The sequence below is a fragment of the Microcoleus sp. bin48.metabat.b7b8b9.023 genome (genome assembly GCF_013299185.1).
Taxonomy (GTDB): domain Bacteria; phylum Cyanobacteriota; class Cyanobacteriia; order Cyanobacteriales; family Microcoleaceae; genus Microcoleus.
Window position 1 is genome coordinate 1 of the sequence record NZ_JAAFKG010000034.1, and the last position, 83376, is coordinate 83376.

At 45.4% G+C, this 83376-nt stretch carries 56 protein-coding genes and 2 pseudogenes; 35 read left to right on the plus strand and 23 right to left on the minus strand.

Annotation, left to right across the window (positions count from 1 at the left end; translation table 11 throughout):
* Window positions 1-127 precede the first annotated feature (127 nt).
* The 5 genes and pseudogenes from QZW82_RS19290 to QZW82_RS19310 all read left to right on the plus strand — a co-directional run.
* Window positions 128-577, plus strand: a pseudogene (locus tag QZW82_RS19290) (HNH endonuclease); the annotation flags it as partial.
* A 99-nt stretch (window positions 578-676) separates the two neighbouring features.
* On the plus strand, window positions 677-1033 hold the full coding sequence (locus QZW82_RS19295; RefSeq protein WP_293151278.1) for a hypothetical protein: 357 nt from the start codon (window positions 677-679) through the stop codon (window positions 1031-1033).
* Between the two features lie 298 nt (window positions 1034-1331).
* Complete coding sequence (gene ligA / locus QZW82_RS19300; protein ID WP_293151281.1) at window positions 1332-3581, plus strand: NAD-dependent DNA ligase LigA; 2250 nt, start codon at window positions 1332-1334, stop codon at window positions 3579-3581.
* 423 nt (window positions 3582-4004) lie between these two features.
* The gene (locus tag QZW82_RS19305) at window positions 4005-4427 is read left to right on the plus strand and encodes a hypothetical protein (RefSeq protein ID WP_293151285.1); all 423 of its coding nucleotides are present in this window, start codon (window positions 4005-4007) and stop codon (window positions 4425-4427) included.
* A 186-nt stretch (window positions 4428-4613) separates the two neighbouring features.
* Entirely contained in the window at window positions 4614-4808 is a 195-nt protein-coding gene (locus QZW82_RS19310) for a hypothetical protein (RefSeq protein ID WP_293151288.1), read from the plus strand.
* Here the strand turns inward: QZW82_RS19310 and QZW82_RS19315 are convergent.
* Both QZW82_RS19315 and QZW82_RS19320 read right to left on the minus strand, forming a co-directional pair.
* Window positions 4789-13395: a CHAT domain-containing protein gene (locus QZW82_RS19315; RefSeq protein ID WP_293151291.1), complete on the minus strand. Its 8607-nt coding sequence runs from the start codon at window positions 13393-13395 to the stop codon at window positions 4789-4791. The two genes, QZW82_RS19310 and QZW82_RS19315, sit on opposite strands and share 20 nt — an antisense overlap.
* A gap of 570 nt (window positions 13396-13965) precedes the next feature.
* Entirely contained in the window at window positions 13966-23379 is a 9414-nt protein-coding gene (locus QZW82_RS19320) for a CHAT domain-containing protein (protein ID WP_293151294.1), read from the minus strand.
* 388 nt (window positions 23380-23767) lie between these two features.
* On the opposite strand from QZW82_RS19320, the gene QZW82_RS19325 reads away from it, so the two are divergent.
* Window positions 23768-23923, plus strand: coding sequence for a hypothetical protein (locus tag QZW82_RS19325; protein WP_293151297.1), 156 nt, complete (start codon window positions 23768-23770; stop codon window positions 23921-23923).
* A 664-nt stretch (window positions 23924-24587) separates the two neighbouring features.
* Here the strand turns inward: QZW82_RS19325 and QZW82_RS19330 are convergent.
* Window positions 24588-24824, minus strand: coding sequence for a hypothetical protein (locus tag QZW82_RS19330; protein WP_293151300.1), 237 nt, complete (start codon window positions 24822-24824; stop codon window positions 24588-24590).
* Between QZW82_RS19330 and QZW82_RS19335 the strand changes: the two genes are divergently transcribed.
* From QZW82_RS19335 to atpC, 3 genes are all read left to right on the plus strand, one after another.
* Complete coding sequence (locus QZW82_RS19335; RefSeq protein WP_293151303.1) at window positions 24823-25527, plus strand: PEP-CTERM sorting domain-containing protein; 705 nt, start codon at window positions 24823-24825, stop codon at window positions 25525-25527. The two genes, QZW82_RS19330 and QZW82_RS19335, sit on opposite strands and share 2 nt — an antisense overlap.
* A 126-nt stretch (window positions 25528-25653) precedes the next feature.
* Complete coding sequence (gene atpD, locus QZW82_RS19340; protein WP_293151306.1) at window positions 25654-27111, plus strand: F0F1 ATP synthase subunit beta; 1458 nt, start codon at window positions 25654-25656, stop codon at window positions 27109-27111.
* A gap of 173 nt (window positions 27112-27284) precedes the next feature.
* The gene (atpC, locus tag QZW82_RS19345; RefSeq protein WP_293151311.1) at window positions 27285-27692 is read left to right on the plus strand and encodes an ATP synthase F1 subunit epsilon; all 408 of its coding nucleotides are present in this window, start codon (window positions 27285-27287) and stop codon (window positions 27690-27692) included.
* Between the two features lie 217 nt (window positions 27693-27909).
* On the opposite strand, the gene QZW82_RS19350 is transcribed toward atpC, so the two are convergent.
* Window positions 27910-28209, minus strand: coding sequence for a hypothetical protein (locus tag QZW82_RS19350; RefSeq protein WP_293151314.1), 300 nt, complete (start codon window positions 28207-28209; stop codon window positions 27910-27912).
* A gap of 136 nt (window positions 28210-28345) precedes the next feature.
* Here QZW82_RS19350 and QZW82_RS19355 point away from each other — a divergent pair, with 136 nt between their 5' ends.
* The 6 genes from QZW82_RS19355 to QZW82_RS19375 all read left to right on the plus strand — a co-directional run bounded on the left by QZW82_RS19355 (window position 28346) and on the right by QZW82_RS19375 (window position 37915).
* A complete protein-coding gene (locus QZW82_RS19355) occupies window positions 28346-29173 on the plus strand; it encodes a transposase (protein ID WP_293151317.1) in 828 nt (275 codons plus the stop codon).
* On the plus strand, window positions 29103-29360 hold the full coding sequence (locus tag QZW82_RS19360) for an IS200/IS605 family accessory protein TnpB-related protein (protein WP_366665052.1): 258 nt from the start codon (window positions 29103-29105) through the stop codon (window positions 29358-29360). The genes QZW82_RS19355 and QZW82_RS19360 overlap by 71 nt, the downstream gene beginning before the upstream one ends.
* Window positions 29245-29514, plus strand: a complete 270-nt coding sequence (locus QZW82_RS32285; RefSeq protein WP_293354404.1) for a hypothetical protein — start codon at window positions 29245-29247, stop codon at window positions 29512-29514. Before QZW82_RS19360 ends, QZW82_RS32285 begins: the two co-directional genes overlap by 116 nt.
* A gap of 194 nt (window positions 29515-29708) precedes the next feature.
* A complete protein-coding gene (locus QZW82_RS19365; RefSeq protein ID WP_293151320.1) occupies window positions 29709-30764 on the plus strand; it encodes a sulfonate ABC transporter substrate-binding protein in 1056 nt (351 codons plus the stop codon).
* 118 nt (window positions 30765-30882) lie between these two features.
* Window positions 30883-34158, plus strand: a complete 3276-nt coding sequence (locus tag QZW82_RS19370) for a response regulator (RefSeq protein ID WP_293151323.1) — start codon at window positions 30883-30885, stop codon at window positions 34156-34158.
* Window positions 34159-34516: 358 nt separating this feature from the next.
* Window positions 34517-37915: an ATP-binding protein gene (locus QZW82_RS19375; protein WP_293151326.1), complete on the plus strand. Its 3399-nt coding sequence runs from the start codon at window positions 34517-34519 to the stop codon at window positions 37913-37915.
* Window positions 37916-38361: 446 nt separating this feature from the next.
* On the opposite strand, the gene QZW82_RS19380 is transcribed toward QZW82_RS19375, so the two are convergent.
* The 4 genes from QZW82_RS19380 to QZW82_RS19395 all read right to left on the minus strand — a co-directional run bounded on the left by QZW82_RS19380 (window position 38362) and on the right by QZW82_RS19395 (window position 40175).
* Entirely contained in the window at window positions 38362-38634 is a 273-nt protein-coding gene (locus QZW82_RS19380) for a peptidoglycan-binding domain-containing protein (RefSeq protein WP_293151329.1), read from the minus strand.
* Between the two features lie 70 nt (window positions 38635-38704).
* A complete protein-coding gene (locus tag QZW82_RS19385; protein WP_293151332.1) occupies window positions 38705-38986 on the minus strand; it encodes a peptidoglycan-binding domain-containing protein in 282 nt (93 codons plus the stop codon).
* 71 nt (window positions 38987-39057) lie between these two features.
* The gene (locus QZW82_RS19390) at window positions 39058-39339 is read right to left on the minus strand and encodes a peptidoglycan-binding domain-containing protein (protein ID WP_293151335.1); all 282 of its coding nucleotides are present in this window, start codon (window positions 39337-39339) and stop codon (window positions 39058-39060) included.
* A gap of 629 nt (window positions 39340-39968) precedes the next feature.
* Window positions 39969-40175, minus strand: coding sequence for a hypothetical protein (locus QZW82_RS19395; RefSeq protein WP_293151338.1), 207 nt, complete (start codon window positions 40173-40175; stop codon window positions 39969-39971).
* Between the two features lie 814 nt (window positions 40176-40989).
* On the opposite strand from QZW82_RS19395, the gene QZW82_RS19400 reads away from it, so the two are divergent.
* Window positions 40990-44451, plus strand: a complete 3462-nt coding sequence (locus QZW82_RS19400; protein WP_293151342.1) for a response regulator — start codon at window positions 40990-40992, stop codon at window positions 44449-44451.
* Here the strand turns inward: QZW82_RS19400 and QZW82_RS19405 are convergent.
* From QZW82_RS19405 to QZW82_RS19415, 3 genes are all read right to left on the minus strand, one after another.
* Window positions 44384-45838: a hypothetical protein gene (locus QZW82_RS19405; RefSeq protein ID WP_293151433.1), complete on the minus strand. Its 1455-nt coding sequence runs from the start codon at window positions 45836-45838 to the stop codon at window positions 44384-44386. The two genes, QZW82_RS19400 and QZW82_RS19405, sit on opposite strands and share 68 nt — an antisense overlap.
* Before the next feature lie 125 nt (window positions 45839-45963).
* Window positions 45964-46584, minus strand: a complete 621-nt coding sequence (locus QZW82_RS19410; RefSeq protein WP_293151344.1) for a DUF3177 family protein — start codon at window positions 46582-46584, stop codon at window positions 45964-45966.
* Window positions 46585-46892: 308 nt separating this feature from the next.
* Window positions 46893-47129 carry a Calvin cycle protein CP12 gene (locus QZW82_RS19415; RefSeq protein WP_293151347.1) on the minus strand — a complete coding sequence of 79 codons (237 nt, stop codon included), beginning with the start codon at window positions 47127-47129 and terminating at the stop codon, window positions 46893-46895.
* 27 nt (window positions 47130-47156) lie between these two features.
* On the opposite strand from QZW82_RS19415, the gene QZW82_RS19420 reads away from it, so the two are divergent.
* Window positions 47157-47300: a hypothetical protein gene (locus QZW82_RS19420; RefSeq protein ID WP_293151350.1), complete on the plus strand. Its 144-nt coding sequence runs from the start codon at window positions 47157-47159 to the stop codon at window positions 47298-47300.
* Window positions 47301-47591: 291 nt separating this feature from the next.
* Window positions 47592-48842, plus strand: coding sequence for an FIST N-terminal domain-containing protein (locus tag QZW82_RS19425; protein WP_293151352.1), 1251 nt, complete (start codon window positions 47592-47594; stop codon window positions 48840-48842).
* 780 nt (window positions 48843-49622) lie between these two features.
* Here QZW82_RS19425 and QZW82_RS19430 read toward each other — a convergent pair.
* Window positions 49623-51638 (minus strand): iron uptake porin, encoded by a 2016-nt coding sequence (locus QZW82_RS19430; RefSeq protein WP_293151355.1) that lies wholly within the window; start codon window positions 51636-51638, stop codon window positions 49623-49625.
* Between the two features lie 1210 nt (window positions 51639-52848).
* Between QZW82_RS19430 and QZW82_RS19435 the strand changes: the two genes are divergently transcribed.
* Both QZW82_RS19435 and QZW82_RS19440 read left to right on the plus strand, forming a co-directional pair.
* The gene (locus tag QZW82_RS19435; protein WP_293151358.1) at window positions 52849-54471 is read left to right on the plus strand and encodes a glycosyltransferase family 39 protein; all 1623 of its coding nucleotides are present in this window, start codon (window positions 52849-52851) and stop codon (window positions 54469-54471) included.
* Window positions 54472-54476: 5 nt separating this feature from the next.
* Window positions 54477-55424, plus strand: coding sequence for a hypothetical protein (locus QZW82_RS19440; protein ID WP_293151361.1), 948 nt, complete (start codon window positions 54477-54479; stop codon window positions 55422-55424).
* 587 nt (window positions 55425-56011) lie between these two features.
* On the opposite strand, the gene QZW82_RS19445 is transcribed toward QZW82_RS19440, so the two are convergent.
* Both QZW82_RS19445 and QZW82_RS19450 read right to left on the minus strand, forming a co-directional pair.
* Window positions 56012-58093, minus strand: a complete 2082-nt coding sequence (locus QZW82_RS19445) for a hypothetical protein (RefSeq protein WP_293151364.1) — start codon at window positions 58091-58093, stop codon at window positions 56012-56014.
* Window positions 58094-58261: 168 nt separating this feature from the next.
* Window positions 58262-58438, minus strand: a complete 177-nt coding sequence (locus tag QZW82_RS19450; RefSeq protein WP_293151367.1) for a hypothetical protein — start codon at window positions 58436-58438, stop codon at window positions 58262-58264.
* A 192-nt stretch (window positions 58439-58630) separates the two neighbouring features.
* Between QZW82_RS19450 and QZW82_RS19455 the strand changes: the two genes are divergently transcribed.
* Entirely contained in the window at window positions 58631-58864 is a 234-nt protein-coding gene (locus QZW82_RS19455) for a hypothetical protein (RefSeq protein WP_293151370.1), read from the plus strand.
* Between the two features lie 189 nt (window positions 58865-59053).
* A complete protein-coding gene (locus QZW82_RS19460) occupies window positions 59054-59374 on the plus strand; it encodes a hypothetical protein (RefSeq protein WP_293151373.1) in 321 nt (106 codons plus the stop codon).
* On the opposite strand, the gene QZW82_RS19465 is transcribed toward QZW82_RS19460, so the two are convergent.
* The gene (locus tag QZW82_RS19465; RefSeq protein ID WP_293151376.1) at window positions 59335-60756 is read right to left on the minus strand and encodes a CHAT domain-containing protein; all 1422 of its coding nucleotides are present in this window, start codon (window positions 60754-60756) and stop codon (window positions 59335-59337) included. The two genes, QZW82_RS19460 and QZW82_RS19465, sit on opposite strands and share 40 nt — an antisense overlap.
* A 56-nt stretch (window positions 60757-60812) precedes the next feature.
* Window positions 60813-61037, minus strand: coding sequence for a hypothetical protein (locus tag QZW82_RS19470; RefSeq protein ID WP_293151379.1), 225 nt, complete (start codon window positions 61035-61037; stop codon window positions 60813-60815).
* A gap of 228 nt (window positions 61038-61265) precedes the next feature.
* Between QZW82_RS19470 and QZW82_RS19475 the strand changes: the two genes are divergently transcribed.
* The 4 genes from QZW82_RS19475 to QZW82_RS19490 all read left to right on the plus strand — a co-directional run bounded on the left by QZW82_RS19475 (window position 61266) and on the right by QZW82_RS19490 (window position 65813).
* The gene (locus QZW82_RS19475) at window positions 61266-61910 is read left to right on the plus strand and encodes a hypothetical protein (protein WP_293151382.1); all 645 of its coding nucleotides are present in this window, start codon (window positions 61266-61268) and stop codon (window positions 61908-61910) included.
* A gap of 31 nt (window positions 61911-61941) precedes the next feature.
* Window positions 61942-62871: a DUF1822 family protein gene (locus tag QZW82_RS19480; protein ID WP_293151385.1), complete on the plus strand. Its 930-nt coding sequence runs from the start codon at window positions 61942-61944 to the stop codon at window positions 62869-62871.
* 29 nt (window positions 62872-62900) lie between these two features.
* Window positions 62901-65363: a CHASE2 domain-containing protein gene (locus tag QZW82_RS19485; RefSeq protein ID WP_293151388.1), complete on the plus strand. Its 2463-nt coding sequence runs from the start codon at window positions 62901-62903 to the stop codon at window positions 65361-65363.
* Window positions 65364-65483: 120 nt separating this feature from the next.
* On the plus strand, window positions 65484-65813 hold the full coding sequence (locus QZW82_RS19490; protein WP_293151391.1) for a hypothetical protein: 330 nt from the start codon (window positions 65484-65486) through the stop codon (window positions 65811-65813).
* A 540-nt stretch (window positions 65814-66353) separates the two neighbouring features.
* Here the strand turns inward: QZW82_RS19490 and QZW82_RS19495 are convergent.
* Both QZW82_RS19495 and QZW82_RS19500 read right to left on the minus strand, forming a co-directional pair.
* Window positions 66354-66503: a hypothetical protein gene (locus tag QZW82_RS19495; protein ID WP_293151393.1), complete on the minus strand. Its 150-nt coding sequence runs from the start codon at window positions 66501-66503 to the stop codon at window positions 66354-66356.
* Between the two features lie 320 nt (window positions 66504-66823).
* Complete coding sequence (locus tag QZW82_RS19500; RefSeq protein WP_293151395.1) at window positions 66824-66955, minus strand: hypothetical protein; 132 nt, start codon at window positions 66953-66955, stop codon at window positions 66824-66826.
* A gap of 948 nt (window positions 66956-67903) precedes the next feature.
* Here QZW82_RS19500 and QZW82_RS19505 point away from each other — a divergent pair.
* Window positions 67904-68374 carry a MarR family winged helix-turn-helix transcriptional regulator gene (locus QZW82_RS19505; protein WP_293151397.1) on the plus strand — a complete coding sequence of 157 codons (471 nt, stop codon included), beginning with the start codon at window positions 67904-67906 and terminating at the stop codon, window positions 68372-68374.
* Window positions 68375-69169: 795 nt separating this feature from the next.
* Here the strand turns inward: QZW82_RS19505 and QZW82_RS19510 are convergent.
* Window positions 69170-70852, minus strand: coding sequence for a N,N-dimethylformamidase beta subunit family domain-containing protein (locus tag QZW82_RS19510; protein ID WP_293151399.1), 1683 nt, complete (start codon window positions 70850-70852; stop codon window positions 69170-69172).
* A gap of 353 nt (window positions 70853-71205) precedes the next feature.
* On the opposite strand from QZW82_RS19510, the gene QZW82_RS19515 reads away from it, so the two are divergent.
* From QZW82_RS19515 to QZW82_RS19535, 5 genes are all read left to right on the plus strand, one after another.
* On the plus strand, window positions 71206-73158 hold the full coding sequence (locus QZW82_RS19515) for an FAD-dependent oxidoreductase (protein ID WP_293151401.1): 1953 nt from the start codon (window positions 71206-71208) through the stop codon (window positions 73156-73158).
* A 797-nt stretch (window positions 73159-73955) separates the two neighbouring features.
* Window positions 73956-75116 carry a low temperature requirement protein A gene (locus QZW82_RS19520; protein WP_293151404.1) on the plus strand — a complete coding sequence of 387 codons (1161 nt, stop codon included), beginning with the start codon at window positions 73956-73958 and terminating at the stop codon, window positions 75114-75116.
* Between the two features lie 91 nt (window positions 75117-75207).
* Window positions 75208-75894, plus strand: a complete 687-nt coding sequence (locus QZW82_RS19525) for a bifunctional 2-polyprenyl-6-hydroxyphenol methylase/3-demethylubiquinol 3-O-methyltransferase UbiG (RefSeq protein ID WP_293151407.1) — start codon at window positions 75208-75210, stop codon at window positions 75892-75894.
* On the plus strand, window positions 75894-76964 hold the full coding sequence (locus QZW82_RS19530) for an aromatic ring-hydroxylating dioxygenase subunit alpha (protein ID WP_293151410.1): 1071 nt from the start codon (window positions 75894-75896) through the stop codon (window positions 76962-76964). The genes QZW82_RS19525 and QZW82_RS19530 overlap by 1 nt, the downstream gene beginning before the upstream one ends.
* 159 nt (window positions 76965-77123) lie before the next feature.
* Window positions 77124-78812 (plus strand): DUF262 domain-containing HNH endonuclease family protein, encoded by a 1689-nt coding sequence (locus tag QZW82_RS19535; RefSeq protein ID WP_293151413.1) that lies wholly within the window; start codon window positions 77124-77126, stop codon window positions 78810-78812.
* A 101-nt stretch (window positions 78813-78913) separates the two neighbouring features.
* Here the strand turns inward: QZW82_RS19535 and QZW82_RS19540 are convergent, their stop codons facing one another.
* Complete coding sequence (locus QZW82_RS19540; protein WP_293151416.1) at window positions 78914-79384, minus strand: hypothetical protein; 471 nt, start codon at window positions 79382-79384, stop codon at window positions 78914-78916.
* A 150-nt stretch (window positions 79385-79534) separates the two neighbouring features.
* Here QZW82_RS19540 and QZW82_RS19545 point away from each other — a divergent pair, with 150 nt between their 5' ends.
* Together QZW82_RS19545 and QZW82_RS19550 are read left to right on the plus strand one after the other, a co-directional pair.
* On the plus strand, window positions 79535-79882 hold the full coding sequence (locus QZW82_RS19545; RefSeq protein ID WP_293151419.1) for a type II toxin-antitoxin system RelE/ParE family toxin: 348 nt from the start codon (window positions 79535-79537) through the stop codon (window positions 79880-79882).
* Entirely contained in the window at window positions 79851-80237 is a 387-nt protein-coding gene (locus QZW82_RS19550) for a transcriptional regulator (protein WP_293151422.1), read from the plus strand. Before QZW82_RS19545 ends, QZW82_RS19550 begins: the two co-directional genes overlap by 32 nt.
* A 112-nt stretch (window positions 80238-80349) precedes the next feature.
* On the opposite strand, the gene coaBC is transcribed toward QZW82_RS19550, so the two are convergent.
* From coaBC to QZW82_RS19565, 3 genes are all read right to left on the minus strand, one after another.
* Window positions 80350-81552, minus strand: a complete 1203-nt coding sequence (coaBC, locus tag QZW82_RS19555; protein WP_363318787.1) for a bifunctional phosphopantothenoylcysteine decarboxylase/phosphopantothenate--cysteine ligase CoaBC — start codon at window positions 81550-81552, stop codon at window positions 80350-80352.
* A 542-nt stretch (window positions 81553-82094) separates the two neighbouring features.
* Window positions 82095-82307, minus strand: coding sequence for a DUF2555 domain-containing protein (locus tag QZW82_RS19560; RefSeq protein ID WP_096830400.1), 213 nt, complete (start codon window positions 82305-82307; stop codon window positions 82095-82097).
* 45 nt (window positions 82308-82352) lie between these two features.
* Window positions 82353-82979 carry an alpha/beta hydrolase gene (locus QZW82_RS19565; protein ID WP_293151427.1) on the minus strand — a complete coding sequence of 209 codons (627 nt, stop codon included), beginning with the start codon at window positions 82977-82979 and terminating at the stop codon, window positions 82353-82355.
* Between the two features lie 309 nt (window positions 82980-83288).
* On the opposite strand from QZW82_RS19565, the pseudogene QZW82_RS19570 reads away from it, so the two are divergent.
* Window positions 83289-83376: pseudogene (locus tag QZW82_RS19570) on the plus strand (IS1 family transposase); the annotation flags it as partial.

Sequence of the window (83376 nt, forward strand, 5' to 3'; positions counted from 1 at the left end):
CGCAAGACTCTTTGTTATTCTAAATGTGAGGAAATGCTCAAGCATTCTATTAAATTATTAATACATTACTTGAAGTTTGACGATATTCCCATTCCTGGAGCATTCATACCTTGATTCAGCAACGCCGGCGTTGTTCTCTGGACTGAAAGAAACGGGGCTGACTGTTTTAACTGGTTCGGGTGGATTGACTAAGTTCAATAGAGTACGGTTTAATTTACCTAAAACTCATTGGCTTGATGCTGCTTGTGTCGGTCAAGTTGAATCGCTCGAAGTATTAACAAATAAACCACTGCTAATCAAAGCAACTGGATACGGAACTCGTCAAATGTGTCGCACAGACAGGTTTGGCTTTCCATCTCGATACGTTCCTCAAAACAAGTTTGTTAAAGGCTTTCAAACTGGTGACATTGTAAAATCAGTCGTTACCAGTGGCAAGAAAATAGGTGAATATGTTGGTCGGGTTGCGGTTAGAACGACGGGTTCGTTCAATATCTCAGCATCAGAATTGGTGCAAGGGATTAGCCATAAATACTGCAAAATAGTTCACAGAAAAGATGGCTACAGTTACGCATTTTAAGACTGACGGGGACTGAAGTCCCCCTTATAGCTTCCCTAAGAAGGGCTAAAGCCGCGCTCGTTTCCCCTATCCCGTATTAATTTTTATGAGTCAGCAGAATTGCGGGCTGTCAAACCGGGGAGATTTCAGATTCTGGAAGTAGACAATGAGATTTCGATTAAAGCTTTTGTTCTGGAAAATGGTTTGGCTTTTAAAACCGGGCGCGGGTTTTATGAATTTACCAAAACAGAAACTATCCAAGGTAAGAAAGAAATTGTGCTGATGGAGCGTTCGACAGGGGATTTGTTTGAAGGAGAAGCGGCGCGAGAAATGTTGGGTTTGCCAATGGGTGAGACAGTTCGCATCAAGCCGAGCAATCTAGAAAAGTATGCGGTTTTTGTGCAAAGTACCTCGGCTAATCGCAAGCTGATGGGGGGGACTCGTTTCCTTTATGAAGTTGAAGATTGGGATCGTTAATCGATTTTAAATGTCCTAACTACAACCGCAGAGTAGGGCAGATCATGCTAAGATTTTTATGGTTTGTGTTTGTAGCTTTCCTCAAAAAGATGAGGTATGACTGATAGTTTAATATAACTACTAAATTAGGGGGGCTAAAGCCCAACTACGTACCTGACTTTTGGAGAATTGCTTAAATTAGGGGGGCTAAAGCCCAACTACGTACCTGACTTTTGGAGAATTGCTTAAATTAGGGGGGCTAAAGCCCAACTACGTGCCGGATCTTTTGCGGTTAGACAATATACGCTTTTAAATTAATATGCAACCAGAAATTCAGCAGCGAGTTAAACAATTGAGGCAGCAGCTACAGGAAGCTAGCTATGCTTATTATGTTCTTGATGCGCCGATTATGGCTGATGAGGTGTACGATCGCCTTTACCGACAGTTGCAAGAGTTAGAATCAGATTATCCTGAATTGATTGTTGCGGAAAGTCCGACTCAGCGCGTGGGAGAAAAGCCGGCTTCTCAATTTTTTAGCGTGAAGCACAATATTCCTCTCTACAGTTTGGAAAATGCTTTTAATTTTGAGGAATTGACCAAATGGCAGGAACGCTGGCAGCGAATTGCACCCCCCCTAACCCCCCCTTATCAAGGGGGGGGACAAGAGGGAAATGCACCTCCCCTAAACCCCCCTTATCAACAGGGAAATGCACCCCCCCTAACCCCCCCTTATCAAGGGGGGGGACAAGATGGAATTGCACCTCCTCTTAGCAACGACTCTAACCAGGAAATTACTCCCCCCCTTGCTAAGGGGGGGCTGGGGGGGGTTTCCTACGAGGAAATTACTCCCCCCCTTAGCAAGGGGGGGCTGGGGGGGGTTTCCTATGTTTGCGAGTTAAAAATTGACGGTTCTGCTTTAGCATTAACCTATGAAAATGGGATTTTGATTCGCGGTGCAACGCGGGGTGATGGGATTGCGGGAGAGGATATCACTCAAAATGTTAAGACGATTCGATCGATTCCTCTCAAACTTAATTTAGATAATCCGCCGCCGGTGGTGGAAGTGCGGGGTGAGGCTTTTTTGTCTTTGGCTGTGTTTGAGGAAATTAATCGGGAACGAGAAAAATCGGGGGAACAATTGTTTGCTAATCCTCGCAATGCTGCGGCGGGTACGCTGCGACAGTTGGATTCTAAGATTGTAGATAAGCGACGGTTGGATTTCTTTGCTTATACTCTACATTTAGATGAGGGTAATGAGGAAAAGACGCAAGGGGAATCTTTGGAATTGTTGCGAAGGATGGGGTTTAAGGTGAATCCCAATCGGAAAATTTGCTCTTCGTTGGATGAGGTGCGGGAGTATTACGAATATTGGGATACTGAACGGCGAAATTTACCTTACATGACTGATGGGGTTGTTGTTAAGATTAATTCGATCGCACTGCAACGACAGTTGGGTTTTACTCAGAGGTTTCCGCGTTGGGCGATCGCCCTTAAGTATCCGGCCGCCGAAGTCCCTACAATTGTAGAAGCAATAACTGTACAAGTCGGGAGAACGGGAGCTCTGACTCCCGTAGCGGAACTCAAACCGGTGCAGTTGGCTGGAACGACGGTTTCGCGGGCTTCTCTCCACAATAGCGATCGACTTTCCGATCTCAATCTCCACATCGGCGATACTGTAATTGTCAGAAAAGCTGGGGAAATTATACCAGAAGTTGTCCGAGTTTTAGCAGAACTTCGTCCCGAAAATGCTCAACTTTTTCAAATGCCTAGCTGCTGTCCCGAATGCACGCAGCCTGTGGTTCGCGAAAAAGGGGAGGCCGTGACTCGCTGCATCAACACGTCTTGTCCGGCGATTTTGAGGGGTTCCCTGATTCATTTTTGCAGCCGGGATGCTCTGGATATTAACGGTGTTGGGGAAAAGTTGGTGCAGCAGATGGTGGATAGCAATCTGGTGCAGTCGGCGGCGGATTTGTTTGATTTGACTGCTGAGAGATTGATGGGTTTGGAACGGATGGGTAAAAAGTTAGCAGAAAAGTTGGTAAGTGCGATCGCGCGATCGAAAAATCAACCTTATGCGCGGGTACTTTACGGCTTGGGCATCCGCCACGTCGGCAGTGTCAACGCTCAATTGCTGACTGAAAGGTTTGCCAATGTGGAAGAGTTAGCAGCGGCATCGGCGGCATCGATTGAGGGAGTTTACGGCATCGGCCCGGAAATTGCACAAGCCGTTAATCAATGGTTTCGAGTTCCGGCAAATCAAAGTTTAATTGCACGGTTGCAAACTGCGGGATTGCAATTGCATTCAGAAGTAAAAAGTCAAAACTTAGCAGACCAAAATTTACAACTTGCAGGTAAAACTTTTGTACTTACGGGAACTTTGCCGACTCTCAAACGAGATGAAGCTAAAGATTTGATTGTCAAAGCAGGAGGAAAAGTCACAGGTTCTGTAAGTGCTAAAACCGATTATGTGGTTGTGGGTGAAGATGCGGGTTCCAAATTAGAAAAAGCCCAATCTTTGGGAATCGAACTACTTTCCGAAGCTGAGTTATTGGAACTTTTGGCAACTTGAAAATTTGTGATTTTTAGTAAGGTGTATCCCATTAGCAAGGTTCGTAGTGAGGACTTCAGTCCTCTGAATTTATGAGGACTGAAGTCCTCAGCAAGGTTCGTAGTGAGGACTTCAGTCCTCTGATTTTATGAGGACTGAAGTCCTCACTACGAACCTGTTTAGTGTTTGATCTTCGGGCTTCAGTCCTCTGATTTTGAGAAGGACTGAAGTCCTCACTACGAACCTGCCGATCGCAAATTGTGCAATACCTCAAAAGGCATAGAAATTGCGCTCGCCATTCGTCAATATACATACTTCCCCAGCCTGGGCGCCCGAATCGGTTGTCGGCACAGGCTAGTTTTGCTAAAATTTGATAGAGTTGGCATTTGCGATCGCGCGTAACTGCCAACCGAACAAAGTTCCAGCAATCAGAGGAGATACGTAATGTCGGAAATCCCAGAACAAACACAAACAAATTTATCGGCTCCAGAAACAACTTCCGAAAGCTCTATTTCTTGGACGGAAAATGTAAAAAGTAGCGTGGGAAACATCCTGAGCAGTTGGAAGTTGAAAGCAGGATTGGGAGTGGCTGTACTGTTGGGAGTTTTAGTGTTGTCGTTTTTCTGGCAGCACATGATTGCAGTTGTAGGTATGAATAGTTGGGCGAGTCGATCGGGCGCTAGAGCGATCGAATGTATGGTAAGAGATACTAATGATGACCAGTATGTAAGTTGCAGCGCTCTCCTCGACCAGCAAATTGTCCCTCTTGAATGCAGTTCTAGTTTGTTAAATATCGGTTGTCGTGTCAATTATGGAACTGCGGCACCTAATTTGAAACAGCTTGGGCCTAGAGCTGCTTTGAGATAATTTTTGATGAGCTTTGCCGAAAAATATGATGCTGATGCCAAGCATAAATGGTGCGTCAGAATTAGATTGGGGGTGATTTAAAATTTACCTTTCCTGACGCACCCTACTCTGTCAACTCTCAACTGGCATACCGTTTCTGTATCGGAATGATTTAACCGCAGAGGGCACAGAGGACACAGAGAGGGAATGCAGAGATTAATAATTCCTATGCAACCGGATTTGATATCAACTGTCAACTGTCAACTGTCAACTGTCAACTGTCAACTGTCAACTGTCAACTGTCAACTGTCAACTGTCAACTGTCAACTGTCAACTGTCAACTGTCAACTGTCAACTGTCAACTGTCAACTGTCAACTCTTCTTACCACGGATTTCCGATGAGGGTGAAACTGCTCCAGTAGTAAGGATGAGAAAAATCGTTGGTTTGTAGTTTGATGTTATTTGGTAAATTTAATTTGCCCGCTGTTGTTACTAATTGCCGATTTTCAATCCGAACTTGACGAGCAATCATCGCCTGTTGAGTAAGTTGCAGAGTTTCTGCCTTGGTTTTGCCTCCTCGAAGCTGCTGGTAAAATTCGCTCATCAGTCCCAAAGTGCCTCCGTCATCAACATACCACAAACTCCCTAGGGCAGATTTGGCGCCGGATTTGACCGCTAAACCTCCAAAACCTAACTCTGCTTCGCGATCGCCCAAAGCAGTTCTACAAGCACTCAACACTAACAAGTCTACCTGCGGATTGCGCCAATTTAAACTCTCCATGTCACTGAGCTGCAATTTGTAATTCCAGAGTTGAATGTAAGAATTGCTCGCTTGTCCCGAGATGAAGTTAGCATGGGTTGCTAGGTGAACAATCCGAAATCCTTTGTTGGCGTGTTGCGATTGGAGATTGTTAATAGTGAAACTCGAATTGAGGAAAGATGGCCCTTGCCACTGGGTAGAAATTGTTTCTAATTCTAGAGGCACGCTGGGCAAGGGATTTTTGTCAACAAATTCTGACCGTCCCATTGCTAGCACTGTGGCGTCTCTAACGGTTTTAAATTCGCGATTAGTCAAGCTAAAACTCGGAATTAGGCTGAAACTGTATTTTTGAATCAAGAAGCCTTTACCGTCGTGCAAAGCGGCAAAGGGTAAACTCCGCAATCCGGGATCGACTGATAGCAACAAAGTCTCAATTCCTAAGTTTTGCAAGTCTTTTTCTAGAGGTGCGATCGCCCATTGATACAGTTTTTGGGCCGAGGGAAGATAACTGATAGTGCCGACTTTTCCGAGATTGGTGACTTGTTCGCGGAACTCCTTAACAATTGGTTCGAGAGCTTCACGGTTGGCTTCGGGAACGCTGTAGTGAATCGGCTGCCCTACAGGAGGAACTAAAATTAATTCCAGTCGATCGACTCGCGAGATTATATAGATAATACCAGACCGCTTGCGAGTTTCCTGTTCGATATTTCTCAATGTTTGTTGGAATTGCGCCATCATCACTTTTTGGTTGGGAAGGTTGGCTTTGACGCCTAGGTATTCTCCAAACTCTTGATTCCTAATTTGTTCGATTCCCCAGACTGCTTTTTCGATGTCGTTACCTTCAAAAAGTCGATCGGGAGGCGGAAAGTATCCCAGCACTAAATTAGCACTACGGTTGACTTCTGGCGGTGTTTCGCGGCGGGGAGCTACTGGCGATTGGTTGGGCGGTAGCTGACTGGTGATGCTTGAATCGAGCGTTAAAATTTGACCCGCAGCAGGGCCCGGAGTGTCTAACGGTGGCATTTTGCGACGATTTGGATCTTCTGGATCGTCGGGGGTTGAGGCGATAGGTGCGGGCGTGGGAGTTGCACTTGGAGTCGGAGTTGCACTTGGAGTTGGGGTTGCACTTGGAGTCGGAGTTGGGGTTGCGCTCGGAGTGGGAGTTGCACTTGGAGTGGGAGTTGCGCTCGGAGTTGGGGTTGCGCTCGGAGTGGGAGTTGCACTTGGAGTGGGAGTTGCGCTCGGAGTTGGGGTTGCGCTCGGAGTCGGAGTTGCACTTGGAGTTGGGGTTACGCTCGGAGTTGGGGTTACGCTCGGAGTGGGAGTTGCGCTTGGAGTCGGAGTTGCACTTGGAGTGGGAGTTGCACTTGGAGTGGGAGTTTCGCTTGCGCTTGGAGTGGGAGTTGCACTTGGAGTGGGAGTTTCGCTTGCGCTTGGAGTGGGAGTTGCGCTTGGAGTTTCGCTTGCGCTTGGAGTGGGAGTTACGCTTGGAGTGGGAGTTGCGCTTGGAGTGGGAGTTGCACTTGGAGTCGGGGTTACGCTCGGAGTTGGGGTTACGCTCGGAGTGGGAGTTGCGCTTGGAGTCGGAGTTGCACTCGGAGTGGGAGTTGCGCTCGGAGTGGGAGTTTCGCTCGGAGTCGGAGTTGGAGTTGGAGTTGGAGTTGGATCGATCCCATCATCAGTAGGAAATGCAATATTAGGCAAACCACTAGCTGTACGAGGAAACGACTGCGATGTAATGCTAGATTGCCCAGTTGTAATTGCAGCCGCCGTACCATTTATAGTTGCATTTCCCACGACAAACGGTTGAATCACTCCCCCTCCATCTCCTCCAGTGTGGGCAATTGAAATATTTCCTCCACCGGTGCCACCAGCAGTGGAAATACTAGCAAATCCTGTCGGCGAAAAAGTTGTTGGGAAAGAACCTGTAGCCCGGAAAAAATTTCCGGCGACGGCTTTAACATTGCCACCGGTGCCGTTAGTACCGCCTTGGGCATTGATAAAACTGACTTGAATATCGCCGATCGGATCTAAGAGCACATTTCCAGCATTTCCGGCTGTACCGCTGGAGTTAATTTGTCCTGCTGTAATTGAAGTTGTCGCATCAACAGTGATATTCCCGCCCGTACTTCCCGATGTATTCAAATTACCTGCTGTGAAAACGTTACCGCTTTTGAATAGAATTTCTCCGCCATTAGTAGTAATGTTTTTAACGGTGATATCGCCGCTGGAAGTAATATCGACTTTGCCTGCGGTTACATCTCCCAATAAGTTGACTGTTTTCGTGTTTTGTGCTGTCACTTGTGCTGCATTAATTGTCGAATTGGCTGTAACATCGCCAGCATTTTTAATCAGAAGATTTCCTAATTTGCTGGTTGCACCCACCGATCCATTGAAAGTGATGCTGCCGCTACCGGAGTCGAGAGTTAGATTCCGGGCGGCATCTATACTGTCGATCGCACCGGACAACGCAATCTTCCCCCCAGCCGTGCTCAATATCGCATCTTTCGTCAGCCCCAGAGCACCACTAATATTGATATTGCCGTTATTCGTGGCAACATTGCCACCCAATTTAGTATTTAAGGCAGTCACATTCAAACCCGTCAGTGGCGTGGTTTTGCCGATATCTCCTTGCAGCAGCACGTTGCCACCCTTAGCATTGATGTTCAAGCGCCGAGATCCATCGATCGCACCTGCGACACTAACATTACCTGCGTCACTAGCGAGACTGACATCACTGCCGAGTTGGACTTTGCCGTTAAGAGCAATACTGCTGTTGTCTTTGCCGGTAATATTGGCGTTAAGTGCGATCGTACCGGTTCCCGTTTGAATCGTGACTGGAGCGTTAAAAGTGCGATCGCTAGGAACAGTAATATTGCCGGTGCCATCGGAGCCGATCGCGATCGAGCTAAATCCCTTTTGAATCAAACCAAGTTCCGATGCCGTTAAATCTAAAGCCGGAGTAGTGTTGTCGGTGCCACCAACCACAATATTTTGTCCTGCCTTTGTCGGTTGCAAAGTTAGCGCACCCGTACCAGAAACTTGCCCAGCAAAATTAATTTCACCTGCTTTTAAATTCAGCGAGTTACTTCCTGCTGCTAGAGTCGAACCGAAAGCAATAGTTGCATCTCCCGGTGTCAAACTTACAGGAGCTTTTAGTGTCACCGGCCCGTTAAAACTGATATCATCATTAGTTGTAGCGATATTGCCACTAACCGCAACAGTTCCCGCCCCTTTTTGACTGAATGCACCGTCTAAATTCAGGTTTTTCTCGATATTGAGATTAACCTTATTAGTAATTGTCAGCGTGCCGTCATTGTTCGTTGTGACAGTTCCTTTGAGATTAACGTTGTCAGCCGCAATACCGAGATTGCCAGCTACATCAACACTCTTGTTAAATATAATATCGCTGCCTGCGAGAGTCGGATTTTTGGCGATTGTCACTGCATCGTTATAGGTTTGAGTGCCGGTTGTCGTGACTGAGCCATTGAGTGTAGTTGCGCCACCAGCAGTCAAACTTGCTGCATTGACGGTTTTATTAATCGTGAGAGCATCGTTATAGGTTTGAGTGCCGGTTGTCTTGACATCGCCATTGAGTGTGGTTGTGCCACTAGCAGTCAAACTTGCTGCATTGACGGTTTTATTAAATGCAGTTGTTCCTGTAGAGTTAACTGTTAATTGACCGATCGCCTTTGAACTCCCAACTGCACCATTGAATGCAATATCGCCGGCACTCGCATTGACAGTCAAATCGCTGCCTATGTTATTGGAGTCCACAGTATTATTGAAAGTAATGCCTTTACCTGAGAGAGTCGGATTGGTGGCAATCGTGACTGCATCGTTATAGGTTTGAGCGCCGGTTGTCGTGACATTGCCATTGAGTGTAGTTGTGCCGCCCGCATCTGTCGTCAAAGTCGCGGCATTAACTTTATTAAATGTAGTTTTTCCTGTAGAGTTAACTGTTAAATTTGCGATCGCACTAGAATCCCCAAATGCCTTAGCGAAAGTAACATCACCAGAACCTCCATTGACAGTCAAATCGCTGCCGCTGTTACTGGGGTTAACAGTATTGTTGAAAGTAATGCCGTTGCCTGTCAGAATCGGATTTGTGTTGGTAATTGTCACTGCATCGTTATAGATTTGAGTGCCGGTTGTCTTGACATCGCCACCTAAAAATATCTTGCTGTTGGCAGTTAAATTTGTCAGCGGAGTTACAGCACCAACTGCTTCCTTGAATGTAATATTGCCCGTGCCAGCCGTTAAACTCAGATTTTTAGTTCCCGTCAGTGCACCGTTGACTGTGCTGTTAAACAGAATATTCCCTGCACCTGCACCTGTGTTGGCAGAAGCATTATCTTGGACGAGTACAGGACTTTGGAAAGTGATATCTTGACCGATGGTAGCAACGCTTGCATTGAGTGTTGTCTTGCCATTAAAAACGATCGAGGCATTATCTTTGCCGGTGAGTGGTTGATTGATCGCGATCGCACCGCCGGGAGATTGAACATTGACCGGATCTAGGAAACTGTGAGCGTTGTCAAAGGTAATTGTACCAGTGCCGTCTGTTCTGCCGATCGCGATCGACTTAAATCCATTTTGCAGAGCATCTTGAAACTGCTTTCCCACATAAATAGTATTCGGATCGACAGGATTAGCTAATCCATCTATGAATCGAATATTACCGTTTGCATCGAACGGTTGCAGAGAAAAAGTACCCGTACCTTTAACAACCCCTTGAAAGTTAACTTCTCTCCCAATCAAAGCAATATTTCCCGTACCAGCATTTATATTATTTACGTCAACGTTATTAAAAGCTTTGAGAGTGATATCTGCGCCCGTACCCGCAGAACTCGTATCAAGCGAACCCAATGCCGTTGTAATATTACCCTTATTGCTCGTAAGCGCGATCGCCCCTCCGGGATTCTTCGTAGTAATATTGGCCGTAGCAATATCGCCAGTTGTCGTGATACTTATAGCGCCAGTGCTGGTAATCTTGGCTTCTGGATTTACCCCAAGTGCAGCCAAGGGAGTAGTGCCACCAACAGGCTCATTAAAATTGATAGTACCAGTTCCAGCAGTAATATTTAATTTATTGTTGCCGTCAACAGTGCCGCCAAAGGTAATATCCCCACCGCTGAGGTTTTTAGTTTTGAGAGTGACATCATTACCGAGGGAAACTTTGCCGCCAAACGAGATACTCTGGTCTTGAGTAGTAATGTTTTTATTTAGTTGTGTTGCTCCGTCCAGCTTCAATGTAGCGCCACCTGTGGTCGTAATTGGGCCGTTGACGGCGATCGCGCCTCCGCTTGGAGATTGAATTGTGACAGGCAATTTAAAAGTAATATCAGCGGGAATGGCGATCGTCCCCGTCCCGTCAGCCCGTCCAATAACCATTTTGGAAAAGCCGATTAATGCGTCAAGTTCAGTCTGCCGGATCTGCAAAACCTTAGGATCGTCGGCATCGGCGCCACCAACAGTAATACTTAAAGTCGGCGTCAGAGGTTGCAACCAAATTTTACCAGTACCGTTGATTTTAGTCGGGGGTGACAGTTGAATTCGATCGCCAGTCAAAGTAACATTTCCGTTCGTTTTTACCGTAGGACTATCGATAGAAATACCGTAGTTCTCAGTTCCTACCCCCGCACCTGTCCCAGTCATGGTGATATTTCCGCCGGTGCCTGTGGATTCCACCTGCCCTTGCATCAGAATGCCGGTGTTGTTATCGTTGTTATCCCCGCTTCCCTTACCTGTTCCAGTAAACGTGATATCCCCACTATTCGATAGAACTTTAGCAGGAAAAAAAACGAATATCCCTAGATTCTTTTTATTCCCCTGCCCGTCACCATTTAGAGTCACTTTCCCGGTGCCTGTGGATTCCACCGTCCCTTGAATCACAATGCCCGTGTTGTTATCCCCGCTTCCCTTACCTGTTCCATTCAGGGTGATATCTCCATTATTCGATCGAACTTGAGACGGAAAAAAATCAATAAATATCCCTTGATTATTATTCCCATTCCCATTACCGCCAACACCGTTTAGAGTCACTTTCCCGGTGCCTGTGGATTCCACCTGCCCTAACCGTGTAATATCAATGCCGATGTTGTTATCCCCGCTTCCCTTACCTGTTCCAGTCAGGGTGATATCTCCATTCACCGATAAGACTTTGCTGCTATCAATAGATATCCCTCCAGTGCTACCTATCCCATTACCACCCGTACCCGTCATACTGACTTTTCCTGTCCCTGTTGATTCCACCTTGATATTCAATAACTTGATGCCATTATTACCAGATCCGCTGCCAGTACCAGTGAAAGTAATATCACCATTTGCCGAAGTTATCTTAGAGCTGCCACTCAAAGATATCCCCTCACTATTGAGACTATTACCGCTAGTCCCGTTGAGGGTAATTTTTCCTGTTGCAGTTGTTGTTAACGTCCCAGTAAGTATCTGAATACCACTGTTTTTGGCTGTGGTTCCTGCACTACCATTGAGGTCAATATTTCCAGCACCGGCATTAATGTTGCCATTACTATTAATATCGATTCCAGAGCCCTTAGTAACATTGCCGCGACCAATACCTATAAAATTGCCATCATTTGTATTAATCGTTGCATTGCTAATGGTGAGACTGCCACCATTGATATTGTCGGCATCAGCATTCAGAGTAACGTTACCTGCTTTAGTTGTAATATTAGCGTTGACATTAATGTTGTTATTAGCCAAAGCAGTCAATCCAACTCCCGAAGTAGTTATATTGACCGGAGCATCAAAAGTAATATCATTGGTAGCTTGCAAAATCACATTAGTTGCAGCACTATTAATCAGAGCAGCATCAATCGTATTTCCCCCAATGTCAGGATCGGCAAATTGATCCACCTGAGTTAGTGCAGTAAAAGTTCCCGCGACATTTTGAATCGTAATATTTGTGGGATCGAGCAACAATACTCCTGGATTGCCGTTAGCAGCCAGAGTATTAACATTGCCTCGAAAGTCTAAAAATTGCTTTCCCGACACTTCCACAAACCCGCCATTCCCCGACAACAAACCACCTCGGGCAGTAATATTCCCATTAAAGCGAGTAGTTTCATCAGCCCAAACAATCACTCGCCCGCCATTACCGTTGCTAATCCCATCCGCATTAATTGTCGAATCTGCGCTGACAAACGTCCGCACAGCATTCGGCACATTTCCCAAACCCTGAAAATCTCCGCCAATCAGTACATTCCCGCCGCCGTTAATACCCGAAGCATCGATTTTTCCGCCAATAACTCCGGCCCGATCGCCCAATATGCTAACATTACCGCCAGTATTGCCCGAGACGTTGATATTACCGCTGGCGATCGCAGTTCCCGCAGTTACAGGTACAGCCACATTCCCCGTCAAAACGACTTCACCATTGGAATTAACCGCTAAATTCGTTGCTTGTTCCTGACTTTTTCCAGTCAGCAACTGCGGCAAAGATAACACCGGCTGCGTCCAATTATTCGGCAAGGAACTTTGGCTAGCTGTCGGCTGAATTTCCAGACTCAGCAAATTTCCGGTTTGAGCGATCCGTACCAAATTTTGACCGGGTACGGCCATCACGGTAATATTGCCAGACGGCGCCGTTAGCTGACCTGTATTGACAACTGTACCCCCCGTCAAACTTAAACTTTGACCGGGCGCCACCGTCAAATTTCCTGCATTTACAATGCTTCCTGCTTGCGGACTGGTAAATGCGAAACTGTTCGGATTCCCGATTAAAGCTGCCCAGTTGTTATTGGCGATCGCGCTAAACCACTGATTGTTGTCAAAACCGATACCTGTCGCCGCCGTGGCGTTAAAAGAACCCGGTACGTTGAGACTGGCATTTTGTCCGAAAATTATCCCCGACGGATTCATCAAAAACAGGTTGGAATTGCCACCTGTCACTTGAATTAAGCCGTTGATTACAGAAGGATTTCCCCCGTTAATTCGTCCTAAGATATTTTGAATGTTGGGATTGGTTAAAAAGTTTGCCGTTTGACCTTCACTGAGACCAAACTGAGTAAAACTGTGAAATAGGTTGGCTCTATCTCCGCTAAATGACCCCCCGGAAATGTCGTAGCGATCGCCATTCGGTGTCACGACTGTATTCGTACCGTCTGGTGCGGGTGTAATGGGTTGCGCGGAAGCTGAGCCTGCTGCTGCTGCCACCAGCCAGCCAACTATCAAGAACCATCCGAGTAAAGGTAGTTTGTTGGCTGCCATTGTGGTTAAAGATGTGTTCTAAAAGTGGGATATCTTTATCTATCCCTATTCTTACTCGTCAAAATTCCTCACGTCAATAGCAGCGCCCTATTTTTGCTTGGATAATGAGGAAGATATGCTAAAAAAACATGGATCGAGGCACGTTGTTGCACTTGGGCGCTCTTTACCACATTATATCAAATCCGCTCTTCATCAGAATGATTTATCTCTCTATTCTCTCCCTCTGTGTCCTCTGTGTCCTCTGCGGTTAAATCATTCCGGTATAGCCGAATTTGATATAGCCTTTCTCAGAAATATGAGGTATGACTGACAGCTTATATAACCACTAAATCAAGAGGGCTTAAGCCCAACAACGTACCTCACTTTTTTGAGAACCGATATAAATTATGCACCAAAGATCCAACGTACAAAAAATCTGTATTTATCAAAAAGTATCAAATGTGAATTCATACTTTTGTTCTGCGACTTCCTATCAAATAGGCAAAGAGCGCTGAAGCGCAACTACGTGCCTAAACAATTACCTCCATAAGAGTGTCAGTTAGGTAAGTTCAGAATTTGGCATATGGTAGCTTACCAAGGACTGCCGATGAGGGTAAAACTGCTCCAGAAGTAAGGATGAGAAAAATCTTGGTTTCTTTGTTTGATATTAGCTGGTAAATTCAACTTCCCTCCTGTTGTCACTAACTGTTGGTTTTTAATTCCAACTTGACGAGCAATCATCGCTTGTTGAGCAAGTTGCAGAGTTTCTGCCTTGGTTGTGCCTCCTCGAAGCTGGTAGTAAAATTCGCTCATCAGTCCCAAAGTGCCTCCATCGTCAACATACCACAAACTCCCTAGGGCAGATGCAGCGCCGGATTTGACCGCTAAACCTCCAAAACCTAACTCTGATTCGCGATCGCCCAAAGCAGTTGTACAAGCACTCAATACTAACAAGTCTACCTGCGGGTTGCGCCAATTTAAACTTCCCATATCATTGAGTCGCAATTTAGAATTCCAGAGTTGAATGTAGGAATTACTCGCTTTTCCTGGTTGGAATTCCGCATGGGTTGCTAGGTGAACGATCCGAAATTCTCCCTTGGCGTGTTCCGAGTTGAGTGTATCTAAGGTGAAAGCTGAATTGAGGAAAAATCGCTCCTGCAACTGACCAGAAATCATCTGCAATTCTAGGGGCACGCTGGGTAATGGCTTTTTGTCCACAAATTCCGATCGTCCCATTGCTAGCACTCTGGTGCTATTAACCGATTTGTAATTAGTGTTAGTGGCACTAAAACTCGGAATTAGGCTGAAATTGTATTTTTGAACCAAGAAGCCTTTACCGTCGTGCAAAGCGGCAAATGGTACACTCCGCAATCCCGGATCTACTGACAGCAATAAAGTCTTAATTCCTAACCTTTCTAAGTCTTTTTCTAGGGGTGCGATCGCCCATTTATACAGTTGCTGGGCGGAGGGTAGATAACTGGTAGTATTGCGTTTGGCGGGAGTGGTGATTTCATCCCGCAACTCTTTGACAACCGGGAAAAGAGCTGCTCTGTTGGCTTCCGGAACGCTGTAGTGAATCGATCGCCCTACGGGAGGAATTAAAATTAGTTCCAGTCGATCGACTCGCGAGACTATGTAGATAATACCAGACCGCTTGCCGGTTTGCTGTTCGATATTTCTTAATGTTTCTTGGAATGTCGAAACCAAGAGTTTTTCGTCTGGGATGTTGCTTTTTATCCCCAGGTATGATTCAAATTCTTGATTCCTCAGTCCTTCGACTCCCCAGACTATTTTCTGGATGTCGTTAGTTTCAAAAAGTCGATCGGGAGACGAGACATATCCCAGCGCTAAACGAGAATTAGAGTTGGCTGCTGGCGCTGATTCGTTGCTGCTTTGTGTTGGCTGTGATTCGCCCGAGGGCAAGTTACTGATGATACTAGAATCAAGTCTTAAAATGCGATCGTTAACAACACCGGAACTGTTTAGGCGTGGAATACTCCGGGGCTGCAAGTCTTCTGTTTCGGGGGTTGAGGGTGTAGCTGCCGGTGTGGGTGTAGCTGCGGGTGCGGACGATGCTGATGCTGCTGTTCCTACTGTGCTGCCGCGTGCGATCGACAATGGGTTAGAATCGATCGCAGGTACTGCTGCTTCTGTTGTTGTCGTCGAAACTGTCGATCGATTTGTCGGCGGAACTACTTGGGTTGTTGTCGAAACTGTCGAGCGATTTGTCGGCGCAATTCCTTCGGTTGTCGGCGAAACTGTCGAGCGATTTGTCGGCGGAACTACTTCGGTTGTTGTCGAAACTGTCGATCGATTTGTCGGCGCAATTCCTTCGGTTGTCGTCGAAACTGTCGATCGATTTGTCGGCGCAATTCCTTCGGTTGTCGGCGAAACTGTCGAGCGATTTGTCGGCGCAATTCCTTCGGTTGTCGTCGAAACTGTCGAGCGATTTGTCGGCGCAATTCCTTCGGTTGTCGTCGAAACTGTCGAGCGATTTGTCGGCGGAATGATGTCAGTTATGGGCAACGAAATTGTTGACCGATTTGTCGGCGGAATAAGACCCTCGATCTGCCCATTTGTCGGCGGAATATTTTCCGAGATTAGCCCATTTGTCGGCGGAATGATACCAGTGTTCGGCCCATTTGTCGGCGGAATGATACCAGTGTTCGGCCCATTTGTCGGCGGAATGATACCAGTGTTCGGCCCATTTGTCGGCGGAATGATACCAGTGTTCGGCCCATTTGTCGGTGGAATGATACCAGTGTTCGGCCCATTTGTCGGTGGAATGATACCAGTGTTCGGCCCATTTGTCGGTGGAATGATACCAGTGTTCGGCCCATTTGTCGGCGGAATGATGCCCGTGTTTGGCTCATTTGTCGGCGGAATGATACCCGGGTTCGGCTCATTTGTCGGCGGAATGATACCCGGGTTCGGCTCATTTGTCGGCGGGATTGGCTGCCGATTTGTTGGCGCTGGATCTTTGCCGTCGTCAGTCAACAACACAATATTACCCACAATACTAGAACGCGGAAACGACTGCGATGTAATTCTAGATTGTCCAGTTGTAATTGCACCCGCCGTACCGTTAATAGTAGTATCTCCCACGACAAACGGTTGAATCGGCGGCCCTTGATCTCCACCAGCGTGCACAATTGTAATTTTGCCACCACCGGCGCCACCGGCAGTAGAAATACTAGCAAATCCTGTCGGCGAAAGTGAGGTGGAAAAACCACCTGTAGCGCGGAAAAAATTCCCCGTCGAAATAAAGACATCGCCACCAGTGCCACCTGTACCGCCTTGGGCATTAATTGACTCTACTTGCAGATCGCCGATCGGATCTAAGAACACATTACCACCATTTCCGGGTGTACCGAAGGAGGTAATTTTTCCCGCCGTAATTGAATTTAAAGCTTTAACGGTAATGTTCCCGCCAGTATTTCCCGCTGTATTCAAATCTCTAGCATTCACTTTTCCGGTAGGGCTCAACAGCTCGATTGTCCCTCCATTTGCCCCGTTTGAAGCAGTGACATTTCCCAACAAATTGATATTTCCGGTGCTATTTACTTGCAAGCTTTGGGCGTTAATCTTCGAGTTTGCTGTCACATCCGCAGCATTGGCTGTCAGATTTCCTAGGGCTGTGGTTGCGCCCACCGATCCATTGAAAGTGATGCTGCCGCTACCTGCTGCGAGATTTAGATTCCGGGCGCCATCTATACTGTCGATCGCACCTCCAAAGCCAATATTCCCCCCAGCCGTCTTCAATACAGCATCTTTCGTCAACCCGAGAGTACCGTTAATATTGATATTGCCGTTATTCGTGGTAACGTTGCCACCCAATTTAGTATTTAAGGCAGTAACATTCAAACCTGTCAGTGGTGTTGTGTTTCCGATATTTCCTTGCAGCAGCACATTGCCTTTAGTAGCATTGATGTTCAAGCGCCGAGATCCATCGATCGCACCTGCAACACTAACATTACCGGCGGCACTGCTGAGAGCGATATCATTGCCGAGTTTGACATTATTGCCGTTAAGAGCAATACTGCTGTTGTCTTTGCCGGTAATATTGGCGTTAAGGGCGATCGTACCACTGCCCGCTTGAATCGTGACTGGAGCATTAAAAGTGAGATCGTTAGGAATAGTAATATTGCCAGTGCCATCGAATCGCCCGATCGCGATCGAGCTAAATCCCTTTTGAATCAAATTAATTTCCGATGCCGTCAAATCTAAAGCGGGAGTAGTGTTGTCGGTGCCACCAACCACAATATTTTGTCCTGCCTTTGTCGGTTGCAACGCTAGCGATGCCGTACCAGAAACCTTATCGGAAAAATTTATTTCACTTGCTGTTAAATTCAGCGAGTTACTTCCTGCTGCTAAAGTCGAACCGAAAGCAATAGTTGCATCTCCCGGTGTCAAACTTACAGGAGCTTTTAGTGTCACCGGGCCTTGAAAACTGATGTTATCATTAGTTGTGGTGACATTGTCGCTAAGCGCAACACTTCCCGGCCCTTTTTGACTGAATGCACCGTCTAAATTCAGGTTTTTCTCAATATTGAGATTAACCTTATTGGTAATTGTGAGCGTGCCGTCATTGTTGGTTGTGACAATTCCTTTGAGATTAACATTGTCAGCAGCAATACCGAGATTGCCAGCTACCTCAACAGTCTTGTTGAAAGTAACGTCGCTGCCTGCGAGAATCTGATTGTTGGCAATTGTCACTGCATCTGCATAAGTTTGAGCGCCAGTTGTCGTGACGCTGCCACCTAAAGATGTTTTGCTGTTGGCAGTTAAACTTGTCAGAGGAGTTGTTTTGCCGATCGCACTTGTGAAGGTAACATTACCGCTAGCCGCCTTCACCGTCAAATCGCCACCACCGTCAACAGTATTGTTAAAAGTTAATTCGCTGCCAGACAGAATCGGATTGTTGGCAATCGTAACTGCATCGTTATAGGTTTGAGTGCCGGTTGTAGTGACATTTCCCTTCACTTGAGTTATACCACCCGCATCTGTAGTCAAACTCGCCGCCTTGACTGTTTGATTAAATGCAGTTATTCCTTGAGAGTTAGCTTTCAGATTGCCGATCGCACTTGCAGCCCCAACTGCACCGCTGAATGTAATATTGCCACTACCCGAATTCACAGTCAAATCGCTACTACCGTCAACACTATTATTGAAAGTCACAGCGCTACCTGACAGAATCGGATTGTTGGCAACTGTGACAGCATCTCCATAGGTTTGAGCGCCAGTTGTAATGACATTCCCCTTGAGTATAGTTGCACCAACCGCATTGGTAGTGATGCTAGCAGAACTGACAGTATTAAATGTGGTTATACCTGTAGAGTTAGCAGTCAGATTGCCGATCGCACTTAGAGTCCCAACTGCACCGCTAAATGTAATATTACCGCTACCCCCATTCACAGTCAAATTGCTGCTACCGTTCACAGTATCCTTGAAAGTAACGCCGGTGCCTGCGAGAATTGGATTGTTGGCAATTGTGACAGCATCTCCATAGGTTTGAGCGCCGGTGGTAGTCACATTGCCATTTAATTCAGTTTTGCCGCCAGCATTGGTAGTGAAACTGGTAGCAGTGACAGCATTAAATGTAGCCGTACCACCACTGTTGACAATAATATTTCCTAAGGGTGCGGTATTACCTATAGCACCTTTCACCGCAATATTTACCGTACCTGTTTCTAAAGTGAGATTGCCACTGCCATCAATATTATCATTCAACAGAATCTTGCCACTTGCTGAATTTCCATTGCTGATTAAGACGCTATCTCCGACTGAGACATTACCCTTAATTGTGATATCTTGAGCTGCGGTGGTAATATTTCCATTCAGGTTATTAGTAGTAGCGTTGAGAGTAACTGAAGCATCATCAGTTCCCGAAATTGCTTGACCTTTATTTACAACAATTGTGCCTTGAGTATTAAAAGTCACAGGATCTTTGAAAACAGCAGGCAAATTGTCTACCGTGATATTGCCTGTTGTAGAATTAGTTCCGATCGCAATTCCACTAAATCCATTAGCCAAGGACGATAAAAATTGTTTTCCTAAATCGATCGCCTTCGGATCGTCAGCAAGTGCATCCTGGAAGCGAATTCCGACATTGGGCGAAGACGGCGCAATTGACAAAGTACCCTTACCCTGTACGGAATCTGGGCCTCCCGAAAAGCTCATGTCATTACCGCTAATGCTAATATTTCCCGTACCGGGCAATCCCCTAGCATCAATGATATTGATCCGAACTAGATTGGGTGTGGCGATCGCGATATCGCCACCCGCACCGTTCGTAGAACTAGAGTTCCAAACTACTCCGGGATCTGCTAAAATGTTGCCTGTTTTGCCCGTGAGGGTGATTTTTCCACCATAGCCAGCGGTAGAACTAGAGTTAAGATTACCAGGACTAATATTGTTGGCACTCAGTGCAATCGGGCCGCCAATTCCGGTAGTAGAACTGGTATCGATCGCCCCTGTGGAACTCCTCGTAATATTACCATTGTTGCTCGTAAGCGCGATCGCCCGTCCGGGATTCGTAATATTGCCTGTAGTAATATCGCCAGTAGTGGTAATCGCGATCGGGTTTGATTTAGAATTGGTAACATTCAGAGAATTAACTATTGTCAGGGAACCCAAAGGCACAGTCCCCCCAATTGCTTCGCTGAGATTGATAATACCTGTTCCCGAAGTCAAAGTTAGCTTCCCATCACCGTCAACAGTTCCCCCAAAATTAATATCGCCTGCCTTCGTTAACCCAGTATCGAGAGTGACATTAGAACCCTGAACGAGAGACACTTTACCACCAAACGTAATATTCTGTTCGTTGGTGACAACATTTGCATTTAAGTTAGTAGTGGGAGCATCAAAACTAATTGAAGCATTATTTATCCCTTTAATGTTGCCATTGACTGCAATTGTGCCGCTAGTTTGGGGAGAGCGAAATGTGACCGGAAAATCAAAACTAACAGCACTGGGGTCAGCAATTGCGATCGTCCCACTGCCGTCCGCCCGCCCGACAATCATTTGGGAAAATCCCTTGAAAGCTGCGAGTTCAGTAGTGCTGAGATTCAAATCAGTAGAATTACCAGCAGTGCCAACAGTAATACCTAAACTTGGAGTCAGGGGTTGCAACAGAATCGTACCTTTCCCACTGACTTGAGACGTGGGTGAAACCGTAATTGCATCACTGGTCAAAGTAACATCATTACCGGTTCCCGCCGTCAGGTTAATGTTGCTATTATTCAGGTTAATTTCATTAGTACCGCTTGGCCCATTACCAGTCAGAGCAACATTTCCCACCGTCGATTTGAGCGAGCTCTTATTCAGAAAAATTGCCGCCGAACCGATTGCTGCCTTACCATTCAGATCGATACTTGCCTTCGTCGATTCTACTGCTGAATTACCCTCAACAATAATGCCATAATTTGTTTTATTGATACCAGTCCCCGCACCTGTGCCAGTCATGGCGATATTTCCACTCGCCGATCGCACGTTAGAATTAGCAACAGATATCCCGCTGTTATTGTCTGTGCCCGCACCAGCCGTACCGTTGAAAGAAATACTTCCGCTTCCAGTTGATTCAACTAACGATCCATTTAGAAGTGGTACCTCTGACGACGGCAGGTTTTCCATGCGAATACCCTGGTTACCGCTTCCAGTGCCACCACCTGTCCCTGCGAAACTGATGTTTCCATTGTTTGATAGCACTTTGCTGGCGTTAATCAATATCCCGAGATTGTTGTTTGTGCCCGCACCGCCGGTACCGCTGAAAGAAATACTGCCGCTTCCAGTTGATTGCACTAAGGCCGCGTTGTCGATCGCAATACCGTAATTACTGCTGCCACTGCTGCCACCTTTTCCAATAAGACTGATATCTCCATTGAGCGATTTAACGCTGCTATTTGTCTCAATAGATATCCCTCTATTGCTGCCATTAATCCCATTGCCACCCGTACCCGTCAGGCCGACTTTTCCCGTTCCCGTTGATTCCACCACGGCATTACCCAACATCTGAATTCCGTATCCAGATCCGCTGCCGTTACCAGTCAGTGTAATCTCACCATTGAATGAACTTATCGTAGGCCCGCGCAAAACTATCCCGGAACTATTGAGGCTACCACCGCTAGTGCCGCTAAGGGTAATCTTTCCCGTTCCAGTAGTTGCTAAAGTAGCTGTTGTAGCAGGTGTAACGGTTCCGCCAGATACTTGAATGCCGACGTTGCCTGACGAATTTACTGCACTACTACCAGTGAGATCAATATTTCCACCACCAGCATTAATTGTACCACCATTAATATTAATCCCATTTCCATTGACAGTATTCCCGCGGCCAATACCGGTAAAATTGCCACCATTTGTATTAATCGTCGCATTGGTAATGGTGAGACTACCACCGGTGAAATTATCGGCATCTGCATTGACGGTGATATTGCCTCCCTGAGTTGTGATATTGTTGTTAACAAATATGCTATTACTGGCATTCAGAGTCAGGGAATTTTTATTGGCCCAAGCAATCGGAGCGCTAACTGTAATATCCCCTGCACTCGCACCAAGAGATGTAGTAGAAATAGTGACATTACCTAAACCCAATTGCGTTTGCAGCGTCCCGTTATTAATTGTAGCCGTAGGCGCAGCGATACCGGGAGCAAACACTCCTCCCCCGAATGCACCGCCTGCATCCGCACCTGTGCTAATAGTAATATTAGTAGGATCTAACAATAAGGTTCCGGCACTGCCCACAGTCGATCGCAAATCCACCAACCCAGCGAAATCCAGCGATTGTTTTCCCGATACCTCCACAAACCCGCCATTCCCAGAAAACAAGCCACCTCGCGCAGTAATATTCCCATTAAAACGAGTAGTTTCATCAGCCCAAACAATCACTCGCCCGCCATTACCGTTGCTAATCGCATCCACATTAATTGTCGAATCTGCACTCACAAACGTCCGCACAGCATTCGGCACAGTCCCCAAACCCTGAAAATCTCCGCCAATCAGTACATTCCCGCCGCCGTTAATACCCGAAGCATCGATGTTAGCCGCGATCGCGCCTACGCGATCGCCTAAAATGTTAACATTACCGCCAGTATTGCCAGAGACGTTGATACTGCCGCTGGCGATCGCAGTTCCCGCAGTTACAGGCACAGCCACATTCCCCGCCAGCACAACATCCCCATTCGCATTTACCGTCAAATTCGTTGCTTGTTCCTGCCCTTTACCCGTCAGTAACTCCGGCAAAGATAACACCGGCTGCGTCCAATTATTCGGCAGCGAACCCCCAGTTGCTGTTGGTTGAACATCCAAACTCAATAAATTTCCCGCTTGAGAAATCCGCACCAAATTTTGACCGGGTACAGCCGCAATCAGAATGTTACCTCCGGGCGCCGTTAACTGACCTGTATTGACAACTGTACCCCCCGTCAAACTTAAACTTTGACCGGGCGCCACGGTCAAATTTCCTGCATTTACAATGCTTCCTGCTTGCGGACTGGTAAATGCGAGACTGTTCGGATTCCCGATTAAAGTTGCCCAGTTGTTATTGGCGATCGCACTAAACCACTGATTGTTCCCAAAACCGATACCTGTCGCCGCCGTGGCGTTAAAAGAACCCGGTACGTTGAGACTGGCATTTTGTCCGAAAATTATCCCCGACGGATTCATCAAAAACAGGTTGGAATTGCCACCTGTCACTTGAATTAAGCCGTTGATTACAGAAGGATTTCCTCCGTTAATTCTTCCTAAGATATTTTGAATGTTGGGATTGCTTAAAAAGTTTGCCGTTTGACCGGAACTGAGACCAAACTGAGTAAAACTGTGAAACAGGTTAGCCTTGTCACCGCCCAATGACCCCCCGGAAATGTCGTAGCGATTGCCGTTGGGTGTCACGACTGTGTTCGTGCCGTCTGGTGCGGGGGTGATGGGTTGCGCGGAAGCCGAGCCGGCCGCTGCATTGAGGCAGCCAACTATGAATAACCATGCGAGCAAATGTAGTTTGTTGGCTGCCATTGTGGTTAAAGATTTGTGCTAAAAGTGCGATCGTATTTATCTTTCCCTATTCTGACTCATGAAGGTTCCTCCTGTCAATAGGATTGATACTATTTCCCCTCAGAAAAATATAGTAAATCCGCAGGAAATCTATCTATTTAATCACCATAAATAATTGTTTTAAAGCTGGAACCCTTTTAAGGATAAATTAAAAGCAGACTATTCATTACTCCAATCCTCTTCTTTGCTTTGTCAAGTGCTGTCAACTATCAAATATTAACTATCAAATATTAACTAAGCTGTGGAGGATTTAAACCCCTAACTATCCAGCTCCGGGTGCGTCAGCTACAACACTGACTATACATGGAAAATACCTTGAAACTGACGCACCCTACAATACGCATTTTAAATGCTCCACAGCTTGTCAACTGTCAACTGTCAACTGTCAACTGTCAACTGTCAACTGTCAAGTGCCAAACAACTCCCTCCCATCGCTACTCCCGGCCGCCGCCACATCCCAGCTCGCTTTAGCCAAGCAACTCACCCAACAGCCAAAATTTTCTGAGAAACTTTATAATTTTGGGACGAGCTTTACCAAAATTTCACAAAAATTGACAAAAAAAATATATAAATTTTGATGAAAGCTAATATTTGCAAGTCTTCCAGTCAATTTGAGACACTTAGCGATACCAATAGATGTAGTAGCTTGTAAATCTATACTGAGTAAAAATCTGGCTGTGACAGGTCACCAACCCCAGCTATCAAGGCATGGGGCTTGAAATCGGACTACGCACCTTCACAAATTCAGGACTAAACCAGTGTCTAGCCTACGTCTTTAAGACAAACTGAACTGTCACTCCTTGTGGTATCCCCCAAAACGTTAAGAATGCCACCGCAGCGTTTTTAACCACTTTGGCAGTCAGTGGCTAGCGGGAAATATACACCTAGAAATAGGGCTTACCGTAACTTTTCGGTAGCAAACACTATGCGTACAGGGTCGCAAAATTTGAAACGGTAATTGTCCCGTTGAAAGTGCAACACTTTCATCACACCGAACTCTTGCGACTCGCCCGGCGGTAGTAACAACAAATGTAAAGCCGTCCTAAAAGGACGGGGTTTCAAACCCATTTTTCTGATGAAAATATTCTGCCACTAGAGTATCAGTGAAAACTCTTAGAACAAGCACTCATTGACTCAAAAACACACCTAAGTGATATCAGTCTCTAGAGTCACTGGTGTAGAGCCTGTTTGGTCGGTTTGACGATCGCCCTTAATATCCGAGGGTCGCGATCGTCTATTCCCGTCATGGCAAGATACAAGCTAGGATTTAGCACCTTACTAACTAACAATACTGGAGGAATCAGGGTTATGGCTACCTTAACGCTAGTCAAAAAAACATCTTTTACAGTCGCCAGCTTGGCAACCACAATCTTGCTCAGCATCTGTACGCCCGCCCGAGCTTTCATGTTTGGCACCAGCGGCATCCAGTTCGATCGAGATACCAATATCAACTTTACATTCGACCAATCTCACGGCGCTTACCAGTCTAGCTTGTGGGTAGCCCAAGCTCAGACAGGAGTCAATGGCTACAGCAACATCACCCGACTGTTTTACGAGTTCAAACCCTCAGATAACGGAAGCGCCGATGAATGGAAAGGAACTTTCGGCAACTCAGTCAGCTCGAACAACGGCTCCCCAACTCAAACCTTCACCTTTTTGCAGGATCAAGTTTATGCCCTGCTGCTGTGGAGCGACAGCGGTAGTGGCAAACAATTCGAGCAGTACGCCTCCAGCAGCACCTTCATGAACAGCCCCGAATGGTTTGCCGCCAACACCCAGTTTCGCAGAGATGACTGTGTGGCGGCCGGATGCCAGCAAGCCGTCTTTGGCGACTTTGAACTCAACCCCCGCTCCCCCGACTCATTTACAAGTATCAACGGCGGTAAAGGCCCAGAACAATATTCATCCCTCACAATGGCCCAACTGGTTCAGGGTACAAAAATTTCCTTCGACGATGCCGGAGATGGAAACGATCGCGACTTCCAAGACTTCACCGTCTCCGCCGAGCTAGCACCCGAGCCTGTGACAGTGTTCGGCACCATGCTGGGGATCGGGGCTTTGGCGGCGGCTCGCGGAAAAAAAAAGCGACAGCAGCAACAAAAAAAATGACTCTTAAGCATCCCCATACAAATCTAAATAGTGAGTCTGTTCAGTGGTACTCTGAGAAATAGCATTTCTAAATGTTAAGACTTTTTCCACAACGGGAAAAATAGAATCCTAACAAAGGCACTATTCATGGTATCCACTGCAACAAAAACGAACGTAGGCTACATCACCCAAATCATCGGGCCTGTTGTAGACGTAAAATTCCCAGGTGGCAAACTGCCCCAAATCTATAACGCTCTCACAATTTCCGGCAAAAACGAAGCAGGTCAAGACGTTGCCGTTACCTGCGAAGTTCAGCAACTGCTCGGAGACAGCCAAGTGCGTGCAGTTTCCATGAGTACCACCGACGGCTTGGTGCGTGGCATGGAAGTAGTAGATACAGGAGAATCCATCCAAGTTCCGGTCGGAATCCCAACTCTCGGCCGTATTTTTAACGTCATCGGCGAACCCGTAGACAACCTCGGCCCGGTCAATACTTCCGAGAGTATGCCCATTCACCGCAACCCGCCGGCTTTCACCGAACTGGAAACCAAACCTTCGGTGTTTGAAACTGGGATCAAGGTCATCGACCTCCTGGCTCCCTACCGTCGCGGTGGCAAAATCGGTTTGTTCGGCGGCGCAGGCGTCGGCAAAACCGTAATTATGATGGAACTCGTGAACAACATCGCTAAAGCTCACGGCGGCGTGTCCGTGTTTGGCGGTGTGGGCGAGCGCACCCGTGAAGGTAATGACCTTTACAAGGAAATGATCGAATCTGGGGTTATTAACGAAGAAGACCGCAGCAAGTCGAAAATTGCCCTGGTATACGGTCAAATGAACGAGCCACCTGGTGCTCGGATGCGCGTGGGCCTGTCGGCTCTGGCGATGGCGGAATACTTCCGCGATGTCAGCAAGCAAGACGTGCTTCTGTTCATTGACAACATCTTCCGGTTCGTACAAGCTGGTTCTGAAGTATCCGCTCTCTTGGGTCGGATGCCTTCGGCTGTGGGATATCAGCCGACTCTCGGTACAGACATGGGCGACTTGCAAGAACGGATTACTTCGACTACTGAAGGTTCGATTACTTCGGTACAAGCTGTGTACGTACCTGCGGATGACTTGACTGACCCCGCTCCAGCTACAACTTTTGCTCACTTAGACGCTACAACTGTGTTATCTCGCGGTTTGGCTGCGAAGGGCATTTATCCGGCTGTTGACCCGCTGGATTCTACTTCTACAATGTTGCAAGTTAGCGTTGTTGGCGAAGAGCACTATGGTGTTGCTCGTCAGGTGCAGTCTACTCTGCAACGCTACAAGGAATTGCAAGATATTATTGCGATTTTGGGCTTGGACGAGCTGTCTGAAGATGACCGCTTGACTGTTTCTCGCGCTCGCAAAATTGAACGCTTCTTGTCTCAACCGTTCTTTGTAGCAGAAGTGTTCACCGGTTCCCCCGGTAAGTACGTCAAGTTGGCAGATACCATTAAGGGCTTCCAAATGATTTTGGCTGGCGAACTTGATGAGTTACCTGAACAAGCTTTCTATTTGGTTGGCGATATCAATGAGGCGATCGCCAAAGCTGAAAAAATGAAGGCTGACGCTAAGTAATTTTAGTCAGTTGACAGTTGACAGTTGACAGTTGACAGTTGTCATTAGTCAGCAGTCATTAGTTAATAGCTAATGACTGCTGACTAATGACGAATAACTAACAACTAATAACTAACAACTAATGACTAACAACTAATGACTAATGACTGCTGACTAATGACTAAGGACAATTTATGACATTAACTGTGCGCGTAGTGGCCCCAGACAAAACTGTTTGGGATTCTAATGCTGAAGAAGTAATTCTGCCAAGCACGACAGGCCAATTGGGTATCTTGACCGGTCACGCTCCGATGTTGACTGCTTTGGATACCGGAGTGATGCGCGTCCGTCCTGGTAAGGAATGGGTGTCTATTGCTCTGATGGGCGGCTTTGCAGAAATCCAAGAAAACCAAGTAACTATCCTTGTCAACGGCGCTGAAAAAGGCGAAACGATTGATAAAGAAGCTGCTCGTACTGCTTACACCGAAGCAGAAGCTCGTTTGGAAAGCTCTGCTAGTGGCACTTTGCAAGAGCAAATTCAAGCTAAGCAAGCAATCAAACGTGCGAGAGCTCGTTTTCAAGCGGCCGGCGGCACGATTTAGTCCTCAGGGTAGGGACACGGTGCTTTTGTATCTCTGGTTGGTATCCAAGTCTAGATCCCCCCTAACCCCCCTTCTTAAGGGGGGGGACAAGAGTATTCAAAGTCCCCCTTCTTAAGGGGGATTTAGGGGGATCTAGACTCAGGGATCAACGAGATTTCTTAAGGGTTTTAGACGATTGTTGAGACCAATCAACATTGTTGTGTTCCTAGTGTGAGTGCTAAACCCCGGCCTCGGACAATAGAAATTGCATTGTTTCCCAAGATAGCCCTTGCTCGATATAGCGGGGGTTATTTGGATTGTAGGGACTATAGAGCCGATCGACACTGACAATCTTTGCTGTCTCCGGCAAAACTGGCACTTCTGGATCGCTCGCGGTCGATCGCACCAGGGAGCTAGAAAACCCTTTAAAAATAGCAATTTCGTCGAATTCGCCGTCAATTTCGGCCTTCACGATTAACACTTCGTGCGATCGGGCGATCGTGTATTGTTCCAAGCGGCGAGCAATAGAGTCAGCCATAGCAAATATCACCGATAATGCGCGAAGGGAAGCCCCCATCTTTCCAGTATGGGAAGGAACGTCGCGCCAATTAATTAAACGTCCGACAGGACATCCGCTTTGACAGTATAATGCACTTAGGTGAGTTTTGATTGGTATGAAACAATTTCTGACGCTAGTTGTCAAGCTTCAAGTAGATATTAATCAGCAGCAAATGTTGATTGATACAGCTAGTGCTTTTGCGTCAGCTTGTAACTGGATAAATCAAAATGTCAATCCAGGTTTGACTAACAGAAACTCAGTTCAAGCCGTCTGTTACAAAGAAGTAAAAGAACAGTTTCAATTAACAGCTAATCATGTAGTTAGAGCTTGTGCCAGAATAGCTGCCAATCGTTTAACCGCCAAACACAAAGGTAAAAAGGTTAAATCTATTCAACCAACGAGCTTTGATTGTGATGCGAGAACTTTTCGTTTCATTGAGTCTAACTGGACGGTTAGTATTAGCACTATTGGTAAGAGGTTAACTGCACCCATTAGAGCGAGTAGCTACCATCGCGACAAACTGCACGGCCAACAACCTACCTCTGCTCAAATCTGTTTACATCGTGATGGGGATTGGTACGTTCATCTTCAGCTCAAATCCCAAACGCCAACCCCTCTTGCATCGGCAAGTGTAATTGGGGTTGATTTGGGTAGACGAGATATAGCTGTTACAAGCACGGGGAAATCCTGGTCAGGAAAGGAGATTCAAAAAACTAGAGACAAATATAGTCGTGTTAGAACTTCTCTTCAAAAGAAAGCATCTCAAGGCACAAGATCAACTAGACGTAGAGCTAGACAGATTTTGAAACGGTTATCGGGACTTGATGTGAAGATACCAAGCATGGCTCACCCACAACATCTCGAAAGCGATTATTCAAGAGGCAAAACAAACTCAATCCTTTGTTTCTATCGAAGATTTAACAGGGATTCGCGAACGAACTAACTCGAAACCTAGAAACAAAACTGAAAGAAGGCGGTCTAATTCTTGGGCTTTTTATCAGTTAAAAACATTTCTTGAATATAAAGGAATTAAGGAAGGAGTATCGGTGGTTACCGTCAACCCAGCCTATACAAGCCAAAGCTGCCATTGTTGGCAAGCATATCGGTGTCAGAACCCAGAAGCAATTTAAGTGCAGCAATCAAGCCTGTGGCCCGATTGGAGGCGCCGATGTTAATGGCTCAAAGATGATTGCTTTAGTGGGGCTGAGTGTAAACCAGCCCAGAGGTTCTCAGTTGTTGGCTTGCACGATAACTGAATGGCTACCAAAAGCCCTCGCCTTCTAGGCGTGGGGTAGTTTACTTTCCTGAAATCTGCTATAATATAGCTTAATTTTGCCGCTCATTTCAGAGACGGCCAGCCAAAATTTTCTATTTAATTAGACCGTTTTTAACACCTGGAAATCAGCGGACATAACATAAGTCCTGTCAAAAAGATCTCGAAGATATTACTCCTGCAAAACCTACTTCGACGATATTTTATGAGCCACAAAAATCCGAGGTTTCAATTATCGTTTTTGATTCAAAATATTAAACAGCATTTGGCTTGGAAATATTCGCTGCTATTTATACTATTTTTTTGCTTGAGTTTAACTGTAGCAAGTTGCAACTCCGATCTGATAAATAGCTTTACAGAAAAAAAAACGAACTCATTCTCAAACTTAACAAAAATAGTAAGAATCGGCCATCAGCCTTTCGGAGCGCTGTTTTATCTCAAAGCTAAAGGATCTTTGGAAACCCGTTTAGCAAAAATGGGATGGTCTGTAGAATGGACGGAATTTGTCACAGGGCCACCAATTTTAAAAGCAATAGGACAAGGAAAAATCGATCTGGGTTATGCAGGAGTTACGCCGCCAATTTTTGCCCAATCAGAGGGCATACCTTTCGTTTATATTGCTAATGATTCAGCTTTACCGGGCAGCATTGGCATCATAGTTCCTGAAAATTCTCCTATTAGGACTCTCGCAGATCTTAAAGGCAAGAAAATAGCAGCCACTCGGAAAACATCAGCTCACTATTTGTTAATTCGGGCGTTAACTCAAGGCGGATTGAAGTTAAAAGATGTCGAATTAGTCGATTTGTCTCCGCCAAAAGCTCAGGAAGCATTTCTGAGAGGCGAAGTTGATGCTTGGGCGGTTTGGCAGCCGTTTTTAGCTAAGTTACAGGAAACTATGCCTGCTCATTTCCTGACTGATAGCGAGCAACTGATCAATGACAGAAACTTTTATTTGGCAAGTCGCTCTTTTGCTAGCAACTTTCCCGATATTGTTAAAACAGTCATGGGAGAAACGCGACAGATGGCTAATTGGATAACTAAAAATCCCGAGCGAGCAGTAGAATTTATCACCGCTCGAACCGGAATGAAAAAAACCACAGCTAGAAGTTTAACTAAAAGCCGTACCTACGATTTGTTACCAATTCAAGACAGGGCAGTTGAAGAACAACAACGCATTGCTGAAATTTTCTTTAGGTTGGGACTCCTGCCGGATCGAATTTGGATTGAAGATCGGATCTGGAAACAAAAATTAGATTTATAAAACCACAAGTTAGCCAAAGGTAACGATAAATTAAAGGTGGCGATTGTAGCGACGCTACGAAAAATGAAATTAGGTGTATTCTAGAGAGAGAGTTAAAACTGTTAAGTAGCAGAATCAAATGTCCTCAATTGCCAATCAACTGCGTTATGGTTTTGTCTCGATTGTTGTGGCAAGCGTATTGATGGCAGGGAGTACGTTAGCTTACCTCAGCTTTCGGGGACAAATAGAACAGACAAAACAGTTTCAGTACGAGCGATCGCAAGCTGCGGCTGCCCAAATTAGCGCTTATCTGGATAACTTGCAGCGCCAACTCAATTATTTGTCAGAATTGCGTGGCTTAACAGAATTCAATGCTGAAACTCAGCGCAGCATTCTTGAAGGATTAATCAATAGCAATAGCGCCTACGAAGTGGTGGGAATTTTAAACAATAACGGTCAAGTCGTACAAGTAATGTCGCCTTACGAATCATACTCTACATCTAGCTTGAGTTTAGCAGGTATTTCGGGAGATTCGCCTCTATTTTGGGAGACGTTTCGACAGGCTCAAAATTATGTGAGTTCAGTAGATGTCGATATGAAGACAACGGTTAATGTTGTTAATTTGTCCGTGCCTATTCGCGACAGTAAAAATAAAATTGCTGGAGTATTATTTGCGAGAGTAAGTCTAAACTTTTTAATTCAAATTGCAGCCCGATCGCAAGTTGGAAAAACTGGATACAGCTATGTTATCGACAACCGCTCGGTGCTGATTTCGGAAACAGGAAACAAGGTTAATCCGTATTTACTCGGAGATTTGAAAGGGCGATCGTTTGTGGGAGAGTTATCGAAATTAGCTTTAGCTTCGGGGATGCAATCTCCGCTGGTTTATCGAGGCTGGCGCGGGGAGGAAGTCATGGGCACGGGTGCGATCGTCCGCAGGGTACAGTGGATGGTGGTTGTAGAGCTACCTACAGCCGAAGCTTACGCTCCCGTGCGATCGCTCATCTACGTCATGGGTGCAGTTACCACCGTCAGCGCCCTCGCCGCCGTGGGCTTGGGAGTCGCTTTTGCGCGATCGCTCACAAATCCTTTAAAATCTCTAACATCCGCAGCTACTGAAATGACTAGCGGCATATTGGAAACTCGGGTAAATATTGTCGCATCTAACGAACTAGGAAAATTAGCTAATGCCTTCAACAGCATGGCCGGTCAATTGGAAGTATCTTTCACAAAATTAGAGCATCAAAATGCTCAATTGCAGCGACTTGACAAACTCAAAGACGAATTTTTAGCCAATACTTCTCACGAACTCCGCACCCCACTGAACGGCATTATCGGTTTAACAGAATCTTTGATCGATGGTGCTACAGGACAATTACCAGCACTGACTATTTCCAATCTAGAAATTATTGCATCTAGTGGCAGAAGACTGTCAAATCTCATCAACGACATTCTCGATTTCTCCAAGCTGAGACACAAAAATATTGAACTACAAATCAAGCCCGTCGGCATTCGAGAAATTGTCGATATCGTAGTAACTCTTTCTCAACCTCTAATTGGCACAAAAAACTTGCAGTTGATTAATTCAGTCACTCCCGACATTCCCCTGGTGGATGCCGACGAAAATCGGGTGCAACAAATTCTTTACAACTTGATCGGCAATGCGATTAAATTTACCGACAATGGTACTGTAGAAATTTCGGCGAATGCGATCGGCTTGGAATCGCCGCAGTTGGCAAAAAAAGAAAGTTCAGTAACGAGCCAGCTTCTATCTTTAATTGTGAGGTCAAAACTGCAAATTACCGTATCCGATACGGGAATTGGCATTGCTGAAGATAAGTTAGAACGAATTTTTGAATCCTTTGAACAAGCAGACGGCTCCACTGCTAGAGAACACGGAGGAACTGGTTTAGGTTTGGCAGTTACAAAGCAGTTAGTCGAGCTGCACGGTGGCGAAATTCAAGTATCTTCAGAACTCGGTGTTGGTTCCCAGTTTACCTTTAGTTTGCCAATTTCTAAAAATCAATATCTCGATGACAAGCAGTTGCCAGCAACTGCTCGACATTCTTTAGTTTCGAGAACAGAAGAGCGCAAGTTGATAATTAATGAAGCTGCTCCACCAAGTTTTAACAATAACAGTTCTAGTGCTACTAAGCTCCCCTTAGATAATAAAAAAGTAAAAATTTTGATTGTAGATGACGAACCTGTAAATATTCAGGTATTAACTAACAATCTACTTCTTGAAAATTATACAATCGCCGAAGCTAGCAGCGGTAGAGAAGCTTTAGCTCTTCTCGACAGAGGCTACAAACCCGATCTAATATTGCTAGATATCATGATGCCACGGATGACTGGTTACGAAGTTTGCGATAAAGTCAGGGAGAAATTCACGGCTAGCGAATTGCCAATCGTCATGCTAACCGCCAAAAATCAAGTATCTGACTTAGTCCAAGGTTTCAATGCAGGAGCCAATGATTTTTTAACTAAACCTTTTCTCAAAAATGAATTGCTAGCTAGAATCAAAACTCACATCCGTCTCACAAAAATCAATGCAGCTTATGGTAGATTTGTGCCTCACGACTTTCTGCGATTTTTGGGACACGAAAGTATTGTTGATGTTCAACTAGGCGATCAAATCCAGAAAGAAATGACAGTTTTATTTTCTGATATTCGCTCCTTTACAACTATCTCCGAAGCTATGACTCCCCAAGAAAATTTTAATTTTCTCAACAGCTACCTAAGTCGAGTCAGTCCGGTAATTCGCGATCACAAAGGTTTCATTGATAAATATATTGGCGATGCGATTATGGCACTATTTCCTGAGTCGGCAGATGATGCTGTTCGCGCGGCAGTGGAAATGCAAAAACAAGTTATTCTTTTCAACGATCGCCGACAAACAAGGGATTACGCACCAATTACGATCGGTATTGGTTTGCACGCGGGCACTTTAATGCTGGGTACGATTGGCGAAGAAGAACGGATGGAGAGTACCGTGATTGCTGATGCGGTGAATCTCGCGTCTCGTTTGGAAGGATTGACTAAGGTTTACGGCTCTGGAATTCTCGTTACTGAATCAATTTTAGAGCGTTTGGGCGATCGATCGCAATATCTGTGCCGATTTGTCGATCGAGTCACAGTAAAAGGGAAAACATCTGCCGTGTCGGTGTTTGAAATTTATGATGCAGAAACAGAACAAAGCATTCAGCTAAAACAGGAAACTGCTGCTGCATTTCAACAAGGTATACAGCTTTATGTCGAGCAAAATTTTCCTAAAGCGCAAAAAATCTTTAAGAATATTTGCGAAACAAATCCTCAAGATAAGTTGGCAGCAATCTACTACCAGCGCTCTCTGAAACATCAAATGTATGGAGTTCCAGAAGGATGGTCGGGGATAGAATGTTTGGATGAAAAGTAGTAAAAGTAGCATCAATCTGAAGTCAGAAATTTTCAGGTCTTTATCGATTTTTCTGGAGCTAGTCTCAGTCATAATATATTCATACCGAAGCCTGAAGACCCAAAATGGGGAATTTCCCCGAAAATCCGCTGTAGAGTTCGCTAGGTTTGACTTCATAATCGAATATAATGCGTAAAGCTATGCGAAAAAAAACCTGGTTTCTATAAAAAATCTCAGGTTTGACAGCGATTCAGGAAACAACCTAGAATCAGGCTGTTATTGTGTAACTTTTGTTCAACTACAACAAGGTTTACAATACTTAACAGCGGTGTAGCTTCCCTCCGACTATAAACCGTGTCTTTTAATCTAAATTAATGTTATGTCAACTTTTTCTCTTAATCGCTTAGCTGCCAAACTTTCAGGAAAAATGCCGCTGCAAACTGTACTCATAGTTCCGTTTGTCTTGCAAGTATTTGCAGCAGTGGGAATTGTGGGATATTTATCATTTAAGAACTCTCAAAAAGCCGTGAACGATCTTGCAGATCAGTTAATGGGGGAAGTGAGCAATCGCATCGAGCAAAATTTGATAACTTATTTGCAAACTCCGCACCAAATCAATCAAAGCAAGCTGGATGCACTGAAGCTGGGTTTTGTGAACATCAAAGACTTGCCAGCTTGGGAAAAGTATCTGTGGCGGCAAGTGCAATTATATCCTTATATCAATTTTACCTCCTTCGCCAATCGCAATGGAGAATACCGCACTGGCGAAAAGATGTCGAATGGGACTTTATTGATTAACGCCTCCGGCCCGTCTACCAAATTTAATTTTTATTCCTACAATACTAATGATAGTGGCGATCGCACAAAAATAGCAGCCACCATCAAAAACTTCGACATCCGACAGAACCCTTTATACAAAGATGCCTCTGTAGCAGGCAAAACCACTTGGAGTTCAGTTGATGTCTCCTTGCTAGAACCCACACTGCTTGTCAGCGCGCTGCAACCAGTTTACAACAACCAGAAACAGCTAGACGGAGTATTAATTACGGCTTTGCGTCTGGACAGTATCGGTGAATTTTTAAACAGCCTCAAAATAGGCAAATCCGGTCAAACTTTTATTATCGAAAGAAAGGGAACGCTGCTGGCAACTTCCACCCCAGAAAAACCTTTCCGCAACAAAAACGGTAAAAAACAACAGTTTCAAGTCAAAGAAAGCAGCGATATCGTAACCCAGAGTACAGCTAAATACTTAGAAAGTCACTTTCAAGACTTGCAGCAAATTACCAAATCGAAACTAATCCATTTTGAAATCAACGGCAAGCAGCAATTTTTAAAAGTTATGCCATTCCAAGATGGCAAAGGTTTAGATTGGCTCATTGTCGTCGTCGTTCCAGAAGCCGATTTTATGGAACAAATAAATGCCGGCAATAGAACTACAATCTTGCTATGTCTGGCAGCTTTGGCTATAGCTACTGCGATCGGAATTTGCACTTCTCGCTGGATTACCAAACCAATTCTAAAATTAAAAGATGCAGCAATAGATTTGTCTCAAGGACAATTTGACAGAACTGTCAAGCTCGATCGTTCCGACGAGTTGGGCGTGCTTGCTACTGCTTTTAACAGCATGGCAGCACAACTGCAAACATCTTTTAGTGCCTTAGAAGCTAAAAATACCCAATTGCAGCAACTGGACAAACTGAAAGACGAATTCTTAGCCAATACTTCCCACGAACTCCGCACTCCCCTCAACGGCATTATTGGGATTGCAGAATCTTTGATAGACGGTGCTACCGGGAAACTGCCAGAAACGACCAATTTCAACTTAGCTTTGATTGCATCGTCAGGAAAAAGATTGGCTTCTTTAATAAACGATATCCTCGACTTTTCTCAGCTCAAACACAAAAGTCTTGAACTGCAAACTAAGTCAGTCAACCTCCGAGAAATCGTCTTTGTGATTCTCAAATTATGTCAGCCATTGGTAGGCACAAAAAAATTGCAATTGATTAACTCAGTTGCTCCGGAATTGCCACCAATAGCAGCCGACGAGAATCGTTTGGAGCAAATACTTTATAACTTAATCGGCAACGCGATTAAATTCACTGAAAGCGGCACAGTTGAGATTTCAGCAGCATTGATAGCGAGCCATGAAGAATCATCACCTAATCCCCAATTGGCGATTACTGTATCCGACACAGGCATTGGCATCCCCGAAAATAAATTAGAGCAAATTTTTGAATCCTTTGAACAAGCTGACGGTTCCACTGCTAGAGAATATGGTGGGACGGGTTTAGGGTTGGCTGTTGCCAAGAAATTAGTGGAATTACACGGCGGTAAAATCTCGGTATCTTCAAGTGTAGGCGTAGGTTCCCAATTCATATTTACTTTACCCGTCTCAGAGAGTCAGCCGGAAATTAGCAGCAAACAGCCTGGTTTAACCGAGGGCGAGGAGATTTTAATCGCTCCTGAATTAGACCCCGAATTATCTCTAGTAAATTCTACTATCTTAACCAAAATGGACTTGATAGAAGAAGGTGAAAAAGTAAAAGTTTTAGTGGTCGATGATGAACCAATTAACATTCAGGTCATTATCAATAATCTCGCTCTGGAAAACTATGCGATCACTCAAGCGATCAACGGTAGAGAAGCTTTAAATCTGATTGAATCAGGATTTAAGCCCGACTTGATTTTACTCGACGTAATGATGCCGCAGATGACTGGTTATGAAGTCTGTCGAGCAGTTCGCCAACAATACTCACCTTTGGAAATGCCGATTCTGATGCTGACGGCCAAAAATCAAACGAGTGACTTGGTAGAAGCTTTTAACTCAGAAGCGAATGATTATATAACTAAACCTTTTATCAAAAAGGAATTGTTAGCCCGAATCAAGACGCAAATTAGTCTCGCAAAACTGAATGCAGCTTACGGCAAGTTTGTGCCGCACGATTTTTTAAAGTTGCTTGAAAGACCGAGTATTATTGAAGTCAAATTAGGCGACAATCAGGAAAAGAATATGACTGTACTTTTTGCTGATATTCGCTCTTTTACGGTACTTTCAGAACAGATGACACCAGCCGAAAACTTTGCATTTATCAATAGTTACTTGGGAAGGGTTAGCCCTGCAATCAGGGAAAACAACGGGTTTATTGATAAATATATTGGCGATGCAGTGATGGCTTTGTTTCCGACATCTCCATCAGATGGTGTGCGAGCAGCCATTGATATGCAAAAAGAATTGAGTATCTACAACGAGCAGCGAGAACAAAACGGCTTGTTGCCGATCGCGATCGGCATTGGTTTGCACGCGGGAAATTTGATGTTGGGTACAATTGGCGAGCGAGAACGGATGGAAAGTACCGTGATTTCTGATGCGGTGAATCTCGCGTCTCGTTTGGAAGGATTGACTAAGGTTTACGGCTCGGGGATTCTCGTTAGCGGTGAAATTATCGATCGCCTGGACGATTCAGAAACATACAACTACAGATTTGTCGATCGAGTAACGGTGAAAGGAAAGACAACTGCTGTGTCGGTGTTTGAAATTTATGATGCAGAAACAGAACAAAGCATTCTCCTCAAACAGCAAACTGCGGAGATTTTTCAAGAAGCTCTCAATTTTTACTACCAGAAAAAATTTGTTGCTGCTCAAAAAGTATTTGAGAATATTTTAGAAATCAATCCTGAGGATCTGGTAGCCACGCTATATTTCAAGCGTTCTCGCAAGTATCGAATGTATGGAGTACCCGAGGGGTGGTCTGGGGTGGAAGACGGGGCGGAAAAGTAGGTGGCTTTTCTAAGGAAGAGTTCAACAGTTGACAGTTGACAGTTGACAGTTGACCATGGGAGAGCGACCTCTACCTAGAAGTCAGAGGATTGAAGTAATGAATAGTCTGATTTTAATTTCTCCCTCAAAGGGAGAGGCTTTCAACCAATTATTTGTGGTAAAAAGAGGATTCGGGAAGAAGACTTTAGTTATGGAGGAGAGAAGGAAGCGATCGCATTGGGAGCATCTCTGTTTTGTAAAAAGCATTTTTTTATTGTAGTGCGAGCGTCCGCGCTCGCGTATTGTACAATACGCGAGCGCGGATAGCACTGTAAATGCAAAACTGATATGCTCCCATCGCATTGGTGTCAGCATTTAAAAACGTTCTCAGCGTCGGGTGCGGTTGCTATAAAAGATAGGGCGCGCACGGCACGCCCTACTCTGTTTAAAATATGGTAGTACAAACTTTAAAATACAGTTGTACAAACGCCCAATTTATTCCAAGTTTTCGGGCCGACAATGCCATCAGCAGCGATTTTTTGTTGCTGTTGAAAACTGATGACTGCTTGTTGGGTTTTCGCGCCGAACGATCCATCAGTATTTAGGGAAGCTCCACTGACATTTAAAAGTCGTTGGAGGTAGCGGACATCCTCATTTTGGGTGACAGCATCGTTGCGTTGGAGTAGGGGAAAATAACGGCAGGAAGGTAATTCAAGGCGAGTTGCGTTTGTGGTTTGCATGGTTGGATTCTCCATTTATTGTTTGCAAATTGCGATCGACAAAAAAGTGCGGGCAAATGTTGGCAGTGATTTAACAAGGAGGTTCGCTAACGCAAGCGCCTAATTTCGTCCAAGTTTGCTGGCCAACAATGCCATCTACAGTAATCTTATTTTTCTTTTGAAAGTTGATGACTGCTTGTTCGGTTTTGGCACCGAAGAATCCATCAGTTGCTACGGGATATCCTTTTTTAACTAAGGATTGTTGGAGATAGCGCACGTCTTTATTGGCGGCAGGGCTGCTATCATTTCGTCGCAGTGTGGGCAAGGAAGAGCACATCGGTAATTGAGCCTGAATTTCGTTTGTGGTTTGCATGGTTTTATTGGGATTAGTGGTTTGCAAGTTGTTTGGAAAGTAGAGAAGCAAAAGAAAATGTTGGCAGTGATTTAACAAGCAGGTTCGTTAACGCAAGCGCCTAATTTCGTCCAAGTTTGCTGGCCAACAATGCCATCTACAGTAATCTTATTTTTCTTTTGAAAGTTGATGACTGCTTGTTCAGTTTTCGCGCCGAAGAATCCATCAGTTGCTACGGGATATCCTTTTTTCACTAAGGATTGTTGGAGATAGCGCACGTCTTTATTGGCGGCAGGGCTGCTATCATCTCGTTGCAGTGTGGGCAAGGAATAGCAAAGAGGTAATTGAGCTTGAGCTTGGTTTGTGGTTTGCATGGTTTTATTGGGGATTAGTGGTTTGCAAGTTGTTTGAACCTGCTATTCCCTAGTTGTAGCTGTGGTGGAAAGTGCTTTAACAGTCACTTTTTTTAGTGACGCTTGTTTGAGGTAGCTCAGATGAGTGACAGAAGACAGGAGGTTCGTTCAGTTGGCAGTTGACAGTTGACAGTTGACAGTTGTAGGGGCGGTGCCCCCGTGCCCGCCCTCTTAGTTCACAGTTGACAGTTGATCTGGGATAGCGACCTCTACCTAGAAATCCGAGGATTGGAGTAATGAATAGTCTTTTTTTAACTTCTACGCCAAAGAGAGAGGCTTTCAACCCATTCTTTAGCGTATTGAGATAGTGCTTGGTTATTTCATATAAAATATTTTATATTGCAGAATATAATATCGGGATTTTTGGGTTCAAATTAGCTTAAGTATCGCTGCTAGCAACTATTTTTTTAATGATATATTCAAACACGAAAATCCCCAACTATTAATAGTTGGGGATTTTCTAGATATGGCGCGCTTGGGCCAAGGTACGTAGTTGCGCTTCAGCGCTCTTTATTGATATTGTTAAAGAGCGCTGAAGCGCAACTACGTACCTAGTCAGTAAAGTTGAATAGACTTGCTGCACAAACAACCTATTTTTTTTCTGCTTCTTTTTCTGAAGGTGAAGGAGCTAGCAGACCGGAGATGGCGCCGATCGCATTACTGCCAATCACAACAAAAAGCGGAGGGATTTCCTTGCCCATGACAGAGAGTGTCATGCCAAAAGTAAGTGAAATCATAATCGAGCCTGCTAAACTGCCAACAATTAGGCGGTAACAAAAGTTATCAGATTTATACATGATTAATTCAATTGCGAACGATAGTTGACTGCCAAAATTAATATTTATATTGCAAAATAAATCTAATTTGGCGATTTGATGCGATAAAGTTTAGATGCGCTGCTATCAATATTCGAGTGCTCCCACGCTCATCTGCCGTTGTCACAAACTTCTAATAGTGGTGCGGGAAATAAGCCCGCTGAATGCTCTATCAGTAATTGCCCAACAAGCTCCGCTGGCATTCAACCGTCGCTGAAGTTAGCGGACATTTTAATTGTTGATAACGGCATGGTTGCAGGTAGTAAGTAACAATAACGGCGGGAAGGTCATTTAATGTGAATTGCGTTTGTGCTTTGCATGGTTTTTTGATTTGACCTTGGTTGTTTGCGAGTTGTTGAACTTGCTATTCCCCAGTTGTAGCTGTGGGGAAAAGCGGTTTAACAGTCGCTTTTTCTAGTGACGCTTGTTTGAGGTAGCTTAGATGAGTGACACAAGAAAGGAAGTTGGCTAATATATTTTAATGGATGTAACAGATGGATGTTGAGAGTTGAGGGTTGAGGGTTGACTTAATTAGACATTCTATGAGGCCGCACTTAATTATGTAAAGTAGCAGGGAATAATTGTGTAGCGGAGATTTATATCATGAGGTACAATGCGTTAAATCGAGGAATTTGCGTATGTTTGACTCGGTGCTTTTTATTACATCACGCAGCCGGTATTGCTAATTTGGGCCGAATTCGCGATCGCCAATTAGCTCAAACTAAATTACTAATTACGCTCAAATGCAACAATCTGCGGATTTGGGCTGGATCTCAGAGAAGTTAGACTATTTATTATGTTAGTGAAAATAATTAGCAGATCGATCGCAAAAATATCTGGTACTGTGCCCCTCGGTTTAGCGCTGACATTACCATTCGTCGTGCAAACTTTCGCTGTAGTCGGTACAGTTGGATATTTGTCGTTCAAAAATGGACAACAAGCAGTTCAAAAACTCGCAGACAACTTGCAGGGCGAAATCAGTGGGCGCATTCAAGAACACCTCGCCCATTACTTAGAAAAACCTTACAATATCGTCCAACTCAACGCAGGTGCAGCTCAACTTGGGAAACTGAAACCTGAAGATTTTAGAGAAACTGAACGCTCGTTTTGGCAGCAGGTAAAAATATTTTCATCGGTGCGTCAAATCTATTTAGGGACGAAAGAAGGTCAGTTTATTGGAGTTAGTCGAGAAGAATTTGGTCAATTAGTTGCCAGAATTACAGAAAACTTTCCTCGACGTTCTTTTTATGAGCTGGATGCTTTTGGCGATCGAACGAAGCTGTTGCGTTTTGACCCAAATTATGATTTGCGAAATCGCCCTTGGTATATTGGTGCAACCGCAGCCGAATCACCGATATGGACTGCGATTTATACATTTTTTCAAGGCGATTTGGGCATCACGGTGGCTCAGCCATTTTATGATACTCAGGGGGACTTTCGCGGCATCATGGCCGTCGATATTCTTTTGGGTCAAATTAGCGATTTTCTCAGAAAAATCAAAATTAGTCGATCGGGTCAGGTATTTATTATGGAGCGATCGGGCGCTTTAGTAGGCAGTTCGACGGAGGAAAAACCGTACATTACTGACGCCAGTGGCAAATTGCAACGCTTGCCAGCAATTGATAGCACAAATACCTTAACTGCATCGGCAGCAAAACACATAATTAGTAGTTTCAACTTGAGCTTAGTTGAACCACCACAAAAGCTACAATTTAAACTTAACAATCAATCTAATTTTATACATATTATGTCCTATAAAGACCAGGTAGGACTGGATTGGTTGGTGGTGGTAGTAATTCCAGAAAACGATTTCATGGATGAAATCAACAGCAACACCCGCAGCACTATTTTACTTTGTATCGGTGCCCTATTTCTATCAATAATTATTGGAACTTTGACAGCGCGATCGCTCACAAAGCCAATTCTGCGATTAAACGCAGCAGCCAAAAACCTTGCCGAAGGCGAATGGGAACACACACTAGATCTGGATCTCGATCGCACCGACGAAATAGGCCAGCTAGCCAAATCCTTTAGCAGCATGGCATCTCAACTGCAAATATCCTTCGCTACCCTAGCAACTCAGAATCAAGAATTGCAGCAACTCGACAAACTCAAAGACGAATTCTTAGCCAACACTTCCCACGAATTCCGAACTCCCCTTAACGGAATGATCGGCATTGCCGAATCAATGATTGACGGCGCCACCGGAATGTTATCCGAAATTCAACAACAAAACCTCTCAATGATTGCCGCTAGCGGCAGGCGGCTCAACGAACTTGTTGACAATATTCTCGACTTTGCCCAACTCAAAAATCAGAAACTAGAATTGCAGCTTCAGAGTGTAGGATTGAGGTCGATTGTCGAAGTGATTCTTACCGTTTGCCAACATTTAACGGCTGGCAAAGATTTGCAATTAATTAATGCCATCGATTCAGATTTGCCATTAGTTTTAGCAGACGAAAACCGGCTGCAACAAATCCTCTACAATTTAATTGGAAATGCGATTAAATTTACGGAATCCGGCACGATAAAAATATCAGCAGCAATTGTAGATACCGACGGCGAAACATCTCTGGGAGTGTCCCCGTCAAATCTCCCAGAATCAAACCCAGATTTTCAAATAGCTGTCACGGTTTCCGACACAGGAATCGGAATTTCTGTCGCGAATCTCGATCGCATTTTTGAACCATTTGAACAAGGCGACGGTTCCACAGTTAGGCAATACGGGGGCACAGGCTTAGGTTTGACACTCTCCAAACAATTTGTCGAACTCCACGGCGGCAAAATATACGCAGAATCCCAAATCGACATCGGTTCGCGTTTCACATTTACCCTACCTCTTTCTCCCGAAACCATTCATCCTAGCGAATCCGGAATAAATCAGCAGCTAGCAGCGCCAATTCAGGATTCTGAATCCGCAAATAACAGAAATAAAACTTATTTATCCTGCGATTGGAATTTGCCTAAACCCGCTCCGAATCCATTAGAGCAAACCACTGCGCTATTAGAAGTCGAAAAATTTAAACTTTTGATAGTTGACGACGATCCAATTAACCTGCAAGTTTTAAACAATCACCTTTCTCTACAAAATTACAGTGTGATTCAGGCGCTCAATGGCGAACAAGCCTTATCACTCTTGGAAAGCGGGACGCATTTTGACTTAATCATTCTCGATATCATGATGCCCAGAATGTCTGGTTATGAAGTCTGCGCCAAACTGCGAGAGAAATACCCATCTCACGAGTTGCCCGTAGTGATGCTAACTGCCAAAAATCAAGTATCAGACTTAATATCAGGATTTCAATTCGGAGCGAATGACTATCTAACTAAACCCTTCTCGAAAGACGAACTGTTAACCAGAATTAAGTCTCACATCAATTTATCGCAAACTAATAGCGCCTACGGGCGATTTTTCCCCGATGCTTTCTTAGACTTTCTCAAAAAAGAAAGCATTGTGGATATCCAATTAGGGAATCATGTCAGCAAACAAATGGCAGTCATGTTTAGCGATATTCGCTCGTTTACTGCCCTTTCCGAAACGATGACTCCGCAGCAAAACTTTGACTTTGTTAATGATTACCTGCGAGAAGTAAGTCCAAAAATTAGAGAACATCACGGCTTTATTGTCAAGTATTTAGGAGATGGGATGATGGCTGTTTTTCCCAACGGTGCTGACGATGCTGTCAAAGGTGGAATCGCTAAACTGCAACAAGTGTACGAATATAATGCCGATCGCGCACACAGCGGAGATCCACCGATTCAAGTCGGCGTAGGAGTGCATTTTGGTCACATGATGGTGGGTATAGTTGGGGAAGCGGAGAGAATGCAGGGAGATGCTTTTTCGGATAATGTCAATTTAGCCTCTCGTCTGGAAAGTCTCACTAAGTTATATGGAGTATCTTTGATAATTTCTGAGAAAGTTTTGGATAATTTGACGGATCGCGAACAGTATCAAATCCGTTTTTTAGATAGAGTAATTGTTAAGGGCAAACAGCAGCCAATTTCTATCTATGAAGTCCTCGATGCAGAAACAGAGTTGCTTAGGGAAATGAAGTTACAAACTCAGGCTGATTTTGAACGGGGTTTAGAACATTATCGCTCTCACGAATTTAAGGCTGCTAAAATCTGTTTTTATCAAGTTTTAGCCGTTAATCCTGACGATAAAACGGCGGCACTGTATTTGGAGCGAGTCAATCATTTGATTGAGAGAGGCGTACCGGAAAATTGGTCTGGGGTTTGGACTTTAACTCAGAAGTGATATCGTAGTATCGGTAGATAGTAGATTTGCGGGTTTCAAACAACTTAAGAATTGAGTCAACGACAATTTCTGTAACGATGGGGTTAAAGTCGGTAATAAAGTCATCGGCTTCCAGATTTGCCCTAAAAAATTGCTTAGCCCGATCGCACTGATAGCGCATTTCGTCAAATCCGACAATTTTGACCATAAACGTTGCTAGGGGGGAGTTTTCCAAATCGGTATTAGAAGTGCTTTTCGCCCGCCCATTTTCTAATAAATTGAATACTTCTGTTTCTAAAAGAGTTTGAGGTTGGCGAGGTTTCTCTATTTCAGGAAAAAAGCTTTCCAGACGGATGCCTTTATCGGCTCTATCTGGCAATTCTCCCATCATCATGGCCAGAGAAACATCGAGTCCCAAACCGGAAGAAAGAGCTTCCAGGAGGGCGATAGCAACCAGTTTGCACCCCAGATAAAGCTCGGCAATTTCGAGATTGTACCTAGCAGTAGTTTCCCAGCGTTGATATGTGCGATCGTCTGGGAATCCCTCAAACTGCCGAAAAATCACCTCGGGCTGGAGATAAGTCAGAAAACCCTCCATCTTCAGCAAAGCAACTCGGTAGTCGCGAACGGTATAAAAACCGTAGCTGGTGATATTGTGATTAGTTTCCGGTAATAAATTCCAGGTATTTGCCAAAAAATGGGCTGAACTTTCGTGAGCAAAACTAATTACATCCCGGTTGGCAATTCGCACAGCTTTTTTCACTGTTTCCCGTATTTGCTCATCAGTTAAACTGAGGTGCAACAGGCTAGTTATTGCTTGCAAGCGGTCATAAAGGCGCCCAGTTGCGGTTACTCCCCACTCGGCGGAGCGAAACGGAATTGTTTCTTCTATGCAGGCGACAATTTGAAGCAATTGCTCGGGCTTGAGAAATGGTTCGAGAGATTTTGCTGCAACTAAAGCGCTGAGAAATTCGTTTTGTCCGGCGAAGGGATTGAGCACTTCTCCGGGTACAAAACCGAATACGAGCATTACCATTTCTAAGGTAGCATCAGCAGGGAGTTCAGATTGCTCCCGAATCCGTAGCTGTTTGTTAACCTCTTTGGTAACAGGAGTGATGTAGTAGCTGACGTTAAAGTTAATGCTGCGATCGACTTGTACGTAGACGATATCGTGAAATAAAGCTGCCAAAACCTCGATCGCATCTTCATTTCCCCCCACCTCAAAAATATGTTCGGGAGTATGGAAAAACCGCCAGGGCCCTGTCATTGGCTGAACTATAAGTTCGGCAATCCGAGCTAGTTCGGTTGGTTCGACTTCTGCGTTGAGGCGAGCGATCGCCCAAATCAGCTTTTCTAAGCATTGTAAGTATGCTTCTTTGCTATCAATCACAGTCTTTTCCACTAACATTACACCCACTTCTACCATCCTCTTATTGTTTTTATTTTTCCGTAAATTTGCCCCGTTTTTTATTTCTGAGTTTTTTTGAATAGATTAACAGGAATTTAGGAAGCAAATACTTCCTTGAAATCAACTTAATTCCCTGTAGCGGATCTGCCTTGTTTTCCCAATCTAATTAGGACAAAGTATGATAAGTAAACTACATAAATTGCTAAACCAGTCAATCCCAGAAATCCCAAAAATTGAGGGCTTGCCTTAGCATGAAACATCTGTTTGTACAGCCAAGGCGGGTCAAACCAAATGCTGCAAAAAGGTTCGTCAATTACTTGTATTTGAGATTTAAAGGCACAGGTTAAGAAGGGAATTTGAGCTAGAGCGCCCAAACCGCTGTAAACAGTAATCGCCCACCGCCAAGCTGTAAAAGCCAGCTTTAAAGACGACTGCGGTCGATCGGCAATTTCGTCGTTTAAATCTTCCCAAAACCACAGACAAGCAGGAATCAATGCCCTCCCCATCACCGACGACACAAAGCTTACAGGCAGTGCAGCCATCATCAGGTAAAGTGTAATTGCCAACAAACTCGCCACCCGCCAATAAATCATCAACAAACGGGCGATCGCGTCAGCTTTGGCAAAAACAGCCCAAATCAGCACTACCAGCGGGATCGAAATGGTTAATAACACAGATAACCGGTAATCCATCCACACAAGTGGTTGAAACCAAGGTCTGGTGGCTGCCAATAAAAGACTAAACATCTTTGGGAAAATATACTTACTTATTTGTGACAGATTTTACTACAAAAACGCTCAAAAATCAGAGATAAGATAAGACGGCGGTTGAAACCGCGTCTATAAAAACGAAGTCCGAGCTCAGAGGGACTGAAGAAGAAGATCGCGTAATTTTAAGCGTCGGTTATTCAACCCGCGGAGGCGGGTTTTGTCTGTGTAGACGCGGTTTCAACCGCCCGGTCTTCTTGCCAAGGTAATTGATAAACTGATGAAAAAATCCCGCGCCAAAAGTTAATTTTGGCGCGGGATCGAAGGGAGAGAGCTAAATTGCTCGTTTATTCGTCGTAGATGCGGCACTCAGCAGCGTCAGGATTGTCGTCGCAATACTTTTCAAAAGAATTCTTAGGTTTGACTTGCTTTTGGTGGGAAGCTTCAGCTTGCAGTTCTTCAACTGCGTCCCAGGCTGCTGCACATTCCCCGGAAGTAGCGCCCTTCAAGTCACAGACGGTACGAGCGCTTTCTAGTTCTTCTTCAATTTTTTCTTCGATGTTGCCTGCGGGTGTTGTTGTCATAAGTTCTTGGTATGAAAGGTTTTCTTTTTGGATGTTAGCTTGTGTTTGACTTGCCGTTTCTGTCTGGCGATCTCAACTAATACTAGCTTGAGATGTGCTGCTGTGGCAGCCCAGATAGAAATCATCCATCACTGCGATCGCAGCAGCCGTCTTTACTTCCTGCTTTACTGAGATCCCGTCGGCGGGTTCTAGTCCACAGGCCTGAATGCAGGTTGAGCCGACCTGACTTTTGATGAAAACATTACACGAAGTTGGTGTGTCAAACTGTATTGAGCTTTATCTTTTAAGATTTTGCTGAACGTGGCTTTTAACACAAAACAGATTGAGTCTCGACTCATGTTAACTTATGTTAACACGATCGCGGACTGGGAGGGGAATCGATCGCCCCAGAAAACCGTCCCGCCAGTGGCCTGTTCCGGTTAGCCTAAATATAGAAATAGTTTTTATAGAGAAGTTTGCCTTATGTACGAAAACCAAATGCAATGGGTCAGTGCTTTATCAACCCGTCCGTCTTTAGAATCAGCCCTGAAAGAAGTTGTAGAACAAGCCGATCGCGAATTACAAGACCCGGCAGATTTAGCGCTGATCTTTATCTCATCTGCCTTTGCTAGCGAGTATTCTCGGCTGATGCCTTTACTGCGAGAACTGCTGCCCGTGCCCGCGATTTTGGGCTGCGGTGGGGGAGGAGTCATCGGCACGAACCGGGGCGGGCTCACCGAAGAAGTTGAGGGTTCTCCGGCAGTCAGCCTGAGTTTGGCCCGTTTACCTGGAGTAAACGTCAGAACATTTCACGTCGGTGCAGAAGAATTGCCGGACTTGGACAGTCCCCCGGATACTTGGGTGAATGTCTTGGGTGTGCCGGCCCAGGAAGAACCGCAGTTTATCATCTTGGCAGACCCATTTTCCTCACAAATTAACGATTTGCTCCAAGGACTCGATTATGCCTATCCGGGCGCGCCGAAGGTAGGAGGACTGGCCGGCGGGGACGGTGCGGGCAGAGGTGCGGCGCTGTTTTGCGACTATCAGTTGTACCGAGAAGGGACGGTGGGAGTGGCTTTGAGCGGGAATATAGTTCTGGAAACGATCGTCGCGCAAGGCTGTAGACCGATCGGGCATCCCTATCGGGTGACGGAAGGAGAGCGCAATATTTTGCTGAAACTCGAAGAACAAACCGACGATATGGGCAGCAGGGGCATCGAGCGATCGCCCTTAGACGCCCTGCGAGAGTTAGTTCAAACTTTGAGCGAAGCAGATCGAGAATTAGCGCAGCACTCGTTATTTGTCGGCTTAGTCAGCGATGAATTCAAGATGACATTAGAGCCTGGGGATTTTTTAATCCGCAATTTGTTGGGTGTAGATCCGAAAGTGGGGGCAATTGCGATCGGCGATCGAGTCCGTCCCGGACAGCGCATCCAATTTCACCTGCGGGACGCCCGCACCTCCGCAGAAGACCTAGAAATGCTGCTCTCTAGGCATCAGCGGGCAGCCGAGGACAGAGGTAAATCCAGCGCCGGCGCCTTGATGTTCTCCTGTCTGGGGCGCGGGGAAGGGCTTTACGGTCAATCGAACTTTGACTCGCGACTGTTCGGCCGATACCTCAAAAACATCCCCTTGAGCGGCTTTTTCTGCAACGGCGAAATCGGCCCCGTCGGCGGCAGCACATTTCTGCACGGTTACACATCCGTATTTGGGATTTGCCGCCAAAATTCCTAATCTTGCTGGCTCAAGGGCGATCGAATAGGTTCGTAGAGGCAGACGGCGGTTGAAACCGCGTCTAGACAAACGAAGTCCGCCTCCGCGGACTAAAGAAAATCAAGAATTCCAACCCGCAGGGAGTGGATTTTGTGTCCATAAATGCGATCTTAACCGCTGACTCTTCAACCTGCGGAGGCAGGTTTTGTTTTTATAGACGCGGTTTCAACCGCCGGGGTCTTCTGGGAGTGGATTTTGTGTCCATAAATGCGATCTTAACCGCTGACTCTTCAACCTGCGGAGGCAGGTTTTGTTTTTATAGACGCGGTTTCAACCGCCGGGGTCTTCTGGGAGTGGATTTTGTGTCCATAAATGCGATCTTAACCGCTGACTCTTCAACCTGCGGAGGCAGGTTTTGTTTTTATAGACGCGGTTTCAACCGCCGGGGTCTTCTGGGAGTGGATTTTGTGTCCATAAATGCGATCTTAACCGCTGACTCTTCAACCTGCGGAGGCAGGTTTTGTTTTTATAGACGCGGTTTCAACCGCCGGGGTCTTCTGACTCTTCAACCTGCGGAGGCAGGTTTTGTTTGTATAGAAGCGGTTTCAACCGCCCGGGTCTTCTGATCTGCATAAATGTGATGTTAACTGTTCACTCTTCAACCTGCGGAGGCAGGTTTTGTTTGTATAGAAGCGGTTTCAACCGCCCGGGTCTTCTGATCTCAAGCGTATTGACCCATAACCAAAAACTAAAAGCGGCAGTCACCTGCCGCTTTTAGCTCTAACTAGATATCGGGAAACCTTAGAAACTAAAGGTTGTCCGCAGGACTCCTACCCAGATATCATCATTCTGTTTGTTGTGTTCTGGATTCAGAATCACGTAAACGCCCGGTGTCACCGAAATAAAGTCATTAACTTGGAAGCGATAGAAACCCTCTAAGTGATAAGAGGTGTCGCGGTCTCTTCTGACATCGCTCTGAGTAACTTTTGGCGGTACGCCGGCAATAAAACCGAGGAGGTTTCCAGGCTTGCCAAAATCTGGCAGGGCCAAGAAAAGAGCACCATTTTGAATAGTAGCGTCTCGATCTGCGCCACGTTCTTGGTGAGCCTTGGTGTAACCGTACCAACCACCCAACTGGAAGCGCGGGCTGGGTTTGAGGTTAAGTTGTACGCCAAAGTTATCTGATGCAGTCGATATTTGACCGAAGGGACGGTTAGCCAAGGAACTCCCGGTACTGCCCATGATCGCAACATCGCCACCCCGATTGTATTTCCGGGTGTAAGTTGCACCAATGTCAATAAATTTGCTTAGGGAGAAGTTGAGCTGACCCAAAGCGCTGAAAGAACCGTCGAAAACGCCCCGACCATTAGCTGGGTTGGGAGCGTCGCCGTCGGAGGCGAGATAGGCTACTGTAGCTCTGACGGCGCCGAAGTTGTATTTCAGAGCAGCACCTGCTCCTTCGGGGCCGCGGAACACTGCTGGGTTGTAACGTCCAAAGGCGGAGAGAGCGCCGGTGCCACTACTTTCCAAGGGAGCATTCAGCTCAGCAACGTCATCGAGCCTCAGTCCTTTCGGGCCGAACCAGACTGTAGCGTTGCCTGCGGGGAAGCGATACCACAATTGATCCAGGGAGAATTGGCTGCCGTCTTCGCCGGTGATGGCGAGGCGAGCCATGTTCGTATTAGTGGCAGTGGCTGCACCGTAGTTGGGGATGTTTCTAGCTTGCAAGCGGGTTCTGAGCAAGTCTTTGCCGGTGAAGCTGGTGTTGAAGTTCAACCGCACCCGGTAGCCGAGGGTGGTTGTAGTTTTGTCGTCGTGCTTGCCGACACCATCTCCGAAGCTGTCGCTGGCGAGAAAAATGGCTTCTCCTGCCAGTTTGGTTGTGGTGGAGAACTGGTTGGCTTCGAGTTCTGCGGTGCGAGCTTCCAGGCCGTCTACTCGTCCGCGCAGGGTAGCGAGTTCGGCTGCAAATTCTTCTTGCAGGCGTTGCAGGATGGCTAAGTCGTCTTTGGTGACGAAGGTCGATGTTGCCGAGCTAATTTGCTTGGTTACTTGGTCTAAGCAAGCGTTGACGCCGGCTGCAAATTCGTAGCGAGTCAGGGCGCGGTTGCCGCGGTAGGTTCCGTCGGGATAGCCGACGATACAACCGTAGCGTTCGACTAGGGATTGCAGGGCTTGGAATGCCCAATCTGTCGGCCGCACGTCGGATAGTTGAGAGACCGATGTCACTTGGGACATGGCTCCAGATGGTTCGGCGGGCAGGGCTTGGGGTGCTGCTGGGACGATCGGGCCGCCCATGCCTGCGGGTGCTGTCTGAGCAATTTCTACCTTGGCGGCTGGGGTGCTAGCAATTGCTGGCACTTCAGTTTTGGCGGTTGCTGTCGGGGTGCTTTCCACTGCCAAGTCTGAGGCTTGGGGCAATGGTTGGGCTGTGGTGACAGCAGGTAGGGGAGCGATCGCTGCCGCTGTGGTGGCGGGGGCGATGGGCGCTGCTGCATTGATGTCGATCGCTGCTGTTTGCAGTTCTGTGGCGCTGGTTTCTGGTGCGATTGCTGCCAGTTTTTCGGCGTCTGCGGAGTTGGCTTCAGCAGTTTCGGCCGCCGGAGCGATGCTGTTTAAAGCCAGCTTTTCCGGGGCAGCAGGGGTTGCTGCAACTGGTTCTACAATTTTTGACTCAGATGGCTGTGCTGTTGCTACCTGGTTGGCTTCAGCAGTTGCGGTCGCGGTTTCGGCTGCGATCGCAGCGGTACTGACGACTGATGATAGCCCCAGAATTGCCGGGGATACTAGAAGTAAATTCCAAAAAGTTCTGTTCATTTTCCTCACACCTTCACACTCTATTCAACTCGATCGGCAATTCCCAACTGATACTTTTTGTGGTTCCTTGCCTGTTGACAATAACTGACAGAATAGAACCTATCCATAACTGTTGATGCACAGTAGGCGTGTCTAGTTCCTGCTTGAACGTAGAAGGCTGGCCCTTTTTACGGCCCAGACCTCAATTTAGGTCAAGCCCACTTTACACTACGGTTGATTATACCATCACTTGCTAATTTCATCTCTCGATCGCCAGACTTGCTTGAGTTGCTTTCTCCGACAGGGCGATCGACAACTGGTGGTAGGGGTTAGACCACAATTAGCCTCAAACTGACAAATACTGATAGTCCTTGCTTATGTCTGAGTTAACAGACAGTTATCGGTAGGATTAGGGCTGCTTGTCGCATTCCTTATACAGCTTTCGATCCTATTATGTCAAGCTTTTTAACCTAACTTTAAACCTCGCGGCCCGGACGGGGTTATTTTTCCGCCAGCAGTGGGGAACGAAAGGTTAAACGCTGCTAGATGCACCCGTGGGAGCAAAATACCAGTCTTGACCAATTTGGGTGTTCTGATGCGCCCAAGGGCCGAGACTTGCCAGGGCGATCGGCATTTTTGAGATAGCCCGTTCGGCGGGTTTAATTTGCCACTATTAATTTGCCACTACTTTAACACAATTTTTTGTAGTTTGACAGTGGCAGCCGACTGAATATCTGTGACCTAAAATTAAAGTTTTGTTCCCTCGCTGCGAAGGAGTTTTACGGACAGTTATTTTTTTGGCACAGCCGATGTCTTTCAAATCACCTTTTGTATGTGATTTATGCTACTGAACAAGGAGCTATTGATCCTTCAGCATTCCTGGACGCATCAACCCGGTCAAATGGACGAAAATACTTGCTTCGAGCTATTCGCGCGCAGTAAAAAAAACGGTGTATCAGAGTAAAAATTGTCTCCTCGACTTTCCCCATTGACTGCTAACAGAATAAATAAGGCTCACAAATTATTAGAGGGAGATCTTATACCATTTATCTAAAATTGTGCAACACTCTTTGACCCCCCCCTAACCCCATGAATCAGGGGGGGGACAAGAATACTGTTGCATTCTTTTTTTAAATTGGTATTACAACCTGTAGGTTTGGCAATCCACTCAACCTCGCTCTGGTATGCTACATTGAGGCGCAGCATCTATCTTTTTTGACACCTTCCATCTATGACTTTGATTAAAAGCAAACTGGGCTTCTTAGTAGTTATCTTATTGATATTAGGATTGTTTTTTCGATTCACCAACATCGACACAAAGTTTTATTGGTATGATGAAGTATTTACTTCCCTGCGGGTTTCGGGATACACGCAAACAGAAGTGCTGCATGAAATAAGCAGCGTTCAGTTAGTCGGCGCACAAGATTTGATGAAATATCAGCGCTCCAATCCCGCAAAAAATTTTGGCGATACAATTAAAGGTATTGCCATTGAAGAACCTCAACTGCCACCTCTATATTTTCTGGCAGTCAAGTATTGGGGAAAACTATTCGGTGATTCTCCTTTATCGACCAGAAGTTTCTCAGTTTGGGTGAGTTTGTTAGCCTTTCCCGCTCTGTACTGGCTGTGCCGAGAATTGTTTCCTGCACCGGAAGTAGCCTGGATAGCCGTGGGATTGCTAGCAGTTTCTCCCTTGCACGTGCTTTACGCTCAAGAAGCTCGTCCCTACAGTTTGTGGCCGGCGCTGGTTTTGGTTTCTTGTGCGTCTCTGTTGCGAGCAATGCGGCTTCAAACTAGACTGAGTTGGAGCATTTACGCAGTAGCAACTATTCTGGGATTTTACACTCACTTGTTTAGCCTGTTAGTTGCCTTAGGACACGGAATTTATGTATGCGTCATCGAAGGTTGTAGGTTGACTGATAAGGTAGTTAATTACCTGATAGCAAGTGCTTTGTCTTTGTTAGCTTTTCTGCCTTGGATAGCAATTTTAGTAGTGAACGAAAAAGCGGCAACGGAGGCAACACGTTGGGCGAATGGAGACAGTAGCCTGCTATCTTTAGTTAATAATTGGAGCGGAAATATCGGTCGTATTTTTTGGGATTTTGGGCTAAATTCTCAGGCTGCATCAATATCTTTGATTGCCTTGATGGCAGCGACTTTGATTATATTGGCAATCGTAGGGTATGCGGTTTATTTTCTGTGTTGTGAGACAAAGAAACAGGTTTGGCTGTTTTTGCTGGTGTTGATGGCGGTGACAGCAGTGGCAGTGATGCTTCCAGATGTTATATTGGGAGGAATCCGATCGACTAAACCTCGCTACCTATTTCCGACTTATTTGGCGATGCAAATATCTGTGGCTTACCTGTTAGCGACTAAAATTAGCGCGCTGGGCGTGCCAAGCTGGAAACGGCAGATGTGGAAAGTTCTGACAGTTGTACTGCTAACGGGATCTGTGTTGTCGAATGCTGTTAGTTCTCAAGCCGAGACTTGGTGGACGAAGGAATTGGGCCGGGAAAATCCCGTAATTGCTCGGAGGATCGATCGTGCTCCAAAGCCGCTGGTTGTCAGTGATATCTCGGAAGTCACTCTGGGAAATATACTGTCAGTGAGTCATTTGTTAGAGCCGAAAGTGATGTGGCAATTGGTGTTGCTTGACCCCGAAGGACGCCGTCAAGCTCAGTTGCTAGACGCACCCGCGATACCCAAAATTCCCAGCGGTTTTAGCGATGTTTTTGTTTACGGGCGAACGCAGAATTTTAGTGCTAAGCTGGCAAAAATGCACAACTCGAAAATAGATGTGCCGAAAAAACAAACAATCCAAATGCTGTGGGTTGGCAAGTTAGAAAAAGAGTGAGAGTTATGGAAGATTTTGGTATTATTATTGCCTGCTGCGACCAGGATTATCTGTTTGCTAAGGGTTGCTGTGCTAGCATTCGATATTTCCTGGGAGATGTACCGATTTGTTTGTTGATTGACGGTACGTTTTCTGTGAGTGCTTTGGAAAAGTCTTACGGGGTGCGAGTTATCGATCGCACAAACGTTTCCCAAGAGGTTCTCAGAAAGAGGAGTTTTGGCTGGGGCAAAACTAAAATGATTGCTTTCTGGGAAAGCCCTTGGTCGAATTTTATGGTGTTGGATGCCGATACAATCGTCTGGGGCGATGTTCTGAAATTGGCTAATTTTAAAGAATTTGATTTTACGATAGATAAGCCTTGTTACGATTACTCGGATGCTGATGTTTCGGAATTTTTCTTTGATATTCCGGGCGTTGAAAAGCATTTCCCGAACTTTCGGTGGGCCGAATCGCGATCGAACTATTTCTGCACGGGTACTTTTTTTGCTAAACGCGGTATTTTTAGCTTGGAAGAATACATAGAAATTTTAGATTTTACGGAGGTCAATCCGGGGATATTTAAGTACGGAGAAATGGGTTTTTTGAACTTTATGATTTTCCGAGCGGCCCAAGAAAATCGGCTGCGGGTGCAGAATGTGGATATGCAGTTATTGGTGCCGGATTTTGACCAGGATTTGCTGAGAAAGCAGTTTCCGGTGGCAGAAAACGGGCCTGCGGGCGATCGCGAGTCGGCGACTGTGATTCACTGGTGCGGGCCGAAGCCGACTTTATCGACATCTAAAGTTTACTCGGAACCGATGAATTTTTGCCGCCGCAAGTGTCAGGAGGATGCTTGGAACCGCACGGGTTTGGCTGCGGAGATGTCGCTGCAAGTTGAGGATTTGCAGCGATCGATCTATGTGTATAAGAATAAGTTTAAGAAGAAGTTTCGGCAGTTAGTGCGATCGACCTGAAAAGATACCACAATTAAGTTTGTAGTAAGGACTTTAGTCCTTATAATTATCGTCGGCAATTAAGTTTGTAGTAAGGACTTTAGTCCTTATAATTATCGTCGGTAGATTACCGATAGTCCAATTAGTTCGTAGTGAGGATTTCAGTCATAAGAAAAGAAGGACTAAAGTCCTCACTACGAACCTATTTTATTGGAAAGAAGGACTAAAGTCCTCACTACGAACCTATTTTATTATGCTTGTTGATGTGTCATAAGAAAAGAAGGACTAAAGTCCTCACTACGAACCTATTTTATTGGAAAGAAGGACTAAAGTCCTCACTACGAACCTATTTTATTATGCTTGTTGATGTGTCATAAGAAAAGAAGGACTAAAGTCCTCACTACGAACCTATTTTATTGGAAAGAAGGACTAAAGTCCTCACTACGAACCTATTTTATTATGCTTGTTGATGTGTCATAAGAAAAGAAGGACTAAAGTCCTCACTACGAACCTATTTTATTGGAAAGAAGGACTAAAGTCCTCACTACGAACCAAGTTTATTATGCTTGTTGATGTGAATATTATTCATCGAGCGAGCGATCGACAATTTAACCTTCCAGGGGCAAAGTGGGCGCGGCTGGCGGTAAAACTTGGCGGTGCACGCTGACTTTGTGACTTTCCCGCTGAGTTTGCATTTCGACGGCGATCGCCTCAAATTCAATTTCCATGCAGCCGTAGGGAATCTCTAACTCGATACTTGCTCGCATATTTCCTAACCCGGTAGCTGTAAATTCGGTAATCCAGCGCGGCCCGTCCAGAATTAGGTAGGTTTGCCGATCGAATACCCAAACTTTTACATAAATCCGCGGCATTAATTCCGGTAGTTGCACTTTCACTGTTACAGCCTGGCCTGCAAGGATTTGGGCGCGCGGCAATTCCAGGATGGGCATCGGTACTGACTCGTCTTCTGACAAAACGTAGGGAGTTGGTGGAGTTGCTTCTGCTTCTATTTTGGTGGTTTTTTGGGCAACTGGTTTCGGCTGCGGGGGCTCGTCAAACACCACAAATTCTTTCGCTTCCGGGCCAGTAGGTTGCGGTTGGGAAATGGTTTCCCTGATGGCTGGTTGCACTTTAGTTGGGCTGCTTTCTTCCACGACGGTAATTGCGTCGCTGGTATTGGGGGCTGCTTTTGGAGTTGGCGAGAGGCTGGTTGCTTTCAGCCATTCGGGGGATTCGCCGGTGCTGGCTAGGGAACTCAGTCGCGACCAAAATCTATTTTGGACGTTTAAGGTTTGAAATGCCTTTTGTGAGGGGGGTGGCGTAGGTTCTGGGGCTGGTGTTTCTGGTTCGGGGGTGTTTTGGGGTTTTTGGTCGATCGCCCGAACTTCGACTTTTTCTGGGGTAGTTGCGATGTCTGAGGGTTTGCTTGGTTGGTCGATCGCCCCGGCGGATGTTCTAGACGTATTGGTGATTTCTGAGAGCAATTGCGATCGGCTGCTGTCGGGCAGTTTGTTACCGAATGCTGGCAATTCTAGGCCGCCGGCACTGGGAGTCTGGCGGGAATTTAGTTGAGGGGGTAGGGATTCATTGCTTAAAGATTCATTGATGGCGACTTCTGAGGGAGATGGCAGATCTAACGCTTTTTGTGCTACCCGGAGAAAGGATGGATGTACTTCTTTTCGAGGTGGTCTGACTGCTGTTGGAGAGGGATCGGCTTGATGTTTTTCTTCGATGAAATCGTCTTTAATTACTTCTAGCAGGTGTTCTAAACGGGCTGTAATTGTGAATAGTTTGGTCGCTAAAGTTACACCGCCGCTGCTGAGAATTGCTTCTCCTAAAATTAGGCGACTTTTGCAGTCGGCTGGGATGTAGGTGACGCAGGCAAAGATACAGGGGGGAGCTTGTTCTGGCATCGGCTGCTCGATTTGGGCGAGTATTTGTGAGGTTTGGGGATCTCGCAGGTAAATTTGCAGTTGTGCTGAACCGATGAGTTTTTGGAGTTCTAGAAGTTGGGATTCTGGGATGGGAGGTGGTGTTCTTTTGGTTTTTTGAGGTGGTTGGGGAATGTCGATTTTGCCGGAAATGATTAAGGGGCGGCCGAGTTGGGTGATGAAGGTTTCTCGATCGAGAACGAGTTCAAGTTCGAGTTTGGCTGGGGGTTGCGGCGGCTGAGCGGTTTGGGGAAGTGGAAATTGGTAGATTTTGGTCGGCTGTGGTGGAGGTGGAGGTGGGGCTGGGATTTGGGTTGGTGTTCGATCGACTGCTGCTGCTGTTTGTGAGGCTGAGGGGGAAGCGGCGGCTTCGGAGGAGTCGATCGCGGGTAGGGGTTCGGAAGTTTCCGATTCTGCGGGCAATACTTCTAATTGCACGCCGTACTGCCAAGATTTTGCTGGTTCTGATTTGGGATCTGGCAAGCAGGAGAGTTCCCACATTCCCGGTTTGAGACGGGTGTAGGGAATGATCACGACTAATCCTTCGGGGTTTGTGCGGGCGGATCTGCTTTGGACTTTCCGCTGGGGGGCAGTTTCGTCAAAGGATGTATGGACGATCCGAATTTCGATGTCGGTGTTGGGGTGCTGAATGCGCGCCACGACGCGATATTTGCCTTCTAGAATTTCCACGTCGGGGGTTTCTAGGGGCAACCAGGCGCGATCGCCCTCTTTCTGTAGTAAAAATTCTAATTTTTTCATGTTTTGTTTCCCCTTGAAGGTTCCCGCTCGATTTGTCACAGGTTGGTGGTGGTTGGTTGAGCGACAGCTAAAGATATGTAATTACTTTATGTTTTATAGCGTATCATCTGTTTCGATTCAGAGGCTCGATCGGCAGAATCCCTCACCGGAAAGGGCCTTGCCGTTTCCTTAGAAATATCGTTGCGTACAATTATCGCTCTTGGAGAGCGATCGACTTACCAACCCAATCCAAAATCTAAAATCTAAAATCCATTGACGGCGGCCCCACAAGCCGCTACGCTGTGAAATTAAGGTTGCTTTGCTCGAAGAGGAAGCAGCCAGAGTGGCCCGAAAATCTAGTTGCACTCCCTCCGCTTCGCTTCGCCCAAAGCTGTTACCAGCAGCTAAGGACAGCTAACCGCCAAACTGATACGAGCAGTCTGGAGGCTAATCGAGAATAACATTCTCTGTAGCCGCCCTGCTTTGCGTTACCGTGCGGGGCGGCTGGGTTTTTGGGTTTTCCTGACCAGAAAAACCAAAAACTAGGAGACCATAATTATGTCACAGGAATTTTTGCCTGACGATAACTCGTCCGAGCGTCCAAATGACGACTCTGAATCGGAACAGGAAGTCTTGCAGATAACCGTTGTCGGTTCCCACAAAGCCGTGTTAGAAACCATCCACACCTTATACAGGCTGGGCTTTGCAGCAGTCGGCGATTGGAGTCCTCCGCAGCGGGGGCCAAAACCGGGACAAGTTATTAGCGTGCTGATTCGTCGATCCAAAGTCTAGAAATGGGCGGGCCTTCGAGGTGATAAGGATCGCGAATTAAATAATTTACAGAAGTTTGTGGGGTGGGCGGGACGCTCGGCGGCTCTTTCTGGACGGGCGGGACGCCCATCCCACAAGCATAAAAATTGTAAGTTATTTAATTCTCATTCCTAAGCTGTTGATCCGTAGAGTCCCGCGCCGGACTTAGGCTTGGTCTTTGGTCGTGTCAACAATCGCGTTAAACCCGCAGTCCGGCAGGGGTTTAAACCCCTGCCTCAAAGCAAAAGTCCTCTGAAGAGGACTGAAGAACTCATCAGTCCTCTTCAGAGGACTTTCGCTATTAGACAGGGACTTGAGTCCCTGGCGGTCTTTCGGGTGAAGCGCGATCCGGGACGATCGCGATCCGTAGAGTCCCGCGCCGGACACGGCAATACAGTTTCCCTAGAGATTTCCAATTGTAAAACAGACATCTTGCCTGTTTCTACCCACAATTACCAAGGACTGCCGATCGCACTAAAAGCGGCCCAATAATAAGGATGCGATAAATTTTTGCTCTCAAGTTTGGGGATAGACGGCGGCAACGGAGTTTCCCCCCTAGAACTTCGCAGTTGCCCATTTTCTATCGTAACTTTACCTTTAATCGCAGCAATTTGTGCTTGCCTGAGAGCTTCAGCTTTAATGATTGGAGGATTTTGAGGCTTGCTGATTTTTAACTGCTGGTAAAACTCTGTCATCAGCGCCAGAGTCCCCGCATCTGACACGTACCACAAACTGGCGAGGGCAGATTTTGCTCCCGATTGCAACGCTAAGCCGCCAAATCCGAGTTCTGCTTCTTTGTCTCCGGAAGCAGTTCTACAGGCGCTCAATACTAACAGTTCCAGTGGCGGATTGTTCCATTTCAAATCTCTCATTTGAGATAATCTGAGTTGGTTATCCCAAAATTGAATGTAGGAGTTATCTGGGCTTCCGGGGCGGAATTCCGCGTGAGTCGCCAGGTGGATGATGCCGTATCTTTGTTGCAGTCGCTGCGATTGCAAGTTAACGATGGTAAAATCTTCGTTGATAAAGGATTGACCTGGCCACTGTCTGGCGATCGCACTTAATTCTAACGGAACAGCCGGTAGCGGTTCTTTGTTTGCGGTTTCTGAGAAATTTTCTGCTCCCATTGCTAAGACGTGAGAGTTTCTGAGATCCGTATAATTGATGTCTGTCAGCTTGAATGCCGGAATTCGCGACATACTGTATTTTTCGACCAAAAATTGCTGGCCGTCGTGCATTGCTGCTAGGGGTACGGTTCGCAAACCTTCGCCGACGCAGAACAGCAGGGTGTCAATTTTTGCTATTTTTAAGTCGGTTTCTAGCGGTGCAATTATCCATTGATAAAGTTGTTGAGCTGATTCTAGATAGCTGGTAGTATTAATTTGTGCTACTTTGGTGATTTCGCTGGTCAATTCTTGGACTACTGGCACCAGTTTGTCTCTTTTGGCTGAGGGGATGCTCCGGTTAATTGGCGGGCGATCGGGCAATATTAAGATTAGTTCTAGTTGGTCTGTGCGCGGGATGGCGTAAATTAAAGCTGGTTTTTTCTTGGTTTGAACTGCTAGGCGGGAAAGAGTTTTTGATATTGATTCGGCGGTTTTTTCGCGGGCGGTAAAGTTTTGTTCAAAGTATGTTTGATAGTCTTCTTCCCAGTCTTTTTCGATTCTGGTGACGGCTTCGGTGAGGTTTCCGCGATCGAGAATATTTCTCATTTCTGAGCCTTGAAGCCCACCGGGGTCTGGCTTTTGGGCAATTGTAGCGAGGTTCGCGGTGCTCCAGCAGAAAAGTATGGCTGTCAAACAGTAAAAAATAGCTCTTTTGATTTTTTTCTGAGTTGCGTGTTTTTGACGGTGCTGCTGGGATTGGTAGTGCATGATTTTGGGGCGTTTATACCATTTTCGATTTGCGATTAAAGAATTGGGAATGATGGTTAAAATCGAATTTTTTGAAACAATAATAACGGCTTATTTGACTGCTGCACCACTCTGGATAGTAAAAACCGTTGGTTTGGAGTACGATCGCCCTGCTCGGTTGTCGATCGCGCTTCCTGTAAATAATTAACTCTGTTGGCGATCGCGATTATAGCATTCCACACAAACGTCAAACATTTGCGATCGCCCCAACAGCCCGCAACGCCTGATTCCTGGCGCACCAACGACCGCCCCTGGGCCCGGAAATTCGCGAATTATGTAAAGTTTTGTAAATTATGCAGAAGTTTTGCATAAAAATCGCAGATCCCGACAGATAGGCAAATAGAAGGCATTGCAGGGGATATGGCGGCTCCGACAGCGGGCGCACCAGTCGCTCTCGGAGCATTCGCTCAACCCCGGCGGCCTGCATAGCTGGTTGGAGACTATTTTTCTGAGTAACCTTGGAATAAGAGATGCCTACTAAGGATGACATTGACAATCGGCTCAAACAGCTAGCCATAGCTGCCAAAAATCACCAGCCTAAAACTTTAGGGCGACAGAAAGCTGTGACCAGATTAGTGATGGAAATTGAAAAATATAAAATCATTAACTGTCCGCAGAATAAGAATTTTTCCTACGCAATTTATCAGGAAATTTTGCTGGAAGCCAAACAGGAACTGATGTTTCGCATTTCCCGGGAAATTCACAACTACCGACCTGAAAAAGAGGTCAGCCAGTGGGTAAACTTCTTGATAGTTAAATGTTTTCAAGAAACCACCCCTAAAGTTATAGGTAGGAAAGATTTACCAACTGTATACTACGGAGATATGGAACCCGTTTTCAATCAAATGGAAAAGCAGCAGGCAGAACATGAATCTTGTCCAATCGCAGCAGGTCTAATCGAGATGATTGAAGAAGATCCGGGCGATATTTTTCAAAACGAAGTGATGAAAAAGCACGCCCACGTCAACTTTAAATTGTTGCTGGTCAAGAGAGTGATAGAAGATGCAAGTTTGCAGCAAATCTCCGAAGAGTTAGGAGTAAGTATTTCAAGTTTGAGCAGTTTTTACCAGAGGTCTTTGGAGAAATTCACGCCCAGATTCCGAGAATACTTGTAGGACATTCAAAACCCAAAAACAGAGATGGATCATGAATAACACAGAAGTTGATTTAGTTTTGACAATACCGATCGCCCCAGCAGCCTACCGCAGCGCTCAAACCCTTGCACAGCAGCAAAGTGACCGGGGGAAAGCCAAACAGGTTTATCTCAATGCTTTGGCGGTGCACGCAGTCGATTTGTACTTTCAGTGCATGGAAATAGACACTGATTTGGACGCCAGCAATATTTGGAATCCTGCGATCCAGAAATTCATGGATATTGCGGATTTGGATGTCAAAGGTATTGGCAAGCTGGAATGCCGTTGGGTAAGCCCTGGTGAAGAATGTGTATCGATTCCGGCAGAAGTGCGATCGGACAGAATCGGTTATGTTGCTGTAGAGATCGGCCAATCTGTCGAAGAGGTGAAGTTGCTGGGATTTGTCAAAAATGGCGATCGAGAAAAAGTTCTTCTTAGCGAGTTGGAGTCGATCGACAACCTGCTAGAATACTTAGACGAGATCAAGCCTGTAAATCTCAGTCAGTGGTTGCACAATATTGTCGGTAGCGGTTGGCATACAGCCCAAACGCTGTTCGATTCAAAACCAGAATTGCAGTTTGCTTTCCGAAGTCCTCAAGTTGTCGAAAAAAGCGCTTCAGCAGATGTACGCGTACCAGTCAAGCGAGGCAAATTACTCAACTTAGAGTGGGGGAAAGAGCAAGTAGCTTTATTTGTGGAATTGATGACAACCGACGAACCAGATATCGATATTTCGGTAGAGGTTTATCCCACAAACGGTCAAACTAACTTGCCCAACGATTTGCAGTTGATGGTGCTGGATGATGAAGGTGAACCTCTGATGCAAGCTAGAGCAAATAAAACGGAAAATTTGCTCTTTGAGTTAAGCGGAGAACCGGGAGAGCATTTTAGCGTCAAGTTGGCTTTGGGCGATTTCAGCGTGACTGAAAATTTTTTGATCTAATTGTCACTTATCAACAGGGGGTGTGAATTATGGATAAGTTAATTGTTTTGAAATTAGACGGAGATTGCGAAGAAGGTTTTCGCTGCACCATAAAAATTGGGAAAAACAATCAATTTCCCTCTACGGACTTTACGGAAAGTAAAAGATTGCCAGCCAACCCGCAAATAGCCGCTTTTGAAGAAGAACATTGGCTGGAAAAATATCGAGCTATGGGAACAAATTCCCGGCACCACCAGGAAAATTTAGTGCATTTAATTTACCCTTTTTTGCACAAAGATGCCAAAAAAAATACCGCTGTGAAATCGACGGTGGCTAAAGGATTGTCTTTTCGTCGGATAAAACCGAAAAAGATTAACGCAAGAAGTCCTGTGAATGATTGCAAAGAGTCTGGGAAAAAACTTGCGTTGATGCTGAATGATTGGCTGAAGTCTCCTGAGTTTGCTAGGGTAGATAGAATAATTGGGGACAATTTAAATCCAGATGAAGAGGCAAGGGTGCTGATTTGCACAAATGACAAACACTTGCACAAACTGCCTTGGAATCAGTGGGATTTGTTTGAAAGATTTCCGAAAGCCGAACCTTCCCTGAGTAAATTAAACTATGTAACACTGGAAAATCCCGGACAACCTATCCGCAAGTCTAAGGTAAGGATTTTAGCAATTCTGGGAAACAGCGCTGGGATTGATATCACGCAAGATAGGAAAATTTTGGAGAATTTGTCTTCCAATGCTGATGTGAGGTTTCTAGTGGAACCGAAACAGGAAGAAATCAGCGACGAACTTTGGGAGCAATCTTGGGATATTATATTTTTTGCAGGACATGGGGAAACTGAGGAGGATATTGGAAAAATATATATCAATCAAACAGATTTTTTAACAATTAATGAGTTATGGTGCGGCTTGAGGAAAGCGGTAAAAAATGGTTTGCAACTGGCTATTTTTAACTGTTGCGATGGGTTGGGTTTGGCTAGAAATTTAGATGATTTTCAGATGATTCCGCAAATGATTTTAATGCGGGAGTTTGTGCCGGATATTGTGGCTCAAGAATTTTTAAAATGTTTTCTTAAAGAGTTTGTGAATGGCAAGTCTTTGTATGCAGCAGCGGGGGAAGCGCGGCGGCGGTTGGAGACTTGGGAAAAGGAATTTCCTTGTGCTAGTTGGTTGCCTGTAATTTGGCAGCATCCGGCAGCGAAGCCTGCGGTTTGGAACGATTTTTTGCTGGCGCCGGATTTGCCTGCTGTGGCCCCGGATTTGACTTTGCTTCCCACGTCTGGGAAAAGACGACCGGTTGAGGGTTTTTCGCGCTTGAAGTCGGTGATTTTGGCGAGTGCGGGCTGTACCCTGGCTGTGATGGGAACCCGCTCTATGGGGGTTATCGAGGCGCTGGAACTGTCAATGCTCGATCGACTAATGAGCCAGCGCCAACCTGAATTAATCGACAATCGGTTGTTGGTTGTGGAAGTGACAGACAATGATGCCGAGAATTACGGCTATCCTCAAAATGATGCTACTTTAGCAAAGGCGATCGACAATTTGCAGCAGTTTCAACCTGTAGCAATTGGTTTGAATATGCACCGCAATTCGCCAAGGGAGCCAGGACGAAAAAACTTAATTTCTCTGTTTGATAGCAATCCTAATATTATTACTGTATGCAGCTATGGTTCCACCGATAAAAATTACGATCCGCCGCCAGAATTGTCGAAGGCTAAATTAACCAATCAACTGGGTTTTAGCGATTTAACTCCGGATGAATTGCGCCATGAAAAAGGTAGCAGTATTCGCCGTCAATCTCTTTCCTATGAACCAAATCTTTCTACTTTTACTAATAATTGTAAAATTTCTAATAGCTTCAACTTTCTGTTAGCTTTGCGTTTTTTGGAAAATCAAGGAATAAAATCACAGATAAGTGACAATCACGAGTGGCGAATCGCTGATATTACATTTAAAAGATTGGCTATTCGTACAGGAGGTTATCAAGATTTAAAGGCGCTAGTGAGTCAAATATTGCTCAACTACCGCGCCAACCCGAAACCAGCTTTTAAAGTGACACTTCAAGAAGTATTAGAAGGGAAAATAAACTCTGATTTAGTTAAGGGTAAAATTGTCTTAATCGGCCACACTTCGCAAGTTTCGAGGGAGGAATCTGATACTCCTTACGGTAAAATGCCGGGAGTTTGGATTCATGCTCACATGGTTAGTCAAATCCTCAGCGCTGCGATTGATAAAAGGCCGCTATTGTGGGTTTTGCCGCAATTGCAAGGGATACAGTGGGGAGATGCTGTTTTTGTGTGGTTGGTGGCTGTGATGGGCGGGTTGTTGGCTTGGCGGGATCGATCGCTCTTGGTGTTGGCGATCGCTAGCGGTGGTATGATTTTTGTGCTGTACCAAGGTTCTTTGGTAATTTTAACTTTCGGTGGCTGGATGCCTTTGGTTCCGGCGGTTTTGGCTTTAGTTGCGACGGGTGGTATCTTGTTTGTGTACGATCGATCTTAATTAGCCTCGGCGGTTGAAATCTCGGATTTGACGATCGCACAAACGAAGCCTCGGCGGTTGAAACCGCTTCTATACAAGCAAATTCCGAACTCAGAGAAACTGGGAGAGAAGAGGGCTTTTATGTGTAAAATGCCATTGCAGTTAGTTTTGGGTTTAATTTTGGCGATCGATTCTGCGTCAGCGCTGGCAAATCCGGCACATCCAGCTACTGTAGTAGAGAATAATTTGGTCAAAAATCATCGAATTGCGATCGCACAAAACGCCAAACCCCAGAGAAAGCCGGATATAAAAACACCAATCACACCACCAGACAAAAACACGAAACCAGGGGCCGGATCGAAAGTATCAAAAACACCTAACACACCTCCCGATTCTCATACCAAACCTGGTGGACTCGACCCTTCTAAATCATGCAAAAGAACCAATAAGGTAATTGCTCAACCCCTTTAACAAGAAGACAAGATAGACATTAGATAAAGGAATGGAAAAACTCCCCCGACTTAAAACAACTATCGAGCGAGGAAAAAGAAGCCTTGATAGTAGAGCTATGGGAGAAAATCCAAAAACTCAGCGCAATATTAGACACCTACGAACCAAAACCCGAGCCAGAGCCATCTCCCAAAAAAACTAGCAAAAATTCCAGCACTCCACCGTCCAAAGGATTCAAGCCCAACATTTGTACCGACACTCTAGTTGAGCAATTACAACGGCAGCTTATTTTGAGAAATAGCGGGAATTGATTCCCCTGCAATCGCAAATCCCGCCTTGATTTCAACACCCTCGATCGAATCCTGTGGCATATTCTTAAAGATTCCAACCCAAAAATAAATGTAACAATCAATACATTTGAACCTGAAGCAGCGGAAATTCGGGCTTGAGATCGAACTCTCACCCTGCGCGCTTCCCCTGTCTTGATCTCAGGCACCCTGGCCAAGTTTTATGCAAAAGTTGCCGAAACTTTACAAAAGTTGACAGTAAATGGGGGATTCCCTACCGGATAGCTACGATTTGAGAAGGCTTCACGCAGAGATCGCAGGAATATCGGCGTGCAGGGGCGATCGAGGTACTGGGCCAGGACTTACCAGAAAGAATTGGTTGAAAGCCCGCCCGCCCGGGAGAAATTAAAATCAGACTATTCATTAGTCCAATCCTCGGACTTAAGGGTAGAGGTCACCCTCAAGCAGTCAACAGTCAACTGAACCACAGCTTCTGCTTTACGGCGCAATCCCCGGCGTGGATTGGTGTCAACAAGCACGTCAAACGTAGTGCCAGACTGCTGTTTTCGGCATCGAACTGCAAGTTTTGGGGGTGGCTAAACTGCCATTCAACATTGGTGAATTGTTCAAAGCATCAGTCAGATCCGATACATACCCTAAAATGCTCAACCCCTATGCGGCGATTTCAGTGTGGGTAAATTTTTCAATAATTGCTTTTTATGTCCTATGTCTTTAGGTTGTAAATTAAGTTGCATCAAATTTAACTAGCGCTATCACTGGGAGCAAAGTATGGCAAGCCTCGTGGTAGAGTTCGGCTAAGTCGATATTTTGGGTGGCGACAAGTTGGCGGCGGTATATTTCAGTTTTGGATCCCAAAGTAAATAATTTACACTCTTGAAAGTTGGATGGACGGGACGCCCATCCTTTCTGGACGGGCGGGACGCCCATCCCACAAGAACTATCAATAAGTTATTTAATTCTCATTCCTTTGCTGTTGACTTGATTTGCGATCGCACCAACAATTTTCGATCTGATAGGTACTTGTACGGATTACGAAAATAGTGTTAAGGCTACTAATCAAACCAACTTTCTCACTTTTTATACTCATCTTTGTTAATTGTGGCAATGGCCTGTCGCCCGCTAGCCATCGGCGGTTAAAAATTCCAAAATTTATGGTACTTTTTCCAATCGAGCAACTAACTGTGATATATATAACTCAGCTTATCTAATTTATATGTAATAATACTTAATTAGATAAATAATCTTACACTATGCGGTCGATCGCCAATGTTAGCTATCGACAACCCAAACAGAATCGATGCCAAATTAAAAACAACATTTCCAGCTCCCTCAATGAAAATAGCAGCGCGCGGCAGTTAATTGCAGTAAATTCAAGTCAGGGATTGATAAATAGATTGAATTTCCAAATTTACACACGATTTTCATATAAATTGACAAATTTAGCCAAACAAATTAATTCTAAACCGTTAGAATAGCTAACAGTTAGTATTACTGCAATTGCGGTGCAGAGCGAATACCTGTACTGTCTATAAAGCAAATTAGCGATCGAGCGTCCATAATTAAATGCCCGAGTCGCCTATACTTACTTGCACCCCCCTGGGAAAAGTGAACTAAAAACCTAAATAAGTCACTGAAGCACCCTCCGAGCAAGTGCAGGAGCTTCACAGAAAGCCTCTGTTGACGCAAAGGTTTTTTTACTCAAACATGAAATTTGATTTGTATGCTGCACCAACCGAGCATCCCTTTTGCTCACGCCACCTTGCCGAGTACAGCAATGGTGGAGATTTTTCAGGGGGAAGAAAGATGAATTTGGAAAAATCCTCTACAGGAATAACCCCCGATAGCTGCGCTGCGGCAGTAGTGGAAATCATTCCGCTGATTGTGGGGTCGCTTCGAGCCCAAATGCGAAATCAAGGAGAACCCTTTTTATCGATATCTCAGTTTCGCAGTCTTATGTTTCTTTACCGCTATCCAGGTTCTTCTTTATCCAAGTTAGCAGATTATTTGGGGGTAACTCGACCGACTGCTTCTGCAATTTGCGAGCGCTTGGTTCAGGAAAAATTTGTAGACCGCAAAGAACATCCTCAGGAACGGCGAGCGGTGGTGCTGAAACTGACAGAAACTGGTCGTGGGAGGCTCGAAGAAATTCAAGCGCTCACCTGTAGCAATATTTCGCCAATGTTCGAGGATTTGTCTCAGGAGCAGATGGAGAGCGTTTTAGCAGGATTGACGTTACTCAGAGAGGTGTTTGACGGCAAATCTAACAATCAGTAAAACCTCCTCTACATCTATTTATTGTTTAACCTGTTACATATAGGTTGTAGGGTACGTAGTCCGCACCCTACAGCTTTTTTTGACCGAAGAACCAGCCTCCCGTGCCCCTGGCTTTAGACATGATTCGGAAGTCGGCGGCGGTTTCAACCGCCTTTAATATTTATTTACATAATGGATCTAAAGATTTGTTATAATTAGATTGTAAGTAAAAAACCTATCTACGTGTTAAAACTTGTCTTGTATCGGAGAAATCCCGGCGCAGCGCAGCCCCCACTACCATTCATGTAGTAAGCCTGTATAACTGACAAGTAATGGCAGAATGTGAAGCGTACCTATCTGGCAAATGTGATGGATACTGACAAGCAAACACAATTTCAAGTAAGCGCAATTGCAATACCTTTTGTACGGGTAGTTGTTTTGAGCGAATAGAGGTGATTTGATAACGCCTTTGAGAGTTTTCCGATTCATTCAATAATCCCCGTGGCTTTAGCCCTGGGGAGTATCAATTAACACTCTTATACTCGGATCTCCGCCTCGCATCCCCGTTAAGAAGCAGGATGGTTTTATTGTCATCCTAAAAATTAGGTACGTAGTTGGGATGCGAGCCCTCTTCATGTATATCTCGAAAGAGGGCTCTCATCCCAACTACGTACCTTGATTAGGAATAACAATTTAATAACTTAAGCAATGTTTGCTCGTTGCTCGTTACCAGGCTCTGCCTAGTAATGCAGATTCGGAGGCTCTGCTTCCCTTTACCTTGTGGCTTATGGAGATAGAGGATAGTTATTACATAATTTACTTTTTGGCTGAATTTAACAGCTTTGCTAAAACGTTTCGCGTTATTTGCTGAGCTCCGGCATTTAAAACTGGCGATCGCAACTGCGGCGCATTGTAATCGTCTAATCCCCACGCCCACTGCATCGAACCAGTCGCGAATACTTTCGCCCCCGAATCTGCTGTATAAACCGTCATGTCAGCATAGCGAGTCCCTCCCCCGTGAGGGTATGGAGAATGACCGAGCCGAACTATATTTTTCGGGGCATTGCCAAACATTCGATCGACTTCATAACCCAACAGTCCCGGTAACTTGTCGCCCTGTTTTAACTGAGTTTTTTCCAGCAGCCAATCCGGGGCATTTTTATCGATCGCAATATCAGAGTTAACTTGAAATGTCTCGTACATAACACCTATCAAAGCATCTTCTGGACTTCCGATAGAGCGATCTCGCCAGCGAGTTGTTACTAAAGAATTAAGTGCGGGCGATTTATTGTAAGTTGTTGCTATTTGAGTGCTTTCTAGTTGCTCTGTTCCATAGTTAAAGTCCCCACTATTAGCTATTTTTACTATCGAATTAACGGCGCCTAATTCTTTTGGTAATGCGCCCATAGGGTCTAAATCTGCCATTTCTTTATAAGCAACCACAGTTCGGTTTACTTCCCCAGTAATTCGGCTGGGTTCTAGGCGGATCTGCCAATAGCAAATATTGGAACCAAAAAATCCGATGCTGACGCCTTCATCTCTAGCTGCTTCTATATTTTCCCGCATATCTCGCGACCAGTATTCGTCGTGACCTACGGACAAAAATGCTTTGTGAGACAACAGCAACCGGGAGTTAAAATGCGTGTCAATGTTGGTGGCATAGGTAACATCGTAGCCTTCTTTTTCCAGCCACCTGACCATATTGTATTCCCAACCAGCGTTTGAAGTTCTCCTTTTTGGCTGAAAATTTGTCAGAAATTCCCCCGCACCTACGCCGTAAGCTGCTTTGCGGTTGGGACTCATGGCGTAAGGCCGATTAAACGAAACCTTGTAAGCTTGTTTGGCCATGCTGTTCCAGCGGTAAAGGGATTTGTGACCCCAATTGTTGTACGCTTGGAAAGTGGTAACGCTGGATTGAAATAAAATGTCGGATTTGCGATCGTCATCCCGCACTACAAAGATAATATAACTTTGTTTCCCGCTGATACTGGCGGTGAGTTTCGCTAAATAAATGCCGCTCGTCCAGTCCGAAGGGCGATCGGGAATTTGCAAAATATAGGGGTCTTTCCAATCGCATTCTATCAGTCCCGATGCTTCATCTTCTCTCGGCGGAGGCTGTTTGATTCCCTTCCGCACAATTGGGTCATTCATCCGGCGACCGCCGAGTCCATTATACCATCCGGTGCGGAATATTTCTATGCTATAATTCGGTTCTTTAGTGTTAACAAATAACTTAATTTCGCCGCCGAGATTGACGCTGGTCAGAGAGGCGTAACCTTCGATTTCTCGCTTCGTAGCAGGATTTTCTAACTCCCAGTCTGGGGTTCCGGATTTTTGGTTTTCTCGGGCTGTGAGATTGGTGCCGATAGCACTTTTTGCGATATTTGAATAATCTTGAGAATGTGCTGCGCTGTTATACAAAAAAGGGGCGGCTAAGCCAAGTGAGAAAGCTTTCAGAAACTCTCGGCGGCGCAATTTCAACAATAGTTTAACTGTCACTGGTTTAAGTCTATGAATTTTAGGTGATAGATTGTACGGTTGGGTTTGGGTGTAGCGGGCGTAACATTACTTTACAATAGCCCTGGAAACATCATACCTGAGATAGATTAATTTCCGATCGCGCGATCGACTCACTACATCTCAGTAATGTGTCTGAGTATTTCTGCCAGGATCGTGTCTTAGGTCTTATGATGTATGGCTGATAGCATATACCTCATCGCGGAAGAATTTTAGAGACAACCGCCGATTTGAGATGTTTTTGGGTACAAGTCCCCGGAAACATTTGGCAATCGCCTCTAAAATCTAAAACCTGAAATCTAAAATCCGACGACATATTTGTTTGCACCAGCTTTATGAGTGAATCAACCAATCCACCGCTATCTCCACCAGTTTCTCGACGAACCGCCCTCAAATTCCTCGGAGTCGGTGCCGCAGGCGGGCTGCTGGGCTACTCTCGATTGTCCAAGCCCGAACCCGCCGTTTTCGTGCAAGATACTCTTGACTTGCCACGAATGCTGAATAAACCCAAAACCGTTGCAGTTGTCGGTGCAGGCTTAGCAGGGCTCGCCTGTGCTTACGAACTGAGTCAGCGGGGTTTCGCCGTGACGCTGTTGGACAAATCGCCCCAACTCGGCGGTAAAATTGCTAGTTGGCCGATAAAAGTCGGGAACGAAACCTTTATGATGGAACACGGTTTTCACGGTTTTTTCCCCCAATACTACAACCTCAAAAGTGTGGTCAAAGAACTAGAAATTACCGATAACTTTGTATCTTTAGAATCCTACGCCGTTGTGTTTCGAGACGGCAAATACAAACCAGAAGTTTTCCGTCCAAACCATTCAGCTTTCCCCTGGAATATAGTTGATTTGGGGATATCTTCTCCCAACCGGCTCAAGTGGGGAATCAATCTAACAAAACCCGCTCACTGGCAAGTTTTTCGGGAAATCGGCGGTTTTCAAACTCAACAAAGTTTTGCTCGCCTCGACAACATATCAGTTGCCGACTGGGTAAAAGGTGAATTCCCGCGCGGACTTTACGACTTGTATTTTCTGCCTTTTGCCAAGTCCAGCCTCAACGCTCCCGACGAATTGAGCGTGGGGGAATTAATGCAATTCTTCCACTTTTACTTTTTCGGAAATCCCGAAGGTTTGGCCTTCAACGGCACGCGGCAAGATATGGGCACTTCTTTAGTGCAGCCGATTGCCAGATCCATTGAAAGTAAAGGTGGCAAAGTATTGACAGATGTCGCAGTTAGTGGAATTCACTGGCAAAACGGTCAGATTGATTCTTTGACTTATCAGTCGGGAGAAGTGCAAAGTAAAGTACCTTTTTGGGTGAAGCGAAATACGCTATTAACTGACAGCAACTCTACGGAATATTTCGGCGCTGGCGACAGCGTGTTTGCCGCCGCACCTGGAGGAAAAGAGGCAATTTCTCTGAGCTGTACTCACCAAGGCTGCACGGTTCAGAAACAAAATGACGGTCAATTTCACTGTCCTTGTCACGGGGCAGTTTTTGATGCTGATGGGCGAGTTGTGAGCGGGCCTGCTCAACGGGATTTGCCTCGATTTAAAGTAGTGGATAAAAAATCCGATGAGATACAGTTAGCCGCAGCTCCGAATAAGTCGCAACCGCAGAATGTGGCGGAAACATTGAAGGCTGATTATTATGTATTTGCGGCGGATGTTCCGGGGATGCAGCATTTGTTTAGTTTGGCCAGCGGTGAGGTGAATCCGCAGGTGCACAGCCGAATTGAGGAATTGAAAATAGCAGATCCGTTTGCGGTTGGCCGTTTTTGGTTCGATCGCGATTTTCCCTGGGAGCACAGCAATTTCAGTTCGCTCTCGGGCTACAAACTGACTGATAGCATCACACTTTACCATAAAATTCAGGATCAGTTCATCGAGTGGCATCAGAAAACTGGCGGCAGTGTAGTGGAATTGCACGCTTATTGTTACAAGGAGAAGGAATTTCCCAACCAGAAAGTTTTGCTGGCTACTTTTGAGCAAGAATTGTATGAAATTGTACCGGAATTAAAAGCAGCAACTCTGCTGCACCGGGAGTTAGTAAATCAAAATAATTTCTCGGGCTATCCGCCCGGTAGTTATGCGGAAAGGCCGGAGACTTGCTGCGCTGTTCCCAATCTGTTGTTTGCGGGAGATTGGGTAAAAATGCCTTTTCCTTGCGGTTTAATGGAAAGGGCGGTGAGCAGCGGTTTGTTGGCAGCTAATGCTATTTTATACCAGGAGGGTTTGCAGAGGCGATCGCTCTTGACGGTGAATCCCGAAGGCGTGCTGAAAATCTAGGATTTGCAGCGGGGCGGATTTTCAATCGTGTCCGCACGAACAAAAACTGGTTCGTAGTGAGGACTTTAGTCCTCAGGAAAAGAAGGACTAAAGTCCTCACTACGAACCTTAACAAAAACTGTTCGTAGTGAGGACTTTAGTCCGCATCCATAGAAGGACTGAAGTCCTCACTACGAACCTTAACAAAAACTGGTTCGTAGTTAGGACTTTAGTCCTCAGGAAAAGAAGGACTAAAGTCCTCACTACGAACCTTAACAAAAACTGGTTCGTAGTTAGGACTTTAGTCCTCAGGAGAAGAAGGACTAAAGTCCTCACTACGAACCTTAACAAAAACTGTTCGTAGTGAGGACTTTAGTCCGCATCCATAGAAGGACTGAAGTCCTCACTACGAACCTTAACAAAAACTGGTTCGTAGTTAGGACTTTAGTCCTCAGGAAAAGAAGGACTAAAGTCCTCACTACGAACCTTAACAAAAACTGTTCGTAGTGAGGACTTTAGTCCTCAGGAAAAGAAGGACTAAAGTCCTCACTACGAACCTTAACAAAAACTGGTTCGTAGTTAGGACTTTAGTCCTCAGGAGAAGAAGGACTAAAGTCCTCACTACGAACCTTAACAAAAACTGGTTCGTAGTTAGGACTTTAGTCCTCAGGAGAAGAAGGACTAAAGTCCTCACTACGAACCTTAACAAAAACTGTTCGTAGTGAGGACTTTAGTCCGCATCCATAGAAGGACTAAAGTCCTCACTACGAACCTTTTTATTTTATTTCGAGTGAAATTAGCACACAAAACATTGGTTTATGGCTAAAAGAATCTGGTGGCAAAAACCGCAAATCCGCACCGACGAAGAACAGCACTTGCACCGGAAAGTTAGCTGGCTGGAACTGTTTTTTGACCTGGTATTCGTAGTAGTTATTGCCGAATTGTCGCACAATTTGGCGATCGATGTTTCTTGGGCAGGCGCGGGCAAATACACATTGCTATTCTTGCCCGCATGGTGGGTTTGGATCGGTGCAACTTACTATAACGAGCGGTTTGAGACAGAAGGAATTGAAAATCGCTTGTTTACATTTCTCCTAATTTTGTCTGTAGCGGGATTGGCGGTATTTTCCCACCACGGTTTAGGAGAAACCTCTGTGGGTTTTGCCTTATCTTACGTATTTGCGCGATCGATTGTAACTGTTCTCTGGTGGCGGGCAGGCTACCACGAACCGAGTTTCCGCCCGACTGCGAAACGGTTTGTCATGGGTTCTAGTATTTCGATCGCCTTTTTTATCTTATCCGTTTTCGTACCTCCCCCAACACGTTTTATCTTGTGGGTAATTGGGTTATTTATCGATATCAATACCCCGATATTTACCGTCAAACACCAAGCAAAACTGCCCCAATTTAGCAGTTCCAGACTTCCCGAAAGATACGGACTATTTATGATTATCGTTTTGGGGGAAGCCGTAGTCAGCGTAGTTCAAGGATTGGCCGCCAAAGAACACTTTGATTTTGCCGATGCCATCACTGGAATTCTGGGAATGACGCTAACTTTCGGTATCTGGTGGATATACTTTGATTTTGTCGCTCGCAGGCCTCCAAAACCTGCAACTGGTTGGGTATTTACTTGGGGATATTTGCATATGCCGTTGGTAATGTCGGTGACAGCAACGGCGGCGGGAATCAACAATATGATTGCCTCGAAAGCAACAGTGCTCCCTTTGAACGTGCAGTGCTTAATTTGCGGTTCTTTAGCGATTTCTTTGGCTGTGATTGCTCTCCTGGAAACCACTTTGCGCCGAGATGAGGACGAACCCGCTCACCCGATATGGAGTCCTGCCTTAAAGTTAGCTGCGGCGGTTGTGACACTAATTGTAGGTCTTTTCGGAGGATTAGGAGCGATCGCTCTCCTGAGTTTGTTGGTAATATTACTAGCAATTCAGATGAGTTACGGTTTGTGGGTGTGGTTTCGCTGAGGAGAAAAGTCAGAGCTTGGGAAAAAAAACATCCGCGTGGCTTTGGGTGCATCTGCGGGTAAAATGTTGAATGAGTATAAAGCAAGAATAGATGCTGAAGAGTAACTGGAAAATTCCCAATAAATCTGTAACGTTTGATGATTTTGCAACAGAATACGATTTCGCTGCTACCTTGGAAAGCCAGAACGATTTTTTTACTAAAAATCTGTCTTCCAACAAAGGTACAGCATTAGATATTGGCTGCGGTTCTGGCATTCTGGCTTGGGAATTAGCTAAGTATTACGAGCGTGTAGTGGCGGTAGATTTATCAGCAAAAATGCTGGCTATTGCTAGTCAAAAACGCTCAGCCCCCAATATCGAATACATCCAAATGGATGCCAGTCAATTAGCGTTCGATCGCCAATTTGATTTAATAGTTAGTGCCGCCACTTTTCACCACCTACCCAACCTACCCGTCGCCCTCTCAGGCATTAAGAACTTGTTAAACCGCCAGGGTAAAATTGTCTTTTTAGATAATGTCTCGGAAGTCGAAACACCAGCCACCCTCGGCTACATCATAGGTGCAATCAGAAATTTTATTCCCGATTGTTCTAAATACGGATTTCGCGATGCTTCAAGATTGTTGAAATTTAGATTGTCGCCAAGCTGGTTGAAGCATTTAGCGAGCGACAGGTATTTGTCAGAAGGGAGATTTAAAAGAATTTACGGTCGTTGCTTTCCCGGCTGTTATTTTGTAAGATTGGGTTGTTCTATGGGCGTAATTTGGGAAAATTTGTAATGCAAAATAATGCGATCGAATCGGTATCTGCAAGGGTACAAAAAACTCACATCCGCGAGTTGGGCATTAATTTGGAGCAATGGTATGCAGTCGCCCGCAGCACAGAGGTACAGAGTCAGCCCCTAGCTGCGATATTGTGGCATCGGGCGATCGTGCTTTTCCGCGACAGTGCAGGCAAAATCAACGCTTTAGAAGATAGGTGCCCGCACCGACAAGTTAAACTCAGCCACGGCAAAGTTAAAGGCGATTTAATCGAATGCGCCTACCACGGATGGCGTTTAAATGCAAGCGGAGAATGCGCGGAAGTCGATTATTTAGCAGAAAACCAAAAGCTACCTAACTGCAAAATTCGCTCCTATCCAGTCAAGGAGCAAAACGGTTTTATCTGGCTGTTTCCCGGCGACGAAACCCAATCCGAAAAAATAGATTTATTGGATTTGCCCGAGTGGGAAGATCTCAATTATATTGCCACAGTATCAGTCATCGACTGTCAGGCGCACTATTCATTTTTAATTGAAAACTTGATGGATATGTACCACGGACACTTGCACGATGATTGGCAAGCTTGGGCAAATCCAGTATTAGATACTTTGGCAGAAGACGAGCATCAAGTAACAGCTCGCTATCAAGCACAAAGTTATTACAAAATAGATAAAATTTGGTCAATTTCCCAGTTATTTTTTAAGTCTCTGCGCCGACTGCACCCGGAACCGCTTGATGTGAGTTATGTTTACCCGCACTGGGTTTCAACATTGGGAAGCGACTTTAAGATTTACTGCTTGGTTTGCCCGGTAAGCGAGACAGCAACTCGCGCTTATTTAATTCATTTTACCTCATTAAATGCGTTTTGGCGGCTGCACAAATTGCCTGTGTGGTTTCGCAAGTTTATCAAAGATAGTTGTTTTGGTGCTGCTCAAAAGTTATTAGATGGTTTGGTGCGGCAGGATGTATTGATGATTGAGGAAGAACAGCAGGCTTTTTTGCAAAATTCGGAAAGAAAGAGTTACGAATTAAATCGGGCGTTGGGTAGCGTGCAAAAGTTGATGAGAAGTCAGGCAGAAAATGGGTGATTCAGCCGCAGATTGACATCTGCGGCGCGACGAATGGAACCAGCCTGCACAGGCTAAGTTGAGAGTTCTCCTTTCCAAGCTTGAGCATGGTATTCTAGCAACAGGGAAAATTGACTTTCGGGAAGCAATTACCAAGCACACCTAACAGAGGAACCAAGCATGAACCGTGTCAGCATCAAGGGTGAACAACATCCGATTAAAAAAATCTTTAGCGATGACTTTATGTTCACCATTCCCCTCTACCAGCGTCCCTATGCTTGGACAAAGGAGGAAGCTGGGGAACTGCTGGAAGACCTGCTAACATTCTTGGGAGATGGTAACGAGACGATTGATGAACTCAACCCCTACTTTCTAGGCAGCATTGTTTTGATCAAATCGGAGCAGCCAGCCGCTGAAATTGTAGATGGTCAGCAACGTCTAACGACTCTCACCATACTACTAGCTGCTCTCAGGGCATCATTGCCAACAGAACACGCCAATGACTTGACCACTTATCTATACCAAAAAGGCAGCTTAATCGCGAATATCTCTAATCGTTACCGTCTGACTTTGCGCGAGCGAGATGCAGATTTTTTCAAGACATATATTCAAAATGAAGGTGGTATTAACAAGCTCCAAGAATTAAACACTGCTGAGCTGATGGATAGTCAGAAGCTTATTAAAGAAAATGCACATTTATTCTTGCAACGTTTGCAGACTATCGCCGAATCTCACCATATACGTCTTGCCCAGTTTATCATTACCCAGTGCTACTTAGTAGTGGTTTCTACGCCTGACTTTGACTCGGCGTATCGGATATTTTCTGTGTTGAATAACAGGGGATTGGATCTCTCCATAACTGATATCTTGAAAGCCGACATTATCGGAAAAATACCGGAAAGCCAACAAGAAAAATATACTAAAAAGTGGGAAGATACCGAGGAGAATCTGGGACGCGAGTTATTCAAAGATTTGTTTTCTCATATTCGCATGATTAAGGAAAAGAAAAAACTTAGCAAGAGTATCCTTAAAGAGTTTCAAGAAAACATCAATCCTGCGGCTGGGCCTCAGCAATTCATTGATGAAATTTTAGTTCCTTATGCTAAGGCTTTTTCGGACATTTACAACTCAACCTATGAAAGCGAGGCGCGTGCAGAGGAAATTAATCAACTATTTAAATGGTTAAACAAAATTGATAATTTTGACTGGGTACCACCTGCCATTCTCTACCTATCTCGCAACCGTAACCGTCATAACCCCGATAATTTGGTGCGTTTCTTTATAGATTTAGACCGCCTTGCCACAGGTTTAATGATTGTCCGCGCCAATATTAATGAGCGCATAGAACGTTACAGTAGATTGCTTACTGCTATTGAGCAAGAGGAAGATTTATTCAATTCCTATTCACCGCTTCAGTTTACTCCTGAAGAGTCAAACAATATCCTTAGAGTCCTCGATAGTGACCTTTACCTAATGCCAAAAATTCGTCGTTATGTTTTGGTGCGCTTAGATGCTGCTCTGTCAGAAGGCGAAGCATCTTACAACTTCTCGAACATTACTGTCGAGCACGTACTTCCCCAAAATCCAGGTGCTAATAGTGAGTGGATGAAGTGGTTTGCTAATCAGCAAGAGCACGCTCAATATGTACATCGTCTTGGCAACTTAGTTTTACTATCTTGTGCGAAAAACACTCTGGCACAAAATTATGATTTTGATGTGAAAAAACAGAAGTATTTCACCACTAAAACAGGTGTTTCACCCTTTGCACTTACTACTCAAGTGCTGCGGGAACAGGAATGGACGCCAGAAGTAATCGCTCGACGGCAGAAAGAGCAGATTAATGTTCTCAAGAATCTTTGGCGCTTATAGGATAATTGAATTTGATATCAAATTGCTCTAATCTGTCCATCAGCACAAAACCATCTGCGTCCATCTGCGGTCAAAAAAATCTAAATCCCGCAGTACAAACGTTACTTTTTAGCCCGCTGCTGCTGGTAAACGCTGACGACTTTATCCGCATAAGTAGCAGTTGCGCCGCTTTTGCAAGCTGCGGATTCTCCTGTCATCCACCAGCAAGCGGCGCGGCGGATAGCGGTTAATTCATTGTTGCTGCTAGCTTTGTATTCGTCGCGCAGCAAATCGCCGACGATACAGGTAACAATTGTTTTGGCTTTTGTGGTGTCGGCTTCAAATTGTTGCGGTGTTAAATCTTGTTTGGTACAGAATTTTGCCCAACGGGAAATATTATTCGGTAAAACTTGCCACTGACTGTACATTCCGTCATTTGCGGTTTGCGGCGGCGCGGCTTGTCGCAGGGCTTCTACGAGGGCGGAAACTTGGGCGTCGGTGACTGCGGCTGCGGCTGGAAGTGTTTGCAATCCGAGACTAATTATCAAGCTGCCGAATAGTAGATTGGTTTGTGCGATCGCTCTTAAGTTCATTCACAATTCCCTGTTTTAATCAAAGTTTCTTTCCTGCACAAGGTTTACCTAAAAGGCGATCGAATGCCTCTGTCTTAAGTATGATTTGCTTGGGGAAGGCGGTGGCGATCGCGTTTATGATAGAAATTGGCCAAGAATTAAGATAAAATTATGGAAGTACAACCCAGGGAAATTACAAGTTACGGTACATCAGATGGCAAATTTCCTTTCGACGAGTGGCTTGATTCCGTGCGCGATCGGAATATCAAAGCTAGAATCAAGTCTAGGCTTGACCGAGTTCAACAAGGCAATCTCGGAGATGTCAAGTCAGTAGGAGAAGGAGTTTTTGAACTCAGAATTAATTATGGGCCGGGCTACCGCGTCTACTTCGGACAAGTTGGGTTGACAATTGTAGTCATCCTAGTAGCCGGAGATAAAAGCACTCAAGAACAAGACATTCGACAAGCTATAGTATACTGGGAAGATTATGAAAAACGTGAAAGCACCGACAAGTCATAGCTACCGCGAGTACCTAATTGAATCTCTCAAAGAGCCGGAAGAAGCTGCTGCCTATATCTGGGCTATTTTGGAAGAAAAAGACCCTGAACCCGCACTCCTGAGAAATGCCATCAGAAATGTGATTGAGGCTAGAATCAGGATGAATGCTCTTTCGGAGTCAGCAAAAGAACTTCACGAAAAACTCGATCGGATGCTGACTGAAAGTGGCGGTTCGGAAATTTACAGTTTGGTAGAATTGCTCGAAGCGTTGGGATTTAAACTAGAAATTACGATCGCAAATATTGAGTTGCCGGCCGAGTCGGAATCAACGACTTTTGTAGAATCAGAATTATGCCCGGAACCAGCAAATTTATAGCAGATTGCAGCTTCATTTCCATCGAAGTAAAGGTTAATGTAGGTTATCTGTTGTGTGGGGCGGGTTTATATAAATTGTTTGCGGGTATTAAATATTATTGGTGAACCCGCCCCTACGTATCCATTACAAAATCTAACAGTCGGTGAGCCATTTCTAGCTTGCTGCAAAGTGCGATTTCTACTTGTTTGCCGGCGGCATTAATTAATATTGCTTGATTGGTATTGCTGCCGAAACCTGCACCTATTTGATCGATCGGGTTTGCGGCAATTACATCCAGCTTCTTAGCCCGCAATTTCTCCACCGCAGGCTTGACAATATCTCCAGTTTGTGCTGCAAAGCCGATGAGTTTTTGGTGCGGCTGCTTCAAGTTCCCCAACTCTGCCACAATATCGGCTACGGGTGCTAACGGTAAAGAATTGGGGAGCGATCGCTTTGGCAATTTCTCATTACTGCGATCGACTGGTTTGACATCCGCAACCGCCGCCGCCATCACCGTCAAATCGGCATCGTGAAAGCATTCTAGCATCGCCTGCCGCATTTCTTCGGCGCTGGTAACTGCGATCGCCCGTACACCAGACAGCGGCAATTCCCCAGTTATGCTGTGTACCAGCGTCACAGCCGCGCCACGATGCAGTGCAGCTTGCGCCAAAGCAATCCCCATTTTGCCGGTGGAAGGATTGCCGATAAACCGCACCGGATCGAGGTGTTCTCGGGTTCCTCCCGCGCTGATTAACACCCGCTTACCGGCTAAATCTCGATCGCCCTTAGCATACAACAGCGACTCAATATGAGGCAAAATCTCATGAGGTTCAGCCATTCTACCGACACCCGCGCGATCGCACGCCAGCATTCCCGCCCCCGGATTCGCCGCATGATAGCGCCGATAACTCAACACTTCCCGCCAATTCCGCTGCACCGCAGGCTGTTCCCACATATCAGTATTCATCGCCGGCGCCAGCAAAATTGGGCAAGTAGAAGCTAAAACAGTATTAGTCAGCAAATTATCAGCAAAACCCCCCGCCAGCTTAGCCAAAGTATTAGCAGTCAGGGGAGCGATCGCAAAAACTTCCGCCCATTCTCCCAGTTGAATGTGCAGCGGGCGGCCGTGATTTGCTTGCCAAAAATCCTTGTCAGTAAAAGCAGGATGGCGGGAAAGAGTAGCAAAAGTCAAAGGCGTGACAAACTCCCCGGCTGCATCAGTCAGAATCACTTTAACTTCAGATCCAGCTTTTGCTAAAGTTGAAACTACTTCACAAACTTTGTAAGCCGCAATCCCGCCACTAACGCCGATTAAAATTCGTCTACCTTTCACCATAGGATTTTATATTTTAGATAAAATACGACTTACTTATAATATTATTTGGATTTAAGATTGGTTAGTAGTGAGGACTTTAGTCCGCATCCATGAAGGACTAAAGTCCTCACTACAAACCTGATAAGATTGGTTAGTAGTGAGGACTTTAGTCCGCATCCATGAAGGACTAAAGTCCTCACTACAAACCTGATAAGATTGGTTAGTAGTGAGGACTTTAGTCCGCATCCATGAAGGACTAAAGTCCTCACTACAAACCTGATAAGATTGGTTAGTAGTGAGGACTTTAGTCCGCATCCATGAAAGGACTAAAGTCCTCACTACAAACCTGATAAGATTGGTTAGTAGTGAGGACTTTAGTCCGCATCCATGAAGGACTAAAGTCCTCACTACAAACCTTGTTTCATATTCTCATAAAAAAGAATCAAGAAAGAAGTTGAGATGAAAAAAGACAAAAATCCATAACTCATCTGTTCAATCCGCAACAAAATATGCTGCTAACTTCTTCCTCAATTCCGTCGAAACTTTGAGCTAGATTTTTAAGCCTATGCTTCGTCGTAGGCTTCCATATCCAGAAGGTGGAGATAGGGTTCAACCATCTCCGGCCGCTGAAAGGCAAGCGATCGCAACAAATGCCAATCATTCAATCCCTCAAAAGGATCTGTATAATCGTCAACTTCCAAACGGACAGCCAATTCTGCCACGTCCTCAGAAGTAAGTACAGCAATATCGCGCGATGCTTTGGTTAAAGTTTTCATTTTTTTCCCCTGCCCGAGACTTCCGCCATACTATATCCTAAGCCTTTAATCAGATTTAGACACAGTTTCTACAACAAAACTTCGCATTACATCTACAACTTCCGGGATAATCTCGTGTCCCATGTTAAATTCTCGATACTGCACCGGTGCTCCCCAAGCAGTCAAACTCTCGCGCGATCGCACCGCCGCACTAACGGGCACAATAGTATCTTGAGTACCGTGCACGATCGAAACAGGTGGCAAAGCAATCCCAGCAACTGGTGAAATCGACGAATGCAAATAACCGCTCAAACAAATTAAACCCGCTAGGGGCAAAGTCAAGCCCACATCCAGAGTCATCGCCCCGCCTTGAGAAAAGCCACCTAAAATCGTGCGAGACAAAGGCACGCCCGTGCTGCTTTCCAAAGACAGCAATAATTCCTTCAGCAATTCCCTGCTTTCTACCAATCCCTCAGCATCTTTGTTTGCTAGGTCATACCACATTTTGCCACCCATTACCTGAGGATGGGGAAACGGGGCGTCGGGAAACACAAACTGATAATCCGGCAAATTGAACGCCGGTGCTAACGCAGTCAAATCCCGAGCATTAGCACCCCATCCGTGCAAAGCGACAATTAAAGCGACTGGTTTGCGATCGGTGGTTGGCGGAATGCTAATAAATTGTAAAGACATCGTAATTAGTAATTGGTAATCAGACCTTACTACAATGATAAATTGTCGCGGCGCGTAAAATCCCAGATATTTGTTTTCGGTAATATTTAAATGTAAATTAGGATGTGCTTGCTAATAATATCGTTTCCGGTTGCATCGGTATTGTTTAAACTGTCAACTGTCAATTAAGGATCGCAAATTAAATAATTTATACATATTTGTGGGATGGGCGTCCCGCCCGTCTAGAAAGAACGGGTTCTCCCGCCCATCCCACAATAACAATAAAAATTGGGCGTTGCTGAGTTAGAGTATGAATAGGAGGAATAATTTATGCAATGCCCTGAATGTAAATCAACCCATATCCGTAAAAACGGCAAGAAGAAAGGAAAACAAAATCACATTTGTGTCCAATGCAGTC

Bases quoted from the DNA above. Each gene is read 5' to 3' on its own strand.
- ligA (WP_293151281.1), top strand. From the start codon at position 1,332: ATGCAACCAGAAATTCAGCAGCGAGTTAAACAATTGAGGCAGCAGCTA.
- QZW82_RS19305 (WP_293151285.1), top strand. From the start codon at position 4,005: ATGTCGGAAATCCCAGAACAAACACAAACAAATTTATCGGCTCCAGAA.
- QZW82_RS19310 (WP_293151288.1), top strand. From the start codon at position 4,614: ATGCAGAGATTAATAATTCCTATGCAACCGGATTTGATATCAACTGTC.
- QZW82_RS19315 (WP_293151291.1), bottom strand. From the start codon at position 13,395: ATGGCAGCCAACAAACTACCTTTACTCGGATGGTTCTTGATAGTTGGC.
- QZW82_RS19320 (WP_293151294.1), bottom strand. From the start codon at position 23,379: ATGGCAGCCAACAAACTACATTTGCTCGCATGGTTATTCATAGTTGGC.
- QZW82_RS19325 (WP_293151297.1), top strand. From the start codon at position 23,768: ATGCTCCACAGCTTGTCAACTGTCAACTGTCAACTGTCAACTGTCAAC.
- QZW82_RS19335 (WP_293151303.1), top strand. From the start codon at position 24,823: ATGTTTGGCACCAGCGGCATCCAGTTCGATCGAGATACCAATATCAAC.
- QZW82_RS19330 (WP_293151300.1), bottom strand. From the start codon at position 24,824: ATGAAAGCTCGGGCGGGCGTACAGATGCTGAGCAAGATTGTGGTTGCC.
- atpD (WP_293151306.1), top strand. From the start codon at position 25,654: ATGGTATCCACTGCAACAAAAACGAACGTAGGCTACATCACCCAAATC.
- atpC (WP_293151311.1), top strand. From the start codon at position 27,285: ATGACATTAACTGTGCGCGTAGTGGCCCCAGACAAAACTGTTTGGGAT.
- QZW82_RS19350 (WP_293151314.1), bottom strand. From the start codon at position 28,209: ATGGCTGACTCTATTGCTCGCCGCTTGGAACAATACACGATCGCCCGA.
- QZW82_RS19355 (WP_293151317.1), top strand. From the start codon at position 28,346: ATGAAACAATTTCTGACGCTAGTTGTCAAGCTTCAAGTAGATATTAAT.
- QZW82_RS19365 (WP_293151320.1), top strand. From the start codon at position 29,709: ATGAGCCACAAAAATCCGAGGTTTCAATTATCGTTTTTGATTCAAAAT.
- QZW82_RS19370 (WP_293151323.1), top strand. From the start codon at position 30,883: ATGTCCTCAATTGCCAATCAACTGCGTTATGGTTTTGTCTCGATTGTT.
- QZW82_RS19375 (WP_293151326.1), top strand. From the start codon at position 34,517: ATGTCAACTTTTTCTCTTAATCGCTTAGCTGCCAAACTTTCAGGAAAA.
- QZW82_RS19380 (WP_293151329.1), bottom strand. From the start codon at position 38,634: ATGCAAACCACAAACGCAACTCGCCTTGAATTACCTTCCTGCCGTTAT.
- QZW82_RS19385 (WP_293151332.1), bottom strand. From the start codon at position 38,986: ATGCAAACCACAAACGAAATTCAGGCTCAATTACCGATGTGCTCTTCC.
- QZW82_RS19390 (WP_293151335.1), bottom strand. From the start codon at position 39,339: ATGCAAACCACAAACCAAGCTCAAGCTCAATTACCTCTTTGCTATTCC.
- QZW82_RS19395 (WP_293151338.1), bottom strand. From the start codon at position 40,175: ATGTATAAATCTGATAACTTTTGTTACCGCCTAATTGTTGGCAGTTTA.
- QZW82_RS19400 (WP_293151342.1), top strand. From the start codon at position 40,990: ATGTTAGTGAAAATAATTAGCAGATCGATCGCAAAAATATCTGGTACT.
- QZW82_RS19405 (WP_293151433.1), bottom strand. From the start codon at position 45,838: ATGTTAGTGGAAAAGACTGTGATTGATAGCAAAGAAGCATACTTACAA.
- QZW82_RS19410 (WP_293151344.1), bottom strand. From the start codon at position 46,584: ATGTTTAGTCTTTTATTGGCAGCCACCAGACCTTGGTTTCAACCACTT.
- QZW82_RS19415 (WP_293151347.1), bottom strand. From the start codon at position 47,129: ATGACAACAACACCCGCAGGCAACATCGAAGAAAAAATTGAAGAAGAA.
- QZW82_RS19425 (WP_293151352.1), top strand. From the start codon at position 47,592: ATGTACGAAAACCAAATGCAATGGGTCAGTGCTTTATCAACCCGTCCG.
- QZW82_RS19430 (WP_293151355.1), bottom strand. From the start codon at position 51,638: ATGAACAGAACTTTTTGGAATTTACTTCTAGTATCCCCGGCAATTCTG.
- QZW82_RS19435 (WP_293151358.1), top strand. From the start codon at position 52,849: ATGACTTTGATTAAAAGCAAACTGGGCTTCTTAGTAGTTATCTTATTG.
- QZW82_RS19440 (WP_293151361.1), top strand. From the start codon at position 54,477: ATGGAAGATTTTGGTATTATTATTGCCTGCTGCGACCAGGATTATCTG.
- QZW82_RS19445 (WP_293151364.1), bottom strand. From the start codon at position 58,093: ATGAAAAAATTAGAATTTTTACTACAGAAAGAGGGCGATCGCGCCTGG.
- QZW82_RS19455 (WP_293151370.1), top strand. From the start codon at position 58,631: ATGTCACAGGAATTTTTGCCTGACGATAACTCGTCCGAGCGTCCAAAT.
- QZW82_RS19465 (WP_293151376.1), bottom strand. From the start codon at position 60,756: ATGCACTACCAATCCCAGCAGCACCGTCAAAAACACGCAACTCAGAAA.
- QZW82_RS19475 (WP_293151382.1), top strand. From the start codon at position 61,266: ATGCCTACTAAGGATGACATTGACAATCGGCTCAAACAGCTAGCCATA.
- QZW82_RS19480 (WP_293151385.1), top strand. From the start codon at position 61,942: ATGAATAACACAGAAGTTGATTTAGTTTTGACAATACCGATCGCCCCA.
- QZW82_RS19485 (WP_293151388.1), top strand. From the start codon at position 62,901: ATGGATAAGTTAATTGTTTTGAAATTAGACGGAGATTGCGAAGAAGGT.
- QZW82_RS19490 (WP_293151391.1), top strand. From the start codon at position 65,484: ATGTGTAAAATGCCATTGCAGTTAGTTTTGGGTTTAATTTTGGCGATC.
- QZW82_RS19495 (WP_293151393.1), bottom strand. From the start codon at position 66,503: ATGAATAGTCTGATTTTAATTTCTCCCGGGCGGGCGGGCTTTCAACCA.
- QZW82_RS19505 (WP_293151397.1), top strand. From the start codon at position 67,904: ATGAATTTGGAAAAATCCTCTACAGGAATAACCCCCGATAGCTGCGCT.
- QZW82_RS19515 (WP_293151401.1), top strand. From the start codon at position 71,206: ATGAGTGAATCAACCAATCCACCGCTATCTCCACCAGTTTCTCGACGA.
- QZW82_RS19520 (WP_293151404.1), top strand. From the start codon at position 73,956: ATGGCTAAAAGAATCTGGTGGCAAAAACCGCAAATCCGCACCGACGAA.
- QZW82_RS19525 (WP_293151407.1), top strand. From the start codon at position 75,208: ATGCTGAAGAGTAACTGGAAAATTCCCAATAAATCTGTAACGTTTGAT.
- QZW82_RS19530 (WP_293151410.1), top strand. From the start codon at position 75,894: ATGCAAAATAATGCGATCGAATCGGTATCTGCAAGGGTACAAAAAACT.
- QZW82_RS19535 (WP_293151413.1), top strand. From the start codon at position 77,124: ATGAACCGTGTCAGCATCAAGGGTGAACAACATCCGATTAAAAAAATC.
- QZW82_RS19540 (WP_293151416.1), bottom strand. From the start codon at position 79,384: ATGAACTTAAGAGCGATCGCACAAACCAATCTACTATTCGGCAGCTTG.
- QZW82_RS19545 (WP_293151419.1), top strand. From the start codon at position 79,535: ATGGAAGTACAACCCAGGGAAATTACAAGTTACGGTACATCAGATGGC.
- QZW82_RS19550 (WP_293151422.1), top strand. From the start codon at position 79,851: ATGAAAAACGTGAAAGCACCGACAAGTCATAGCTACCGCGAGTACCTA.
- coaBC (WP_363318787.1), bottom strand. From the start codon at position 81,552: ATGGTGAAAGGTAGACGAATTTTAATCGGCGTTAGTGGCGGGATTGCG.
- QZW82_RS19560 (WP_096830400.1), bottom strand. From the start codon at position 82,307: ATGAAAACTTTAACCAAAGCATCGCGCGATATTGCTGTACTTACTTCT.
- QZW82_RS19565 (WP_293151427.1), bottom strand. From the start codon at position 82,979: ATGTCTTTACAATTTATTAGCATTCCGCCAACCACCGATCGCAAACCA.